A 115,343-nucleotide genomic window follows, 5' to 3' on the forward strand; every position below is an offset into this window, starting at 1 on the left:
GAATTCAATCTAGACTAATCACTATGTTCTGAATCGACGAGAACTCACTTCCGTCTTTCGCCCTAAAGCAAAAAACAGGGTGTTCTCATATCAAAACGTGACCGTCATCTTGTCTTCTAAATCCGGAAATTCCTTCCCAGATCACGCAAGACCGCCGTCCACGTTTCTCTTTCTTCCATCTTCAATTGTCAAAAATCAGACGCCAACTAAGCCGTCAAAAAACCATTCCGCCTAACCAATAAGACCAGGCAATCAATCAGCATTCCAGCCAATTTCAATGATTTCTTTAGAACGAAGAACTTCGTCGCCAGCAGCGCCGCCGCCCTCTCGTTCGGTGAGGCGGCTTATAGAACCGCTTTTTTGGCCAGTCAACAGGGTTTTGTCAAAAAACTGTCGTTTTCTGTAAGGCGCTGAAAAACAACAGAAAAAACTAATCCATTCTATCGTCGGCCTCTTACACGCCACGATAGCCGGTTTTCCCTGCGGGCGAGCCGGACGATTGCCGGCCAGGAAATGCAATCCTGGATTTCAAGCCCGTCTGAAGACGTCCATTTCGACGAAACAGAACACGGAGAACAGCGCCGCGAAGCAGGGTGGAATGAAAGAAAGAGGGATCGCCGCACAATGCGAACTCGAACATTGGCGGCGACGTCCTTAGAAAGCGCCATCGGTGTTGTCCGATGGCGGACTATGAGCGCTCGCCCCTCGGAAGGGCCAGTGCCGGCCGATATTCCCGATCGGTCGGCCTATATATGGAGAAGGGGCTTCCGGGGCCCCTCTCCCGGCTCGCTTCCTAGCCGTTGGTAATCATGATGAGGATGACGAACATCGCCGGAACGGCCGCCAGTGCCGGGATGATGATTGCCGGATAACCGAAGGCAAGGATCGCCAGCAACCAGAGAAGCAGCAGGTTGACGATGAACAGGACCTTCGCCGTTGTGGGGCCGTAGATCGCCTCCTTCAGCATCCAGCCGAAAACCGGCACATGATAGATCATCTTCGCAATCATCGAATTTTCCTTTCCCGGCAACGCCCGCAGGCTTGATTTTTATCATTTCAGTAGTGGCCCGCGTCGCTGGCGGCAATGCGTCAAATTGCCATTTGCCAAGCCTGAGGCCCATGGCGACACAACCAGATGCGTTCGATGATCGCCATCGCGCATCCGACCATTTGATAGGCGCCCTCCGCGTGACGCTTCTGGACATGCTCCGCGGGATTACCCTATGAATGTGGAGATGATGGTTCCACCCGATCCGACAGTAAGGGTGGACGAAGAGGGAATGCGGTGAGGACTACCCATCAGGGGCCGAAACCGCGGCTGCCCCCGCAACTGTGAGCGGAGAGCGACGTCCTGAAGGCCATTGGTCGCAAGACCGATAAGGCGGACCGAGCCTTGACCCGCGAGCCAGGAGACCTGCCATCATTTTCGCCGAAACAACGGCACTTCACTCCAGCCGCGCGGTGGGCGCGGGAGAAAGGAAACGAATATGCATATTGAACCCGGCGTCGTCGACGGCGCAAAGATTGTCTTGAGCTATGCCACAGCGGCCGCGTCATTCGGCCTTGTTGCCAAGATGGCGCGTGACACCATCCTCCGCGATGCTGGCTTTGGCGCCCTGGCCGGTCGAAGCCTGATCGCCACCGCCCTGGTCTTCAGCTTTTTTGAGATTTTGCCTCACTATCCCGTCGGCGTTTCCGAGGTGCACCTGATCCTCGGCTCGACGCTCTATCTGATGTTCGGCGCAGGCGCCGCATCGATCGGACTGGCTTTAGGCCTCCTGATCCAGGGCTTTTTCTTCGCCCCCTTCGATCTCCCGCAATACGGCATGAACGTCACGACACTGATTGTTCCGCTATGGGCCTTGAGTGAGTTGGCCAAGCGGGTGGTGCCGTCGCGCAAGGCCTATGTCGATGTCACCTATCTGCAGGCCTTGTCGCTATCGACAGCCTACCAGGCCGGCATCGTTACATGGGTCGCCTTCTGGGCCTTCTATGGTCAGGGGCTCAGTGCGGAAAACCTGCAGAATGTCGCTGCGTTCGGCGGCGCCTACATGACGGTCATCATCCTCGAGCCTCTGGCCGACCTCGCGGTTCTGGCGATCGCCAAGTCCCTCGCGCCCCTGACGAAGACTACGTTCTTTTACAACCGTCTGCACCACGCCGCTGTGTGAGGTTTCACCGATGACTGTTGAAGCGCATGGCCCTGCCATGCGCTTTTTCTTTGAAAATTCCGACGCCGTGCGCTAGGCGGCAGATATCGGCCCCGCTTGAGCCCGTGCCGCAACCGAGTGACCAATCGCGAAAAGGGGAAAGCCTTGCGCATTCTTTCGGAAGCCCATTTTCCTGAACTTCCAAACTACTATCGCGGCAAGGTGCGCGAGAACTATGACCTCCCGGACGGACGGCGCATCATTATCTCCACCGACCGGTTGAGCGCCTTCGATCGCATCCTGACCTGCATTCCCTATAAGGGGCAGGTGCTGACCCAGACGGCGCGATACTGGTTCGAGCAGACGAAGGACATCTGCCCCAACCATGTCCTCGATTACCCCGATCCGAATGTCGTGATCGGCAAGCGCCTGGACATTCTGCCGGTGGAAATCGTCGTACGCGGTTATCTGGCCGGCACCACCGGCACCTCCATCCTGACGCTCTACAAGAAGGGCCAGCGGACCATGTATGGCGTGACCCTGCCGGATGGGATGCGCGACAATCAGGTTCTGCCGCACCCGATCATAACGCCGACGAGCAAGGCGTTCGACGGCGGCCATGACGAGCCGCTGACGCCAGAGCAGATCGTCTCCGAGGGACTGCTGACCCGTCAGCAGTGGGATGAAGTATCAGGCTATGCCCTTGCCCTTTTTGCCCGCGGTCAGAAGCTTGCAGCGGAACGCGGTCTCATCCTGGTCGATACGAAATATGAATTCGGCACGGATGCCGAAGGCAACATCCTGCTTGCCGACGAAATCCACACGCCCGACAGCAGCCGCTACTGGATCGCGGCCAGCTATCCGGCAAGCTTCGAGAGCGGCAAAAGGCCGGAGAGCTTCGACAAGGATTTCATCCGTGCCTGGGTCGCCGAACGTTGCGATCCCTATAAGGATGACATTCCGGCGATCCCGCAGGAACTGGTCGAACAGACATCAAAGGTCTACATAAAGGCTTATGAAGCGATCACCGGCCAGGATTTCATTCCGGACGATCATGGTGAAACACCGCGTGACCGCGTCAAGGAAAATCTGGCGGCCTATTTTCCGCGGAAGTGAGAACGCGTGTCCGAAGCATACAAGGCACACCAAAAGATGACAGGTTCGGCGCCGCCGGCGGCCAAGGAGCGGCAACCCCGCCGCATGCGTCGGCCGGCCGGCCAGACCCGAGAGGATATCCTCAACACGGCGGAGGAGCTTTTCCGCACCCGCGGTTACGCCAATGCGGCAATCGTCGACATCGCGCATGCGCTCGGCATGTCGCCGGCAAACGTCTTCAAGCATTTCCACTCCAAGGCCAGCCTGGTCGACGCAATCGCCGCACGCCATATGGAGACGAAATACAAGGGTCTCGCATCTCTCGACGACAATCACCCGGCATGCGAGAGACTATTGGCGCTGGCGCGCCATCTGATGGCCAGCCATCGGCGCGACCTCGAGGAAAACCCCTATATTTTCGAAATGATCCTGCTGACCGCGAAGGACGATCTGCGATGCGGCCACCGCTATCGCGACATCGTGCGCGCGGCCCTTGAAACGATTATTGTCGATGGCTGCCGGAAGGGCGAATTTGCGCCGCAGGATAGCGCTCGGGCCGCCGAAGCGGCATTCTACGCCCTCGCCTGCGTGCTTCATCCCATCATGATCGCCAACGAGAAGCCCGACATATTGGCAACACGTTGCGAAGAAGTTGTCCGCCTGATCAATGCTGCACTGCAAACCGCACTTGATAAGTGACGAACTTTAACATACGTCACTTCGCATGCCGTCTCCCGGCGGCGAGTCCCGTGACTATTTCGTCACACACGGCGCCAACAATAAAAATTAACGAGAGTTAATTTCACCGTTGCGCAGAGGTGCTATAGCGATGCGTCATGGACCGTCTCAATTTCGACCTGGAAAAGACCATGAAACGACGCATTCAGCTGACCTCGGCAATCATGTTGCTCACCGCCGTCATCGCCGGTTGCAGTGATTCCGGCACATCGGGGCAGAATGCAGCCGGAGCGGAAGGCGCCCAGCGCCCGCCTTCGCCCGTCAGCGTCGTCGTCATGAAGAAGGCCGAGCATCCGCTGACCAGCCTGCTGCCGGGTCGCGCCGACGCATTCCAGACGGCGGATATCCGCCCGCGCGTCAGCGGCGTCATCAAGCAGATCGCCTTCAAGGAAGGCAGCGAGGTCAAGCAGGGCGATCTTCTCTATAAGATCGAAGACGATACCTATCGCGCGGAAGTGGCCCAGGCGCAGGCAAGCCTTGCCAAGGCCGAGGCAAGTGTCCCGACCGCTCAGTCCAACCTCGCCCGCTACGAACGGCTGGTCAACAGCGGCGCCACCCAGATCGAATATGAAAACGCCAAGGTGACCCTGCTGCAGGCCCAGGCGGATGTCGCCCAGGCAAAGGCTGCCCTGAATGCCGCCGAGATCAATCTGGCCCTCACCGATGTCAAGGCGCCCTTCGAAGGCGTGACCAGCGCATCGGCATTCTCGATCGGTAACGTGGTCACGGCCAACCAGTCCGACAAGCTCGCGACATTGCGCCGCCTCGACCCGATCTATATCGAGCTGACGGAATCGAGCGCCAATCTTCTGCGTCTGCGCGAAGCCATCTCCGCCGGTCGGGTCAACCAGCCCGGCGGCCAGATCGCCGATATCCGCCTGACCATGGAGGACGGCACCCAGTATCCGATTATCGGCAAGCTCGACATGTCGGAAATGGCGGTCAGCGAGACGACCGGAACCTTCTCGATCCGCGCCGTTTTCGACAACCCGGATAACCTCATCCTGCCCGGCATGTACGTGCGTGCAAGCGTCACCGTCGGCAAGGAAAACGGATACCTCATTCCCCAGCGTGCAGCGACCCGCAACGCCCGCGGCGAGCTCACCGCCAAATTCGTCAACGCCCAGAATGTCGTTGAGACGCGCGTATTCGAGCAGAGCAGCGTTTCCGGCAACAACTGGCTGGTGGCCGATGGCATCGCCGACGGCGACAAGCTGATCGTCGATGGTTTCCAGTGGATCGGCGACGGCGCAACCGTCGCGCCGGTGGAAGCGACAGTAGATGAAAACGGCTTCGTTGTCGAAGCACCCAAGGCGCCGGAAGCAGCCCCGGCTGCAAAGCCGTGATCGCGCGGCTTTTCGGGCAGCAACCAGGCGCGAAGGGATAACCAATGGCCAAGTTCTTCATACATCGACCGATCTTCGCCTGGGTGATCGCCATCGTGATCATGCTGGGCGGCGCTCTGGCGATCTCGACCCTGTCGATTTCACAGTATCCGGAAATCGCGCCGACGACCGTTCGCATCTCTGCGACGTATAACGGTGCGAGCGCCGAGACGGTCGAAAAATCGGTCACCACCATCATCGAGGACGGTATGACCGGCCTCGACGACCTCACCTATATGACCTCGTCCTCCAGTACCGGACGGGCGACCGTGACGCTGACCTTCGGCAACAGCATCGAGCCGGACATCGCCCAGGTGCAGGTGCAGAACAAGCTGCAGCTGGTGCAGTCGCAGCTCCCTGACGTCGTGCAGACCGCCGGCATCGAGGTGACACGCTCGACGTCGAGCATCCTTCTTGTCGGCGCGCTCGTCTCCACCGACGCAAAGCGCAGCCCCGTCGAACTCGGCGACATCTTCTCCACCCAGATCGAAGACCAGATCAAGCGTCTCGAAGGTGTCGGCAGCATTCAGGTCTTCGGTACGGGCTACGCCATGCGCGTCTGGCTCGATCCCTTCAAGCTGAACAAGTTCCAGCTGACGCCAAACGACGTCACCACCGCCATCGAGGCCCAGAATACGCAGGTATCCGTCGGCTCGATCGGTGCGCAGCCGGTTGCGCCCGGACAGCAGCTGAACGTAACGGTAACCGCACAGAGCCAGCTCCAGACCGTTTCCGACTTCGAATCGATCATTCTGAAGGTCGAGACCGACGGCGCAACCGTCCGCCTGAGCGACGTCGCCCGCATCGAGATCGGCCAGGAAAGCTATTCGACCAACACCCGTTCGAACCGCAATCCTGCAACCGGCTTCGCCGTCAACCTTGCCACCGGCGCCAACGCGCTCGATACGGCGGCCCGCGTCAAGACGGCGCTGGCCGCGGTCGCCCCGTCGCTGCCGGAAAACGTGGTCATCACCTATCCGTATGACACGACGCCCTTCGTACAGCTCTCCATCGAGAAGGTGGTGCATACGCTGATCGAAGCGATCGTGCTCGTCTTCTTCGTGTTGCTCATCTTCCTGCAGAACCTGCGCGCGACTTTCATTCCGATGATCGCCGTTCCGGTCGTTCTTCTGGGCACGTTCGGAATCCTGGCGCTGACAGGCTATTCGATCAATACGCTCACCATGTTCGCCATGGTGCTGGCGATCGGCCTGCTCGTCGACGACGCCATCGTGGTCGTCGAAAACGTCGAGCGCATTATGTCCGAGGAGCACCTGTCGCCGCTGGAGGCGACGGAAAAATCCATGGGCGAGATCACGGGCGCCATCATCGGTATCGCGCTCGTGCTCACTGCCGTGTTCATTCCGATGGCCTTCTTCGGCGGGTCCACCGGCATTATCTATCGCCAGTTTTCCGTGACCATTGTCTCGGCGATGCTGTTGTCCGCCGTTGTCGCCGTGGTCCTGACGCCGGCGCTCTGCGCCACCATGCTGAAGCCGATGGACCACACCAAGGAAAAGCGCGGCCCGGCAGCCTGGTTCAACAGAAACTTCGACCGCACCACCAACGGCTACGTCTCGACGATCGGTTACCTTTTGAAGCGTCCGCTGCGTGTCATGGTGATGTTCGCGATCGTCATCGGCGGCTGCGCATGGATTTTCGCGCGCCTGCCGAGTTCCTTCCTCCCGCAGGAAGATCAGGGCGTTCTCATGACGATCGTGCAGCTTCCGAACGGCGCGACGCAGGCCCGCACCGAGGAAGTCATCAAGAAAATCGAGAACTATTATCTCGACAAGGAAAAGGATGCGGTCAAGGACGTCTTCGCCGTCGCCGGCTTCAGCTTCGTCGGCCAGGGCCAGAACTACGCCATGGTTTTCGCCAAGCTGAAGGACTTCGACGAACGCAAGGCACCCGATCTGGCCGCATCCGCCATCGTCCGGCGCGCCATGGGCTACTTCTTCACCATTCGGGACGCCCAGGTATTCCCGCTGCAGCCTCCGGCCATTCCGGGCCTCGGCAATTCCAGCGGCTTCTCGATGTATATCGTGGATAGCGGCAACACGGGAACGGACGCACTGACGGAAGCCTCCAAGAAGCTTATCGGCCTCGGAACCACCAATGCGAAGATCAGTTCTCTGCGTTCCAACAGTCCCGACGCCGAAAGCCAGCTCAAGATCCTGCTCGACCAGGAAAAGATGGGCGCCATGGGTCTCGACCTTGCGACCGTCAATTCGATGCTGTCGACGATCTTTGCCGGCCGGGACGTCAACGATTTCACGCTCAACAGCGAACTGAAGCCTGTCTACGTTCAGGGCGACGCGCCCTATCGCATGCAGCCCGACGACCTGACGCACTGGTATGCGCGCAATACGGACGGCGAGATGGTCCCCTTCTCCGCCTTCAGCCAGGTCGAATGGGTTGGCGGCGCGCCGACGCTTGCACGCTTCAACGGCACGAGCGCCATCTCGCTGGAAGGTTCGGGCGGAGCAGGTGTCAGCTCCGGCGACGCAATGGATGAGATGGAGCGGCTGACGACCAGCCTGGGAGGCGGTTATACGGTCGCCTGGCAGGGCATTTCCTATCAGGAACGCCTGTCCGGCTCGCAGGCGCCTGCCCTTTATGCGCTGTCGGTTCTGATCGTGTTCCTCTGCCTTGCAGCACTCTATGAAAGCTGGTCCATCCCGTTCTCGGTTATCATGGCCGTGCCGGTCGGTGTTCTCGGCGCTCTCGCCGCGGCCTATTATTTTGGCCAGGCAAATGACGTCTACTTCAAGGTCGGCCTGCTGACGACGATCGGTCTCGCCGCGAAAAACGCGATCCTTATCGTGGAATTCGCCAAGGATCGCATGGTGGGCGGCACCAGCCTGATCGACGCGACGCTCGAGGCAGCCCGCCTGCGTCTGCGCCCGATTATCATGACCTCGCTGGCCTTCATTCTCGGCGTGGTGCCTCTTGCCATCGCCACTGGCGCGGGTTCTGCTGCCCAGAACTCGATCGGCATTGGCGTCCTTGGCGGCATGCTGGCCGCAACGGGCCTCGGCATCTTCTTCGTGCCGTCGTTCTTCGTGGTCGTCCGGAAACTCACAACCCGTGCAAAACCGAAAGAAACACTGTCATGACGATATGGTTATCGTTACGTTAAACAGATATTTACCATAATTGATTCCTCATTGAACGATAGGCGCGGCAACCGACGAAAATGACGACGCGCCTGCCGCGCGACGCAACCGAGCAAACACTAGGATAGTATGATGGTATCCATTCGCGTAGCCGCCCCCCTTGCACTGCTTCTGCTGTCGGGTTGCGTCACCGGTCCGGATCACAAGGCCCCGGAAATGCCCCTGCCGGCAAAATTCGGCGAAGGTGGCTCCAAGAGCACCGGCGATGTGGCCATGGCCCCCTGGTGGACGGCCTTCAACGACAAACGGCTCAATGCCTATGTCGAAGAAGGTCTGAACCAGAATCTTGACATTCTTCAGGCAATGGAACGCATCACCTCCGCGGAAGCGAATGTGACGGTGGCCGGCGCCGGCGCTCTGCCCAGCCTGGACGCCAGCGCCGACGAAACCGTGAGCGGCGCCGATGGCAGCTTCAGCTCCCAGGACACGCGCTCGACCACCAGCGGCGGCCTCAGCGTATCCTGGCTGCTCGATCTCTTCGGCCAGTACAAGCGCGCGAAGGAAGGAGCCAAGGCTTCGCTCGACAGCGCCTATGCAAGCGCCGACGTCGCCAGGCTCTCCTACCTGTCGGATCTGACGACCTCCTACATCAACGCCCGCTACTATCAGGAGCGCATCGCCATCGCCAAGAAGAACCTGGCATCGCGGCGCGAAACCCTGGAACTCACCAAGCTGCAGCTCGAAGCCGGCGCGGCCTCGCGTCTCGACGTGGTGCAGTCGGAAGGTCTGGTCAACTCCACGCTGGCCGACCTGCCCGGTCTGGAAACCAATTTCCGCCAGTCGGCCCATCACATCGCGACGCTGCTCGGCAAACCCGCTTCTGCACTCGTTTCCGAACTGCAGAAGGGTGCCCCACAGCCGGTCGCGAGGCGCAGCGTCAATGCCGGCGTCCCGGCCGACCTGATCCGCAACCGCCCGGACATCCGCAAGGCAGAGCGTGACCTCGCCGCAGCCGTCGCCGAAATCGGCGTCGCCGAGGCCCAGCTTTATCCGACGATCACTTTGGGCGGCTCTATCACCCCGTCCTACATCTCGACCAAGCCGCTGAAGGGTTCCTTCACCTCCTGGTCCTTCGGTCCGAGCCTGTCTCTGCCGATCCTGGATGGCGGCCGCCTGAAGGCCAATGTCGACATCGCCGAATCCTCGGCTCGTGAGTCCTACCTCGCCTGGAAGTCCACCGTGCTGAATGCCGTAGAGGAAGTCGAAAACGCGCTGGCCGCCGTGAACCGCGACAGCCAGACGGTTTCGGCCCTGGCCGCAACGGTTCGCTCCTACGAGGAAGCCCTGCAGCTTTCGACCGCAAGCTATCGTGATGGCGCTTCGTCGCTGCTCGACGTGCTCGATGCCCAGCGTTCGGTATCGAGCGCGCAAGCCAGCCTCGCACAGGCGGTCCAGCAGATGGCAGCGGACTACGTTACGCTCAATGTCGCCATTGGTGGCGGCTATGCCTTCGAGACCAAGAAGGCAGCGACCAACTGAGGATAGCGGCCTCCTGACAATTCAAAACCCGGCGGTCCCGTCAGTTCCGCCGGGTTTTTCGTTTCTCGGGACAATAAAGGCTTGCTCGAGGCCAGGGCCGGCCAGAACTCGGTGTTTCTCAGAAGGTTGCGGGCGTATTGATCCAGATGAGCACCGTCTCGCCGTCCGACGTGTTGTGCCAGGAATGCGGCCTGCGGCTTTCGAAATAGAAGCTGTCGCCGGCGTTGAGTTCGAAGAACCGGTCGCCGTCCAGGATAATCTCGAGACGGCCGGAAAGCACATAGATAAACTCCTCACCCTCGTGCTGGTAGGCTCCCTCGCTTGAAGCGCCCGGAGCGAGCTGGAACCGGTTGCATTCCATCTGGTTGCGCCCTTCGGCCAAGACTTGGATCGTCACCCCGGACGATGTCGTCGGCCATCGCGGCCACCGGCCATCCCGGATGAGAGATTCGCCGCCCTCCCGCTGTTCCTGGCCGCTGAGATTTGCAATCGTCGTCCCGAGCAGGCTCGCCACCGCGTGCAAGGCGGTGAACGACAGGCCGTGCGAGGTTCGCTCGAACGTGGAAAGCTGCGAGACGGACACTCCCGTAGCCTGCGCGACCGCTTCCAGCGTCTTTCCGGCATCACGCCGCAGCCGCCGTACTTTCTGGCCGACAGCGATTTCCGCGGTCTCCGCTCCCTCGTCCTCCACAACCTCGGCCGGGTCGCTTTCGGCTGTCGGGGCAGGCCCATCGCGAAGGTTCTCGCGGATGGCCGCGGGATTGAGCCCCTTCTCGCTCCGGAGCCAGGCGATGGTCTTCAGCCGTTCGACAACCGCGAGATCGTAGAGCCGCTGGCCCGAAGGCGTGCGGATCGGCTGGATCAGTTCCTGGGTTTCCCAAAGCCTGAGCGTCGAGGGGGAAACGCCCGCCATCCTGGCGGCTTCGGCAATCTTGAAACGGATGTCATCCATGGAGACCGGCCCTGTCAGCGCATTGTCATTGCCATGCGTGATAAATGCGACAAACCATATTGCAAGTCTACAGAAAAAATGTAGGAAATATGCAAACCTCGCCATCGCTAGGAATCCGACGTCGAAGGTCAACCGCTTACCAAAGGGAATCCGAGAATGAAAAACTCCGAAATCGCAGCTCGCAAGGACGCGGCCATTTCCCGTGGCGTCGGCATGACGACGCAGATCTATGCTGCCAAGGCAGAGAATGCGGAGATCTGGGACGTCGAAGGCAATCGCTACATCGACTTCGCTGGCGGCATCGCCGTTCTCAACACCGGCCATCGCCATCCCAAGGTCATCGAGGCGGTGAAAAAGCAGCTCGACGCCTTCACCCACACCTGCCATCAGGTCATGCCCTATGAGAACTATGTCGCGCTGGCCGAACGCCTGAACAAGCTCGTTCCGGTTTCCGGACCCAAGAAGACGATCTTCACCACCACGGGTGCCGAAGCCGTCGAAAACGCCGTCAAGATCGCCCGCGCCGCCACCGGCCGCAATGCCGTCATCGCCTTCACCGGCGCCTTTCACGGACGCACCTTCATGGGCATGACCCTGACCGGCAAGGTCGTTCCCTACAAGGTCGGTTTTGGCCAGATGATGGGCGACGTCTTCCACGTTCCCTTCCCGATCGAGATGCATGGCATCAGCGTCGAGGAGTCGCTCGACGTTCTAGATAAGCTGTTCAAAGCCGATGTCGACCCCAAGCGGGTGGCAGCGATCATCCTGGAACCGATCCAGGGCGAAGGCGGTTTCTATGAAGTGCCGCGCGCGCTGATGAAGGCCGTCCGCCAGATCTGCGACGAACACGGCATGCTGTTGATCGCCGATGAAGTGCAGACCGGTTTCGCCCGTACCGGCAAGCTCTTCGCCATGGAACACCATGATGTGTCGCCGGACCTCGTAACGATGGCAAAGAGCCTTGCCGGCGGCTTCCCGCTTTCGGCCGTCACCGGTCGCGCCGAACTGATGGACGTTCCCGGCCCCGGCGGCCTCGGCGGCACCTACGCCGGAAACCCCCTGGCGATCGCTGCCGCCCATGCCGTTCTCGACGTCATCGAGGAAGAAAAGCTGTGCGACCGCGCCAACCAGCTCGGCAGCCGCCTAAAGCAGCGCCTCCAGGCGCTGCGCGCAGACATTCCGCAGATCTCCGACATCCGTGGACCGGGCTTCATGGTTGCCGTCGAATTCGGCCAGCCGGGCTCCGTCAAGCCGGATGCGGATTTCACCAACGCCGTTCGCCTGAAGGCGCTGGAAAAGGGTCTGGTTCTGCTCACCTGCGGCGTCTATGGTAACGTCATCCGCTTCCTGTCGCCGATCACCATCCAGGACGACGTCTTCAACGAAGCCCTCGATATCATCGAAACCTCCCTCCGCGAATGCGCAGCAAAGGCCAAGGCATGACCATATCCACCCTTCTCACCTCGAAGCTGAAGGACGCGTCGCTCGCCACCGACAAGACGCTCGTCGGCACCGAATGGGTGTCGGCAAGCGAGAGCGGCAAGACCTTCGAAGTGACCAATCCCTCGACAGGCGATGTGATCGCCACCTTGCCGGATCTCGGCAAGGTGGAAGTCGCCCGCGCCATCGACGCCGCCTATGTCGCGCAGAAGGCATGGGCGAAGAAGACGGGCAAGGAACGTGCTGCGGTCCTTCGCAAGCTCTTCGATCTGATGGTCGCCAATGCCGATGACCTTGCCACCATCCTGACCATGGAAATGGGCAAGCCGTGGCCGGAAGCCCGCGGAGAAATCCTCTACGGCGCATCCTATGTCGAATGGTTCGGCGAAGAAGCCAAGCGCGTCTATGGCGACACGATCCCGGGCCACCAGGCCGACAAGCGGATCATCGTCATCAAGCAGCCGGTCGGCGTCGTCGGTGCGATCACGCCGTGGAACTTCCCGAACGCCATGCTCGCCCGCAAGATGGCGCCGGCGATTGCGGTCGGTTGCGCCATGGTCTCGAAGCCGGCTGCCCAGACGCCGCTTTCTGCTCTCGCCATGGCCATCCTTGCCGAGCGCGCAGGCGTGCCGGCCGGCGTGTTCTCCGTACTGACGTCGACGGACGCAGCCATGGTCGGCCAGGAGCTTTGCGCAAACGACAAGGTGCGCAAGCTCACCTTCACCGGCTCGACCAATGTCGGCAAGATCCTGATGCGCCAGGGTGCGGACCAGATCCTCAAGCTCGGCTTGGAACTCGGCGGCAACGCCCCGTTCATCGTCTTCGACGACGCCGATCTCGATGCCGCTGTCGAAGGCGCGATGATCTCCAAGTACCGCAATGCCGGCCAGACCTGCGTCTGCGCCAACCGCCTCTACGTTCAGGCCAACGTCTACGACGCCTTTGCGAAGAAGCTTGCGGAACGCGTCGGCAAGATGAAGGTCGGCGACGGCTTTGCCGAAGGCGTCACCACCGGCCCGCTGATCGACAAGAACGCCCTGAAGAAGGTCGAGGAACACGTCGCCGACGCCGTTTCCAAGGGCGCCAAGGTCGAACTCGGCGGCAAACCGGCTCCCCAAGGCGGCCTGTTCTTCGAACCGACCATCCTGACCGGCGTGACGCCCGACATGCGCGTCTCCACCGAAGAGACCTTCGGTCCCGTCGCCCCGCTCTTCAAGTTCGAAACCGAAGAAGAAGTCATCGAGATGGCCAACAACACCGAATTCGGCCTCGCCTCCTACTTCTACTCGAAGGATGTGGCGAAGATCTTCCGTGTGGCGGAAGCGCTGGAATACGGCATGGTCGGCATCAATACCGGCCTGATCTCCACCGAAACGGCACCCTTCGGCGGCATCAAGCAGTCCGGCCTCGGTCGCGAAGGCTCCAAATACGGGATCGATGACTATACCGAGATCAAGTACATGTGCCTCGGCGGCATCGAATAAGCTGCAGTACCTATCCTGAAACGAAGATCCCCGGCTTTGACCGGGGATCTTTGTATTCCCCATAACAAAAGCCCGGCACCATCGGCACCGGGCTTTTCGATATCCGGATCGAGCGGAAGATCAGTTCTTCGCGCGCTCAACGTAGGAGTTGTCTTCGGTCGCGATAACGACGCGGGTGCCAGCGTCGATATGCGGCGGCACCAGGGTGCGGATGCCGTTCGAAAGCATGGCCGGCTTGTAGGAGGACGATGCGGTCTGGCCCTTGACGACCGGCTCGGTCTCGACGATCTCGAGCGTGACGTGGCGCGGCAGTTCGACGGCCAACGGAACGCCTTCATGGATCGACAGGACGCAGGTCATGCCTTCCTGCAGATAGGCCTTCTGGTCACCCATGGTCTCGACGTCGACGACGACTTGGTCATAGCTTTCCGGGTTCATGAAATGGAAGCCCTCGCCGTCCTCGTAGAGGAACTGGAAGTTCAGGTCTTCGACGAAAGCGCGCTCGACCTGCTCGGTGGTGCGCCAGCGTTCGGACACCTTCACGCCGTCAACGATGCGGCGCATGTCGACCTGGGTGACCGGCGTGCCCTTGCCGGGATGGAAGTTCTGGGCGGTGAGCACGACGTAGAGCTTGCCGTCGACCTCGAGGACATTGCCCTTGCGGACGGAAGAAGCGATGATCTTGACCATGGGAATTCCTTGTATCTGCCTGTGAGCCGTCGTAAAGGACGACCCGCCGTCCGTATGACGTCTTCAAATTTCTTGGGCGCAACTAACCTAAAATCGGCGAAATAGCCAGCCCGTGTTGCAACAAGGACAGAGAAAGCCTGAATGAGCGTTCGCAGCCCCGCCTCTCCTTCCTGGTGGATGCCTTCGATCCATGCGGATCGCAGGCCCTTCCTTCTCGGGCGGAACGCAATTCAGGCAGCGTTGCGCGGCTATTTCGCCGCTCGCGACTTCATCGAGGTCGACACCGCCACGCTGCAGGTTTCTCCCGGTAACGAGGCGCATCTGCATGCCTTTGCGACCGAGGCGATCGGCAACGACGGCGAGGCGGCACCACTTTACCTGCACACCTCGCCCGAATTTACCTGCAAGAAGCTGCTGGCAGCGGGCGAACCGCGGATCGCCTGCTTCGCCCATGTCTATCGCAACCGCGAACGCGGACCGCTGCATCATCCCGAATTCACCATGCTGGAATGGTACCGCGCCGGTGAGAGCTATGAGCGGCTGATGACGGATTGTGCTGAAATCCTTGCGCTCGCAGCCGACGTTGCGAAGACCAGCCGTTTTGTCTTCCGCAACGGCGAATGCGACCCCTTTGCCGAGCCGGAAAGACTGTCGGTCGCCAGTGCTTTCGAGCGCTACGCGGGGATCGATCTCCTCTCCTCGGTGGAGCCGGGCGGCGCGACTGATCGCGAGCGCCTCGCCGCGGAGTTGAAGCGAACCGGCATTCGCATCGCCGAGGACGACACATGGGCCGACCTTTTCAGCCGTGTGATAGTGGAAAAGGTGGAGCCGCATCTCGGTTTCGGCCGTGCCACCATTCTCGATGAATATCCGGTTGCCGAAGCAGCCCTTGCACGTCCGTCCGCCCGCGACCCGCGCGTTGCCGAACGCTTCGAACTCTATGCCTGCGGCGTCGAACTCGCCAACGCATTCGGGGAGCTCACGGATGCAACCGAACAGCGCCGCCGCTTCCAGGCCGAGATGGCGGAAAAGCAGCGTATCTACGGCGAGACCTATCCGCTGGACGAGGATTTCCTTGATGCGCTGGCGATCATGCCGGAAGCCTCCGGCGTCGCGCTCGGCTTCGATCGTCTTGTGATGCTGGCGACCGGTGCACTGAGGATCGAACAGGTCATGTGGGCTCCGGTCGCGGAGGTCACCCGTTGAGCGCAAACACCCTGCGCACCGTCGACGATCTCGTCGCCTCCGGGCTGCTGCCGGCCTCCGACGCTTCCGGCATCCGACAGGTCGCGGATCGCTATGCCGTCGCGCTGACGCCGACGGTCGTCAACCTGATCGACCCGGCGGACCCGGCAGACCCGATTGCCGCCCAGTTTGTACCGACATCGGCCGAGTTGATTGAAGCCGAAGGCGAACGGGACGACCCGATCGGCGATCACGCTCATACGCCCGTCGAAGGCATCGTTCACCGCTATCCCGACCGGGTGCTGTTGAAGGCCGTGCATGTTTGCCCGGTCTACTGTCGCTTCTGCTTCCGCCGCGAGATGGTGGGACCGCAGGGAGACGGCAACCTGAGCTCGGAGAAGCTTGCCGCAGCCCTCGACTATATCCGCGGCCATGACGAGATCTGGGAAGTGATCCTGACCGGCGGCGACCCGCTGGTGATGTCGCCTCGCCGGCTCCGCACCATCATGGTCGAGCTCGCCTCGATGCCGCATGTGAAGATCGTCCGCATTCACAGCCGCGTGCCCGTCGTCAATCCTGACAGCATCGCTGCCGAACTGATCGAGGCGCTGAAGGCCGGCGAAAAGACCGTCTATCTGGCACTCCACGCCAACCATCCGCGCGAGATGACAAAGGCCGCACGGGAGGCCTGCGGCCGGCTAGCCGACGCGGGGATCGTTATGGTCAGCCAGAGCGTGCTGCTTCGCGGCGTCAACGACGATCCTGAAATTCTGGCGGAACTGATGCGCGCTTTCGTCGAGGCCCGGGTCAAACCCTATTACCTGCATCATCCCGACATGGCGCCCGGAACAGGGCACTTTCGACTGCCGATCGCCGAGGGGCAGGCCATCATGCGCGAGCTTCGCGCCCGGGTCTCGGGCCTCTGCATTCCGACCTATATTCTCGACCTGCCGGGCGGTCACGGCAAGGTCGCGGTCGGCGAAGGCGCCATCCACGAAACGGATGAAGGCGTTTTCGAAATACTGGACCGAAATGGGACAACCCATCGCTATCCTTGAGCGACGGGGGCAAAACCGCCACGGCAAGTTTCCTCCTGTGAAAGACTTTTCCGGACCCCTTCATACAATTCCTTCAAATTGATGAGAGGTAATCACGTTTGTTTAACTACGTGACTTAGCGGAATCTTATGCCCTGCTGCAGTAGAAATTCCCCGAAATTTTGAAATTCATGTAAAGGAAGGGGAGAAACATGAACGAAACCATTCGTTCTCTGCTGGCCAAGGTTGGTGGACTGTCAATATCCGTCGAAGCGATTTCCGATGAGGCCGATCTCTATGCGGCCGGTCTTTCATCCTTCGCCTCCGTGCAATTGATGCTTGGCCTTGAAGAGGCCTTCGATCTGGAATTCCCCGACCACCTGCTCAACCGCAAATCCTTCGCCAGCATCGCCGCGATCGAGGCCACTCTCTCGACGATTCTGGAAGACAGAAAGGTCGCGTAATGGACCTCTCGGCAAGATCGATCGACAAGAGCCTGAAAAGCAGGGTGACACGCGTTGCGGCCGTGGCGGCCGCCTACGCAGATGACGTCGACAAGGCGGGACGCTTTCCGCGCGAGGCAATCGATGCCATGAAGGCGGAACGCCTGCTCGGCATCATGATCCCGGTCGAATTCGGTGGCGAGGGGATTTCCCACGCCGAGATCGCCGAGGCCTGCACCCTGCTGGCGCAATCCTGCGCATCGAGCGCGATGATCTTCGCCATGCACCAGATCAAGACGTCGAGCCTCGTCTCCCATGGTAAGGACGCCGAATGGCATCGCGCCTTCATGCACCGCGTCGTCGCCGAACAGCTCCTGCTCGGCTCCGCCACCACGGAAGCCGGCATCGGCGGCAACATGCGCAACAGCATCTGCGCCATCGAGGTCGAGGACGGCGTCTGCCGCCTGGAGAAGGACGCAACCGTCATTTCCTACGGCGCGGATGCCGACGCGATCCTGATTACCTCCCGCAGCCACAAGGATGCGGCGTCCACCGACCAGGTCATGACCGTCTTCACCAGGGATCAGTACACGCTTGAGCACACCCAGACCTGGGATACGCTCGGCATGCGCGGCACCTGCTCGGACGGCTTCATCTTCCGCGGGGAAGCACCGGCCGAACAGATCCTGCCGCTGCCTTTCGCTGAAATCGCGGCACAGTCGATGCTGGCGAACGCCCACCTTCTGTGGAGCGCCCTATGGTACGGCATCGCCGTCGATGCCTTCGCCCGCGCCCAAAACTTCGTCCGTACCGCCGCCCGCAAGGCACCGGGCACGCAGCCTCCCGGCCTCGTGCAGCTCGCGGAGATGTCGAGCCAGTTGCAGGTGATCCGCGCCAACATCGTAACCGGCCTCGAAACCTTCGAAGCCGCGCGCAGGGACCCCGACCGCCTGTCGTCGATGGGCTTCGCGGTGGCGATGAACAACGTCAAGATCGCCTCCTCGGAGATGATCCTGCCGGTCATCAACCAGGCCATGCGTATCTGCGGCATCATGGGCTACAAGAACGGCACGCCCTACAGCCTCGGTCGCCACCTGCGCGACGCCCACTCGGCGGAACTGATGATCTCGAACGATCGCATTCTCGCCAACACCTCCACCATGCTGCTCGTTCACAAGCAGGAAACCGGATTGCTGGGGTAAAAGCCATGGATATGCAGGTAAGCTTTCTCGACCGCCTCTTCGAAAGCGGTCTCCTGATCGAAACCGGTGTCGACGGCCTTTACGGCCGCAGCGGCCGCTTCGAAGGCGTGATCGCGGCGTTCGAACGCCTCATCGACCGCTATGGCGCTGCCGACGACGCGGAAGCGATCCGCTTTCCGCCCGGCATGAACCGGGCCTATTTCGAAAAGAGCGGCTACATGAAGAGCTTCCCGCAGCTTGCGGGCACGGTGCACAGCTTCTGCGGCTGCGAACTGGATCACGTCAGCCTTCTGAAATGCATGGACGAAGGCAGCGACTGGACGGCCGAGCAGAAGGCGACCGATATCGTGCTGACGCCGGCGGCCTGCTATCCGCTCTATCCGACCGTCGCCAAACGCGGCAACCTGCCGGAAGCCGGCGGCCTCTACGACCTCCAGTCCTATTGCTTCCGCCACGAGCCGTCGAACGATCCGGCCCGCCAGCAGCTCTTCCGCATGCGCGAATATGTCCGCATGGGCACGCAGGCCGACGTCACCGATTTCCGCCAGACCTGGATGGACCGCGGTGTCAAGATGATGGCCGAAGTCGGTCTGCCGGTCGAAATCGACGTGGCGAACGACCCCTTCTTCGGCCGCGCCGGCAAGATGCTCGCCAACAACCAGCGTGACCAGAACCTGAAGTTCGAATTGCTGATACCGATCACCTCGGTCACCAAGCCGACGGCCTGCATGAGCTTCAACTATCATCAGGATGCCTTCGGCACGAAGTGGGGTCTCAACCTCGCCGACGGAACCGTCGCGCACACGGCCTGCGTCGGCTTCGGTCTCGAGCGCATCGCGCTTGCGCTCTTCCATCACCACGGCCTCGATACCGACGCATGGCCGGCATCGGTCCGCGCAGCGCTCTGGGGTTGAGCCGACCGATGAACGCAGTCTTCCCCGGCATCGAGCCGGCCACATACGTAGCCCATGCCCTGCATGCGAGCGACCGGATGTGGCCGGAAACCAACTGCTATGTCGACCTCTGGATCGAGGTGCTGGCAAGCCACCACGTCGCACCCGAAGCCATGCTGGGCTTCACCCTGACCCAAGATTTCGAGGGCGACCAGTTCACCTTTTTCAAGGTACCGCTGGAGGACCTCGAGGAGCTCTATGGCATCCGCGTCACGGAACTGGCGATCTTCGACAGCGTGGAGGCTCATGTCGCGGAACAGATCCGGCGCGGCCGCATCTGCCTCGTCGAGATGGACAGCTTCTACATGCCCGACACCCGCGGCGTCGGCTACCGGCAGGACCACGGCAAGACAACGGTCGCGATCAATCGGCTGGACATGGCCGGCCGCGCCATGGACTATTTCCACAATGGCGGCTTCTTTCATGTCGACGGCGAGGACTTCGACGGCCTGTTCCATTTGAACGCCCCGGACGGCGCCCTGCCCTTCCTGCCGTATACGGAATTCGCCAAGTTTCCGGCAAAGCCGGTTCCCCGCGAACACAAGCGCACGGTCGCCGCAAAACTGTTGCACCGCCACTATGACCGCCGGCCCCGTGCCAACCCGATCGCAGCCTTTGCAGACGTCTTTCCGGCACAGGTCGAAGCGATCGCGGAGCGTCCGTTCGGCTACTTCCACAAATACGCCTTCAACACGCTCCGCCAGTTCGGCGCCAATTTCGAACTTCTGGCAAGCCATCTCACCTGGCTTTCCGAGGAAAGCTACGTCCCGGTCGTCGAGCAGGCGTTGAAGATTTCGGAAGTGGCGAAATCGGTGCAGTTCCAGCTTGCACGCGCCGTGACGCGCAAGAAGTTCGACCCCCTTGTTTCGGCCCTCGACCCGGCTGCCGAAGCCTGGGACAGAATGATGGGCGAACTTGGCAAGACGCTTTCCTGACGTCACGATCCGGCCTAAGGACAAGAACCGGCTGCAATTTCGCGGGGGCTGACAGATGATGATGACCTATCTCGGCGCTGACGAGCGGCCGCTCGAAACCGGCTGGACGATGCTCGTCACCGAGGCGGGCCGCTATGCCACCGCACGCGACGTGCATCGTCCGGCGGCGCGCATTCCCGCACCGGTTCCCGGAACCGTCGCCTCCGCGCTTGCCGGCGCCGGTCTCTTCGATCCCGAAAAGCCGCACTCGCTCCATGACAAGGACGCCTGGTATTTCCGCTCCCTGGAAGGCGAGGAGCCGGGCTCGGCCATCCTGCGGTTCGGCGGCCTTGCGACCATTGCCGATATCTATCTGAACGGAGAGCTCAAGCTCTCCTCCACAAGCATGCATCAGGCGCATGACCTGGAAATCGTCCTGACAGGTCGGGACGAAATCGCCATATGCTTCCGCGCGCTGGAAGCCGAACTCGCTAAACGTGGCCCCCGCGCCCGCTGGCGTCCCAACCTGATGGACAATCAGGGGCTTCGGCTCGTCCGGACCACGGCGCTCGGGCGCATGCCCGGCTGGTGTCCGGATGTCCATCCAGTCGGCCCATTCCGCTCGATCAGCCTGATACGGGCGAAGGCTGGCCTTGACGATCTCTCGATCCGCAGCAGCCTTGCTGAAGACGGGACAGGAACGCTTTCGGTTTCGTTTTTTCTGCGGGAGACCGCCGGGAACCTTCGCCTCGGCTGCGACAGTCGGGAAGTCGCTTTCGCACGAACCGCAGAAGGACGCTGGCAGGCCGAGCTTTCCCTGCCCGACGTGCACCCCTGGTGGCCACGCACCCACGGCGAACCGAAGCTGCATGACGTCATCCTCGACATCGACGGCATGCGCCATTCGCTCGGCCTCACCGGTTTCAGACGGATCGAGATCGATCGCGGAGCCGACGGAGAGGACTTCGCTCTTCTCGTCAACGGTACGCGCATCTTCTGCCGTGGCGCCGTCTGGACCAATGCCGATATCCTTCGTCTGCCCGGCGCGGCGGAAGACTACGCTCCATGGCTTGCAAAGGCGGCCGAAGCGAACATGAACATGATCCGCATCGGCGGCACCATGTGCTATGAGAGCCCCGATTTCTTCCGCCTCTGCGACCGGCTCGGCATTATGGTCTGGCAGGACCTGATGTTTGCGAATTTCGACTATCCTGTCGCGGACGAGGCCTTCATCGCTTCGATCGACACGGAAATCCGGCAATTGTTGTCGGCAACACAGGTCTCACCATCGCTGGCCGTCGTCTGCGGCGGCAGCGAGGTCTATCAGCAGGCCGCCATGCTGGGCCTGCCGGAACGGATCTGGAAGACACCGTTCTTCGCCGAGGTTCTTCCCCGCATTGTCTCCAATGTCCGGCCCGATGCGCCCTATGTCGAAAACTCCCCTTCCGGCGGAGCCATGCCGTTTTCGCCAAACGCCGGGGTCACCCATTATTACGGCGTCGGCGCCTATTGCCGCCCGCTGGAAGACGCCCGTTGCGCCGGCGTGCGCTTCGCCGCCGAGAGCCTCGCCTTCGCCAGCGTGCCGGAACAGGAAACGCTCGACCGGCATCTTCCGGTCGCGCCCGTTCACGACCCCCGCTGGAAGGCGCGCGTGCCGCGCGACCGCGGAGCATCCTGGGATTTCGAGGATGTCCGCGATCACTATCTCGGCGATCTCTACGGCATGGACCCCGCCCGCCTGCGCCGCGAGGATGCAGGGCGCTATCTCGATTTCTCCCGCGCGGCCGTCGCCGAGGTCGTAACCGAGACCTATGCCGAATGGCGCAGGCCGAAATCGACCTGTAACGGCGCCCTCGTCTGGACCCTCCAGGATCTACAGCCCGGCGCCGGCTGGGGTGTCATCGATTCAACCGGAAAACCCAAGGCCGTATGGCATGCCTTGAAGCGCGCCTTCCGCCCGCTGCAGATCGTATTGACCGATGAAGGCACCAACGGCCTTGACGTTCACTTGCTGAACGATACCGCGGCGGCAAGAAACGTCGTTGTCGAAGTCGCCTGCCTTCGGGAAGGCGCACATCCGGTCGTCAGCGGTAAGCGGGAGACGCTGCTTGCAGCCCGCAGCGGCGAAACGATTGCCTGCACCGATCTGTTCGGTGCCTTCTTCGATACCGCCTATGCCTTCCGTTTCGGCCCACCGTCCCATGACGTGACCGTTGCCCGCCTTCTGGATGGCGAAACGGGCGTCATGCTCGCCGAAGCCTTTCACTTCCCACAGGGCCGCACGACAGCCCTTCACCCGGCAGAACTGGAGGTCTCCCTGCAGGAAACCGAGGGTGGCTGGATGCTCGAACTGTCTGCCAGTGTCTTCGCCCAGTCCGTCCATATCTCCTCGGAGACCCACGACGCGGAGGAGAACTGGTTCCATCTTGCGCCGGGCGCAAAGCGACGCATCGGCCTTCGCCCGATGGGTGCGTCCGGGGAAAGCATGCCGGCGGGAACCGTCTCCCATCTCGGCTCGCAGCGTCGTTTCAGTTTTTGAGAACCGCCATGTCCTGTACCGCGCGAAGATAGGCTTCGCGCGCGGCAACCGGCGTGAGATTGTGATCCGCATCCGGCAGGATCGTCATCCGCACATTGGGATAGCGAGAAAGCCCCCGTCCACCTTCGCCAAAATGTTCGGCAAGATGTACGAGACCGACATCGTCTTCGCTGTAGATCAGGTCGATAGAGGTATTTCGGTCCAGAAGCATCTGGAATTCGCCGATGATCCGGGAATGCAGCGAGCCGCTGTGTGAAAAGCGGTTGAGAACCGGCAGCAGGTAGCGCTTCAGCCGACGAAGGACGGCCCGCACCATGTTGGTCGCAGCGCCCAGGACGTCGACCTCCCTCCTTAGCAGACGGCGGAACGTCTCGAGCTTCAGCATCCGGCTGCGATATTCGTGAAGCTGGCGCGGAGCGGAGTGGATCACCACATCGACATCGAGAGCCGGGTCCCACTGAAAGGCATAGGGATTGGCGATCACTGCTCCCTTGAGTCGAGGATCGGCAACCACGCTGCGAAACCCGAGATAGCTGCCGCTGCAACGGCCGCAGATGACAGCCGGCAGCAACTCGCTCTTTTCGAGGAAATCAAGAGCGGCTTCGACATCGTCGAGCTGCGAGGGATGGTAGAGGATCTGCCCCGGCCCACCCGGCACCGGCGGACTGTCGCCGACATTGGCGGCATCGAACCGCAGCGATGCAATCCCCTCGCTTGCGAGCTGCCGCGCCATCTCGACACCAGACCGGCCCCAGCCGGCATGTCTGTCATAAGCCGTTCCCAGGATGATCGTCGTCGCACCCCTCCGCTTGCCGAGCGGCTGGCATAGGACGCCGTACAGTCTGCCATTCTCCCCGAAGGTAACCGGCAATTCCCGGAAATGCCGACCGGCAAGTTCGGCAGGTGAGGCGATCATCGCCCCCGCATGTGCGTCATCCTTCAACGAAGGACCACACAGGCTGGACACCCAGGCAATCAGCCTTTCCCCAACGCCTTCCGGCACCACCGAGATCAGGGGATTGGAAACGAATGCGTCGTAACCGACATAGTCGATCTCGCAGATATCGGCTCCGGCGCCACGGAGAGTTTCAGCGAACTGCTTGTCGCCCGGCCGATCAGGACGAAGGGCGACGAGCGCCTTTCGAACGGCAACCTCGGGCATCCCGGCCTTGCGGAGATCGGAGACGATGTCTTCCGGCAGAAACAGCCCGCCGATCGCAGTCCGATCGCGAACACGGTCCTTTTCCGGAACTCCAAGCCCTTCATCGACCATACGCGACCAGATCTGCAATTCGCGCAAATGCGTCCGGCCCGAAGCAACCGGAGCAAGACAGGCAATACCGGCGGTACTGCCGAGCCGCTCCAGAACCCGTAGCGCAAGCATCGAACCGAGCCCCTGGCTCACCACGGCGATCGTGCCGCAGCCGGATAAGGCGCGCAATTGCGCCGCCGCTTCGACGATGTCGTTTTCCCAACGAGCAAGACCCGACGGAGCGCCATCGACGATGTCGAGCGCATCGCCGGTTCCGGAATAGTCGAAGCGGAAACTGGCGATACCCTTTGCCGACAACCCATCGCCGAGCATCCGCCAGAACTTGTGCACGCAGAGCTCTTCCAGCCCCCACGGACTGACGAACAATACCGCAAGATCGAGGCGTGGCGCGGCGGGCGGCATGAAGAGGCCGACCGTGCCGGAAAACGTCACGGGACGAGCGGCGGAGAGAGCCGGTTTCAGGACCGGTTCCACACTCTCACACGATATCTTCGACAAGGCATTCATGGCGCTCCCCCATCAACCACGCGCAATCCGCGTCAGTTACTCCCCTCGAAGACACGCGGCTTGGCGACAAGAAAACCGAGCAGCCCGTTGGCCAGCGACGCTGCCGGTCGAGGCAGACGCACCACAATGGTTTCGATCGCCGCGAGATCTTCCGCCGGAATGGCGCCGAACAGCCTGAGAGCCGCGATATAAACGAGCGCGCCGCAACCGATTGACAGAACCAGGCCCGCCAAGCCCGGAACGAGGTGGAGAACGCCGTAGGCAGCGCCTGCGCAAAGGGTCGCAGCAATCGTCACCTTGACGAGCGTCACATACATGCCGCGCAACGACCCCACGAATTCCAGTTGCCGCAGCGTCAGGATCGCCATGACCAGGAAAACGACGAAACGGATGGAGGCGGCACCCTCACCGGAGAATTCGGGAACCACCAGCAAGGCTCCGCCGACCATGATGACGGCCCCGATAAAGCAGATGACGAGACGCGCGCGCACTCGGTCGAGCGACAGCAGATATTGCGAACAGACAAGCCCGAAGACATAGATCGGCGTCACCAGCGCGAGGATGGTGAGCATCGGGCCGCTTTCCGAAAAGGCTTCGCCGAACACGGTCGTCACCAGACGCGGCGCGATAACGGCAAGCCCGAAGCTCATCGGCAGGGTGATGTAGGACAGGCTGCGGACGACGCTTTCGAAAACCTCGACCGGCAAGCGCCCATGCCCGTTGGCATGGATCTTTTCCGAGTAATAAGGGACAAGGCTCCCGGTCAGCTGGACTGGCAATTGCAGGGCGAGGTTCGCAAGCGACAGCGCCGCCGCATAGTAACCCACCATCTCGACGCCATGGGAACGTTCGAGGAAGTAAATTTCCACACGGGTGAGAAAGATCGACTCGATGATATATTGCACCGACAGCATGGCCGACGATGTCACCAGATAACGCGGCGCGATGCCGCAAGGGTTGGCCGGACTTCGGAACAGGCTGAGCGAATAAAAGAACTGGATGACAAAGCCGAGGATGTAGCCGCAAAGCGCTCCGGCTATGCCGAAGAAGATCGCACCGAACAGAACGCCCGCAAACTGCAATATGCCCGCAACCACCGACATTCGTAAAAAGGCTGCCACATCCTGCTCACCGAGCAGCACGTTCTTGGTGAAGGCGCCGATCGACTGAACGAACAGCAGAATGCCGGTGAAGATCAGAACAATCGGTGTGCTCGTCGCCCAATGCTCGTGTTCCGCGACCCAATACACAACCCCGTAGAGCACCGTGATAAGGATGGTCGCGAGGACCACCGGTCGCAGCAGATAGACCGCAAAGCCCCGCCGCGCTTTGTCGTCATAACCCTGCGCGCGAAGCTGCGGCAGGAGCCGGAGCAAGGTGATGCCGGTGCCGAGTTCGGCAATCAGCGCCGCCGTAACGGCAAGCCAGAGCGAGAATGCGATGATGCCGTTGGCCTCGGGTCCGAGAAGGCGCGCGGTGATGATGGAGCATGCAAAACCGATCATCAGCAGGGACATGCCTGCGGCAGCATTCAAAGCTGAATTCGCGACGATCCGCTTCACCATCTGGCCTCTAGGAAAGCCCCGCATCATGCGGGCGCGTACATCAAGCGCTTTTATTGGGAAATCATTGAGAAATACTATCTTGGCGCGACTTGACGCTCTCATGAGTTCGAAATGTGGTTAACCTGGACTGTCTGCCGGAAAGATCACCTGCACGGCTTCTTCCCAGGTTCGTATTCCCAACCGGTCGATCATTGAGCGATCATAGACCTGGGCGCGAAGGAAGGCCTTTTGGATGGAGGCGCGATCCGCCGGATCGTAGGGACAGACATGGCTGCGCCCGGCTGCGGCAAAAGCCGGCGCCACGATCGGCAGCTTGCAGTAACTGTATTGGATCATCTTCAGGCTGGACTGACTGAGATAATCCGCCCCCTCGCTCAGCCGATAGGGCGCAAGGCCGATATCGGCGAATTTGATGAAAGGAACGATCGTCTCGAAGGCGACCTCGCCATGCACGACGATATTGTCGCGCGGCCGAAGCGGCAGCGCCTTCTTGCCGAAAAGGTGAAACGTCCAGTCCGGGTCGGCTTCCGCCAACGTATCGATCACATTGGCGTCGAACAGCATGTCACCCACGCTGACGGCATTGAGCGGCTTCGAATAGGGGCTTGCTACCGCCTGATCGAAGACGGCCTTGCTGATGCCATGCGGCAGGTAGAGAACCGGTGCGTCCGATGGAAAATCCGTCCGCATGGCCTCCGCCATGATGTGAACGAGGTCGTAGCACCCGATGGTTTCGGCCAGCACCTCCTCGATCACAGGATGAACTCCAATGGTCTTCAGGCGGTCTGCCGCGTGATAGACGATCCGCGCGCTGGGCGCCTTCCGGCGAATGAGCGGCGTCAGCAGCGGAGCGGGTCCGCTTTCGATCAGCACATGGGTGTAGTCAGGCAGGCGATCCCGCACCGCCTTCGGCAGCAGATCCGCGTAGTGCCGAAAAAGGAAACCCGACAAGCGGTTGAAAAGCGGCCGCTTGAGATTCATCGGATGAAAGGCTGCAAACCAGATGAATTCCTCGAAACGCTCTCCGATCTCGACCCAGCGATTGACGACCCGATCTTTCGCATAAGCGTAACGACCGTCCTTCAGGAACCGGCTGACCGGGCTGAGCCGGCAGGTAAGGAAATCCACGTGATCGCCCTGTCCGCGCAAGGCGTCGGCCATGAAATGCAGATCGACCTTGCGTGGCGCGTCGGCAAAATGCTGACCGCTGACGATGAGCACACGGCGGGGCATGCGGGATACGGTCATGGGGTCAAGCGCCCGCCCGGATGCGTCGTCCGCGTAGCGCGCCTTCGTAAATCTCGGCGTAACGATCGGCGACGCTCGCCCAGGCATGCGTTGCGGCCGCCCCGACCATGGCGTTGCGGACGCTTTCTGCATCGGAGGAAAGATGCAGGAATGCCTTCCGGATGGCTGCAGCGCTCTCTTCCGGTCGAGCGAAATCGGCAAGGAAGATACCGGGATGCCGCTTGCCGAGCGCATTATACGCATCGTTGATGTGCAGAACCGGCACGAGGCCCGCGCTCATTGCCTCGACCGCAACGAGACCGAAGCCTTCATATTCGGATGCCGAAGCAAAAAGCGATGCCCGCCCGATCAGTTCGCGGACTTCCGTGTTTTCCAGCCCGACATGCAGGGTAACCTGGCTCTCAAGACCGCGTCGCGCGATTTCGCCACGCAGTTCGGCCTCGCTATGGTCCGAATTCGAACCGACGACATCGAGCATCCAGCCGGGCTCGATCCTGTTCAACGCCGACATCGTGTCGAACAGCCGGTCGAGCCGCTTGTTTACGGAAAAACGACCGATGGTGATGATGCGGCGTTGGGGCACCGGCGACGAAAGCCGCGCGAATTTCTCGGTATCGACGCCGTTCTCCACAAGAGCGCATCGACGGCCGGCGATCTGCGAGAACAGGTCGAGATCCGACTGGCTGCAGCAGACGACCGAGCGGTAGGCAGAAGCCGAAAGCCGGGTCACGGTCTTGAACCAGACATTCTTGATCGCCGCATAATTCTTCGTATGGAAAAACCCGCCATGGGTCGTCGCGACCATCGCCTTGCCGTGAAACGGCCGCGTCCAGGCAAGTGCATCGAAGAAGAAATCGATGGCATGCACATGCACCAGATCGGCGTCGCCGATGTGGCGGAAAACCTGCGGAGCGACAGGATAGCGGGAGCTTCCCTTCCATGGAATGCGCACCACCTCGACTCCGTCGATCACGTCATGCGCCGGCAGTGTCGTCTCCGGGTCGACGAACAGCCGGTCAAGGGTCACGACACGGACGCGGAAGCCGCGTTTCAGCAGCAGACGGCTGAGGTTGGACACGACGTCTTCCAACCCGCCGCGGCTCGGCGGATATTGACGGACGACCTGCACGACCAGCGGAGCATCAGACATTCCGAGCGGAATTGATCCGGCTGTAGACGAGCTGAACGCCATTTTCACCTGCCTGGTTCTCTCGCCCGGCGAGCATCGGCCGCTCCCGGGAAAACACTTTGCGATGGCGTATTCTCAACGCCTGCAACCCTTAACATCAGGTGTTGCCCGCGCTCTCCAACCCCCTTGCTTGCGAGCAAGGTTAATACTTGCAATAGCTTGTATTCAGGCTTGGTTAAGTGTGGAGTTGCGAAGATCTGTCAAAAACCGCCTTCGACCGGCGACAGCCTTGTCGGCCATATGCGAAGGGACCGGACATGCGCGGAAACATGATCGGCGACGAAACCGCCGGGCGAGACGGAACCGGCGACAGGACGCATCTGACGGGAGAACGGGTATCGGCATCTTTCGACAGACGGGAATATGGAAGCGATGGCTGCTCTATGTGGCCTGCGCCGTCGCGCTCTGCGCAATCGTCGCGGCAATCCACATCCTGCGCCAAAGGCCGACCTTTACGGCGACGACCGAACTCCTGGTCGATCCGAACGATCTCGCGACCGCACGCATCGATGCTGCGGGGGGAGCCACGCGGCCGGATCCGTCAAGCCTCGACAGCCAGGCCTATGTCATGCAGTCGCGCCAGGTTCTGGACCGTATTGCCGCAGAAATCGACCTCCGGAAAGACCCCGTTTTCGCCCCGCCGCAAGGCTCGTCCCGAGATACATCGGACGGCGAGGCACAGATCGCCGAAAGATTGAAGGCACATCTGACGATCGAAAGGGTCGGACGGTCGAGCGTCTTCAGGATCACGGCCAGCCATCCAGATGGAAAGCGCGCTGCAAAAATCGCAGATACCGCAGCGGATATCTATCTTCGGCAGTTGAAAGAAGCCCGTGAGGAAGCCGCTCGACGCATCGCCGGCACCTTGACGGGAAAGGCGGAGCAATTGCGTGAAGGCGTTCGCAGGGCCGAGCTTGCAGTGGAAACGTTCAAGGCGGAAAACGGGCTCATCAGCGCCGATCAGGTGGGATTGCTCGCCGACCAGCAACTCGCCAGCCTGAACCAGCAATTGCTCGATGCCCGTAACAGCGAGGAGAAGCAACGGACGATATACGAGCAGGCGCGCAACCTGACGGTCGACCTTCTTGAGCAGGGCACGATCCCCGAAGTTCTCGAATCCGGAGCGATTGCGCGTTTACGCGAACGTTATGAAACCTTGCGCGAAAAACAGTCGGAGCTTGCCGTTCATCTCGGGCCCGACCATCCCCGGATGCGCGCCATCGATACGCAGATGGCCAATATCAGACAAACGATGACGATGGAGTTCGATCGTCTCCGGCAATCCCTGCGATCCAGCTATCAGCGCGCCACGGCCAATACCCGCACCCTGGCCGAGAAGCTGGAGACACTGACGCGGGCGAGCGTCGACAACGGCACCGCCCGCAGCAGATTGCGCCAGCTCGAGACCGAGGCGGAAGCCGCGCGCAGCCTCTACAAAGAAGCCGCAAGCCGCGCCGAGGAATACGCTCGCCAGCAATCACTGGCAACGCTGAATTCGCGTATCCTGACATCCGCCGCACCGGTTGAAGGATATGCACCCGTCGGGCTGCTGCCTCTGCTCGGCGCCATCCTGCTTGGTGGTTTCGTCATCGGCAGCTGTCTGACCCGGCTCGGCGGATTGTTTTCCGCAAGGTGCCTCTCCGAAGAAGCCCTCATGAAACGGTCGGGTTTTCCGGTGCTCGCCCGCATTCCCTCCGGCCTGGGGAGAACGCGGAAGTCGCCCGGGCTCGCGCAGCTTCTGGGCTTCCGCCGGAGCGGGCGAAAAGTGCCGGTCGAGGTTTCGGGCGATGGGGTCAGCGATGTGGCGAAGCGGCTGCAGGCCGCCATGCCGGGCGGGCACCGCGGAACGATCGTCTTTTATAGCGTCGGCGATGTCGACCACGCCAGCGGCGTTGCGGCAGACATCGTGCAGGCATTGATCGATGCCGGCCACGACATCCTCTATGCACCCGGTGCGCTGAAGCCGAAGGCCACGCGCTTCAACTCCACGGCCCGCCTGGGCCTGACGGGTCTCGCCGACGCCGGAACGGAGGGGTCTGCGCCATTCGCCGACCTCCTGAAATACGAGCATCTCGCAGCCATCGGAACGACGGCGCCCCTTGCTGGCCGGAGCCGGCGCTTTTCCAGCCACGGCGACATCGCTCATCCCTCGAACGCCGATATCGTGGCGATCAATGCCTGCGGCACGCCGGCAGCGAAATATCTTCCCCAACTCGTCCAGAAGGCCGATGCCATCCTCCTCTTCATGGAGATCGGCAGTACGAACGCCCCCGATATCGATGATCTCCTTGAAAGACTGGGCTATAGCCGCGACATCGTGCTCGGTATCGTCCTCGTGGAAGCGGACTGAGAAGCGAGTCAGCCATGCGTCTCCCTTGCCAGCTTTCGTACGCTCATGTTTTCTGCCGGAGACGATCTTGCGATGAAGAGTCCGGAACACAGCAGCATGCGGGAAACCGACAACAATGTGCAGGATGTGGGCTTCATCCTGATCCCCGGCTTTGCCCTGATGTGCTATGCCTCCGCCGTGGAGCCTCTGCGGGCGGTCAATCTGCTCGCCGGGCGGGAACTCTACCGCGTCCACGTCTACTCGCCTTCGGGTGAACTCGTTCCCTCCTCTTCGGGAGCGGTCGTGCCGGCCGAGCCGCTGGCTTCGGCGAAGCGGGATCGCCTGCATTCGCTCTTCGTCATCGCCGGCGGCCATCCCTCCGGCTGGCAATGGCCGGCCGTTCACGCCAGCCTGCGTGCCTTCGAGCGCGATGGCGTGACGATTGGCGGGATCTCGGGCGGACCTTATTTGCTGGCCGCCGCCGGCCTCTTGGCCGATCACCGCTTCACCATTCACTGGGAGCACGCGCCGGCCCTCATCGAAGATTTTCCGGGCCTCAAGCCCGAGCAGGCGCGTTACATCTTCGACCGCAATCTCCTGACCTGCGGTGGCGGCGTGGCGCCTCTCGACATGATGCATGCGTTGATCTCCGCCCGTTTCGGTCCCGCCTTCGCCACCCGAGTCAGCGACTGGTACCTGCATACCCATGTCGCCTCGTCGGCCGAACCGCAGCGGGCTTCACTCGCGGAACGTCATGGCTTACACCATCCAGCCCTGCTCGCGGTGCTTGAGAAGATGGAAGCGACGATCGAACATCCGCTCGACCGGGACGCCATGGCGCGCTTTGCCGGCATCACACCCCGCCATCTCGACCGGCTGTTCGCCGAACACCTCGCCTCGACCTTCCTGCAGGAATATCGTCGCCTCAGGCTCGAACACGCCCGCAAGCTGCTGCAGCAGAGCGCCCTTTCCGTGTCCGAAATCGCCTTCGCCTGCGGCTTCGCAAGCCCGGCCCATTTCGCCCGGCGCTACCGGGAACTCTACGGCACGACACCGAAAAAAGGCCGCAGCCTGTGAATTGACGGTCGAACCTTCGTCACATTCAACATAAATTTCACTGTAGGAAATTAAATTTCTCTTAGGTTGATTTGCCGTTTTTCCTTTGCTAGCCATTGTGCCATTGCACACTGGCGAAGGAGAAGAGCGATGTGCGGAATCGTCGGCCTGTTCCTCAAGGACAAGAGCCTTGAACCCCAACTTGGCGCCCTGCTCTCGGACATGTTGATTACAATGACCGACCGCGGACCGGATTCGGCCGGCATCGCGATCTATGGCGGCGCGCCGGCCGGCAAGGCCAAGATCACGGTCCAATCCGCCGAGCCGGAACAGGAATTCGCCGACCTGGCAGCGGACCTCTCCAAGGCTGGAATCCCGGCGAGTGTGACCCTGAAAAGCACCCATGCCGTCATCGAGACCGATGAAGGCAAGCTTGGCGAAATCCGCACGGCTCTTGCGGAAATCCGCCCCCATATCCGGATCATGGGCTCGGGCGAAAGCGTCGAGATCTACAAGGAAACCGGCTTGCCGAAGGATGTGGTCTCCCGTTTCGACGTGCGCGCCATGGGCGGCACCCATGGCATCGGCCACACCCGCATGGCGACGGAGAGCGCGGTAACCACCCTCGGCGCCCACCCCTTTTCCACCGGTCCCGACCAATGCCTCGTGCATAACGGCTCGCTTTCGAACCACAACAACCTGCGCCGCGAACTGAAGCGGGAAGGCATGTCCTTCGAAACCGACAACGACTCCGAGGTCGCCGCCGCTTATCTCACCGCGGAAATGGCCAAGGGCAAGGATCTCGGCGAAGCGCTGGAAAGCGCCCTCGACGATCTCGACGGCTTCTTCACCTTCGTCGTCGGCACGAAATCCGGCTTCGGCGTGCTGCGCGATCCGATCGCCTGCAAGCCGGCTGTGATGGCCGAAACCGACCAGTACGTCGCCTTCGGCTCCGAATATCGCGCACTCGTCGGCCTGCCCGGCATCGAAAACGCCAAGATCTGGGAGCCAGAACCGGCAACCGTCTATTTCTGGGACCACCAGAAGGCCGCCTGAACCGCCACCCGACAGGAATTGCAGCCATGCCAGTCTTTGACCTCTCCCAAACGCCGCTCCGCGAACTCAACAGCGCCCTTCACCAGATTGAGAAAGGCGCAAACGACACCGTCTTCGAAGTGATGAACCCGCGCGGCAGCCACGCCGTCGCCGTCGGCATCGACAGCCCCGTTACCGTCGAAGTGAAGGGTTCCGTTGGGTACTATTGCGCCGGCATGAATGACGGCGGCACGGTCACCGTGCACGGTTCGGCCGGTCCCGGCGTCGCCGAGAACATGATGTCCGGGACTGTCGTCATCGAAGGCGATGCTTCGCAATATGCCGGCGCAACCGGCCGCGGCGGGCTTCTCGTTATCAAGGGCAATGCCGCCTCGCGCTGCGGCATCTCGATGAAGGGTATCGACATCGTCGTCCATGGCAGCATCGGCCATATGTCCGCCTTCATGGGGCAATCAGGCCATCTGGTCGTGCTCGGCGATGCCGGCGAGGCCCTCGGCGACAGCCTCTATGAAGCGAAGCTCTTCGTGCGCGGCACGGTCAAAAGCCTCGGCGCGGATTGCGTCGAAAAGCAGATGAAGCCGAAACATCTCGAAAAGCTGTCCGAACTGCTCGAAAAGGCCGGCGTCAAGGGCGTCAGGCCGGAAGAGTTCAAGCGCTACGGCTCCGCCCGCAAGCTCTACAATTTCAACATCGACAACGCCGACGCATATTGAGGCGAGGAAAAGCCATGAGCTATCACAACCCCTACACCCCGCCGCGCAAGTCAGCCACTTTCGACGATTATACGCTGGCCGAGATCCGCCGCGCGGCGGCAACCGGCATCTATGATATTCGCGGCGGCGGCACCAAGCGCAAGGTGCCCCACTTCGACGATCTCCTCTTCCTCGGCGCGTCGATCTCCCGCTATCCGCTCGAAGGCTATCGCGAAAAGTGCGACACCTCCGTCGTGCTCGGCACGCGCTTCGCCAAGAAGCCTATCGAGCTGAAGATCCCGATTACCATCGCCGGCATGAGCTTCGGTGCGCTCTCCGGTAATGCCAAGGAGGCGCTCGGACGCGGCGCGACGCTTGCCGGAACCTCCACCACGACGGGCGACGGCGGCATGACCGACGAGGAACGCGGCCACTCGGAAAAGCTGGTCTACCAGTATCTGCCCTCCCGCTACGGCATGAACCCCAAGGACCTGCGCCGCGCCGATGCGATCGAGGTCGTGGTCGGACAGGGCGCCAAGCCCGGCGGCGGCGGCATGCTGCTCGGCCAGAAGATCTCCGACCGCGTCGCCGAGATGCGCACGCTGCCCAAAGGCATCGACCAGCGCTCGGCCTGCCGCCATCCCGACTGGACCGGCCCGGACGATCTGGAAATCAAGATCCTCGAACTGCGCGAGATCACCGACTGGGAAAAGCCTGTCTACATCAAGGTTGGTGGCGCACGCCCATACTATGATACCGCGCTGGCCGTGAAGGCCGGGGCCGATGTCGTCGTCCTCGACGGCATGCAGGGCGGCACGGCGGCAACGCAGGACGTCTTCATCGAACATGTCGGTATGCCGACACTCGCCTGCATCCGCCCCGCCGTTCAGGCGCTTCAGGATCTCGGAATGCATCGTAAGGTCCAGCTCGTCGTTTCCGGTGGTATTCGGTCGGGCGCCGACGTCGCCAAGGCGCTGGCGCTCGGCGCCGATGCCGTTTCGATCGGCACCGCCGCGCTGGTCGCCATCGGCGACAACGATCCCCATTGGGAGGCGGAATACCAAAAGCTCGGCACCACGGCCGGCGCCTATGACGACTGGCACGAAGGCAAGGACCCCGCCGGCATCACTACCCAGGACCCGGAACTCGCCAAGCGGCTCGACCCGGTCGTCGCCGGCCGCCGGCTCGCCAACTACCTCAAGGTGATGACGCTCGAGGCCCAGACCATCGCCCGCGCCTGCGGCAAGAACAGGTTGCACAATCTTGAGCCGGAAGATCTCTGCGCTCTCACCATGGAAGCCGCCGCCATGGCGCAGGTGCCGCTTGCGGGCACCAGCTGGTATCCCGGCAAAGGAGGTTTCTGACCACGTCCCACGCCACATCGCCAAAAGTGTCTTCATAAAATCCAAAAGGGGAACGAAGTGACACTGGATCTCGAAAGCTATGCAAAGGAGCATGGCGTTAAATATTTCATGATTAGCTATACCGATCTCTTCGGCGGACAGCGGGCCAAGCTCGTTCCCGCCGCGGCGATCAAGGGCATGCAGGAGGAAGGCGCGGGCTTTGCCGGCTTTGCCACCTGGCTCGACATGACACCGGCCCATCCGGACCTTTTCGCTTTGCCGGACGTCTCATCGGTCATCCAGTTGCCCTGGAAGAAGGACGTCGCCTGGGTGGCGGCCGACTGCTACATGGAGGGAAAACCGGTCGAGCAGGCCCCCCGCAACGTGTTGAAACGGCTGATTGCGGAAGCGGCAGCCGAGGGCATGCGGGTAAAGACCGGCGTGGAAGCCGAATTTTTCCTGATCTCCGCCGACGGCTCGGAAATCTCCGACGGAGCCGATACAGCCGAAAAACCCTGCTACGACCAGCAGGCGCTGCTGCGTCGCTACGATGTGATTTCCGAAATCTGCGACTACATGCTGGAACTGGGCTGGGGGCCCTACCAGAACGACCACGAGGACGCGAACGGCCAGTTCGAGATGAACTGGGAATTCGACGACGCACTGAAAACCGCCGACAAGCACTCCTTCTTCAAGTTCATGGTCAAATCGGTCGCGGAGAAACATGGACTTCGCGCCACCTTCATGCCGAAGCCATTCAAGGGACTGACCGGCAACGGCTGCCATTGCCACATCTCGGTCTGGGACACTCACGGCAAGGTCAACGTCTTCGCCGACGGCGATGCGGAGTTCGGCCTTTCGGCAAAGGGGCGGAATTTCCTCGGCGGTATCATGGCGCATGCCTCGGCAATCGCCGCCATCACCAATCCGACGGTTAATTCCTACAAGCGCATCAATGCACCGCGTACATTGTCGGGTGCAACCTGGTCGCCAAACACCGTCACCTGGACCGGCAACAACCGCACCCACATGGTGCGTGTCCCCGGACCCGGCCGTTTCGAGCTTCGCCTGCCGGATGGTGCCGTGAACCCCTATCTCCTGCAGGCCGTTATCATCGCCTGCGGCATGAACGGCATTCGCAGCAAGGCCGACCCCGGCCCGCACTACGACATCGACATGTATCAGGAGGGCCATCTGGTAAAGGACGCGCCGCGCCTTCCGCTCAATCTTCTCGATGCCCTTCGCGAATACGACGGGGATACGCTTTTGAAAGACGCAATGGGAACGGAGTTTTCTGCTGCCTATCTTAAGCTCAAGCACAATGAATGGAACGCCTACACAGCCCATTTTACCGAGTGGGAACGCAAGACGACACTCGATATCTAGGGCCGTCACGGCCTCCGTTCACGTGAGAAACAGCCATTCCCGAATCATGGCGTCGGATCTATCCGGCGCCTTTTGATTAGAGTAGAGACACGTGCGCGGTTTTCCGGGCGAGGAGAGGATGACAAGATGACGAGCTATGTATTGACGGTTTCCTGCAAGTCCACGAGGGGCATCGTCGCCGCCATTTCCGGCTATCTGGCCGGCGCGGGTTGCAACATCGTCGACAGCTCCCAGTTCGATGACCTCGATACCGGCAAGTTCTTCATGCGCGTCAGCTTCATTTCCGAGGAAGGCGCGACCCGCGACGCACTGGTGGAAGGTTTTGCCCCGATAGCCGAAAAGTTCGGCATGGACTGCGAATTCCACGATGCTGCGCAGCGCATGAAGGTGCTGCTGATGGTGTCGCGCTTCGGCCACTGCCTGAACGACCTCCTCTATCGCTGGAAGATCGGCGCCCTGCCGATCGATATCGTCGGCGTGGTGTCGAACCACTTCGATTACCAGAAGGTCGTCGTCAATCACGACATTCCCTTCCACCACATCAAGGTGACCAAGGAAAACAAGCCGCAGGCCGAGGCTCAGCTCATGGATCTCGTCGAGCAGACCGGCACCGAACTGATCGTGCTTGCCCGCTACATGCAGGTGCTCTCCGACAATCTCTGCAAGAAGATGTCCGGCAAGATCATCAACATCCATCACTCCTTCCTGCCGTCGTTCAAGGGCGCAAATCCCTACAAACAGGCATTCGAGCGCGGCGTGAAGCTGATCGGCGCGACGGCCCACTACGTGACGGCCGACCTCGACGAAGGTCCGATCATCGAACAGGATGTCGCCCGCATCACTCATGCCCAGTCCGCCGAGGACTATGTTTCGATCGGCCGCGACGTGGAAAGCCAGGTACTGGCCCGCGCCATCCACGCCCATATCCACCACCGCACCTTCATCAACGGCAACCGCACGGTCGTCTTCCCGGCAAGCCCGGGTTCCTACGCTTCCGAACGCATGGGCTGACGCTCGATTGGCAAGGGACGGCTCCCCGCCGTCCCTTCGCGTCGCGGTATGGACGCGCGTACTTCCTCTGGTAATGTCGCAAGGTGTGATTCACGAGGGGAAACAAGCATGCCGGATACCGCTCTTCTACAGCGCACCGAGCTGCCGCGGCCGAACGTATCTGACGCCCAGGCCCGCGAGATCCTGAAAGAACACTACGCTCTGGAAGGGGTCATCCGCGAGCTCGGAAGCCAGCAGGACCGCAACTTCCTGATCGATACCGGCGAGACCCGTTTCGTCCTCAAGATCTGCCGTGCGGAATATGCGACCGTCGAAATCGAGGCCCAGAATGCCGCCATGCGCCACCTCGGCGCACTTCCCGACATGCCGCGCATCCCCCAGCCTGTGGCCGCGGCAAACGGTGACGACATCGTCTTCCTCTCCCTCGAAGGCGAAGACTATCAGGTCCGGTTGCTGACCTTCCTCGAAGGCGAGTCCCTGACCCGTCGCAAATATCTCGCCCCTTCCGTCGTCGCGGACCTTGGAGCAATCTCGGCACGTCTGGCAAAGGGGTTGGAAGACTTCAGCCATCCCGGCCTCCAGCGAGACCTGCAATGGGATCTGCGGCGAGCGGGGCCGGTTGCCCTGCATCTCCTCAAGTCCGTCAAGGATCAGGAGCGGCGCGATCGCATCGCCAAGGCGATGATCGCCGCCGTGAAGCGCATTCAGCCTCTCGCTCCGGCGCTGCGCACCCAAGCGATCCATCACGATATCACCGACGACAACGTCGTCGCCCGCCCCGACGCAGACGGTCGGCTGAGGCCGGATGGTGTCATCGACTTCGGCGACGTTATCTCCGGCTGGCTGGTGGCAGACCTCGCAGTGACCTGCACGGCTCTCCTTCACCACGCCGATGGCGACCCCTTCTTTATTCTGCCCTCCATTCGCGCGTTCCACGACATCTATCCTCTGAACGAGGAGGAGTTGCGGGCGCTTTGGCCGCTGATCGTCGCACGCGCCGGCGTGCTCGTTGCCAGCACCGAGCAGCAGTTCGCCATTGATCCCGACAATGAATACGTCATCGGCAATGCCGCCCATGAGCGGGAGATGTTCGAGGTCGCGACCTCCGTTCCCTTTGCCCTGATGGAAACCGCGATCCTGCAGCTTGCTGACATCGAGGATCGGACACCTGTTACTCTCGGCCGCCTTTTGCCTGATATCGCGCCGGAAACCATCCGCCTCGCGGATCTTTCCGTATTGAGCGCCGAACTCGGCGAGAACAACTGGACCGATCCCGAGATCGACTGGCGGGTACTGGCGCGGGCCGCCGCCGAAACCGGCGCGGCATCCACCCGTTACGGCGAATACCGGCTCTCCTACACGCAAACCCTCTCTTCCCGTGCGCCCGCCACATTCGCGCTCCACGTGGATGTCTGCGTACCGGCCGAAGCGCAGGCCGTCGCCCCCTTTGACGGAACCCTTCTGAAGGACGGACACCATCTCGTCATCGCCTCACCGGATATCCGGCTGCACATCGACGGGCTCGAAAGCCAGCTGGAACATCAGACCGCAGTCTCTGCAGGCGATCCGATCGGCATTGTCTCGGGCCATCCGGGTTCGGTGGGCGGCCTAAGGCTGCAACTGTGCCGCGATGGCGATCTCGTGCCGCCGCTCTTTTCTCGGCCGGCTCATGCGGCAGCCTGGTCGAGGCTCTCCCCGTCTCCGTCGGATCTGCTCGGCATCGATCTCGATGCGCCCATGCCGCAAAGCGGCGAACTTCTGGAAAAGCGCCGCAAAAGCTTCGCCAAGCCGCAGAAGAACTATTACGCCGAACCGCCGCAGATCGAGCGCGGCTGGAAGGAGCATATGTTCGATGTGACCGGCCGGGCTTATCTCGACATGGTCAACAACGTTACCATCCTCGGCCACGGCCATCCGCGGCTCGCGCGCGCCGCCGGTCGCCAATGGTCGTTGCTCAATACCAATTCGCGTTTCCATTACGCCTCGGTCGCGGAATTTTCCGATCGGCTCGCTTCCCTTGCACCCGAGGGCCTTGACACAGTCTTCCTCGTCAACAGCGGTTCGGAGGCCGTCGATCTGGCGCTGCGCCTCGCCTGGGCCCATACCGGCGCCCGCAACATCGTCAGCCTGCTGGAAGCCTATCACGGCTGGACGGTGGCAAGCGACGCCGTCTCGACGTCCATTGCCGACAATCCGCGTGCTCTCGAAACCCGCCCCGACTGGGTGCATCCGGTAACGGCGCCCAACACCTATCGCGGCCCCTTCCGCGGTCCGTCGTCGACCCCCGAATATGTCGCCCGGGTCGAGGCGGCTCTCGAGGCTCTCGATCTCGTTGGCGACGGACTTGCCGGCTTCATCTGCGAAAGCGTCTACGGCAATGCCGGCGGCATTCCCCTGCCCCCGGGCTATCTCAGCGAAGTCTACACCAAGGTGCGCGAACGCGGCGGCGTCTGCATAGCCGATGAGGTCCAGGTCGGCTACGGCCGGCTTGGGCACTATTTCTGGGGCTTCGAGGAACAGGGCGTCGTGCCCGACATCATCACCATCGCCAAGGGCATGGGCAATGGCCAGCCGCTTGGCGCCGTCATCACCCGCCGGGAAATCGCCGACAGCCTGGAAAAAGAGGGCTACTTCTTCTCCTCCGCCGGCGGCAGTCCCGTTAGCTGCGTCGTCGGCATGACGGTGCTCGACATCATGCGCGACGAGGCATTGCAGGACAATGCGCGCGACACCGGCGATTATCTAAAATCACGGCTCCAGGGTCTCGGCCAGCGTTTTCCTCTGGTCGGCGCAGTACACGGCATGGGGCTTTATCTCGGTCTGGAATTTGTCCGCAACCGCGAGACGCTGGAACCGGCAACGCAGGAGACGGCCGCGATCTGCGACCGCTTGCTCGATCTCGGCGTCATCATGCAGCCGACCGGCGACCATCTTAACGTTTTGAAAATAAAGCCGCCGCTCTGCCTGGGCCGGGAAAGCGCGGATTTCTTCACGGACATGCTGGAAAAGGTGCTTTCCGAGGGCTGGTGAAATATATTAGGAGCGGCAAAAAATCTTAATTCCCGATAACGTCGACACCGGATCTTTTTCGAAATCGTCAACGCTTCGCACATTGCAATGCAAGCGGATGCAGATTTTGTCTTCCCAGGACTTTCCGAGCCGGTTTATCCTTGGCCCGCAGTCGTACCTGCAGAAGGAAGCAAGATGCTAACCATGCCCGATCAGATCTCCACTGCCTGGATGATGAGCGGTATTGCTTTGTTTCTCGCCAAGCACCTGCTGGCGGATTTCATCTGGCAGACCAAATGGATGGCGCTGGGCAAGGAAAGGGCCGAGGGTTGGCTGGTGCCTCTCACGGTACACGCCGCCGTTCACGGCATGCTGACCGCCGCGATCTTTGCGTTTCTTTCTCCGTCCCTGGCCTGGATCGGCATTGTCGACTTCGCCATCCATTTCGCGATCGACCGGTCCAAGGCCGTTATTCAACAACGCTTTGCCCTTACCACCACCCAGCCCGGATTCTGGTGGCTGCTCGGCACCGACCAGACCTTGCACCACTTCACGCATCTCGTCTTCGTCGTCATTCTGGCCACGAGCCAGACCTTCTGATCTCCAGCGGCTCAGCCGGATGCGCTGTCCCTCGCTTCCTTGACGATCCAGTCCCGGAACGCGGCAAGCGGCGGATAATCCCCTCTCTCCCGCGTGAAGGCGAGATAATAGCGTTCGGCGCTCTCGACCTCACCGTCGATTGCCGGCACGAGTTCGCCCCGTTCCAGTTCGTCGCGGAACAGGAAGACAGGCAGAAGTGCCACGCCAAGCCCGCCGATGGCCGCCTGCGCCACCGTGGCAAACTGGTCGAACAGCATTCCGTGCACGCTCTCGAAGGTCACGCCACGATGGGTAAGCCAGCGCTCCCAGGCATCCGGCCGCGTCGTCAGGTGCAACAGGGACACGTCGAGAACATCCGATGGCGCGTTCAGCCTGTGGCTCTTCTTGAAGGATGGGCTGCAGACCGGCAGCGTCGTTTCCCGCATGAGGAAGGCGAGTTCCGCGCCCGGCCATACCGGATCGCCGAAGTGAATTGCCGCATCGATGGAGTCCAGTCGGAAATCGAAAGGTGAAAGACGCGTGACCATGTTGATGGTGATACCAGGATGGGCGGACAGGAACTTCCCCAGCCGCGGTGCAAGCCACCGGGCGCCGAAGGTCGGCAGGATGGCGAGGTTGAGCGATCCGCCGTAAGGGTTCGCCCGAAGATTGAGCGAGGCGCTGGAGATGCGGCGCAAGGCCTCGCGGATCTCGCGCGCATAGCCATCACCGGCGACGGTGAGCCGGATCGTCTGGCGCTCGCGCAGGAAAAGTTCCACGCCAAGCTGCGTCTCCAGCGCCTTGATCTGCCGGCTGACCGCGCTCTGGGTCAGATCGAGCTCCCGAGCCGCCGCCGTGATGCTGCCGGTGCGCGCCGCGGCCTCGAAAGCGGCAAGCAGGGAGAGTGACGGGAGAAATCGCCTGGCAGCCAGCATGTCATGCGCCTCCGGAATGAACTCTTGAGAAATTATCGTTGGAACGGGTTAGTTTCGTCTTCTAGATTTCGCAAGACTTTACGTTTCGGAATGACGCGCCGACGACCGCTGTTTTCTCCAGGGAGGGAGAGGGGAGCAGCCCGCGCCATCCCGTCCGGACCCGTCTTGCAGGCCGTTATCGCGGCCACCTCAGAGGATGGCATCATGCTGAACGACCCCCGCTCCCACGGTCTCTGGGAAAAAACCGCCCCGGCCGCCCCTCAGACACCGGCCCTTTCCGGCCATGTCGATGCCGACGTGGTGATCGTCGGCGGTGGCTATACCGGTGTTTCCGCGGCCCTTCACCTTGCCGAAGCCGGAACCAGGGTGGTGCTTCTTGAAGCCAATGAGATCGGTTTTGGCGGCGCTGGCCGCAATGTCGGCCTGATCAATGGCGGCATGTGGGTCATGCCGCTTGAAATCCCCGGCGTGCTCGGTCCGGTCTATGGCGAACGCGTGCTGGATCTGCTCGGCAACGCACCCCTTCTGGTGCGGGCGCTGATCGAAAAGCATGCGATCGAATGCGAGCTCGAGAAGAATGGCACGCTCCACTGCGCCGTCGGCGAGGAAGGCCTCAAGGAAATCAGGGAACGCTGCGCGCAATGGGCTGCGCGAGGCGCCGATGTCCGTATCCTCTCGGCAGAGGAAACAGCAAGGCGCATCGGGACGACGGCTTATAGCGGCTCGCTCCTCGACATGCGCGCCGGCACGTTGCAACCGCTCGCCTATGTCCGCGGCCTGGCAAAAGCGGCCATCGCCGCCGGCGCAAAAATCCACACCGGTAGCGCCGCCATTTCGACCGAACGCAATGGCAACCGCTGGCTGGTCAATACGGCGAACGGGTCGGTTTCGGCGGACTGGGTCATCGTTGCCTCTGAATTCTATTCGACCGGCCCCTGGGAACAGGTTCGCAACGAACAGGTGCTGCTGCCCTACTTCAACTTTGCCACGGTGCCGCTGCCGAAGGCACAGCTCGAAAAGATCCTGCCCGGCCGCGAGGGATGTTGGGATACCAAGGAAATCCTTTCCTCCTTCCGCATGGACAAGGCCGGCCGCCTTGTATTCGGCAGCGTCGGCGCATTGCGCAACACCGGCGCGTCCATCCATCGCTCCTGGGCGAAGCGCTCGCTGAAGAGGCTCTTCCCCGAACTCGGTGACATCGCCTTCGAGACCGAGTGGTATGGCCGCATCGGCATGACCGATGACGCCATCCCGCGCTTCCACAAGTTCGCGCCGAATGTCGTGGGCTTCTCCGGCTATAATGGCCGCGGCATTGCGCCCGGCACCGTTTTCGGTAAGACCTTGGCGCGCCATATTCTGGGCGAGCTCTCCGAGGAGGAGATGCCATTGCCGGTAACGGACGTGAAGGAGGCCCCGCTTCGCAACCTCAAGGGCGCCTATTACGAGGCTGGCGCCCAGATCGCCCATTTTGCCGGCGAGCGCTTCTGAAAACGAAACGCGCCGCGCCACGATAAGACAACGGAACACAACAGGATACCGGAAGGAACTCCATGACCCTTGCCAAACAGAATTTCGCCGCGGAAGTCGCATCCATCATGGCCAAGCTCGGCGTACCCGCCTCGGCCCTGACCGGCGGCTCGCTGGCCGTCCGCTCCCCGATCAACGGCGAACAGATCGCTGCCCCTGGCGAGATCGACGCCGCCGGCACCAAGGCCGCAATCGACGCCGCCCATCAGGCTTTCCTCGAATGGCGCCTTGTACCGGCACCCAAGCGTGGCGAACTCATCCGCCTGCTCGGCGAAGAGCTGCGCGCCGCCAAGGCTGACCTCGGTCGTCTCGTCTCGATCGAAGTCGGCAAGATCACCTCGGAGGGTCTCGGCGAAGTACAGGAAATGATCGATATCTGCGATTTCGCGGTCGGCCTTTCCCGCCAGCTCTATGGCCTGACAATCGCCACCGAGCGCTCCGAACATCGCATGATGGAGAGCTGGCATCCGCTCGGCGTCACCGGCATCATCTCCGCCTTCAACTTCCCGGTCGCCGTCTGGTCCTGGAACTCCGCGCTCGCGCTCGTCTGCGGCAACTCCACCATCTGGAAGCCCTCGGAAAAGACCCCGCTTACCGCCATTGCCACCCAGGCGATCTTCGAGAAGGCCGTGAAGCGCTATGTAGCCGATGGCAACAAGGCTCCGGCAAACCTCTCCACCCTGCTCATCGGTGGCCGCGATATCGGCGAAATCCTCGTCGACAACCCCAAGGTGCCGCTGATCTCGGCGACCGGCTCCACCGCAATGGGTCGCGCCGTCGGTCCGCGCGTCGCCGCTCGCTTCGGTCGCTCGATCCTCGAACTCGGCGGCAACAACGCCGCAATCGTCTGCCCGACCGCCGATCTCGACCTGACGCTCCGCGGCGTCGCCTTCGCCGCCATGGGTACGGCCGGCCAGCGCTGCACGACGCTGCGCCGCCTGTTCGTCCATGACAGCGTTTACGACACGCTGGTTCCACGTCTCATCAAGGCCTATGGCTCCGTTTCGATCGGCAACCCGCTGGAGGCCGGCACGCTGATCGGCCCGCTGATCGACAAGGGCGCCTTCGACCGCATGCAGAAAGCGCTGGAAGCCGCCAGGGCTGCCGGCGGCAAAGTTACCGGTGGTGATCGCGTGAACGGCGACGAAGCCGCTGACGCCTACTACGTCCGACCGGCGCTCGTTGAAATGCCGGCTCAGACGGGTCCGGTGGTCGAGGAAACCTTTGCGCCCATTCTCTACGTCATCAGGTACAGCAATTTCGACGACGCGCTGGCGCTGAACAACGACGTGCCGCAGGGCCTGTCATCCTCGATCTTCACCAACGACCTGCGCGAGGCGGAAGCCTTCGTTTCGGACCGCGGTTCGGATTGCGGCATTGCCAACGTCAACATCGGCCCTTCGGGCGCTGAAATCGGCGGCGCCTTCGGTGGCGAGAAGGAAACCGGCGGCGGCCGCGAATCCGGCTCCGACGCCTGGAAGGCCTATATGCGGCGCGCGACCAACACGGTGAACTACGGCCGCACCCTGCCGCTTGCCCAGGGCGTCAAGTTCGACGTGGGCTGATCCCGCGTTCAGACACGGGCCCGCCTTTCAGGCCGCGCGATCCACAGCGATCGCGCGGCCTCTTTCTTTTACCCCGCGGCGACCCATTTGCTGCAGCCGGTCTGCGACCAAGGTCGGGTGCGGAAGGCTGGTCTTCCGGATCGGAATCGGACAAGGTGCCACTGGTGAAATTGACGGTTCCCCGGAGGGCGAATGGAAATTCACGATCAGTCGGCAGTTATCGATTTCCTCGGAAAAGCCGAAAATTACGGGTTCTCCGGCCCAGTCAAGGTCATTGAAACCCACATCTCCATCGTCTTCCTGATCGACGGACGCGCCTTCAAGCTGAAGCGGGCGGTAAAACTGCCCTATGCCGACTTTTCCACTTACGATCTTCGGCTCCATTATTGCCGGCGCGAGGTCGAGCTGAACGGCCGGGCGACACCCGACCTTTATCTCGGCATCCGGCGGATCACGCGCGAGGCCGATGGTCACCTTGTCTTCGACGGCGACGGCGAACCGGTTGATGTCCTCGTCGAGATGACCCGCTTTGCCCAGCATGACCTGTTCGACCGCATGGCACAGGAAGGCAGGCTGACGACCGCGATCATGGAAGAAACAGCCGGCCTGGTCGCGGGCTTTCATGCCACGGCGCCGGTCATCCATGCCGGCAGCGGCTCCGCCAATCTGGCCGGCGTGCTCGACATCAACGAGGCGGGTTTTGCCACCAGCCATGTCTTCCCGCCAGGCGACGTGAAGCGCCTGGCCGGTGCCTTCCGTGAAGCCTGGCGTGGCCATGCACCCCTGATGGACAGGCGCGAACAGGATGGCAGGGTGCGCCTCTGCCACGGCGACCTGCATCTGAGAAACCTCTTCATGAGCCCCGCCGGTCCGCGCATGTTCGATTGCATCGACTTCAACGACCAGATCGCCACCGTCGACGTGCTTTACGATCTCGCTTTCCTTCTGATGGATCTCTGGCATCGTGGCTTTCCCGATTTCGCCAATATCGTCATGAACCGCTATCTCGACCGCACCGGGGATGACGAGGGCCATGCCCTGCTCCCCTTCTTTATGGCGGTGCGGGCGGCAGTGCGTGCCCATGTCACGGGAACCCAGATCGAGGAGGCGGGCGATGCAGACGGTTGCCTTACGAAAAACGCCCGTGGCTACTTCGGTTTCGCGGATGAACTGTTGCGAACCCGCACCCCCCGGCTGGTTGCCATCGGTGGCCTTAGCGGCTCCGGAAAATCGACACTGGCCGATGCACTCGCGCCGAGGCTGGGCGCCGCCCCCGGCGCACGTCTTCTGGAAAGCGACCGCTTACGCAAGGCGATGTTCGGCGTCGCCGCTCACGAGCGCCTGCCGCTCGACGCCTATCGTCCCGAAGTCTCGCAGAAGGTCTATGAGGGGCTGGCCACGCACGCCGCGGAGATTCTCGCCGGTAACGGCGCGGTCGTCGTGGATGCCGTCTTCGACCGGGCGGAAGATCGCAGGCTTATCCAGTCCGTCGCGAGCCAGGCCGGGATACCGTTCACCGGCATATGGCTGGACGCGGATGCCGCTATCCTGATGGCGCGGATCGCCGCTCGCCCGCAAGGACAGTCGGATGCAACGCCGGATATTCTCGAGCGCCAGCTTTCGAAGGACATCGGCGACATCGGATGGACGCGGCTCGATGCCACGACACCGACCGACGAACTGGTGCAAAAGCTACTCTTTCTCGCTGGAGAGGCGTAACCGGCCACTCACGGCAACACTCAGCGCCGGCTCCGGGGCAGTCTTTGGTTCGAAGGAAAAGCCACCGCCCGCCAGCCGCGCTATCTCGGCGGAAGGCCTTAGAATGCAGTGCCCCGCGACAGCAGCCAGCGCAGCATGCGGGCGAGATCGCGTGCCACCCAGCCCGAATTGCGGCCGGACGACGCCGTCAGGTCCATGTCCTCGAAGAAACAGACAAGGCGGAGGTCGTCCACTGTCAGAAATGTCCAGCCGATCTGCCGGGCGCCGACAGTCGTTGCACGAACCTTTTCGGCGAGGAAGCCGGCAGGCGTCGACGGATCGGCGAGAATCACGACATTGCAACGGGTGGTATTGGCATAGACATTGAGGAATGCATCGATGCAATCCTCCTGGGACACCCTGAGCCAGCGCTCGTCGCGGGCGATGACGCTCACATGCTCGGGCGGCTGCGCCGCCATCACCTCGAGACCGGCATCGGCACAGGCCTGAGGCAGAACCATATCGAGCCAGGACTCGATCAACGCATATTCCGCCTCATAGGCCTGCAGCAATTCCATGAAATCCCTCTGCCTTCATCGACAGCTAGCCTGTACGACGCAGCGCAACATGGCAAGAGGGTGTTGTAGGCCTAGCGAATATTGAACCGCAACCGCTTCGCAACTTCCAAATGGCTATCTTGTAAACCTCACCGGCAATGTCAGAAAATTATCTCTGACATCCTCCGTGGGCGCCGGCAGTGGCGAGGAACGTCGCACCATATCCACGGCGGCGGCCTCCAATATACGGTCACCGGATACACTTCTTGCAGAGACAGACAACACATTTCCAGAGCGATCAAACGTGAAGTAAAGCGTCACGACCACCGGCTGGTCTATTTTCTGGGAAAGATTTCTCTTCCGGCGTGCAATATGCGCTTGGACTTTTTCACGCCATTTCGCCGCCTTCATCCCGTCGGTGCCACCACTGCTCGTTTGTTGAGCTGCGGTGCGGTTGGACTTCGTCGTATCAAGCTTCGCCTGCCGCGCGGCCATCGAGGCGGGCGGTTCAGGTGCCTGCTTCTTCCTTTCGACCTTCTTCTCCGGCTTTTTCTTCGGCGGTTCCTCGACCTTCCTCGGTTCCGGCGGTCGAACCACAGGGATCGGCACGGCAACATTTTCGAGTTGCGCCAAGACCTGCTGCTCGATCGGGTCTATCTCTTCCACGACTTCCGGCGGCGGCTCTTCAACCGGCTCCGGCAGTGGTTCCGGTTCCGGCGGCGGCAGTTCTTCAACCACTTCTTCTATCGGTTCGGGTGCCGGTTCAGGTTCGGGCTCGGGCGGAGGTTCTATAACAGGCTCCGGTAGTGGCGTGATTGCCGCCGACTTGACTTCCTCCGCATCCACCTGATCGTCGACAATATCCTCTTCCTCGGTATTGGCTGCTTCCGGCTCCGGCGCCATTTCGATCATGATCGCAGCCGGCGGCGCGGGGTCGCCCAGAGGTTCCGCCGCCGACGCCATCATCAGCGCAACGGCACCCGCATGGGCGCCAGCCACCAGTACGGCGGCGGAAGTCCACAGCAGCAGTTCGCCGGCGGCGAACCGGGATCGATATCCGCCGGGGCCGCTCATGGGGTCTGGCCTTCGGCAGGAGCAGATGATGCGCCGGGCACTGGTGCAGCAGGCAGCGTTTCCAGGCCGACCAGGGCGATCTTCAGGTAGCCGGCATCACGCAGGAGGTTCATCACCTCCATGAATGCACCGTAGTCGACAGCCTTGTCTGCACGCAGGAAGATGCGCGCATCCTTGTTGCCGGAGGTCAGGCGGTCCAGATTAGTGCCCAGTGCCTCGCGCGCCACCGTCTCGTTACCGAGCGACAGGGACATGTCTTCCTTGAGCGTCACATAGACCGGCTCATCCGGCCGCTCCGCCGGCTTGGCGGTAGAGGCGGGCAGATCGACGCTGACATCGACCGTTGCGAGCGGCGCCGCCACCATGAAGATGATCAGCAGCACGAGCATGACGTCGATGAAGGGCGTGACGTTGATCTCGTGGTTTTCCTGGAGTTCGTCACCCGAATGGTTCTCGCGGATACCGCCTGCCATTGCCGTTACTCCGCAGCAAACTTCACGCTGGCATGATGGCCGTCATGCGGCACCTTGCGGAAGTCGAGGTCGCGGCTGACCAGCCGTTCGATCCCCGCCGCGGCATCGGCCAGAAGCTGGCGATACGCCGTCACGGAGCGGGCAAAGATGTTGTAGATGACCACGGCCGGGATAGCTGCAACGAGGCCGATTGCGGTTGCCAGAAGTGCTTCGGCGATACCGGGTGCGACGACGGCAAGGTTGGTCGTGTTCGACTGGGAAATGCCGATGAAGGAATTCATGATGCCCCATACCGTGCCGAACAGACCGACGAAGGGTGCGACCGAACCGATGGTGGCAAGCGCGCCGGTGCCCTTGGCCATGTTGCGGCCCGCACCGACCTCGATCCGCGCCAGTGCGGATGCGACGCGCTCCTTCACACCTTCGCCGCCCGCATAATCGATCGCGGCATCGGAGAGGCGAACTTCATGATCGGCTGCGCGCACCATGCCGGCGACGACCCCGCCGCGACGCTCGACATGCGACAGGGCCTGTCCGAGCGTCGCGGCCTTTGAAACCGCCTTGAGCCCGGTCTTCGCTCGCATGCGCGCGCCGGTAAGCTGCAGCGTCTTCACCAGCCAGACCGTCCAGGTGACCACCGAAGCAAGCGCCAGCGCGATCATCACCGACTTGACCACCCAGTCTGCGGCCATAAACATGCCGAAAGGCGACAGGTTGTGGGGCAGGTCTTCGCGTGGAGCGGAGAGGTCGGGCAAAAGATTTTCAGCCGTCGCCGGATCGACCGCCTCCGCCTGGGGCGCTACGGCCTCGGCCGTAACAGGAGAAACCTGCTGTGCGGCGGGCTGCGGAGTTACAGGCTGTTGCGCCGCCGTAGGCATTTCAGGCTGAGCGAGTGCGGGTGCGGCCTGATTGTCCGAAGCGACTGGCGGGACGGTCGGCTGCGCTACCGGAGCTTCCGGCGCCGAAGTAGCTGCGCCGCCGCCTGCCGGTGGTGCCACCTGCATTGCAGCAGGAGCCTCCGGGGCGGTAACGGATGTCGCCTCCTGGGCAATGACCGGCTGGGCGGCAAGGATCATCAGACTGGCTGCAAACGCGGCCGCGGTGGAAGGTCCCGAATGACGAGGAAACACTGGGAGCTCCTTTTGGCAATGACTGAACAGGACAAAGCAACCCGGCCCGCTTGGGATCGGTGGGCTGCGACTTCGTCTTCGATAGTAAACTTGACTTCTTTTGACAAGTAATAAACCGGATCGGACATCAAAAACAGGACAAAAAGACACAAGAAAGCCGCATGGGAGCAAAAAGGGGCTCTCGGTCCTGTGTCTCGGATCGACGTTCGCCGCATGGGCGCTCGGCGCTGGTTTGATCGTTGTCAAAGCGGCGACCTCATGGGTGGTTATGCTGCACAACATCCAGAGCGTTTCTGGCAATCCAGGAACCTATCGCGCCACGGGAGGCCCTCATGTCCGCAGACTTGCAATCCATCGCATGGTTCGAAAATCTCGTTCGCGGGGATGTCGCCCGCGTTGGCGGCAAAAACGCCTCGCTCGGCGAAATGGTGCAGACACTGGCGGCAAAGGGCATCCGGGTACCGCCCGGCTTCGCCACCACTGCCGATGCCTATTGGAACTATGTAGAAGCCAATCGGCTCAGAGACCGGATGACCGCAATGCTCGTCGAATGGGAAACAGGCAAGGCAACTCTCGCCGAAACCGGCCAGGCGATCCGCAACATCTTCCTGAAAGGCGATTGGCCGGCTGAGACGGAGGCAGCAATCCGGTCCGCCTATCGCGAGCTTTCCAGGCGCGCCGGTGTAGATGACGTGGAGGTTGCCGTCCGCTCGAGCGCCACGGCGGAAGACCTGCCGGATGCGAGCTTCGCCGGCCAGCAGGAGACCTTCCTGAACATCAAGGGAGAAACCGCCCTGATCGACGCATGCCGCCGCTGCTACGCTTCGCTGTTTACCGATCGCGCCATCAGCTACCGCAAGGCAAAGGGTTTCGACCACATGAAGGTCGCGCTCTCCGTCGGCGTGCAGCGCATGGTGCGCTCCGATATCGGCGGCTCGGGCGTGATGTTTTCGATCGACACCGAAACCGGCTTCGACAAGGTAGTGCTGATTAACGCCGCCTGGGGGCTTGGTGAAAACGTCGTGCAGGGCGCCGTCGACCCGGACGAATATCAGGTGTTCAAGCCACTCCTTGCCGATCCCGCGCTGAAGCCGCTGATCGAGAAGAAGAAGGGCGCCAAGGCGATCAAGATGATCTACGCGACCGGAGGGAAACCGACGCGCAACGTCCCGACATCCAAGGCGGAGCGAGCAGCCTATGTGCTGAGCGATCCGGAAATCCTCGATCTCGCCCGCTGGGCCGCAATCATCGAAACCCACTATGGTTGCCCGATGGATATGGAATGGGCGCGCGACGGCAAGACCGGCGAAATGTTCATCGTCCAGGCCCGCCCGGAAACCGTTCAGGCGCGTCGGGGCGCGGGTGTCTTCAAGTCCTACACGATCAACAACAAGGGCAAGGTGCTTGCGAAGGGCCTGTCGATCGGCGATGCGGTGGCAAGCGGACAGGTCTGCCTCATAGAAAGCGTCAGGGATATCGACCAGTTCGTCGACGGCTCCATTCTCGTCACCCAGACAACCGACCCGGACTGGGTGCCGATCATGAAGCGGGCGGCGGCAATCGTGACGGATCATGGCGGGCGGACCTCGCATGCGGCAATCGTCAGCCGCGAGCTTGGATTGCCGGCCGTGGTCGGCACCGGCAATGCCACGGAGCTTCTGCATACCGGCCAGGAGGTCACGATCTCCTGCGCCGAGGGCGACGAAGGTTTCGTCTACGAGGGCATAGCGGATTATACGGTGGATGAGCTCGACGTCAGTGACCTTCCCGCCACCCGTACCCAAGTCATGCTCAATCTCGCCAATCCCGGTTCAGCCTTTCGCTGGTGGCGCATGCCCGCCGATGGTATCGGCCTTGCCCGCATGGAATTCGTCGTCTCCAACGCAATCCGCGTCCATCCGATGGCGCTCGTCCACTTCGATCTGTTGAAGGATGAGGCAGCGAAAGCCGAGATCTCCGTCCTGACGGCGGGCTACGACGACAAGACCGACTATTTCGTCGACAAGCTCGCCCGCGGCCTCGCCCGCCTTGCCGCGGCTGTCCATCCGAAGCCGGTGATCGTTCGCATGAGCGACTTCAAGACCAATGAATATGCCGGCCTTATGGGAGGCGCGGAATTCGAGCCAGCCGAGGAAAATCCGATGATCGGCTTCCGCGGCGCCTCACGCTATTATTCGCCACGCTACCGGGAAGGCTTCGCGCTGGAATGCAAGGCGATCAAACGGCTGCGCGATGAAATGGGCTTCACGAACGTCGTCGTCATGATCCCCTTCTGCCGGTCTGTCGGAGAAGCCGACAAGGTATTGGCCGTCATGGCGGACAACGGTCTGAAGCGGGGAGAAAACGGCCTGCAGGTCTACGTGATGTGCGAGATCCCCTCGAACGTCATCCTGGCCGCCAAGTTTGCCGACCGCTTCGACGGCTTTTCGATCGGCTCGAACGACCTCACCCAACTGACCCTTGGCGTTGACCGCGACTCCGGCGAACTTGCCGACCTCTTCGACGAACAGGATGAAGCAGTGAAGTGGATGATCGAAAAAGTGATTGCGGAAGCCAACAAGGCCGGAGCCAAGATCGGCCTTTGCGGCCAGGCGCCGAGCGATCATCCGGAATTTGCCGAGTTCCTGGTAAAATGCGGGATCGACTCCATGTCTGTCAGCCCCGACAGTTTCATGGAGGTCAAACGCAAGGTCGCGGAAACGGAAGCAGCGCTCGGACGTCGCTAAGCGAGGCGCACCGTTCTATCCCGACGCCATCCTCGGCCGCGTGCCGAGGATCTTCTTACTTCAAAGAAATCGATCGCTTGCAGATTTTCGGGAGAGGTCCGTGCATGACGGTGCGCAGAGGTTCTTCATCCTGTCGGCTGCCCGAGGGACGATGCTCGCGATCCATCACGGGTGACATCAGTCCCTGTTGGCCGCATGAAGGTCCAGAATGTCCCTGCGGCGGCAAAGCTCCGTGCCGGAGGTCATGACCGCGGCGGCGCCGGCGGCCATGCCGAGACGGAAAGCTTCGACGATATCCTTTCCCTCGGCAAGCGACCATGTCATGCCTGCGACGAAACTGTCGCCAGCACCAACCGCCGACTGAACAGCCACCTTGATGGCTGGAACGCGCGTGATGCTGTCGGCACCGACCAGAACCGCCCCGTCAGCGCCGAGCGTGACGGCGATATACTGCGCCGCGCCACGGCGAATGACTTCCTGGGCGGCCGGGCCGACGCTTTCGTGATCGAGCTTGCGTCCGACAAGGCCTTCCAGTTCCCCAAGGCTCGGCTTCACCAGGAACACATGGCAGCGTGCCAGTGTCTCGCGCAATGCCTCGCCGGACGTGTCCAGCACGAAGCGCTGGTTTCGCCGGGCAGCAATTTCAGCCATGCGAAGATAGGTGTCGGCCGGAACGCCTCGCGGCAGACTGCCGCTGGCCACCACATAATCCGCGTCGCTCTCTTCCAGGATATCGAAAACGGGAGCGAGTTCAGCATCGCTGACCAGCGGCCCCTCCGGCACGAAACGGTATTCGAGATTGGTCGAAAGCTCATGCACATTATAGGCGACCCGCACCGGATCATGGATTTTCATTACATGCTGCCGGATGCCGAGCGGCCGGAGCATGGTTTCAAGCAATTCTCCGGTCGCCCCGCCGGAAAGATAAAGCAGTTCGCAATGGCCGCCGAGTTCGACGATAACCCGGGCGACATTGATCCCGCCGCCGCCGGCATGCTGGCGCTGATTGTGGGTACGGGTCTTGTGCGTATGGCGCACCTCGTCGGCGTCACTGGAAATATCGATAGCGGGGTTGAGTGCGATGGAGAGAATTTTCGACATGCCCGAAGCTACCGTTCCACTATGACAGATCAAAGAAAATCAGATGGCGATGACAGAATTGCCCACCGTCCGGTATAACTGTGCGATTACCCCCGTTCAACGCTCCGAAAGGCGAATGGGTTCGGCGATCCAGCCACCTTCGGGACCAAGGACAAGAAGCGGCGTAGAGAACGCGCCGACCACACGCTCCGGCCAATGGGTGCCGGCGCCGGCAATGGCAGCCCGCCAGCGATCCGTCTGCAGCATGGCCGCTCCGACCGCCGCCGGTTCGACGCCGACCTTCGCCAGAAGGGAAAGACCCGCTGCCATCGACGCACCGCTCGACATCACATCGTCGATCAGCACAACCCGACGCTTTGTCATGAGAGGCAGCATGCGCGGATCGACATAAAGCCGTTTCTGCTGGTGCGGCGTGGTGATCGAGGTCAGGGGCACGGAGAGTTTCTCGTCATACCAGAATTTGCGCGAGGTTCCGAGCGGAACATAGCGCGGGTGGCCGAGCGCCTCGGCGACGGCGGCGGCAAGTGTCAGGCCGAGCGTCGGCAGGCCGACGACCACGTCCGGCCGGTAGGCACGAAGCTTTGCGGCGATGTCCGTAGCCAGAAGGCGCAGGACGGAAAAGCTCGCCTGATTGATAATCAGGGAGGCGATTGCCTGCTGCCCGCCGGCAAGCATCCTGATCGGCAGCAGCAACTGACGTCCGTCACCAAGCGTCGCCGGAAAGCTCGCTTCATGCGGGCCGGCGGGGTCGAAACTGCCAGCCGGATAAAACTCCTGCCAATAGTCATAAGGCTGCATGAGACAATCCTTCCGCCTGCTTCGGTTCACCGAACCTTCCCTTGCTTCATCGCAAAGGAGAGCCCGGTTTGCAATTTGCGGAACATCTCCGCAAGGCTGTTCAGAAAATCTTGACGCAGCGTTCCGATTTCCCAGTTGTCTTTGACCGGGCAGGCATTACCTTTGAGGGGATTTCACGACCTATCCGGCGACACCCCGCCGGCCAAAAATGCAGGATTGGCAATGTATACCGGTATCGTTCAGACCGTGGCTCCCATCACCGACATCACCCGTCACGACGGCTATACCACGCTCTCCGTCGAACTTCCCGAGCACCTGTTGGAAGGCTTGCAGATCGGTGGCAGCGTTTCGGTCGAAGGCGTCTGCCTCTCGGCAACATCGATCGATGGCAACACCGTGACCTTCGACGCCATGGACGCCACCCTGTCACGCACCAACCTTGGCGCCCTGCACAAAGGGGATGACGTCAATATCGAGCGTTCCGCCAAGCCGACGGACGAAAACGGCGGGCACGCCATCGCAGGACACATCGCGACAACCGCGAAACTGGTGGATGCAAAGATGGAAATGCCGGGCGCCTTCATTCGCTTCGCGGTGCCGGAGGAATGGGCGAAATACGTCTTCCCCCGGGGCTTCCTCGCCGTCAACGGCGCAAGCCTGACGGTGGCCGATGCAGACAGGAACGAGTTCACCATAAACCTCATTCCCGAAACGCTGCGCCAGACCACGTTCCCACGCTACAAGCCGGGCGACGATCTGAACATAGAGGTCGACCACCAAACGATGGTAATGGTCGATGTTGTCGAACGCACGCTGACCCGGCTTCTGGACCAGCGCCGCCCTGCCTGACTATGAATGGCTGGCTCTGAGCGAAACCCAGGGCCGCTCTCCAATCAGAGAAATGAGAACCTTCAGATAGTCCGCCGGCTTCTGGGCACAAAGGTCGACCGGGATACCTTTTGCAGCGATTTCGGAAAGCGGCGACCCCGATACGATCCGGAAGGGCACACCCGACCGTCGCAATCTTTCGACGACCGGGGTGACAGCGCCGTCGCGTACATGAAAGTCGAGGATCGCCGCCGAGATCCGTTCATGATCCAGGACATCGAGTGCATCGGCGACCGTTTCCACCGTCATGACGTTCACGCCGGCCCGCGCGACGCTTTCCGCCGCATCCATGGAAATGAGGGCATCATCTTCGACAATAAGGACCGTATCGGCCTCGAGGGGTTCTTTTTTCGACTGCATTGCCTGTCTCCTTTTGCGACACAACGCGGCCGGCCCGGTATTGTTCGGTTTCCCATAAATGAACGGGTTTCTTGGTTAACGAATTGTTTCACGATTATTTTTGTGAACGCGGAACCTCCATCGCGCAACCGCGTTATCCCATGCCATACGTGCAGTTCCCGAAAAGAGTTCTTTGGTCTCGTTACGGGGCTGCCTAACCGGCAAGGGGCGCTCCGGCTGTTCCGGTTGGCGTCGCAGTCTTCCCAGGGAGAAAGACAATGCAGGTCATCAGCACACAGGTTCACGAGGAGGCGGGCCGACGACCGGGCTTCACGGTTGAATTCGTCGGCGACGGTGGCGAGGTTATTTCGGTCCATATGAAGCAGACCGCGTCGGGCGGAATCGATCGGCACAACGCTCTGGAAAAGGCGCGAGCATTGCTGCTTCAGGTCGGTTCCTTCGCGGGGGCGGACAGCAAGGAAAGAGGTGGTTTCGATCCCCTTGGCCCGGAAGAGACCGGCATTTCCGATGCTGTCCTCAGCGCGCGGCGGGCCCAGGACAGCGAAGAACTGGAGGATCAACTCGAAGAAGGTCTCGAAGACTCCTTCCCTGCGAGTGACCCGGTCTCGGCGACCTACTCCTCGACACCCGGCCGGGCCGGAAGGCACTGACCGAAATAGGCGATTTTGAAGCGGGAAATGCGCCGGACGGAAAGCGCATTCAACATCCTATGGAAGCGCTTTCGTCAGGACTTCGAAATCGTATGACTGTCCGGCAATGGACAACCGCTTCGCCGTAATGATTACGGGTATGATCTCTCCGGCGGCGTTACGGATTTCCGCACGTTCGCCAGTATATCCCCCTTCGTTGTCGAGGCGCGCAAGGCGCGCGCCGCGCGCCTTGTTGTCGACGACAAGGCCTGACGACACCATTTCATGGCCCTTGATCTCCTCCCAAGACTTTCCGACGAGATCGAGATAGGCCTTGTTGACGCGTACATAGCGCGAACAATTTTGCCCGGTGGTGGAAATCGAGAAAGCCACGGGCGAAAGATCGAAGAGCGCCTGGATCAGGGAATCTCTCCCCGCCTCGCCGATTACCGTATCTGGAGCGAAATCCTCAAGCGCGCCAGGTGCGGAAAGCCGGTCGTTGCTCAGCTCGATGTCGATGGGCATCGATACCTCGTCCCTGAGGATAGCGGCCAGACGCCACAGGTCCACTTCCAGGAAAAGCGGCTTATGAGCCTCCGTCAGATCTGTCAGACACCTCGGCAGTTCTCGCTCCGCCTTCTCGAGCCGAAGCCCATCCAGGGGCGAGCAGGCAGCAGCGCCTTTCTCGCGAAAAGCATGTGCGGCCATCTCGCGCACGATACCGTAGGCCTCCTCCAGCATGCGCATCCGCTCTGCTTCCAGCGTTACGTCATCTGGCTCGCCTTCGTCAGCAAGCGGCAGATTTTCGAGGATCCGCCACACCTGCGCTTCCTCTGGAGTCTCGATGACTTTTTCGACACCTCTCGGAGCAAATCGGATCAGGGACAGAAGCGTGTCGACGCCGAGGCTGTCGACATCGAAGGCGTAAGCGTTTCCGTCCTTGTCTGTGGCCTCCGCAGTGAGACGCGTGGGGCCGCCATTGTCATCCAGGAACAGGGTCACGTTTCGGATCGCCTTCGGAAAACCGAGCCAGGGATGTTCATGCCTGAAAAGATCGAGAGCCTGCTCTTCCAATACCGCGACGTTGAACATTCCGCTTCCTCCCCGAAGCTGGCGCCGCGCCTAAGGCCAACCTTTCGCGGAAACCTTATGGAGGACACCTGGCACGATTATTATTAGTATTTTCTAAAATTATAACAGGACGTCAATCCGCTGTCGGACAGCTACATGACATATTGCTGAAGAACAATGACGTTTTGCCTGACATTGACGAAGCGCAAAAAGCCATCGGCCTACGCGTTGGAATAGCCTTTCGGCAAAGGGGTCGTCGGCGATGCCGGAAGCGAAAAAGGCTCGTCAGTGACGAGCCTTGGATTCCTCGGGAAAAATATCTTGCCGCAATGCGTGCCAGCGGACGCCCGCGAAACGACATTCCCGGACTCAGAAGAATGCCTGAATGCCGGTCTGGGCACGGCCGAGGATCAGTGCGTGCACGTCATGGGTTCCCTCGTAGGTATTGACCGTCTCCAGGTTCTGGGCGTGGCGCATGACGTGGTATTCGATCTGGATACCGTTGCCGCCGTGCATGTCGCGGGCCATGCGGGCGATATCCAGCGCCTTGCCGCAATTGTTTCGCTTGACGATCGAGATCATCTCGGGCGCGAACTGATGCTCGTCCATCAGCCGGCCGACGCGAAGCGAGGCGAAAAGGCCAAGCGTGATTTCCGTCTGCATGTCGGCGAGCTTCTTCTGATAGAGCTGGGTGCCGGCCAGCGGCTTGCCGAACTGCTTGCGGTCGAGGCCATACTGACGGGCGCGGAACCAGCAATCTTCAGCCGCGCCGAGCACACCCCACGAGATGCCGTAGCGGGCGCGGTTAAGGCAACCGAACGGCCCCTTCAGGCCGGATACGCCCGGCAGCAATGCGTCTTCACCGACCTCGACGCCATCGAGCACGATTTCGCCGGTCACCGAGGCACGCAGGGACAGCTTGCCGCCGATCTTCGGCGCCGACAGGCCCTTCATGCCCTTTTCGAGCACGAAGCCGCGGATCTCGCCGCCATGCGCTTCTGATTTCGCCCAGACGACGAAAACATCGGCGATCGGCGCGTTGGAAATCCACATCTTGGAGCCGCGCAGGCGATAGCCGCCCTCGATCTTTTCGGCGCGCGTCTTCATGCCGCCCGGATCGGAGCCGGCATCCGGCTCGGTCAAGCCGAAGCAACCGATCAGTTCACCCGAAACGAGACCGGGCAGGTACTTGTCCTTCTGCTCCTCGGAGCCATAGGCGTAGATCGGATGGATGACCAGCGACGACTGCACGCTCATCATCGAGCGATAGCCGGAATCGATGCGCTCAACTTCTCGGGCGACGAGACCGTAGGACACGTAGTTCGCACCGGCTGCGCCGTATTTTTCCGGCAGCGTCACCCCGAGCAGTCCGGCCTGCCCCATGAGGCGGAAGATTCCAGGCTCGATCGTCTCCCCGAGATAGGCCTCATTCACCCGCGGCAGAAGCTCGCTTTCGGCAAAGGACGCCGCCGCCGACTGGATCATCCGCTCGTCTTCGGAAAGAGCCTCTGCCATTAGGAAAGGATCGCTCCAGGAAAAAGGCCGCATGTCGCTCATCACTCATATCCTCTTTAGATTTTAAGCCAGATTGACGAATTCGGCCCCTGGTGCAAGCCATGTTTACTCATGCTGCCATCAGGTCTATTCATATCGGATGCTGACCCATCAACGCCGTTTCCTGCCCTCCACCAGCGCGCTCGCCGCCTTCGATTCCGTGGCGAAGCTCGGGAGCTTTTCCGCCGCGGCCAACGAGTTGGCGCTGACGCAAGGGGCCATCAGCCGGCAGATATCCCTTCTGGAAGATCAACTCGGCGTCAAGCTTTTCGAACGCAACAATCGGGGCGTCGAATTGACCCCCATCGGCCGCGACTACGCCAAGGGCATCGGCGACGCGCTGGCGACCATCCGCACGCTCTCTCTCGAAGCGATGGCCAAGGCGGGCGACACCCATCTGCGCCTTGCGATGCTGCCGACCTTCGGCACCCGCTGGCTGATGCCGCGTATTCCGGATTTTCTCGCCCGCAACCCCTCCATCATCATCGATTTCGCCACCCGCATCGGGCAATTCGATTTCGAAAGCTCCGGACTGGACGCGGCCATCCATATCGGCGAACCGAACTGGCCCGGCACCGATTGCCAGTTCCTAATGCAGGAGATGGTGGCGCCCGTCTGCAGCCCAGCCTTTCTTCGCGATCATCCGGTTGCCCGTGCGCAAGACCTGCTCTCCATGCCGCTCTTCGATCTCGCGTCGCGGCCCCGCGCCTGGGAGCAATGGTTCGCGAGCCTGGACATACCGAACGGCCGCGGCGGCGGCATGCGCTTCGAACAGATTTCCAATGTGGTGCAAGCCTGCCTCGCCGATCTCGGCATCGCTCTCGTGCCGACCTTCCTGATCGAACCCGAGCTTTCCAGCGGGCAACTGGTGCGCGCCTGGAACCACGAGGTCAGGAGCGCCAGCGCCTATTACCTTGTCAGGCCCCTATCGAAGATGGCCTACCCGCCCGCCTCCGCCTTTTCCCAATGGCTTCTGGAACAGGTTCGCGAATTCAATGCCCGGCAGGCCGACCGCGGCGAGCAGCTATCCTGATGTGACAGCCTATCGGAGGCATCGAGCCACGCGCTTGACCAAAGTCATCAGATGACTTAATCATCGAACCATGAAGACACTTCAAAAAGTCAGTCTTTCCGATACGGCCACCGAAGCGTTGCGCGCGGAGATCCGCAGTGGCCGCTGGGCGGTCGGCTCTCGCATTCCCAATGAAGCGTCCCTTTCGGAAACGCTCGGCGTCAGCCGCGGCACCATTCGCGAGGCCGTGCGGGTCCTGGCCTCGCAAGGACTTCTCGACGTGCGCCACGGTTCGGGAACCTATGTGCGCTCCCTTGTAGGAACCGATGGTGCGCTGGATGCCGCCCGGCGCGCCAGCCTGCGGGATCGTTTCGAGGCCCGTTGCGCTCTGGACGTCGAGGCAGCGCGCCTTGCCGCACTCCGCGCCAACGCCGCAACCATCGTCCGCCTGCGCGCCCTGCTCGCCCAGCGCGGCAACTCCGATAAAGGCGACCGCGCCGCCTTCATTGCGCGTGATTTCGCCTTCCACCGGGCCGTCGTCGCAGCGTCCGACAACCGGGCTATGGTCGAACTCTACGACTTCTTCTCTGCCTCGATCACGGAAACCATCGAAGCCACGACAGCGGGCGACCTGCCCGAACCCGACATGGCCGCCCATATGGCAATCGTCGATGCGATCGAAACCGGCGAGCCCGACAAGGCAGACGCCGCTGTGCGCCGTTTCATGGCCCCGGTCTTTGCCTATCTCGACCGGCGGGACGACTGATGACCGACAATGCCGACAGCCATGCGCTCGACCTCGCGGACGAGCTTCTGATCGACGCCGAAGACACGCCTTCGTCCTCCGCCGTCACCGGGGTCACGGGTCCGGCCACTCGCTGGCTTCTGGCGGTCAGCCTCGTGCTCATTGCCTTCAACCTTCGTCCCGTCTTTTCCAGCGCATCGGCCCTGCTGCCCGAAATTCGTTCGGAACTCGGACTCTCCGCCTTCGGCGCCAGCCTGCTCACGACAGTGCCCGTTGTCTGCCTCGGCCTTTTTTCTCCGCTGGCGCCCCGTCTTGCCCAGAGGATCGGCGCGGAAAGAACCTTACTTTTTGCCGTCTTTCTCCTGGCCACCGGAACGGCCTTACGGGGCCTTTCGTCGGTTCCCCTGCTCTTCTTCGGCACTGCCCTTGCCGGTGCCTGCATCGCTATCGGCAATGTCCTCCTGCCGGGGCTGGTCAAGCGGGATTTTCCCGATCGAGCGGCGCTGATGACCGGATTCTACACCATGGCGCTCTGCGCCGGGGCTGCCGGCGCCGCCGGCCTCAGCCTGCCTGTGGAGAAAGCCTTCAATGGCTCGCTCGGTGCGGCGCTCGCCTTCTGGGCCCTGCCCGCTTTCGCGGTGGCGCTCATCTGGTTGCCACAGGCGTTGCGAAGCGCCAAACCGGCCAAGGGCAGCGGCACCTGCATCGAGGGCCTCTGGCGCGATCGGCTGGCCTGGCAGGTCACGCTGTTCATGGGACTGCAATCGGCGCTCGCCTATTGCGTCTTCGGCTGGCTGGTCCCCATCCTGCGCGAACGCGGCATCGACGGGGTGACCGCGGGCGCCATCGTTTCGGTCTCCGTAATGGTGCAGGCGGCGTCCTGTATCGTTTCGCCGCAGATCGCCGTGCGCAACCGTGACCAGCGGCTCATCAATGTGGCGCTGGCCGTCATCGCGGTCGTCGCATTGCTCGGCATTCTCTTTGCACCCCTCTCGACGATATGGATCTGGGCCATCTTGCAGGGCATCGGCCAGGGCGGCCTGATCGCCCTCGCCATGACCGCCATCGTCCTGCGTTCGTCGGATTCCCACGTCGCTGCCCATCTCTCGGGGATGGCGCAGTTCGTCGGATATCTTCTGGCAGCCATCGGCCCCCTGCTGGTCGGGCTCACCAGGAGCTGGAGCGGGAGTTTTTCGGCAACGGCTCTACTTTTCGTCGCAATCGGCCTCGGCGCCGCGATCAACGGCTGGGGCGCCGGGCGTCTCGCATATGTAGACGTCCGTTCGGGAACGAAAGAGGCATAGATGAGCCTGTGTCCCCGCGCATAGCCTCATCTTCGGTCCAATTGACAAGCTGTTGTTATGGAAGAAGAGTACCTCCTAATAAAACGGTCAGCGTGGGAGGGACAGGATGTCTGGGCGCAAGGCTTTTGGTTTTCTCGCAAGATTCCTGGCAATCTCGCTGCTGGCGACGCCTGTAGTTGCGGCCGACACCCGTAGTATCTTCACCACGCCTGACGGCGATTACTTCGGCTTCGACCTTCGAACGGAAAAGAACCTCTCACTCGACGAATGCGAGGCAAGCTGCATCGCTGACGGCGCCTGTCGCGCTTTCACCTACAATCCAAAGGTGAAATGGTGCTTCCTGAAGTCTGACTTCAACCAGCTCAATACCTTTGCCGGCGCCATTGCCGGTCGCGTGGTGGAAGCAGGCGTTGCAGAAGATCTAGGAGCAGCCAAGCGACCCGAATTTGTCTCCGACCAATTGATGGAGGATGCCCGCACGCAACGCGCCGATCTCTCGCTTGGAGAAGACCAGCAGCAGCTCGGCCAGGGCGCCCTGCTCGTCATCGCCCGTCAGTCGTTCGCAAACAACAACATCGACGCGGCGCTCTACGCCTTCAAGGGTGCGCTCGCGATCACGCCTGACGACACCGCCATCTGGCTGGAAATGGCCCGTGCTGCCAATACAATTACCGGCAACAGCAGCGTCACCGGGCAGGGCGTGCTCGCCGCACTCAATGGCTACCTCTTGAGCCGCGACACGCAGACCCGCGCCGATGCGCTCGCCACCCTCGCCAAGGGCCTGGAGAACTCCGAGGACTACCGCAACGCGCTGAACGCCTATAAGGAAAGCCTCAAGCTCGTCACCGCCAAAACCGTGCAGGCCGCCTATAACGACCTGCGTTCCCGCAAGGGCTTCCGTGTCGTCTCCAACAGCGTCGATGCAGACAGCCTGACGCCGCGCGCCTGCGTCGAATTCTCCGACCCGCTGGTCAAGCGCGGGGTCGATTACACGCCCTTCGTGATGCTCGACGGTGCAGCACCCAAGGCCTTGGAAGCCAAGGACAACCAGATCTGCGTCGAGGGCCTGACGCATGGCGCCCGCTACAAGCTGGCGCTTCGCGCCGGTCTACCCTCCTCCGTCGAGGAGAGCCTCGAGGCGCAGGTCGATCTCGAAATCTATGTCCGCGACCGTTCCGCATCGGTTCGCTTCACCGGCGACAGCTTCGTCCTGCCCTCCACGGCGCGGCGCGGCATTCCGCTGGTTTCGGTCAACGCCGACAGCGCCAACCTCAAGCTCTATCGCATCGGCGACCGCAACGTCGCTCCCCTGCTTTCCGCCTCGCAGTTCCTCACCCAGCTCGACGGCTACAGCGCCGACCGCATCGAAAGCGAAACAGGCGAACTCGTCTGGCAGGGATCGATCGATATCGCCACCGAACTCAACAAGGACGTCGTTACCAGCTTCCCGGTGGACGAGGCCCTGCCCCAGCGCAAGCCCGGCATTTACGTGATGACGGCGTCCGTCGCGAACACGAATACCGAGAACTGGGACAGCCGCGCGACCCAATGGTTCGTCGTCTCCGACATCGGGCTATCCACCTTCGCCGGCACCGATGGCTTGCACGTCTTCGCCCGCTCTCTTGCGACGGCAAAACCGCTGGCGGGCGTCGACCTGCAGCTGATCGCCAAGAACAATGAGGTTTTGGCGACGGCGAAGACGGATGACGATGGCCATGCCCGCTTCGATGCCGGCCTCATCCGTGCCGGCGCAGCGCTTGCCCCGGCCGTTATCGCCGCCCGCTTGCAGGACGACGACAACGTCTTCCTCGATATGACCCGCGCCGGCTTCGACCTTTCGGACCGCGGCGTCACCGGCCGGCCTGCTCCCGGCGCAATCGATCTGCTCGCATGGACCGAACGCGGTATATACCGTCCGGGAGAGACCGTGCATGCCGCAGCACTCGCCCGCGACATCGAGGCAGACTCCATCGACCGGCTGCCGCTCACCTTCATCTTCTCCCGGCCGGATGGCGTTGAATTCCGCCGCATGGTGGTGACCAGCGAAACGCTTGGCGGCTATGCCGTCGACCTGCCCCTGCTCGCCAACTCCATGCGCGGCACCTGGAGCCTCGCGATCCATACCGATCCGAAGAAAGAAGCCATCGCCCGCAAGACCTTCCTGGTCGACGACTTCGTGCCGGACAGGCTGGAATTCGACATCACCAGCGAAGCGAAGGACATCGAAGCCGGTGCCTCCGTCCCGGTCAGCATCGACGGACGCTATCTCTATGGCGCACCCGCTGCCGGCCTGTCGCTGGAGGGTGAGGTCAACATCCGCCCGACCCGAAGCCATCCGGACTATGAGCGCTATGTCTTCGGCCTTGCGGACGAAGAGGCCGGCGAAGAAACCCAGGTGCCGCTCGAAGCGCTGGAACCGCTGGACGAGGACGGCAAGACGACCTTCGATGTCGAACTCGGCGAACTGCCATCGACGACGCAGCTTCTCAACGCCGAAGTCGTCCTGCGCCTTGTCGAAGGCGGCGGCCGCGCCGTGGAGCGCAAGCTCACGCTTCCGGTTCGCCCCGAAGGCCCGATGATCGGCATCAAGCCCGAATTCACCGGCGACCTTGCCGAAAATTCGATCGCGAAATTCAACGTCATCGCGCTCGGTCCCGACGGTAAGCGTCAGGCGCTTTCCGGCGCAAAGTGGAAACTCGTCAGCCTCGAGCGGAATTACCAGTGGTATCGCGAGGGCACATCCTGGCGCTACGAGCCGATCATCACCACCAAGCAGGTGGCGGATGGTACCGTCGATATTTCCGCCAATGGAGCCGAAGTTTCCGCTCCGGTTCAATGGGGTCGCTACCGCCTTGAAATCGAAACGGCGATCCTCAACGGCCCCGCGACCAGCGTGGAATTCGACGCCGGCTGGTTTGTCGAGGCGAGCACCACGGAAACACCCGATGCGCTTGAAATCGGGCTCGACAAGGAAAGCTACGCCATCGGCGATACGGCGACGCTGAAGGTCTCGCCGCGCTTTGCCGGCGAACTGCTTGTAACCGCCGGCACCGAATCTCTCGTCACCACGCAGGTGGCGACCATTCCCGCCGATGGAGGCGAAGTCACCATTCCCGTCACCGCGGAATTCGGTGCCGGAGCCTATGTCACCGCAACGCTTTTCCGGCCCGGCGACGCGCAGGAAAGCCGCATGCCGGCGCGCGCCATCGGCGTAAGCTGGCTGAAGGTCGATCCGGGACTGGACAAACTGGCGATCAAGCTCGACCCACCGAAGCAGACGTTGCCCCGCCAGCCGCTGGAAATCCCCATTGAGGTAGCAGGCGCGGGCATTGGCGAGGAAGCCTATGTCATGGTCGCCGCCGTCGATGTCGGCATCCTCAACCTGACGCGTTACGAAGCCCCGAACCCGGAAGACTGGTATTTCGGCCAGCGTCGGCTGGGTCTTGAGATCCGCGACCTTTACGGCCGCCTGATCGACGGATCGCTTGGCGCGATGGGACGCCTGCGCACTGGCGGTGACGGCGCACAAAGCCCGCTTCAGGGCAATCCGCCGAAGGAAAAGCTGGTCGCCTTCTTTGCCGGTCCGGTGAAGCTCGATGCCGATGGCCGCGCCACAGTGTCCTTCGATATCCCGCAGTTCAACGGCACGGCCCGAGTGATGGCCGTCGCCTGGTCGAAATCCGGCGTCGGCCACGCCGAAACCGATGTCATCATCCGCGATCCGGTGGTGGTCACGGCCAGCATGCCGAAATTCCTCGCCCCCGGCGATGAGACCGAACTGCGCCTCGATATCGCCGCAACCGATGCTCCGACCGGCGATTACACCCTTGCGGTGTCGTCCAACGATGCGGTTCGCATCGATCCGCAGGCCGCGACCCAGACGATCAGCCTGGAAGCCGGCGGCAAGACGGTCGTGACACTGCCCGTCATCGGCGTCGAGCCGGGTGCGGCGACCATAGACATTGCGCTCTCCAATGCTTCCGGCCTGTCGCTCGACCAGAGCCTCGAGGTTCCCGTCCGTCCTGCATCCCTTCCGGTGACGGAACGCCGGGTTCTGTCTCTCGCCCCCGGCAAGAGCCTGACCATCGATGCCGACCTGCTGGCCGACAGCCTGCTTCAGGATGCGGCGGTCAGCCTCAATGTCAGCCGCGCCGATGGCTTCGACCTTCCGGCCCTGCTGATGGGTCTCGACCGCTACCCCTATGGCTGCGCCGAACAGACCACCAGCCGGGCGTTGCCACTGCTTTATCTGAGCGAACTTTCCGCGGTTTCCGGCCTTCCCGACGACGCGGATGTGAAGAAGCGGGTGCAGGACGCGATCTACCGGGTTCTCTCCTACCAGTCCTCCAGCGGCAGCTTCGGCCTCTGGGCTCCGGGCTATGAGGACCTGTGGCTCGATGCCTATGTCACCGATTTTCTCACCCGCGCCCGCGAGCAAAGGTTCGAAGTGCCGGAACAGGCGATGCTGCAGGCAATCGAAAACCTGCAGAACCGCATCGGCTACGACGCCGATATCCGCAGCCGCGGCAACGAGATCGCCTATTCGCTCTACGTGCTGGCGCGCAATCGCAAGGCCGCGATCAGCGACCTGCGCTACTACGCCGATACGATGCTCGGCGATTTCCCGACCCCGCTTTCGAAGGCGCATCTGGCCGCGGCACTTTCGCTCTATGGCGATGCCGAACGCTCGCGTTCGGTCTTCCTCGATGCCGCCGGCATGTCGGAAGAAGCGCGCCTCACCAAGGTCAGCCTCAACCGTTCGGACTATGGCTCGTCGCTGCGCGACGGGGCAGCCGTGCTCGCTCTTGCCGCCGAAAGCCGTCCGGTTCCGCCGATCGTGCCCGCACTCGCCAAGGTCGTGACCGACGAATGGCGCGAAAAACGGTATCTCAGCACCCAGGAACAGACCTGGCTTCTGCTGGCCGCCCGCGCCCTGCAGAAGGGAGATGACGGCCTGTCGCTCGATGTCAACGGCGCTCAGCATAACGGCGCCTATCAGGCGAGCATCACCGGCGATGCCCTGCTCCAGCATGCGGTTACGCTGACCAACAAGAGCAGCGATCCGGTTTCGGCAGCGATCACCACGGTCGCGGCACCCAAGGTTCCGCTGCCGGTAGGCGGCGAGGGCTTCGACATCACTCGCACCTACTACACGCTGGATGGCGAGGAGGCGAATGTCAGCGAAGCCGCACAGAACGAGCGCTATGTGGTCGTTCTCACCGTCACCGAAAATGACGACTGGCCGGCGCAGCTGCTGATTACCGACCTGCTTCCCGCCGGCTTCGAGATCGACAATCCGAGCCTCGTCGACAGTGCGGCGCTCGCCAACTTCGACTGGATCGGCGAGACGGAAACGGCCCACCTCGAATTCCGCAACGACCGTTTCGTCGCGGCGATCAACCGGCCGGCCAGCGAGAACGGCGAGATCACCCTTGCCTATGTCGTCCGGGCCGTAACGCCCGGCACATTCGAACATCCGGCAGCCTCGGTCGAGGACATGTACCGGCCGCAGTTCTCGGCCCGCACGGCCACCGGCCGCATGCAGGTCTCGGCAGCGGAGTAACGGGAAAGCGGTGATGGGAAAGCTGCGCGTCGCGGGTCTGGGTCTTGCGGTTGCTGCCGTCGCAGCGACCGCAACACTCTTTGCCCTCGACGCCGCTGACCGCGCCTTTCCGCCGCCATTGCCGGAGGCCGCCACGGTCTCGGCCGAAGTGCTGGATACCGACGGGCAGTTGTTGCGCGCCTTCGCGACGAAGGACGGGCTGTGGCGCCTGAAAACGACGGCTGCCGATGTCGATCCGCAGCTCGTGAAAATGCTGGTCGCCTACGAGGATCGGCGGTTCTACGAGCATTCCGGCATCGACCTCATGGCGTTCGGCCGCGCCGGCTGGCAGCTGCTAACCAATGGCCGCATCGTTTCGGGCGGCTCGACGCTCAGCATGCAGGTCGCCCGCCTCATCGAGCCGCGCCGAGAGCGGTCGCTGACGGCGAAGCTCATACAGATCGCCCGCGCCCTGCAGATCGAACGGCGGCTGGAAAAATCGGAGATCCTCGACCTCTATCTCACCCGCGCGCCCTATGGCGGCAATCTCGAGGGTGTGCGAGCCGCAAGCCTTGCCTATTTCGGCAAGGAGCCGAAACGCCTTTCGACAGCGGAAGCCGCCCTGTTGGTCGCGCTGCCGCAGCTACCGGAACGCCGCCGCCCCGACCGCTACAGGGAAAACGCCGAAGCGGCCCGCAAGCGCGTTCTGCAACGCATGAACACTGCCGGCGTGCTGGAACCCGGCGAGATCGCCCGCGCCGAAGTCGCCCCCCTGCCGGAAAAACGCTTGCAACTGCCGGCACTCGCCGCCCATCTGGCGGAAGCCGCAAGACGCAAGGCCCCGACTGAAACGACATATCGGACAACACTTCGCCGGGACGTGCAGGAGCGACTGGAAGCCGTTGCACGGACAACCTCGCAGCGTCTCGATCCGAAGGTGTCGCTCGCCATGCTGATGGCCGATGCGGAGACCGGTGAAATCGTCGCCGAGATCGGCGCGGCCGACTATTTCGATGCCTCCCGCTCCGGCTGGATCGATATGACTCGCGTCAGCCGCTCGCCCGGATCGACGCTAAAACCGTTCATCTACGGGCTGGCCTTCGAGGAAGGTCTGGTCGCGCAGGAGACCATTGTCGAGGATCGGCCGGCGGATTTCTTCGGTTACCGGCCGAAGAATTTCGACATGAGCTATCAGGGCGACGTCAGCATCCGTCAGGCTCTGCAACTCTCTCTGAACGTACCGGCGGTGCGGCTGCTCGATGCGCTCGGCCCTTCGAAGCTGATGGTAAGGCTGCGTCGCGCCGAGGTGCGTCCGCGCCTGCCGACCGCGGAAGCGCCCGGACTTGCCATTGCGCTCGGAGGAGCCGGCCTGACGCTGAAGGAACTCGTCCAGCTCTATGCCGGCCTCGCCAACCGCCAGACGCCGGTGCGGCTGGGTGATGGCATCAACGACCAGCCCGGCGAGATCGAAAACGTCGCCGCATTGTTCGAACCCGTCGCGGCATGGAATGTCGCGGACATTCTCTCGGGCGTACTGCCGCCGTCCGGCAGCCCCACCATCGGCATCGCCTACAAGACCGGCACCAGCTATGGCTACCGTGACGCCTGGTCGGTCGGCTTCGATGGCCGTTATGTCCTCGGCGTCTGGATCGGCCGCCCCGATAACGCTGCCGTACCCGGTATTTCCGGCTATGCGACAGCGGCTCCCCTGCTGTTCGAGGCGTTTTCGAAATCGGGGCTTTCGGGCACTCCGCTGCCCTCCGCCCCGCGCGGCGCAAACCGCATCGCCCAGTCGGAACTGCCGATCAGCCAACGTCGGTTCTCGCTCGATCCCAGCGGTCTCCTTTCTGCCTCGACGCGCGAAAAACCGCCGCAGATCGTCTATCCGCCCGAGGGCGCCCAGATCGAACTTGGCATCGGTCCCGATGGCGCGCCGCTGCCCCTTGCCTTGAAACTGCAGTCCGGGCGCGCACCCTTTCGCTGGCTTGCCAATGGCAAGCCGCTTTCGGAACCCACCCGTCGACGCACGACGGAATGGAGACCGGAGGGTGTCGGCTATTCAACGCTGACCGTCATCGACGCAGCCGGACGTGCGGCAACAGTGGGCTTTTTCGTCCGGTCCTGAAAACGCCATTCATGCTGCCGGAGCAGCGGGCGGCTTGCCCCGCGGTCCCGACGAGCGTAAGTCATGACCGACTGGAAAAGGGGCCGCGGCCATGACGGAACTGAAAACGAGACAAACCGGCGCAACGGCAACGCTCGGCCATCGCGGTTTTCCCCATGTCGTATCTGCCACCGGAGGCGAGATCGATATCGTCACCGGTCCGAGCCAACCGGGCTTCAATCCGGTCGATCTGCTTTACGCATCGCTCGCCGCCTGCCTCGCCATGAGCGCCCGCATAGCAGCGACTCAGATGCATGTCATGGACAAGGTCACGAACATCACGGCCGAAGTGAAGGGCGAGAAGGCGCATGAGGGACCCTCGCGGATCACACGCTTCGACGTCCGCATGACCATCGCGGGGGACCTCGACGCCGACACCCGCCGGAAGATCGTCCATGCCGCAGAGGAAATCTGCACGGTCAGCAACACGCTGGCGGGAAATCCCGAATTCTCGATCGAACTCGGCGACTGACCCCCGTCACCTGCAACCCTTCCGCATCTCCCATTGCTCAATCCGCGCGACTTCCCGCATCTCCGTCGGCGAGAGATCGCCATAAGGCGGGAAGCATCCGCGCCCGAAGACGGCGCGGGCGCGCTGCGTCTTGAAGCAATAACCCCGCTCCGCATAAATCTCGTTGCGGGCGTACCACAGATCCTCGCAACTCATTGCCCGGTAATCCTGCGCATGGGCCGCAGACAAAATTCCGGGTATGACGGCAAAGACGTCAAGCAAGAGCGCAATCACGATAATCCAACGACTGTCCACGATCCCCTCCTTCGGATACTCGAACACAGCGAATATAAGCGAATTCGGCAATGAGCCATTGATGCAGGTCACTCGCAGGCTTTCATCCGCTGTCCTTGGCCGGTTCCGGCAATTTTCGCTTGATGTCTTGACTGCCACTGGAAATCCGCCACACACCGCCCCAAGTCATATACGGCCGGGAGATTTGGGGCTTGACGCGTGGTCGGGCTGAGTTAAAACCGGCTTGTCACGCAACGCCCAGTGCCTTGCGTTGCGGACCAAACTTCTGGTGCCGGGCCCCTCTGGCGAGAGTTTACGGCGCTCTCGTGATGTCGGTACCGCCAGCAAGATGAGCCGGCGGATTCAAAAACATGACTCTTCAGATCATGCCTATCCCGCGTGCATGTGTCGCCATGCACGATCATTTCCCGCATCCTTTCGCTTTCAACCGTTCGGAGGCACGCCAATGAGCACACCCTCGACCGGACAGCCGACGCTTTCCTATTTCAAATGGGCCTTCATCGTGACCGCTATTGGCCTTCTTCTCGGTGGCTGGGTTGGATGGCAGTCCACCGGAACGCTTGGCGGCATGGCAACCGTCTTCTTCATCTGCGCAGTGCTCGCAGTTCTCGAAATCTCACTTTCCTTCGACAACGCCATCGTCAACGCCAACAAACTCAAGGACATGACGCCGGTCTGGCAGCATCGCTTCCTGACCTGGGGTATCGTCATCGCCGTCTTCGGCATGCGTATCGTCTTCCCGCTGCTGATCGTGGTGATAGCCGCCGGCATCGGGCCGATCGAGGCGCTCTTCCTGGCGGCCCGGGAACCGGGTGAATATGCGAGGATCATGACCGAGGCGCATCTGCCGATTGCTGCCTTCGGCGGTACCTTCCTGATGATGGTCGGCCTCACCTACTTCTTCGACCACGAGAAGGAGGTGCACTGGATCGTCTTCCTTGAGAAGCACATGGCGCGCTCCGCCTCGATCAAGGGCATCGAGATTGCCTTCGTGCTTCTGCTGATCCTGCTCTTTTCGAACCTGCTCGAAGGCGAGGAAGCCAACACTTTCGTCTATTCGGCGATCTACGGGCTTCTCACCTTCCTCGTCGTCGAGGTGATCGGCGGACTTCTGGATCACTCGCAAAAGGCCATGTCGGAAGCGGCGAAGGGTGGCCTCGGCGCCTTCATCTATCTAGAAGTGCTGGACGCCAGTTTCTCCTTCGACGGCGTCATCGGTGCCTTCGCACTCAGTCAGAACCTGTTCGTGATTGCGATCGGTCTCGGTATCGGCGCGATGTACGTGCGCTCGATGACCATCATGCTGGTCGATAAGGGAACGCTCGCCGAATACCGATACCTGGAGCACGGTGCCTTTTACGCCATCCTCATCCTCTCGGTAATCATGTATTGCCAGACGCTGGTTCATATCCCCGAAGTCATCACCGGCCTCGGCGGCGCGGGGCTGATCGGCATCTCGCTCTGGTCCTCCATCCGCTACAACCGCAAGGAACGGGAAGAGGAACTAGAGCACGATCGACAGGCGGTCGCCGAAAACATCTGATGGCAAGATGCAAGATGAAAGAGCCGGCCTGATGCCGGCTTTTTCTTTATTGAACCGTGTCTACTCCCCTTGAACAACAGCCTCGGTTCAAAATGCAGCAATAAAGGTCTTTTTGTGCCGAACCTTGCTTTGGCGAGGCACGTTCTTAGATCAGCCGAAGAGACAGCTTATCGTCACCAGATGAAAAGAACCGAGGACCGCTTGGAGAACCCATGTCGCCAACAACGCCAGGGAACGGCTTCCGCCCAACTTGAGGCTGTTGCCGAAATGGCGAACAGGGCGGGAGCCCTGTCACTGACGGATCTGCTGGAGGCATTGGGCCGCACCAGCATCGCCTTCGCCATCCTGATACTGTCGCTGCCGGCCCTCACGCCGGTCCCCGGCCCTTTCGGCATGTTCTTCGGAACCTGCCTTGCCATCGTCTCCCTGCAGATCATCGCCGGAAAGAGGCGTATCTGGCTTCCCGAGATGCTGGGCAGGCGGAAACTTTCGGCTGCGACGATCATGCTCGTCGTTCGATATACGACGCCACTCGTGCGCAAGGTGGAAATCATCCTGCAACGCGGCCGCTTGCGGGCGCTGACCGGGCACACCGCCCAAACCCTGCTGGGCGTGCCAGTCTTCCTGCTTGCGGTAGCTGTCGCGCTTCCCATTCCTTTCGGCAACTTCCTGCCGGTAGTCGCCCTGGTCGTCATCTCCATGGGATTGATGGAACGGGATGGTCTGGCGACACTCCTTGGCATTCTGCTTGCAGCAATTGCACTCGGGACATCGGGTGGCCTGATCTATGGCGCGGCCTCGGCCTTCAACTGGATCGTCTGACTGCAAAAGACAAATGACCCGCCCCGACAAGGGCGGGCCATGACACCCGGAAAGAGATGGAGTTTCACTGCGCGCTGGCGAGCGCGGCCTCGATGCGTTCCTGCGCCTTCTTCGGCAGCTTCACGGCCTTGAAGGCATCGAGGTTCGCGCTCGCGTCGTTGACCACGACCACTCCGACCATGCCCATGCCGACATGCGGCGCGCACTTAATGCCATAGACGCCGGGCACGTCGAAGGTCACCTTGATGGTTTCGCTCATCTTGCCCTTGAACTCAGCGGCGCCGTCCGGGATCATGCCCTTGATGCTCTCGGCGTTGTGGCCCTTGTCGGTCGGGATGAAGGTGACGGTGTCGCCGGCGGCGATCTTGAGGCCCGCCGGCTCGAACACCATGGCGCCGTCCTTGCCCTTGTTCAGCATGTGAACCTCGTAATCGGCGGCAGCGGCGGAACCGGCGAGGGCAGCGAAGATCGCACCAGCGGCAACGAGGCGCTTCATCATCATGGTCATTGTCTTGTCTCCTTGAAAACAGGACCCCTCGGGTCCGTTAATCAAGGAGATACGCCGGCCAGTCGGCGTCTTCTTTGTCGCCGCACAAATTGCAAAGCGCAATTTCCAGGGAATGCGACCGGAACGCCGAACAGACTATTCCCGGGTCCCGTCGGCCAGTTCGGCAAGTCCCGCAGGGTCGATGACCAGGAGCTTCTGCCGGCCGCCTTCCACGTAGCCGCGCGCCTCCCAGGCGCTCAGGATGCGCGACACGGTATGCAGCGTGGTTCCGGTCATTTCTGCAATGTCCTGCCGGGAAATCGGGAAATCGATCCGGATGCCGCCCTCTTCCTTGCGGCCTGCCTTGCGCGCCAGCCGCAACACAGCATGGGCGACGCGACGCTCCACCTCTTGGGTCGACATCTCCCTTATGCGCGTATGGGCTTCTTCCAGCCGCTGCCCGATGGTCTGCATCGCGGTCACGGCAAGCCGAGGATTATGTTCGACGAAACTGGGCCAGAGATCGGTCGGCCAGCAAAGCGTCACGCTTTCTGCCGCTGCGATGGCGGTGCCCGGATAGTCCATGCGTTGCAAGGCCTTGGCGAAACCGAAGAGGTCGCCAGGATGCACCACGCGCACGATGATCTGCTGCCCGTCCTCGGTCACCTGAGTGACCTTCAGGCGTCCATGGAGAAGAAGAAAGAAGCTGACGGCCGGTTGCCCCTGTTCGAAAACGGCTTCACCCTGCGGCACACGACGCGACGTCGCATGCGAGAGCAACCGGTCCAACTCCTCGTCACTCATGCGGTCGAACAATGGAAGCGATTTGACGACGGCCCGATCGATCTTCACCGCCGTATTCCTTTCCTCCAGAATCGGACACTGCAAGGACAAACATATGTTCGTCCGCCCGGTCCGTTCGAATGACGTATCCGCCGGTTTGTTTAGACTAGAGAGAGGTTTGACGGAAGGCAAAAAAGAGCCGGGCGAACCAACGGTCGTCCCGCACCAGGCGAAAACCGACATTATCGGGAGGCGTTCCGACCGAACAGCCACCGCCTTTCGGCTCCCGCACGAAGGCGCTGAGCGGCGCACGATGCTTGCCGGAGGCGACATAGATACCGCAGCTCTCGACCTCCTCGACGACCTCACCGGAGGTTCCGAGATTGACACGCCGATTGCAGGTTGTCGTCCACTCCCAGACATTGCCGCCGAAATCGGCGAGACCGTATTCGTTTTCGCCGAAATGACCGAACGGTTGCGGCGCCGGCTCCCGCGATGCCTTGCGGGCAGCCTCGCGCTGGTAATCGGCAAGCCATCTGAGTGCGGGGTTCTTGCTGTCCGGATCGACGCCAAGCGCGTCGTCCGGAAATTTCGAACCGGCGGCAAAGGCCAGTTGTTCATCGCTCGGCAGCGACCAGACGGCATTGTCGTGCCGGCTGAGCCACGCAGCATAAGCCTCCGCGTCGTCATAACTGACGCCGGTTGCGGGCATGTCCTGCAAGGACGGTATCGTCGATTCCCGTGCCGGGCAGGCCCCGTCCGCGACACAGCGGTCATAGTCGGCGGCCGAGATCTGGTATTTCGTGATCGTCAGCGGCTCTCCCGGCGCCACCTCCAGCATCGGAGCATCGACCGCAAATCCGGCCTTGAAGAATTCACCCGCCTGGCGGTAGCGGAAAGTCCGCGGTTCAACGACGATCGTCTCCGGCGTAGCCACGAGCGCTACGCCGGGCTGCGGCAGAACGCCGGTGCGCAAGGCAAGGGTTCCGGCAAGACCCAACAACAGGATACCGGGCAGCATCAGCGAAAGGGCGGAAACGGAATGATTTGTGCGGACAGATAGCATGACGACCTCCTCAAGGTCGCGGCGGGAAAGAGGAGATCCGCGCCCGCCCGTGGCGGACGCGGACCCTTTACATTCAGCTGGCGCTCGGTGCCATGACCGAAGTCATCAGATCGTCGTTCCATTCGCCGGTGACCGTGAAATGCGCAGCCGCACCAAGCTCGAAGGCTTCGATCAGGTTGTGGTTGACGTAGGCATAAACGCCCGGCTGATGGAAGGTGTAGAAGGCTGCGCCTGCCGCGCCACCCGGAATGAACCAGGTTTCCTGGTCGGTTTCCGGCACGTTGTGGAACTTGCCGGTTGCCCAGACATAGTCGCCATGTCCGCCGATCAGGTGCGGACGGGTATCGCGGTTGGCCTGCGAATGGACGATCAGGACACGGTCGCCAACCTCGGCCTTCATGGCGTTCTGGCCGGTCAGCGCGCCGACGGCACCGTTGAAGACGATATGGCTTGGAGTAAGCGACCGCATGACTTCCAGCGTATCGGCATAGGCATCGCCGGCGCTCTCGTATTTCTTGAAGTTGCCGTTTTCGTCCTTCGGGATGTAGAAGTCCTGTTCGCCGACATAGTAGATCTTGTCGTAGGTCAGGTCATTGCCCTTGCCGTCCTTCAGACCGTCGCGCGGCAGCACCATGATGGCACCGTTCATGCCCGAGGTGACGTGCCACGGAACCATGCCGGGAGGTGCGCAGTGATAGACGAAGACGCCGGCCTTGGTCGCCTTGAAGCGCAGAACCGTCTTCTCGCCGGGATTGACCAGCGTCAACGCGCCGCCGCCCAGAGCACCGGTTGCAGCATGGAAGTCGATGTTGTGCTGCAGGGTATTGGTTTCGGGGTTGACCAGTGTCAGTTCGACATAATCGCCCTCGTGAACGACCATGAGCGGGCCGGGAACCGAACCGTCGAAGGTCATGGCGTGCACTTCCGTGCCCGCATCGTCGAGGATCATCTTCTGTTCCTTGATGGTCAGGGTGAACTCGACGACCTTCGGACCGCCCTCGGCCTTCTGCGTATGGGCATGGACGAACGGAGGCTTGACGAGTTCGACCTTCTCGCGGGGAAGCTTTGCGATGTCGGCGGCGGTTGCGGCCGCATTGGTCTTGATGCCACCTCCTTCGGCACGAGCCTCGGAAGTCTTGATGATCGGCGCCAGGGCGCCGGCAAAGGCCGCGCCGGCCAGAATCGTGCGGCGGGTTACCTGAAACTGCTCAGTCATCGGAATGTCTCCTTGTGGTAGAGCGGAGCGGATATCGTCCGGTGACAAGAGTTCTACTCCCGATCGCGAAATCTAATTTGTGCCAGAACAAACTTCTTCCGGCCGACATTTTACCTGCGTCATTTTGGCAGGGCGCAAAATGACAAAGATCAGAAGAGGGCAGGTCGGGCTTTGCTTGCGAATGCACAAAGATCGAAGGAGGGTTTCTTCTTAAAACGATTGCGATTTATCAAGCAATCGGAGATCCGTCATGAGCAACAGCCAACAGACGAGCCGCCCGGCCGGCGGCATTCCACGCGGCCTTTCCCGAACAGGCCCGGTTCTGTTTTCCTATGGCTTTCGCCCCTTCTTCCTTGGTGCCGCGATCGTTGCGATAGCGGCCATGATCCTCTGGATCGCCGCGCTCGCCGGCATCGTCGAGGTCGGAGGCTCCTACAGCGCCCATCATTGGCACGCCCATGAGATGTTGTTCGGCTTTTCCTCCGCGGTGGTCGCCGGCTTTCTCCTGACCGCGGTTCCCAACTGGACTGGCCGCCTGCCGGTGTCGGGCCGCCCCCTCGCCGGCCTGTTTTTGCTCTGGGCGGCGGGACGCCTGCTGATGCTCGCCCCCGACCTGATCGGGCTCGTGCCTTCCGTCGCCATCGAAAGCCTGTTCCTGCCCGTCCTGCTCTTCATCTGCGCCCGGGAAATCGTCGCGGGACGCAAGTGGAAGGATCTGAAGGTCCTGGGTGTCCTGACCGTGCTGTCGCTGGCCAATATCGGCTTTCATCTGAATACCCTGGCCGGAGAACATGGCGGTACCGTCGAGAGGTTGGCGATTTCAGCCTATCTCGTGCTCATCATGATTATCGGCGGGCGTATCATCCCGAGTTTCAGCCGCAACTGGCTGAACCAGAGGGGAGAGACACGCTTTCCGGCGCCCTATGGCCGCTTCGATACCGCAGTCATCGCGGTCGGCGCATTGGCGCTCTTCTGCTGGAGCCTAAAGCCCGAGCAGCCGGCAACGCTCGTGCTTGTCGCTGTCGCCGGCATCGCCCATGCGGCACGGCTGCGGCGCTGGCGCGGCCTGGCTGTATGGCCGGAGAAACTGCTCTTCATCCTGCATGTCGCCTATGCCTTTCTGCCGCTCGGATTTGTGGCAATCGCGCTTGGCGACAGGATAGGCCTCGGCGATGCGGGCATCATGCACGTGATGACGGTCGGCGCCATGGCAGCGATGATGCTGGCGGTCATGACCCGCGCCACACGCGGCCACACCGGCCGGCAGTTGACGTCGTCGCCGCTCACCAATCTCTCCTATGCCGCAATCCTGCTGGCGGCACTTCTGCGTCCAGCTGCCGATCTTCTGCCCGCTCAGGCCATGACGCTCTACGGGCTTGCCGGCCTGGCATGGCTGGTGGCCTTCGGCCTCTTCGTCGTCGAATACGGTCCGATGCTCGCCCGGGTCCGGCGCACCTGACGGAAACTGGATAAACGAAAACGCCCGGTTCTTGGACCGGGCGCTTTCGTTTGCGGGCTGCCGATCCGCAAAGATCAATGCCGGCCCGCTCCCCGGAGGGCGGGAGTGCGGATACGTTCGGGCGTCCACCGCGGTTCATAGACCAGTTCGACGGCGACCCGCGCCACGCCATCGACGGCAACGATGCTGGCCTCCACCGCGTCTTTCAGGAAACCGGCCGCCGGACACCCCCGCGAGGTCGTCGTCATGACCACGGCAACCGCGCCGTCTCCTTCGACGACCACGTCGTAGATGAGGCCGAGATCGACGATATTGCCGCCAATCTCGGGATCGAGAATACCACTCAGGGCATCGTATATGCGTGCTAAGAGAAAATTCGCGGCATCGTCGTTCACATCCGTCACTCCCGGGCTTCGCCGACACGTATCAGCATGCGATAGGCGCTGCCGGTCTCATCGAAATTGCCCACCCACTGATGCCCCCGTTTCTCGAGTTCCGGCATGAGGAAAACGGGCTCGCGCGCAAGCAGCGCAAAGAGCACTTCGCCCGGGTCCATGAGTTCAATCTTGGCGAGGATGCGCGTCATCGGCTCAGGCGGATCGAGATCGGTGAGATCGAGGTGAAAGACCGGGTCGGCCCAGGCCGTCGCATCATTGCCGCTGGCCGACGCGGAAATATCGGCGGGCCCACCGGCCTCCGGTGTGAAGAGCACCTGCCAGTCGCCTCCGCCGATCTCGGTAGCCTCATGACCGAAGCCCCGCTTGCCCATGACGCGGAACAAGGGTTCAGGCTTGAAGGTCGCGAACAACCTCAGGCCTTCGCCGGGCGCCAGCGAATGCACCGCTTCCATGATAGCCTGAAACGGCTCGCCGCCATTGCGCAGGATAGGGCGTACGTCGAGTTCTTTGTATGATCGTGTCATCGTTACCTCCTGAGGTCGGGGGATGGCAGAAAGAGATAGGGACGCATAGTGCCTTTCGGCAAGCGCAGGCCGGGAGCGACATCGACCAGACGTCTGGCGCGCAGAAACTCGATAACCAAGGCGAAAGTAGCGCAGAACTGCAAAAAGACGCCGACGCGAAACAGGAACGCGATCCCGAGAGAAAGAGCAAGCGTGGCAACCGCTACCCCGACATGGAAGGCCACGAACCACAGCCGGGCGCGCCGCTCGCGCACGATATCCTGAACCCGCGGCGTCGGCACACGGCCGAGCACCGGGCCGTAGCATTCGAGCCAGGTGAGAAACGGCACGATCTTGTAGAGCTGAGCCAGACCGAGGCCGCTCAGCCAGCCGAAACCCGCAAGATAGACGATAGCCTCAACATGATCCCCGATCCGTCCGGACAGGGACGCGACCACCAGCCAGACGAACGCCACGAAAAGCCAGGCGAAAGCCGCAAGGCTGGCAAGGCTGTTCAATTCCATATCGCGCCGCCGCGTCCTTACGATCGCCAGGAGATCAAATCCGTAGAGGATGAGGCTGACGGCCGCGACGAAACAGGCGAGCGCAGCGGCGAACACCGCGGTGTTGCCAAGGAAGGTCAGCAATACCAGCAGGAGAAGCAGCGTCAGCACGGAAGCTCCACCCAGAAAAACCAGGTTCGGTCGACGGCCTTCGGGTTCACCGGCAAGCAGGAACATCGGCAAGAGCTTGTAACTTACACCGAGCGCTGAAAGGGTAAGCCAACCACCGAGCCCGAAGGCTGCATGCACTGGCAGCATGTCGGACACCAGGGCAAGCAGGTCGCCGGGCAACAGGGAGGAGAGCCCGAGTGCCATGAAGACACCGAGACAAACGGTGCCGACAAGCCCGACGATGCTGAGCGCTACGAAACGCCCTGCAAGTGGCAAGGGCCGTGCATCGAAAAACGTACGCAGCACCATTGTCGCGACGCCGAGGAAACCCGTCGCGAGAAGGACACCGCCGCAAGCCAGGAGGTGGTCCGACAGGGTAACGCCGGAGGCGAGAAGCGCAAAGCCGGACACCAGCCCGACTTCGCCGGCAAGGATCGCAACGAGGGATGGAAGCGCCAGCCTCCCCGCCCGCAGCGGCTTTGCCGCAAGCACCGGTACGAACTGCAACAGGGCTCCCGACATCAGGAGACCGAGCCATCCGGCGGTAATCAGGTGAACGACGGCCAGCACATCGCCGCCGGAAATACCGGCAACCGGATTGCCATAACCGGCGGCCAACAGGCCTTCTCCCGCAAGCAGGAAAAGGCAGGCGGCGGCAAAGTAGCTCATGGTCCAGCGGGAAAGGCTTGCTCCCGGCATGTCGATCACCTCACTCAGGAATACCGCAACGCCCCGCGTCTCAATGATCCGAGCCGCAGCAGCAGTCGCAGCCGCTGTTTTGCAAGCGCTCGATCTCGACGCGCCAGACCTCCGGCCCCTCTTCCAGATATTCCCACCCGAACATGCCGGAGAAATGCATTTCGAGCTGGTAGTGCAGCGGCCGCGGATCGTGATCGCTGGTAATCAGCATCGATCCGCCCGGAAGCAGCGCGTTGAGCATTCCGAAGATACGGGGATGCCGCTCGGCCGGCGGTACGGTGCGGACGTCGATCAGCGGCTTTTCTTGCATGGTTTGGCTCATGGGTCGGTCTTGTCCTTCTTCGGCCCGACAGGTCTTCGATTGTTGCGGCCCGGGCCCGGCCTGCCTGTCGAAACTAGACCGAAGGACGAAGGGAGAACTTGTCGCCGCGCAAATAACATTGAGAACGTCGACGGGCTTTCGTTCCGTTGCTTGGGATTTGGCAAAGAGCAAAAGGAGACCGCGATCTAGGCTCCGGACAGTTACGAACGGAGAGCCACCCCATGTCCCTTGATATCGTCGAAAAATACGGCGAAGCCCGCCTGCCCCGCTACACCAGCTACCCGACCGCGCCCCGCTTTTCCTCCTCGATCGGCGCCGGCACCTATGGCGACTGGCTGAAACAGATACCCTCCGGGGAGGCAGTTTCCCTTTACCTCCACATCCCCTTCTGCCGGTCGATGTGCTGGTATTGCGGCTGTCACACCTCGATCACCCAGAAGGACGAACCGATCCTGGACTATCTCGACGTTCTAAAGCGCGAGATAACCATCGTCGCAAAGGCGGCCGGCAAGCCGCTCAAGGTACGCAACATCCATTTCGGCGGCGGTACGCCCACCATCATGAAACCGGAGGAATTCCTGGATCTCTCGGCGTTCATACAGAAGACGCTCGACGTCATGCCGGATGTCGACATCGCCGTCGAAATCGATCCCCGCACCCTCACGCAAGCCATGATCGGCGCGCTCGGGGAGGCCGGTGTCACCCGCGCCAGCCTCGGCGTGCAGAGCTTCGATCCGGTCGTACAAAAGGCCATCAATCGCATACAGACCGCCGAACAGACTGCGAAAGCAACGGATGGACTTCGCAGATACGGTATCGGCAGCATCAATTTCGACCTGATCTACGGCCTGCCCCACCAGACCGTCACGTCCTGCATCCAGACCACGAAGACGGCCATAGCCATGCGGCCGGATCGTTTCGCGGTGTTCGGCTATGCCCATATTCCCTCGTTCAAGAAGCACCAGCGACTGATCGACGAGAAGGCCTTGCCCGACACGACAGAACGCCATGCCCAGGCCGAGGCAATCGCCGGGACGCTGGTCGCGGCCGGCTATAGGCGGATCGGGCTCGATCATTTCGCGCTGCCGCAGGACGAACTCAGCCTCGCCGCGCAAGACGGAAGATTGCATCGCAACTTCCAAGGTTACACCACCGACGCCTGCCGGAGCCTGATCGGCTTCGGCGCTTCGGCCATCGGCAGAACGGCGGAAGGCTACATTCAGAACGAAGTCGCCATCGGCCAATATGCGCAACGCATCGCATCCGGTCAGCTTACCACATCCAAGGGTTATCGGATGACGGACGAGGATCGCCTCCGGGCGGCCGTGATCGAGCGGCTCATGTGCGATTTCGAAGCCGATCTCGACGGTCTCGCCAGGCGTCACGGTTTTGACCCCGCACTGCTGACGGAAGGGAATGCCATGCTTGAGCGGCTGGCGAGCGACGGCATCATCGGGATGCGGGACGGTGTGCTGAGCGTAAGCAGCGACCATCGCTTCGTGATCCGCGTGGTGGCCGCGAGCTTCGACGCCTATCTCGGAGAAACCGGCCGCACCCATTCCAGGGCGGCCTGATCTGTTACGGTCGATCGATATCGATCAGGAAAATGTGCGGAAATATGAAAAGGCCCGGCAACACCCCGATGCCGGGCCTTTTCCGCGCCTCGCGGACCGCCTAACCCGCAAGGCTGCGATAGATCGCCGGCAGGGCCGCCGGCAATTTCGCGATATTGGAGACGATCGCGTAGCCGTGTTGACCGAAGATCGCCGGCACATAGGATTTGGCATCGCGGTCGACCGTCACGCCGAACACCCGGATACCCTTGCGTCTGACCTCCATAACCGCGCGGCGGCTATCCTCCAGCGCGAAACGACCCTCATAGTGATCGACATCGTTCGGCTTGCCGTCTGTCAGCACCAGCAACAGCTGCCTGCGATTGGGCTGGTCGGCGAGCCTGGCAGAGGCATGGCGGATGGCCGCGCCGATCCGGGTATAATATCCCGGCTTCAACGCTCCAATGCGCCGCTCAACTGCCGGCCCCATCTTCTCGCCGAAGTCTTTCACGCTCTCGATACGAACCCACGATCTGCGCCGGGAGGTGAAAGTCAGGATCGAATGATTGTCGCCGCAGGCGGCAAGGCCATTGGCAAGCACCAGAAGAGCCTCCTTTTCGACATCCAGTACGCGCCGGTCATCGAACCATGCATCCGTCGACAGGGAGACATCGACGAGCAGCGTTACGGCGAGATCGTGCGCCTGCGGCCGGCTCATCAGATGGATGCGATCGCTGCCCTCGCCGCCGGCGGCAAGATCGCTGCGGCTGCGCACCACGGCATCGAGATCGAGATCGACGCCATCGAGCTGGGCGCGCAGCATCTCGTGTTTCGGGCGCAACACCTCGAACTGACGCCGCACCCGGCGCATCAGGCTCTTCATCGCCGCATTCTCTTCGAGCGACTCGCCCTCTTCGGGCGCTGGCGCGGCAAGCACCCGGCAATAATCCTTGAGATAGACGCCCTGCCTGTAGTCCCATTCCGGATAGGTAAGCTCGGTCGTCAGAGGCGTACGGTCGAGCGCCTCCGGCGGCAGATCGAGATCGAAGCGGAAGCGGGCGGATGGCCGTCCCTTCCGCTCGCCGAGCGTCATGTCGTCCAGTTCCTCCGCGGCGGTCGCGTCGTGATCGTCGCTGTCGTCGCCGGGTCGGTCGACATTGACCATCTCCGCCATGGCCAGGATCTTTTCGAAACGGTTGAGGATGAACGGGCTGCGATCCTTGTCACGCCCATCGGTCTTTTCACGGGTGGCGATGTGGCGCCCGGCGGCAGTCGCTTGCCTGTCGCTGCCCGCCGCTGGACGATCCTGGGTCTCACGCGGAGCGCCCTCTTCGCGCAGCAAGGCATCCGGCCAGAGCGGAACCGGTAGCATCGGCAGGTATCCGGGCGGAGCCTTGGCCGGCAGAATCGCCGGTGGATACAAGGCCGCAAGGCCCGCGCCCTTGCGCAGGAGTTCGATGATGCGTGCCTCCAGCATCTGCTCGACGCGGGGCAGTTTTCCTCGCCGGCGTTCGGCGAGAAGAGCCAGACACAGACGGGCATAGCGGTCGGACATCCCCGGGAAAACCGCAATGACACCCTCCGTGGTCTTCTCCGCCCTCTCCAGTATGGCAAGGTCCCGCTTTAGCGGATCGCCCACCGGCACCGGCTCTAGCGGCATCACCGCCATTGCGGCGGCAAGCCAGAGATAGAGATCGCGGTTCAGGCCGGCGTCGGGCATCAGGTCGATTACCGGCGGCAGCATCAGCGTCGCATGGTCACGGCCGGGCTGCACGAGTTTTTCCTCTCCGAGACCCAACCGCTGACGAAACTTTAACCGGTGGGCGGAAGTGCGTCCGCGAGCCGGCGCCACCTGCACGGTATGCTCGCCGCCGAAACCGCGGAAACAGACGGCCAGCATCGGCTGGATTTCCTCAAGGGAAACGGCAACCCGCGGATAGCGGGGCCACGTCCGCGTGTTGCCGGCAACATTGTGCCAGACGCGCCCCACGGTTTCTTCGAGTTCGAGGAAATCCAGCATACTGCACTCCCTTAGCGGATGACCGCCTGCGAAAGTTCGATCAGCGCGGCCCGCACCTCCGGCTCGTCCGTCAACGGCTCGATCATGGTCGATCGGACAGCATCGCGCAGCGAGAGACCGGCATCGATCAGGCTGGCGCAATAAACGAGGAGACGGGTCGAGACGCCCTCCTCCAGGTCATGACCCTTGAGCGCCCTCAACCGCCGTGCCAGTTCGACCAGAGGCGCAACCTCGCCGGCGGAGAGTCCGCTTTCGGAAGAAACGATCTCGATCTCACGATCCTTCGGCAGAAAATCGAATTCGATGGCAACGAAGCGCTGGCGCGTGGAGGGCTTCAGCGTCTTCAGGAGATTCTGGTAGCCCGGATTGTAGGAGACGACGAGCATGAAGGCGGGCGGCGCTTCAAGTTGTTCGCCGGTCCGTTCCAGGGGCAGGATGCGACGGTCGTCGGTGAGAGGATGGAGCACGACGGCCACGTCCTTGCGGGCTTCCACCACCTCGTCGAGATAGCAGATGCCGCCGTCGCGGACGGCGCGTGTCAGCGGCCCGTCCACCCAGACCGTGTCCCCGCCCTTCAGCAGGTAGCGGCCGGTGAGATCAGCGGCGGCGAGATCGTCATGGCAGGACACCGTCGAGAGCGGCAGGCCGAGCTTGGCCGCCATATGGCTGACGAAGCGGGTCTTGCCGCATCCGGTCGGCCCCTTGAGCAGTAACGGCAGCTGGCGGGTCCATGCCGTCTCGAAAAGCGCACATTCGTTCCCGGCAGGCGAATAGGCCGGAATATCAGGCGCAGGCGGGTTGGTCAGCATCAGGTTCATGGGGTGTTTCCTTTCGGGCAAGACCGTTCGATAAGACCGCCTTCCCCGAAAGGAGAAGGCGGTCGTTTTCCTTATTCTGCCGGCTCCGCGACACCGCCGAAGACGGACTCGCGCTCCTTGCCGGGCACCAGGATCGACCAGATAAACATCAGCGCAGAAACGAGGACGACGACGCCCGAGCCGAGACGTATCCAGTAGAACAGCGCAAGCTGATCCTGCACGGCCATGTAGCTTTCGCCGAGAACCCGCTGCAGATGCACCTGCAGCACGCCCGCGAAGGTGAGCGCGAAGGTCATGACCGACATCGCGGTGCACATGGCCCAGAAGCTCGCGATCGAAAGCCACTGGTTATAGGGCCGGCGTCCGCGGATCTCGGGGACCGCGTAGGCCATGACGGCAAGGTTCAGCATCACATAGGCGCCGAAGAAGGCAAGGTGCCCATGGGCCGCCGTGACCTGCGTGCCGTGGGTGTAGTAGTTCACCGACGACAGCGTGTGCAGGAAGCCCCAGACGCCGGCGCCGAAGAACGCCATGACCGAGCAGCCGATGGACCAGAGCAGGGCTGCGCGGTTCGGATGCTTGCGGCCGGCCTTCCAGGTCATGACGAAGGTGAAGATGACCATGGTGAAGAACGGGGCAACTTCAAGGGTGGAGAACAGCGAACCGATCCACTGCCAGTAACCCGGAGCACCGATCCAGTAGTAATGGTGCCCTGTGCCGAGAATGCCGGAGAACAGCGCCAGACCAACGATGACATAGAGCCACTTCTCGACCACTTCCCGGTCGATGCCGTTCAGCTTAATCATCAGGAAGGCAAGCACGGAGGCCATGATGAGCTCCCATACGCCCTCGACCCACAGGTGGACGACGTACCACCAATACATCTTGTCGAGCGCGAGGTTTGCCGGATTGTAGAAGGCGAAGAGGAAGAAGATCGCCACACCCCAGAGACCGAAGATCAGGATATTGGTGACGACCGTCTTGCGACCTTTAAGCACCGTCAGCGTGATGTTGAACAGGAACATCAGGCAGACGACCACAATACCGACCTTGATCGCGAAGGGCTGCTCGAGAAACTCGCGTCCCTCATGGATATGAAAGAGATATCCGACCACGGCGATTGCAGCCGCAACCAGGAAGAGCCAGAACTGAGCGATGGCGATCTTCGGACTGTAGAGCTCCGTCTCCGCCTCTTCCGGCAGGAGATAATAGGTGGCGCCCATGAAGCCCATCAATAGCCAGACGATCAGCGCATTGGTATGGATCATCCTGACGACGTTGAAGGGCAGGAGCTCGGAGAGCGTATTCGGCAGAACATAGATCGTGCCGGCAAGCACGCCGAACAGGACCTGGGCGAGGAAAAGGCCGAGGGCGCCGTAGAAATACAGCATCGCGACCTTCTGGGTTTGGTATTTCATGGTTGGGTTCTCCTTGGGTCGACGTTTCTCAGCCTGCCTCGTTCGGCGGCCAGTTCTGCGTCTTGATCCGGCTCGTCCATTCGAGGAAGTCGGCGAGATCGTTGAGTTCCTGCTCCGTCAGGTTGAACTGCGGCATCTGCCGCCGTCCCTCGACGCCGGAGGGCTGGGCCGCCATCCATGATTTCAGCGTCTCTCGGGCGCCTTCGGGATCGCTTTCGCCGCCCCAGCGCTTCCAGACATTGCCGAGTTCCGGTGCGAAATAGGCGCCCTCTCCCAGCAGCGTGTGACAATTGATGCAGGAGTTCTGCTCCCAGACGTGCTTGCCGCGCGCGACGCTGTCTGTCAGCGTCGTTTCGTCCGTCGAGCTCGTCCGCATGTAGTAGTGACTGTGGGCCGTAAGCCCCACGAAGATCGCGAAGAAGAAGATGGACCCGCCGTAAAAGACATTGCGGGCCCCTGTCTTGGTCAGGCGCTCTGCCATCCCCTGGTCCTTTCTTTGCCCGCGGACAGGAGCGCCGCCGGCCTGGTGAAATCCCCGCCCGCAGCCCGCGCGATGATCAGGACGCGCAGGCTGCGGGACGCTCCCCTTCTAGCGCCAGGGAGAAAGCCTTCTTTGCGCTTTTGCAAACAAGCGAACGATCCGCTCAGGCAGCGCCCAAAAAGGCAATCGCAACCGACCGTGCGAATGCGACCAGCAGGAAAAGAGCCGGCCAGGATAGAAGCGCCAGACGCATGCCGCGCTTCTCGGACCGCAGCCCCATGAAGTCGAGGATGACGAAACGGGCCTTGACCGCCGCAATCAGCAACACGGCGGCGACCGGCACCAGGAGCCCGCCGCTCAGGGCCGCAAGCGTGGCCCCACCCGAAGCGAGCACCACCAGTGTCGCGAAGGTGCCGAACAGTTTTCCCGTGGAAGCGTCGGTCATCATCTCATGCCAGGTAGAGGATCGGGAACATGACGATCCAGACAAGATCGATCGCGTGCCAGAGCGTGGTTATCAGGATCACATTCTGCCGCTGAGGCCGCCAGGCGACGATGAGGAGGATGACCGAGCCGAAGACCACATGAAGCAGATGGAAACCTGTAACGAGAAAATAGATCTCGAAGAAACCGCTCAGCGCATCCTCTGCGGCATGAACGATCTCGCCGGCATATTCGGCGAGCTTGACCGCCATGAAGACAAGGCCGAGACCGGCCGCGCAAACCAGCGAGCGGCGAACCTCCGCGACGGAAGCTCCCCGGCGCGCGGCCATTGCGGACTGCCAGCCGCTTGTCAGGAGGATGACGGTGTTGATCGCTGCAAGACCCGGATTGAGATATTGCCTGGCCGCTGAGAAATGCTCCGGCTCCAGTAGCGACATCACGAGGAACCCGGCAATCAAGATGCCGAAGGCGACAAGTTCGCTCCAGACAAGCACCCAGAGAAGGAGCGTATCGCCCTCCTCTTCGGATGCGCTTGCCACGGATAGGTTCAATGATTTGGCGGTTGCGTTCATTGCGCTCTCTTAGCCGGCAACATCGCCGGTCTCTTTGAGCAAACACAAAGAAGCCGACGGTTGACCGGCTTAGGCTGTGGCATCAAAGGAGATTGCTCATGACAGACGCACAGATCGGACTTGCCGTCGTCACACCTGTTATCGTCGGCTTCGCCATCACCCTGCACAGGATGGGCGTATTGCAGCGCGGCGGAACGATTTCCGCCGTGGCTGCCTCGGTTGTCATCGCAGCCATCCTGTTCGTCGGACAATGAGGAGGAGGACATGACGACGGAAATCCCGCTCAACGCACAGGATCTCGCGGCCCTCGACAGGAACCACGAAGCTCTGCTCGCCCTTTGCATCAAGCTTGAGGACATCGCGGACTCGCTGCCTTTCGACATCAACGAGGATCTCTGCAACGAGGTGGCGCAGACGGTCGCGCCGCTGCTCAAACAGACGCAGCAACTCGAGGAGAAGGTGCTGTTTCCCGATTTCGATCGCAGCGCCGGCTCCTGCTTCGCGGCGATGATGATCGAGCGGCTGAAAGGCGAGCATCGCTGCGACGGGCTTGCCGCCGAGGAGATTTCCCTGACGCTGAAGGCCGTGATCGAAGGTCGTTGCCGCCTGTCTTTCGACACGGTAGGCTACATGCTGCGCGGCTTCTTCGAATGCGTCCGCAGACACGTGGCCGCCGAAAAGCTGATGATCGAGGCATTGTGCGCCGCCGAGGCGGAGGGGCGGGAGATCCTGATGTGAACCAGCTTGTGATGGCGCTTGCCGCCTTTCTGGCGCTGCATTCGATCCCGGCTCTGCCGCCGGTTCGCGCAGGCGCCATCGCCCTGCTCGGGCGCAAGACCTATCTCGGCCTCTATTCCCTGGTGTCGATACTGGTGCTCGCCTGGCTTTTCCACGCCGCGCTGAACACCGATTACATCGAGCTTTGGGCCCCGGCCGGCTGGCAGGCGAGGCTGACGCTGATGCTTTCGCCGCTCGGTCTCCTTCTGGTCATAGCCGGCCTTCTCTCCCCCAATCCCTTCTCGATCAGCTTCCGCCAGGGCGACGAGCCCGGCGCGATGGTCGGGATCACCCGGCATCCGGTACAATGGGGCTTCATGCTCTGGTCTTTCGGCCACCTCATAGTCAACGGAGACCTCCGCTCGCTCGTCCTGTTCGGCGGTCTCGGCCTGTTCTCCGTAGCTGGACTTTTCATTCTGGACCGACGCGCCCGCCGGAGGCTCGGCGCCGGCTGGCCGGCGCTTGCCGCGCGCTATCCGATGGTGCCCCTTGCGGGCATCCTCACGGGCAGAACGAAGTTTCGCATCGACGGGCCATTCACCCTCGCGCTGGCGGTTACCGCCGTCATCACGCTCTGGCTCCTCACCGGCGGCCACGCAGCACTCTTCGGCGCCGATCCGCTGACAGCCCTTTCCTACTGAAAGCCGCCTTGTTCTCCCTGCCATTCGACCGCCAGCGGCTGGTCTGTCAACTGCAGGAGATCGATGGCACGCGCCGCAATGTGATCGACGACATCGTCCACCGTCAGCGGGCGGCGATAGAAGGCCGGCACCGGCGGCATCACGATTGCGCCCATTTCAGTCACGGCGGTCATGTTGCGCAGATGGCCAAGATGCAGTGGCGTTTCCCGCGCGAGAAGAACAAGACGTCGCCGTTCCTTCAGATGCACATCGGCCGCCCTGACCAGCAGATTGTCGGCAAGCCCCGTCGCAATTCCGGCAAGGCTCTTCATCGAACACGGCGCGACAATCATGCCTTCGGTGCGAAACGATCCGCTGGCGATGGAGGCGCCCACGTCATCGATCTTGTGATAACGGGCTGCAAGCCCCACCAGCCGGCCGATGGCATCCGCGCCCAGTTCGTGACCGAAGGTCCTGAGCGCCGATCGCGTGACGACGAGATGCAGTTCGACCCCCGAAAGCGCCGCCAGCCTCTCGCCGATCCTGAGCGCAAGCGCCGCCCCCGAAGCGCCGGAGACCCCGAGCACCACCCTGCGGATATCCGTCACACCATGTCTCCAAGTCCGAGTTCATGCCAGATGGCGTCGATCTTCTCCCCGACGTCAGGCGTCATCTTCAGGACGCGGCCCCATTCGCGATCCGACTCCGGCCCGACCTTGACCGTGGCGTCGAGGCCGAGCTTGGCCCCGAGGCCGGGCTTCGGCGAGGCGAAATCGAGGTAGTCGATCGGCGTATCGTTGATGAGCGTGACGTCGCGACCGGCGTCGAAGCGAGTGGAAAGCGCCCAGACCACATCGGCCCAGTTGCGCACATCGACATCGGGATCGACGGCGATGATGAGCTTGGTGTAGCTGAATTGCGGCAGCATCGACCACAGCCCCATCATCACGCGCCTTGCCTGCCCCGGATAGCGTTTGTCGATCGAGACCACGATCGCCCGGTAGGAACAGGCCTCCGGCGGCAACCAGAGATCCAGAATTTCCGGAAACTGCTTCTTCACCAGCGGGATGAAAAGCTCGTTCATCGCCTCGCCGAGCTTCGAAGGCTCGTCAGGCGGGCGACCGGTATAGGTCGACAGATAGACAGGCGCCCTCCGCGTCGTGATGGCCGAGATTGTCATCACGGGGAAACGTTCGACGGAATTGTAATAGCCCGTGTGATCGCCATAGGGCCCCTCTTCCGCAATCTCCGTGGCGGAAACCGTTCCCTCCAGCACAATCTCGGCATTGGCCGGGACGCAAAGCGGCTGGCTGACAGCCTTCACCACCCTGCTTCGTCTTTTCCTCAGAAGACCGGCGAATCCGAGTTCGCTCATGCCTTCCGGAAGCGGCATCACCGCCGAAAGAATAGTGGCCGGATCACTGCCGATCACAACGGCAACCGGCATGTCGCGGCCGAGTCTCTGCCACTGGCGATGATGCTTCGCTCCTCCGCGATGAGCAAGCCAGCGCATGATGAGGCGGTCCTTGCCAAGCACCTGCATACGATAGATACCGACATTGATGTCTGCGGGATCATCGGGAGCGCAGGTGATGACCAGCGGCCAACTGACGAGCGGCGCCGGTTCCCCCGGCCAGCACCATTGAACCGGAAGCCGACCGAGATCGACGTCATCGCCGCGCCGGACGACCTCCTGGCAAGCCGCCCGCGTCACCCGGCGAACCCCGAGAGAAAGCGCCGAATGCACCAACGGCAGCTTGCCGAGCGCTTCCCTGAGCGAGGCTGGCGGACGCGGTTCCCGCAATTCTCCGAGAAGAGAGGCGAGATCGCCGATACGCCCCCCGGCAAGGCCGAACCCCCATTCGATGCGTTCGCGGGTTCCGAAGAGATTGGCAAGCAGCGGCATCGCCACGGTCTCGCCCGCGGCATTCACCGGCTTCTCGAAAAGTAGCGCCGGCCCCTCCGCCGCCAGCACGCGACGATGGATCTCGGTAATCTCGTGCACCAGCGAGACGGGGCGGGAAATCCGCTTCAGCCTGCCCGTTCGCTCGAGTTCGGCGGTAAAGTGCTGCAGGCTGTCGTAACGGCGAGGCGGCGAAGGAGCGTTTGTCATTCCGACTGTGTGGCCTGCCAAAATCTCCTCGTCTTTGCGCTAGCTCAAACCGCTTGCCCGTCGCAGCGGTTAGTTTTCGGCACGATAGCTGTCCTGAAAGACCGAGGCCCATGAAATTTCCGCCAACGCTAGCAACGCCGCTCGACCTCATGCCCCTGCCTGTCATCGAGCGAGCGACGGGAATGCTGTTCAGACGGATGCTCAAGGAGCATCCGAACCTGTTCGAACGGCTGGGTGAGCACAAGGCGAAGCGCTTCGCCTTCCTGCCTTCCGACCTGCCGCTTGCCTTCATCGTCGATCCCGCAAGGCCATCCATAACAGTCAAGCGCAAGTCATCAGCGCCGCAAGCCGATGCATCCGTTGGCGGCCCCCTTTTCCTGTTGCTCGCCTTGCTCGAGGGACGCTGCGACGCCGATGCGCTGTTCTTTTCCCGTGATCTGGTCGTCACCGGCGACATGGAAGCGATGCTGGCCATGAGGAATGCACTCGATGACTGCAACATCGACCTGCCTCGCGATCTCTCCGCCATGGCCGGACCGCTGGGGCCGATCTTCAGCCGCTTGGGTAACGAAATCCGCCGCCGGGCGCTTGCCGGGGAGAATAACCCATGGAACTGATCTGCCCCGCCGGCACCCCCGCCGCTTTTCGCGAAGCCGTCGATGCCGGTGCCGATGCCGTCTATTGCGGCTTCCGCGACGAAACCAATGCACGAAACTTCCCGGGCCTCAACTTCAGCCGCGAGGAACTGCGCGAGGCGATCGTGTATGCCAGACGGCGCGGCACCCAGACCTTTGTCGCCCTCAACACCTTCATGCGCGCCGGCGACGAAGATGTCTGGTATCGGGCGGCGGCCGACGCGGTGGCGCTCGGCGCCGATGCCCTGATCCTTGCCGATTTCGGCCTCATGGCCCATGTGGCGGAACGCTACCCGGAACAGCGGCTGCACGTCTCCGTGCAGGCGTCCGCATCGAATGCCGATGCGATCAACTTCCTCATCGATGCCTTCAATGCCAAGCGGGTGGTGCTGCCCCGAACACTGACGATCAACGACATCGCCCGCATAGCGAAGCAGATCCGCTGCGAAATCGAAGTCTTCGTTTTCGGAGGACTCTGCGTGATGGCGGAAGGCCGTTGCTCGCTTTCCTCCTATGCGACCGGAAAATCGCCGAACATGAACGGCGTCTGCTCTCCGGCGAGCCATGTCCGCTATCGCAACGAAGGCAACGATCTCGTTTCGGAACTCGGTGATTACACCATCAACCGTTTCCCGCTCGGCGAGGCCGCAGGTTACCCGACGCTCTGCAAGGGCCGCTTCGACATTGCCGAAACCCATGCCTACGCCTTCGAGGATCCAGTCTCGCTCGACGTCATGGGCGAGATCGAGGCCTTGAAGGCGGCCGGCGTCAGCGCGCTCAAGATCGAGGGACGTCAGCGCGGCAAAGCCTATGTCGCCGAGGTCGTCGCAACGCTGAAGAAGGCGCTTGCCGCCGATCCGGCCAACCGGGCGGCATTGCTCTCGCGCCTCAGCGCCCTGAGCGAAGGCCAGAAAACTACGTCGGGCGCCTACGAGAAGCGCTGGAGATGACCATGCCCCATGCCACCCCTTCCCTGACCATGGGTCCCGTCTATTATCTCTGGGATGGTCCCAAATGGCGCGACTTCCACTTCCGCATCGCGGACGAAGCTCCCGTCGAACGAGTGGTGATCGGCGAAACCGTCTGTTCCAAGCGCCAGCATTTCATTGAGCCGCATCTTGCGGAGGTGACCGAGCGACTGGAAGCGGCAGGAAAGACCGTCGTGCTCTCGACCCTGGCGCTTGTGACGCTGGAGCGCGAAAGCCGCCAGGTCCGCGACATGGTCGCCGAAAGCGAGTATCCGATAGAGGCGAACGATCTCTCCGCGCTCGGCCTGCTGAATGGCAAACCCCATTCGATCGGCCCGCTGGTCAATGTCTACAACGCCGCCACGGCCAGACTTCTTGCCGCCCGCGGCGCGTCCAGCATCTGTCTGCCGCCCGAACTGCCCTTTTCCTCGGTACGGACAATTGCGGCGGAGACCCCGGATATCGCCCTGGAAGTTTTCGCCTTCGGCCGCATGCCTCTGGCAATCTCGGCGCGCTGTGCCCATGCCCGCGCCAAGGGGCATATCAAGGACAATTGCCAGTTCGTCTGCGGCGAAGACCCGGACGGCCTGCCGGTGAAGACGCTCGACCGGCAGTCCTTCTTGGCCCTCAACGGCGTCCAGACGGTCTCCCATACCTGCCAGGCATTGCTTGGCGAACTCAAGGAACTGGCAGCGGCCGGCATTTCCGGTTTCCGGCTGTCACCCCAGGATTGCGACATGGTTGCCGTGGCCACTCTTTATCGGGCCGTTCTCGATGGCGGCATGGAAGTCTGGGAAGCGATCGACAGACTACAGGAGATCTATCCTGCGGCTCCGCTTTCGAACGGTTTCCATCACGCCCGGGAAGGTGCAGCCTGGGTTGCCAGGGCAAAAGATACGGCCTTCAGCGCCGCCGGCGCCTGAACGGAAATTCCGCTTGCATTCCGGTTGGAAGAATTTAATCAACACTCATTGATTAAATTCAACTTGCACAGCCCCGCCAAAATGGGCTGCATTCCAGAACCGCCAACCGGAGCAGGAAACGGATGCTACCTTTCCCTCGTCGACGCCCGCCTGCGCATCCTTGGTCCAGAAAGCAGACATCCGGCGGCTGGCGACATTGGCCAGCCCTCATCGTGCTCGCAATGCCGCTCGCACTTGCCGGCTGCGGCGACGAGAAGACGGAAACGCCTAGGGCGGAAACCTTCGTCCGCACGATCGTCGCGGAAAAGACGCCTTATGCGCGAACGATTACGCTGACGGGCGAAATCAGCGCACGCACGATGAGCGATCTTTCCTTCCGGGTCAGCGGCCGCATCATCGAGCGCAATGCCGACGTCGGAAGCCATGTGAAGGCCGGTGACGTACTGGCGCGGCTGGACGCGGAAGAACAGCAGGCCGACCTCGCCTCTGCCGAAGCGACGCTGCGTTCGGCGGAATCGCTGGTTTCCCAGCGGGAGGCGACGCTCCGCCGCCAACAGGAACTGCTGACCAAGGGCTTCACCACCCGCAGCGATTTCGATGCGGCGGATGCCGCCTATAACAGCGCGGTCAATGCTGCCGAAGGCGCCCGCGCAGCGCTCGCCAACGCCAGGGAAGCGCTGGGCTACACACTGCTGAAAGCGGAAGCCGACGGGGTCATCGTGGAACGCCGGGGCGAGATCGGCCAGCTGACCCAGACGGCGCAGACCGTTTTCCGCCTTGCCCATAATGGGCAGCGGGACGCCATCTTCCGTTTCTATGAAACCCCGTTCATCAACGCCGACGCGCGGACATCCGACCAGATGACCATCTCGTTGGTCAGCGACCCGAAGGTGACGACGACCGGCAAGATACGGGAGATCTCGCCGACCGTCGATCCGGCGACCGGGACGGTGCGGGTGAAGGTCGGACTCACGGACACGCCCGCGGCCATGACGCTCGGCGCCGCGGTAACCGGCACCGGCACGCTGCAGCAGGTGGAAGTCATCGTACTTCCCTGGACCGCGCTTGCCACCGAGGCAGGCGAACCCGCCGTATGGGTTCTCGATCCGAACACCAATACCGTTGAACGGCGCAGAATCCATATTTTCCTCTACGAAAAGGGTCGTGTACTCGTATCCGACGGGCTGGAACCCGGCACCATCGTCGTCAGCGAGGGCACGAAGCTCTTGCGCAACGGCCAGACCGTAACCGTTCTTCCGGAGGTAACCCAATGACAGGCTTCATCCGGACGGCGGGCTTTCTCGTATTGGCGACGCTCGCGCTTTCAGGCTGCAACGGCAGCGAGGAGACCACGGAAGCAGCATCACCCCGGCCGGTGCTGACAGCCGTCGCCGAACTGAAACCCGCCCGCACCGAGGAATATGCCGGAACGGTCGAACCGCAAGTGAAGACGGATATCGGTTTCCGCATCATCGGTCGCCTCATTTCCCGCGATGTCGATGTCGGCGACACGGTTGCCCGTGGAGAGCGTCTGGCCGCCATCGATCCGACAGCACTGGAGCTTGCCGTTCGGTCCGCCTCGGCCGAAGTCGGAAGCGCGCTTGCCCAACTCACCAATGCGCAAGCCGCCGCCGAGCGCCAGCGGGCTCTGCTGACGACCCAGGCGTCAACCCAGTCCACGGTCGAAAGCGCCGATCAGGCAGCAATCGCAGCCGAAGCGACGGTGAGCCGCGCGCAGGCAGCACTGGCAAAGGCGGAGGAACAGCTGTCCTACGCTCAGGTCGAGGCGACCTTCGATGCCGTCGTGACGGCCACGGCCGCCGAGGTCGGGCAGATTGTCGAGCCAGGCGATGCGGTCGTGACCATCGCACGTCCCGATCTCCGGGATGCCGTCGTCGATATTCCCGTCGAACGCGGCCCCATCGCCATCGGAACGAAGTTCCGGATCTCGCTGCAAATGGACCCCAACGCCGTCGTTGCAGGCAGCGTGCGCGAAGTCGCCCCCGAGGCGGACGCGATCACGCGGACCTTGCGTGTCCGCATCGCGCTGATCGATCCGCCGGCGTCCTTTCGCCTCGGAACCACCGTGCGAGCCGCCCTCGAGCACGACAGCACCCCGGCGCTCACCCTTCCGGTCACCGCCCTGCTGGAACAGGACGGCAAGACCTATGTCTGGCTGATTGACGAGAAGGACAGCATTGCCGTGAAGCAGGAGATCGAAGTCGCCCATCGCGAGGACGGAATCTTCACCGTCGCGTCCGGCCTTCAGCCAGGCTCCCGCGTCGCAATCGCCGGCGTGCATACGCTGCAGGACCGTCAGAAAATCATCGTTCCGGAAGGAAATGCACCATGAAGTCCTTCAACCTTTCGGACTGGGCCCTCAAGCATCGTTCGCTTGTCTGGTACCTGATGATTATCTTCATGCTGGCGGGCGCCTTATCCTTCGTGGAAATCGGCCGTGAGGAAGACCCGTCCTTCACCATCAAGACGATGACGATCTCAGCGCAATGGCCGGGCGCTTCCGTCTCCGACACCACCAAGCAGGTGACGGAGCGCATCGAGCGCAAGCTAGAGGAACTCGACAGCCTCGACTATACCAAATCGATCACCCGCGCCGGCTCCACCCTGATCTTCGTCGAACTGAAGCCGACGACCAAGGCCCGCAATGTGCCGCAGATCTGGCAGAAGGTCCGCAACATGATGGCCGACATCCAGGGCGAGTTCCCGTCCGGCGTGCTCGGACCGCAATTCAACGACGACTTCGGCGATGTTTTCGGCAACATTTACGCCTTCACCGCCGACGGGCTGAGCGAACGGCAGCTGCGCGATTATGTCGAGGAAGCGCGAACCCGCATTCTCGCTGTGGACAATATCGGCAAGGTCGATCTCGTCGGCGCCCGCGATGAAGTCATCTTCCTCGAATTCTCGACCCGGCAGCTGGCGTCCCTGGGTCTCGATCAGACGGCCGTGCTTTCGACGCTGCAAGCCCAAAACGCGACGGCGCCATCCGGCGTCATCCAGTCTGGCCCCGAGCGCATCAGCGTTCGCGTCGGTGGCCAGTTCTCGAGCGAGGACAGCCTCAGGGAAGTCAATCTTCGCGTCAATGACCGCTTCTTCCGCCTGAGCGACATCGCCACCATCCGCCGCGGCTATACCGATCCGCCGAGCGATCTCTTCCGCTTCAACGGTCAGCCGGCGATCGGACTTGCGATCGGCATGAAGCAGGGTGCCAACCTTCTCGAATTCGGAGAGGCCCTGAAGGCGGAAATGCACGATATCGAGGCGAAACTGCCGGTCGGTGTCGGCGTCCATCTCGTCTCCGACCAGCCGCAAGTGGTGGAGGAAGCTGTTTCCGGCTTCACCCAGGCACTGTTCGAAGCGGTCGTGATCGTGCTTGTCGTCAGCTTCGTCTCGCTCGGCCTCCGCGCCGGCTTCGTGGTGGCACTCTCGATCCCGCTGACGCTGGCGATCACCTTCCTGGTCATGTCGCTGCTCGAGATCTCGCTGCAGCGCATTTCTCTCGGCGCGCTCATCATCGCGCTTGGCCTTTTGGTGGATGACGCGATGATCGCCGTCGAGATGATGGTCGCCCGTCTCGAAATCGGCGACCCCATGAAGAAGGCGGCAACCTACGTCTATACCTCGACCGCCTTCCCGATGCTGACGGGCACGCTCGTCACTGTCGCAGGCTTCATACCGATCGGCCTCAACAGCAGCGCGGCCGGTGAGTTTACCTTCACCCTCTTCGTGGTGCTTGCCGTCTCGCTCCTCACCTCATGGATCGTTGCCGTGCTGTTCACGCCGCTTCTCGGCGCCACCATCCTCTCGGAGAAGCTGAAGAAGCACGAACACAAGAAGGGCTTTTTCGGACGCATGTTCGAAGATTTCCTGCATCTGAGCATGCACTGGCGCTTTACGACCATCGGCATCACCGTTGCTATTTTCGGCCTGTCGATCTACGGCATGCAATTCGTGCAGCAGCAGTTCTTCCCCTCTTCCGACCGCGTCGAACTCATTGTCGACTGGTCCCTGCCGCAAAACGTCTCGATTACCGAAACCAATGCGGAAATTGAACGCTTCGAAAAGGAACAGCTTGCCGGCAATCCTGATGTCGTGCGCTATTCAAGCTATGTCGGCCAGGGCGCGGTGCGCTTCGTCCTCGCTTTCGACGTCCAGCCCCCGGACCCGGCCTTCGGCCAGACCATCATCATTACCAAGGATCTGGAAGCACGCGACAGGCTTAAACGCCAGTTTCAGGACTACCTGAAGAAGACATTCCCGGCGACGGACGCCTATGTGAAGCTGCTCGATATCGGCCCGCCCGTTGGCCGGCCCGTCCAGTACCGCATTTCGAGCGAGGATATCGAAACCCTGAAGCTCAAGGCGCAGGAACTGGCCGGCATCATGGCCCGCAACCCGCATATCGGCGACGTGGTCTACGATTGGATGGAACCCGCCCGCGTGCTCCGCGTCAATGTCTTGCAGGACAAGGCCCGCCTGCTCGGCGTCTCCTCCAAGGATATCGCCACCGTGCTGAACGGTGTCGTCGGCGGCACCTCCGTCACCCAGATCAATGACGATGTCTACCTCGTGGATGTGATAGCCCGGGCCAACCCGCAGGAGCGCAGTTCGATCGACACGCTGGAGGATCTGCAGCTTACCGGTTCCAACGGAACCTCCGTGCCGCTCGCCGCCGTTGCCAACTTCCGCTACGAAACCGAGCAGCCGGTCATCTGGCGGCGCGACCGCGTTCCGACGATCTCGGTGAAGGCGGGCATTCTCGACGCCATGCAGCCCGCCACCGTCGTGGAACAGCTTACCGGCGCTGTCGACGAATTCCGCAAGACGCTGCCGACAGGCTTTACGCTGGAAGTCGGCGGCACCGTGGAATCGAGCGCTGAAAGCCAAGAACCGATCGCAGCCGTCGTGCCCTATATGTTGCTCGCGATGGCGACCATCCTGATGGTGCAGCTGCAAAGCTTCTCGCGGTTGTTCCTGGTCTTCTCCGTCGCGCCGCTTGCACTGATCGGTGTTGTCGCCGCCTTGTTGCCGAGCGGCGCCCCGATGGGTTTCGTGGCGATCCTCGGGGTTCTCGCGCTGATCGGCATCCTGATCCGGAATTCGGTAATCCTTGTGGTCCAGATCGAGGAACTCAGGGCAGAGGGCAAGGCGCCCTGGGAGGCCGTGTTGGAAGCGACCCAGCATCGAACGCGGCCGATCCTTTTGACAGCGGCTGCCGCAAGTCTCGGCCTCATCCCGATTGCCCGCGAGGTGTTCTGGGGGCCTATGGCCTATGCGATGATGGGCGGGATTATCGTCGGTACGCTGCTGACGCTCATTTTCCTGCCAGCTCTCTACGTCGCCTGGTTCCGGCTGACGCCCGACACGCCGGCCTCTTCCGTAACGGCCGAAGCGGAATAGCAGAGGCCGTCAACTTCGGTCGCAGCCAGACCCGGGGCCGCGACCGCCGGGAAACGAGGAGTAGCCGGATGAAGGAGCCACGTCGCCGGGGCCGCCCGCCGCTGGGACAGGAGCCGAAGGCAGCAACAATCGTGGAAAAGGCGACCTTCGCCTTCGCCAGGCATGGCTATGACGGCACCAGCCTGCGTCTTATCGCGGAGGCTGCGGACGTCGATGTCGCCTATGTCGGACGTCTCTACGGATCCAAGCACGGGCTCTGGAAGGCCGCCATCGACGGTGTTGCCGAAGATCTCTGCGAACGGATGCGGCATCTTCCGGAACCCGATGCCGAAGACGCCCTTCCCAAAGCCATCGCAGTCCTCACCGATCTTCTCTGTGACCGCCCCGAACTCGCCATGTTCATGCTCAAGGAATTCGCCGACCGCGACGAGCGTTTCGAATACGCCTTCGAAAAGATCGGCACAAGGATGCGCGGCCTGTTCGTCGCCCGTATCCGGGTGGCTCAAGCGCGTGGACAGGCCCATGCCGGCGATCCCGATTTCTTGTTTTATGCTTTCACGAGCGCCATGGCGATGACCGCCGCCACGCGGCCCTACCTCGCCCGTTTCACCGAAACGGCCCGTGACGACGACAGTTACCGCGCCGAACTGCACAGAACCTTGTCGAACATGCTGCTGCGATGAACGGGCTTTCCTTTGCCGGCGCGCTCTTTACAATGATTTGCCACCGCCGAGCGATCCGCCGGATTTCCATGGCTTCTGGAAGTCATCTTTTGAGGTCACTATGGCGACATCGCAATTCGACCTGGAAAAGATAGATGACCCATTTCGCCGTTTCGCGTCGTTCCCTGGTGAAAGGGGCGGGCTGGCTGCTCGCTTCCACCGCCCTGCCCTCCTTTTCCTTTGGCCAGGATGCGCAAAGCGGCGGGCGATTGATCGTCGCCGCCGATTCGGAGCCCAAGAATCTGAACCCCGCCATCGTGGCGTCAAATGGTGTGTTCTTCATCTCCAGCAAAGTGATCGAGCCGCTGGCGGAAGCCTCGTATGATGGAGAGAATGGGTTGACTCCGCGGCTTGCCGTGTCGTGGGCAGGCTCCGATGACGGCCGCAGCGTTACCTTCAAACTGCGGGAAGGCGTGAAATGGCATGACGGCAAGCCCTTTACCTCCGCCGACGTTGCATTCTCGGCGCTGAATGTCTGGAAGACTTTGCAGAACCTCGGACGCCTTGTGTTCGCCAATCTCGACACGGTCGAAACGCCGGACGAGTTGACGGCTGTCTTCCGCTTTTCCAAGCCCACGCCGCTGCAACTGATCCGCAACGCTCTGCCCGTGGTCAGCAGCGTGGTGCCGAAGCACCTTTACGAGGGAACCGACATCGCCGCGAACCCTACCAACACCAGCCCCATCGGCACCGGTCCCTTCCGTTTCGCCGAACACAAGCCGGGTGAATACTATCGCCTGGAGCGCAATGCTGATTACTGGAACAAGGGCGAGCCCAAGCTCGACGAGGTGATCTTCCGCGTGCTGCCGGATCGCGCCGCCGCCGCTTCCGCCCTGGAAGCCGAGGAAATCCAGCTTGCCGCCTTTTCCGCCGTGCCGCTCGCCGACCTCGACCGTATCTCCAGGGTTGCCGGCATCAAGGTCATCACCAAGGGTTACGAAGCGCTGACCTACCAGCTCGTCGTCGAGATCAACCATCGCCGCACGGAACTTGCCGATCTCAAGGTTCGGCAGGCAATCGCCCATGCCATCGACCGGAAATTCGTCGTCGACACCATCTTTCTCGGCTATGCCGCTGCGTCCACGGGGCCGGTTCCGAAGAACGCTCCGGAGTTCTACACCGCGGATGTTCAGACCTATGATTTCGACGTCGGCAAAGCCAATACCCTGCTGGATGAGGCCGGCTATCCGCGCGCCGCAAACGGCATGCGCTTTTCGCTGAAGCTTAGACCTGCGCCCTATTTCAACGAAACTCGGCAGTTCGGCGATTATCTGCGCCAGGCACTCGCCGCGATCGGCATCGACGCCGAACTGGTGAACGCTGACTCTGCCGCCCACCAGAAAGCGGTCTACACGGATCATGACTTCGATCTGGCCGTAGCACCCCCTGTGTTCCGAGGCGACCCGGCGATCTCGACCACAATCCTCGTCCAATCCGGCATTCCCGCAGGTGTTCCCTTCTCCAATCAGGGCGGATATGCCGACGCCGAACTGGATGGCATCATCGAGAAAGCAACCGAGACGGTCGATACCGATGCCCGTACTGCGCTTTACCACACGTTCCAGGAGCGCGTCGCCGCCGACCTGCCGCTCATCAATGTCGCGGAATGGGGCTTCATCACCGTCGCCCGCGACACGGTTCTCAACGTTGCGAGCAATCCGCGCTGGGCTGTTTCCAACTGGGCGGATACGGCGCTTCAATCGTGACGATGTGGATCGCCGTGCATGGGTTTGAATGCACGGCGCTTTCCCGAAGTCTGTCGAACCTCGCGCCGCTTCCCGAAATTGGATTCCGTTCTCCGGGACGATAGGATAGCGTTGTTCATCCCATCGATCGAGCAAGGCCAAGCCCGGCGTGAAGCGTGCAATCCAATTGATCCGACGTCGCGCGATCAGCAGCATTCCGGTACTGCTGGTCATTGTCCTGCTGACGTTTTTCCTGCTCGAATCCGCTTCGGGCGATGCGGTTGACGCCTATCTCGTCTCGATCGGCGGCGGCGATCCTTCGCTCGTGCAATCGCTCCGGCAGAGCTATGGCCTCGACCAGTCGGTCATCGCCCGGCTCTGGCTCTATCTTTCCTCGCTCGCCCGCTTCGATCTCGGCTGGTCGGTTGCCTTCGATCGCCCGGTGTTAGACCTCCTCATCGAGCGGCTCCCGAACACTCTGCTTCTGATGGGCAGTGCCACCACGCTTTCTTTCGGGCTGGGCTCGGCGCTTGGCATTCTCGCCGGCGCGCGGCCGGGCAGCCTGCGTGACAGGCTGTTTTCCACCGTCTCGCTGGTTCTTTATGCCATCCCGAGCTTCTGGCTCGGCCTTATGCTGAGCATCGTATTTTCGGTCGAGCTTCGCTGGCTGCCGACTTCGGGCATCGAAACCATCGCCTCGGGCCGCACCGGCCTTGCGCGCGTCGCCGACATCGCAACGCATCTCGTTCTTCCCGTCGCCACCCTCGCGCTGATCTATCTTGCTCTTTTCTTGCGCGTCATGCGAGCCGGCATGGCGGAAGTCTGGAGGCTCGATTTCGTGCTTTTCGCCCGCGCCCGTGGTCTTTCCCGGGCACGGATCGTGCTGCGCCATGTGGCAAGGAACGCCGTGTTACCGCTCGTCACCATGCTCGGCCTCCGGTCGGCGGCCATGCTGGGTGGCAGCGTGGTGATCGAGAGCATTTTCGCCATACCTGGCTTCGGGCGGTTGGCACAGGAAGCCGTCAGCGGTCGTGACGCCCCCCTGCTGATGGGCATCATTCTGGTTTCCGCCGTTCTCGTGATCCTCATCAACCTGGTGATCGACACGCTCTACGCATGGCTCGACCCACGGGTCGGCGCTTCGGAGACGGCGTCATGAGACTGGCGAGAAGACTGATGGTAACGCCCGAGGGCGCAATCGGCCTCGTCCTTCTGATCCTGCTGGCCGCAGTCGCATCGCTGGCCCCGGTGCTCGCACCGGGAGATCCGCTGCGCATCGCCGGACGCGCCCTCATCACGCCCTTCACCGACCCCGCCTTTCCCCTCGGCACGGACAGGCTCGGCCGCGACGTGTTCTCCGGACTGCTGCATGGAGCACGGACCTCTCTAGCCGTGGGGCTGGCTGCCGCTGCCGCATCTCTCGTCCTCGGGCTCTGCATCGGCCTTGCCGCTGGATTTGCCGGCGGGCTCGTCGACGAAGCTCTCATGCGCGTGGTCGACGCCTTCCAGATCGTTCCCGGTTTTCTGCTGGCGCTTGCCTTCGTCAGCGTCATGGGAGCCTCGATGCCAATTGTCATATTGGCCATCGCGCTCGGCGCCTGGGCGGATCCCGCGCGGCTGACACGCGCCCAGGTTCTTTCGGCGCGTGAACAGGATTATGTCGCCTCGGCCCGCGTCATCGGCATGCACCCCGTCGAAATCGCGCTGAAGGAAATCCTGCCCAATGTCCTGCCGCCGGTGCTCGCCCTCTCTGCAGTCATCGTTGCGGCGGCGATCCTCACCGAGGCGGCCCTTTCCTTTCTGGGGCTCGGCGACCCGAACAGGGTGACCTGGGGATCGATGATCGCCGAAGGCCGGAATGTGCTGCGCTCTTCGCCCTGGCTGTCGATCATTCCGGGGTTCGCCCTCGTCGTCACGGTGATCGCGGTCTATCTGGTTGGAGAAGGGCTCGACAAGGCGCTGAATGGGCGGAAGGTGGGCACGTCATGAACGAAATCCTCTGCGCGGTCCGAAAGCTTTCCGTCACCTATGGAAAGAATGGCGGGCAGGCGACCGCTCTTCATGCTGTTGATCTCGACGTGATCGCCGGCGAGCGGTTGGCGATCATCGGCGAAAGCGGTTCCGGAAAGAGCACGCTTGCCTGCGCGGTTGCCGGGTTATTGCCCGAAGGCGCGCGCATGGAGGGAAAAATCAGCTGGCCGTCCCGCAACACGCCTCCGGTGCCCGGTCGGGACATCGGCTTCGTATTCCAGGACCCAACGGCGAGCCTCAACCCGGTCCTGACCATCGGCGAGCAGATCGCTGAAGGCGCCCGCCAGCATCTCGGGTTCGGGTGGAAGAAAGCCCTCGACAAAGCGCTGGATCTGTTGAACCAGGTCCGTATCCCCCTGCCGGAAAGGGCGCTCGCCGCCTATCCGCATCAGTTTTCCGGCGGGCAACGCCAACGCATCGCAATCGCCGCGGCGATCGCCGCCCGCCCATCCTTTCTGATCGCGGACGAAGCGACCAGCGCGTTGGACATGGTGGTGCAGGCTGAAATCGTTTCGCTGCTCGATGAACTCGTTCGCGAAAACGGGATGACATTGCTCTTCATAACCCACGATCTGGCGCTCGCCTCGGGCTTTGCCGATCGCGTCGCCATCTTCGAGAACGGACATCTGGTCGAGCGCGGCGCGACCCAGACCGTGCTCTATCGTCCGCAGACCGCATACGCCCGAAGCCTGATCGCAAACCATCTCGATCTGGCGTCTCCGCCCCTCCTCAGCGGGAGCCCTCCGCCATGACCCTGCTGACCGTCCAGGAATTGGCGAAGAGCTACATGTCCCATGGCCGCAACGTGACGGCTCTCGACGGCGTGTCCTTCACTCTGACAGAAGGCCAGACGCTCGGTCTCGCCGGTGCCTCAGGCAGCGGAAAATCGACGCTCGCCCGTCTATTGCTGAGGCTTCTCGCAGCCGACGGCGGAGAGGTATGCTTTGCCGGTGAGGACTGGCTCGCATTGTCCGGATCCCGTCTCCGGCAACGTCGGCGAAGCATGCAGATGGTGTTTCAGGATGTGCTTGCCGCCTTCAATCCGCGCGCTACCGTCGCGTCGGTGCTGGACGATCCACTGCGCATTCACGGCATTGTCGACCGTGCCGGGCGGCCGCGCGAGATTGCAACCCTGCTCGAACGCGTCGGCCTGCCGGCCTCCTATGCCGTGCGTTCGATCCGCGAACTTTCCGGTGGCCAGCGCCAGCGCGTGGCAATCGCACGCGCCCTGGCGCCTCGTCCGTCACTGATTGTCCTCGATGAAGCGGTTTCCGCGCTGGACGCCTCGATAAGACGGCGCATCCTCGAACTTCTTGTCGAACTGCAACGGGAGCGTGGCATCGCCTATCTCTTCGTCTCCCATGATCTAGCCGTTCTCAAGGCGGTATCGCACCGGATCGCGGTCATGCATGAGGGCCGTATCGTGGAGACGGGACCGGCCGATGCGGTGATCGACAATCCGCAATCGATGGCGGCGAAGGCGCTCGTCGCCGCCGTCCCCCGGCTCGTTGCCGGCCAAAATTCCAAGCCCGCAACCGACAATCCGTAAGAACGGTGGAAACTCCCTTACAGGGTCACGAGGAAGCGGACACTGACCGCCAGAAGAAACAGGCCGAAGGCAATCTCCAGCTTGCGGCGGGAAAGCGCATGCGCAAGCGTCGCGCCGATCGAGGCGCACAGCACGCTGGTCGGGATGAAGAGTGCCGCGCCGATCAGGGAGACGAAGCCGATGGAGAGTGGAAATTGCAGCGCCATGACATCGGGATACTCTGCGGCGCGACCCCAACCGGCATACATGTAACCGAGCGCGCCGGGCACCGACACCAGCATGCCGACACCCGCTGAAGTGGCGACAGCCTGATGGATGGGGCGGCGATAGAAGGTGAGGAACATGGTGGAAAGCTGCCCGCCGCCAATGCCCATCAGGGACGACAGCACGCCAATCACCACGCCATAGATCTTCATCGGCAGGCTGCCGGGCAGATCGTCGCCCAGACGCCAGCTATCCCGGCCGAACAGCAGGCGTATCGCCGAGAAGCCAGCGACCGCCACGAAGACGGCCTTGAAGATTTCCGGCGAGGCATAGCGCGCAATCACGCTGCCGGCGAGCACGCCCAGAACGATCGGTGTCGCCCAGATACGAAGCACCGAGAGATCGACGGCGCCCTTGCGCTTGTGCGTGAGGAAGGATCGGAACGAAGTCGGGATGATGACCGCAAGCGAGGTGCCGATACAAAGCTGCATGCGAACCGCCTCCGGCACCTCCAGGATTCGGAAAAGTTCGTAGAGGATCGGGACGATGACCGTACCGCCGCCGACGCCGAAAAGGCCGGCCAGCACCCCGGTCAGGGCACCGGCAGCAAGCAGGGCAAGGATGAGAAGGAGAAGATCTCCATAGGGCATGCCGAACATCATGGAATGCGTCTTGAAAAGTGTGATCGGACCGTATCGCCGGAGAAAATACGCGCGCGGGATGAAATTGCCCTTCGCCGTCGCCCGCGATTTTCGGACCGGAACATATCCGCCCCGCAACACATTTCAAGCCGCCTCCCGGGCCAAACGGTTCGGTCCGGAAGGCTCCTTGTCGGCGGGTCCGCCGTTCAGTGGAAGAGCGATGGCAGCCAGAGCGACAGCGCCGGGACGTAGGTCACCAGCATCAGGACAGCGATGCTCGCGCCGAAGAACGGCCAGATGGTTCGCATGGCCTCGCGGATCGATATCCCGCCGACGGCGCATCCGACGAAAAGCACGGTCCCAACAGGCGGCGTATTGAGGCCGATACCGGCATTGAGGATCATCACCACGCCGAAATGCACCGGATCGATGCCGAACGCCTTGACCACCGGCAGAAGCACGGGTGTGGTGATGATGACCAGCGGCGCCATGTCCATGAAAGTCCCGAGCAAGAGCAGGATGATGTTAATCAGGAGGAGCACGACGATCGGATTTTCGGAAATCGCACTGATTGTCGCGACCATGCCCTGCTGCACCTGCAGGAACGCCATGAGCCAGCCGAAAGCGGCGGCCGTGCCGATGACGAGCAGCACCATCGCCGTTGTGCGCACCGCCTGCAGCACTGCCTCGACGAAGCCTTTCCAGTCGAGTTCGCGATAAACGGCAACGGCAACGGCGAAGGCATAGAGCACCGCAATGCAGGAGCTTTCCGTCGCCGTGAAGACGCCTGAACGCACACCGCCGAAGATGATGCCGATCAGCAGCAGTCCGGGCAACGAGGCAAGCAGGTAGTAGCCAAGCTTGCGGAAACCGGGAAAGGGCTCGGAAGGATAGCCGCGCCGCCGTGCAACCACATAGGCGGTCACCATCAACGCGGCGGCAAGAAGGATGCCCGGCACGATGCCCGCAGTAAAAAGGTCCGCCACCGAAACATTGCCGCCTGCGGAGATCGAATAGAGTATCATGTTATGCGACGGGGGGATCATCAGCGCTATGATCGCGGCATTGACCGTGACGTTCACAGCATAGCCGCGGTCATAGCCGCGCGCCGCCATTTGCGGGATCATCAGGCCGCCGACAGCCGACGCATCGGCCACCGCCGAGCCGGAAATGCCGCCGAACAGAGTGGAAGCCACGATGTTGACCTGCCCCAGCCCGCCGCGCAGGTGACCGACAATACCGGCAGCAAAACGAATAAGGCGATTGGCGATGCCGCCCCGGACCATGAGGTCGCCGGCGAAGATGAAGAAGGGAATGGCCATCATGGCGAAGACATTCATGCCCGAATTCATCTGCTGGAAGACGACGATCGGCGGCAGGCCGAGATAGAGCGCGGTGGCGAGAGACGCGATGCCGAGGCAGAATGCGATCGGCATGCCGATCATCATCAGGACCGTGAAGCTACCGAAGAGAATGGTATAGGCCATCACACGGCCTCCTGCACGGCGATGGTGGCGGCAATCTCTTCGCCGATGAAGACGTCGACGAAACGCTCCAGGGCAAAAAGGGCGATCAACAGGCCGCCGGCGATCAGCGGGAAGAAATCGACCCCACCCGGCCATCCGAGCACCGGAATGCGTGCTGTCCATGTCCCTATCGCCAGCAGCGTTCCGTAATAGCTCATGGCCAGCCCGAAAGCGACGATCAGGCCGAGGCTGACAAGATCCATCGCCCTCTGCACCATCCGCGATGCGCCATGGCGGACAAAATCCAGACCGAGATGGACGCTTTCCCGCACCCCGACCGCAGCCCCGAGCAGAATGAACCATGACATGAGTTGCAACGACAGCGGCTCCGACCAACTCGGCGTGTTATTGAGCACGTAACGGGCGAAGATCTGCCAGCCGATAATCAGCGTCATCGCGATCATTCCGGCCCCGGCCAGATAAAGGCACAACAGGCTGAGACTGCCGAGACCCGGCCGAATGGCCTTCATAAAGCGCACCATGATGTTCCTCCAAGACCCGGCGACCGCAGGCCGCTCCTTCCCGATAGACGAAAACGGCCGCCACGTTTTCGAGGCGGCCGGCCGTCGGCTTGTTACTTGACTGCGCGTACGCGCTCGACGAGGTCCTTCATCTTGGGATCGGTGACGAAACGTTCGTAGACCGGCTGCATCGCCGTGACGAACTCCTCCTTGTTGACCTTGATGATCTTGACGCCGGCCGCCTTCACCTTTTCCTCGGAGGCCTTTTCGCGCGCCTGCCAGAGTTCGCGCATTTTCCCGACCGACTCCTTCGCCGCCGCGCGGATCACCTTCTGGTCGTCCGGAGAAAGCTTGTCCCAGCTCATCTTGGAAATGACCAGGATCTCCGGCGTCAGTGAGTGATCGGTCAGCGTGTAGTTCTTGGCGACTTCAAAATGGCGCGACGATTCGTAGGATGGCCAGTTGTTTTCCGCTCCGTCGACCACGCCGGTTTCCAGCGAGGAATAGACCTCTCCGAACGGCATGGGGGTGGGATTGGCTCCGAAGGCTTCCATCATCGCAATCCACAGATCCGACTGCTGCACGCGGATCTTCATGCCCTTGAGGTCAGCGAGTTTCTCGATAGGCTTCTTGGTGGTGTAGAAAGACCGCGCCCCCGAATCGTAGAAGGCAAGTCCGATCAGCCCATGCGGTTCAAATGCCGCAAGCACTTCATCGCCGATCGGCCCGTCAACCACCTTGTGCATGTGATCGACATCCCGAAAAAGGAACGGAAGCCCGAAGACAACGGTTTCCGGAACCAGGTTGTTGAACGGAGCGCTGTTGACACGGTTCATGTCGATCACGCCGAAACGGGTCTGTTCGATCGTGTCCTTCTCGCTGCCGAGCGCCGCATTGTTCATGACCTCGATCTTGATGCGACCGTTGGTGCGTTGGGAAACGAGTTCGCCCATATATTTGACCGCTTCCACGGTCGGATAGCCATCCGGATGGATATCTGCTGATCGCAGCGTCACTTCCTGTGCGAAAAGCGCGCCGGCGCCAAGGGTCAGGCCCATGGCAAAGCTGAGCATTGCGGCAGTCTTCATGTCTTCCTCCTCCTCTTTTCTGAAAATCGCCGCCCCGCAACCTCCCGTCACGGCGAGCAGCAGCCAGGATCGTCAGTCGCTCCCGTCACTGAATGCCGGAAGCGCAAACAGCGCTTCCGGATTATCCACCAGGGCAAGTTGCCGGGCAGGTTCGTCGGCCAGCCAGCCAAGGACGGTATCTGTCAGCGCCGCATCGTCAGGATAATCGGCCTGTTCGCGCGCCAGATTGTGCGGCCAGTTCGTACCCCAGACGATCCGCTCGGGCGCATGTTCCGCCATCATGCGTGCAACCGCCGCCACATCGGCGTAATCGGGGCCACCGGTCTTCGAGGATTCGTAAGCTCCGGCGAACTTGAACCAGCAGTTTCCCCGGTCGATCAGACGCCGGGCGGCCGCCACCTGGGCACTGTCCACGGTCACGCCGCAGAAGAACTTGCCGTGATGGTCGAGGACCCAGCGCGACCTGATCTTCGAAAGCCGCGCCTCGTATTCGAGAATGTTGCTGCCATCGAACTGGACGGCGACCATCCAGTTGCGGCTTGCCGCGATCGCATCGACCTCCTCCAGCTTCGAGAGGCCGATGGCGCCGCCCGGCAGGTCCATGATGCGCAATCCAACCACGCGTGACGCGGCGAGCCGGTCGAGTTCCGCTTCGCTGGTCTGCCCATCGGCGACGCCGACCCCCCAGGCGATATCTCCCAGGGCCTCAACGCAGGCGAGAAGGTTGGCATTGTCACGCTGATGCGCGTTGCCTTGCGTAACGATCACCCTGTCGATGCCAAGCCAGGTCATGACGCGCCGGTATTCCGCAGGCGTCGGAAGAGCCCCGATCGGCAAACCCGGCCCACCTGCGCGCGGCTCGAACCCCGGCATATAGGCATGCATCTGCGTATCGACGGCTCCCCTAGGCAGGGTAATCTGCGGTTCTCGTCCCGTGAGCGTGCGCACCAGCGTCATCAGCCGTCCCTCATGCGGAATTCGGAGAGTGCATCGCGATTGATCTCGATCCCCAGGCCCGGCCCGTTCGGAATCGCGACGACCCCGTTCTGATGTTCGATGGGAGCTTTCACCACCGCTTGCCGGAAAGGATTGTCGGTTCGGTCGAATTCAAGGATCGGCTCGACCGGATTGACACGCACGGGATCAGGCACCATCGCCGCGATGAACTGCAGCACCGCGGCGATATGAACCGCCGTTCCCCAGACATGCGGTACGACCCGCACGCCGTGAAGAGCAGCAAGATCGGCCACCCGCTTTGCCTCCGTAAACCCACCAACGCCAGCGAGGTCCGGCTGCACGATATCGATGGAACGGGTCTCGATCGGCTCCTTCATGCCCCAGCGGCTGTGCCAGGTTTCGCCACCGGCGACCGGCAACGGCTGCCGGGCGCGCACCTCGCGATAGGCGGCGAGTTGCTCCGGCACCACCGGTTCCTCGAACCAGTCGAGGCCGTATTCCGCGGCACGGCGGCCGAATTCAACCGCCTCCAGCACACCGTAGCCGTGGTTGGCATCGGCCATCAGCCGCATCTCCGACCCAGCCGCCTCCCGCGCCGCCCTGATGACACGCAGGTCCTCCTCGATGCCGAAGCCGACCTTGATCTTGGAGGCATGGAAGCCTTGCGAGCGGTAGAGCGCGATGTCGGAAGCGTTGTCTTCCGCGCGATCGACCCCGTCGCGCTTGAAGCTGCCGGTGGCATAGGCCCGCACCGTTTCGCGGAAACGACCGCCAAGCAGCATGGAAACCGGCTGGCCGAGATGTTTGCCCTTGATGTCCCACAGCGCGATATCGATCCCCGACAGCGCCGTGACGGCAAGCCCACGTTGCCCCTGGTCCCGCAGCGCATTATAAAGGACAGCCCAGAGCTTTTCGGTCTCCAGCGGATTGGCGCCCACCAGCCAGGGCGCGTAGGCGGCAACGACGGCCGCATTGGGCCGCGCTGGCCCGAGGCATTCGCCCCACCCCACGGTGCCGTCGTCGCAGACAATTTCAACGAGGATGTGCACACGCCGGTCGAAACGCATCGATGCACTCTGGAAAGGCACCGCCAGCTTATGCTCCAGAAGATGCGTGCGGACCTCGGCGATCTTCATGGTCAGGCTGCCTTGCGCAGATGCGGAGCGATCAGCGCGCAGAGCATGGAAACCTCTTCCTCGCTGAGATCCTTCAGCGGCGGACGCACCGCTCCCGCGGCAAATCCCTGAAGGCGCACGCCGGCCTTGATCGCCGAGACAGCATAACCCTTGCCGCGATTGCGAATCGCCATGAACGGATAGAAGAATTCATTGAGGATGCGCTCGCAGGTCGAACGTTCGCCCGCCCGCAATGCCTTGTAGAACTCCACGGAAAGGCCAGGCACGAAGTTGAATACCGCCGACGAATAAGTGGTAAACCCGGCCCCGAGATAGGCTTCGGCATAGAGTTCTGCCGTCGGCATGCCACCGAGATAGGTCAACCGGTCGCCCATCTTCGCCGTAATTTGTCTGACAAGTGCGATATCCCCGGTACCATCCTTGAAACCGACGAGATTCGGACAGGCATCGCATAGCCGGGCAATCGTATCGGCGTGCAGAACCGCGTTGTCGCGGTTATAGACCATGACGCCAAAGCCGACAGAATCGCAGATCCGCTTCACATGCGCGTAAAGCCCTTCCTGCGGGGCATCGATCAGATAGTGCGGAAGAAGAAGCACGCCATCGGCCCCGACCTTTTCGACCGAGCGGGCAATCTCCACCGCCACTTCCGTGCCATAACCGCATCCGGACACGATCGCTGTCTTTCCGGATGCTTCCTTGGCTGCCGCAACGACCGTCGGGATTTCCTCCGGACGCAGCGAGAAGAATTCGCCGGTGCCTCCGGCAGCGAACAGAACCGGCGCTTCATAGCCTGCAAGCCAGGCGACATGCCGCCGATAGCTCTCGGCTGCAAATTCCCCGCCGGCATCGAAATGCGTGACGGGAAAGGAAAGAAGTCCGGAGCCGAGAGCAGCCTTCAGCGCGGTGGGGTCCATGTTTCGCACATCCTTCGGAAATTTCAGTCTTGGCGGAGTTAAGGACATCTCCACCGACATGTCAACAAACATATATTATAAGTTAGAAGAATCATCAGGTACGCAGGAGAGAAAAGCCCTCGCCAGAATGCCGAAAGCCGGCGCGTCGCGCGTCGGCCCGAACGATTTCCATCTCCTCCGGCGATCCCTCAGCCGAGCAACGCTTCCGCCGCAGCCATCATCAGGGGACCGACGCCTTTTGCATCATCCGTCACCACATCCTCCGTGAGATAATAGGCGGGCGTGCCGTCTCGATAAGGCCCGCCGCTCCAGCTCCCGAGGCCAGCGACCCGACAAATCCCTCCGAAACGTATTTCTCCTTCAGCGTCAGCATACAATCGCTCCGCGATGAGGCGATCATAGGCTTTTCTGCCCGCCGGCGCGAAATCTCCAAGCCCCTGTCGACCGGCGAAGAGAAGGGCGTAACCCAGCATGGCGGAAGCAGAACTTTCCTCGTAGTTGCCGGAAAGATCCGGCACGCAAAGCACCTGCTTCCACAGCCCGGAAGCTTCGGCCTCCCCGGCTATTGCCGCCATGAGCGATGATGTCGGCGGAGCAAGACGCGGATCAGCCGTCAACGCAGAGGAATCGACGAGCGCCATCGCCAGCCATCCGATGGCACGGGCCCATACGGCAGGCGAGCGCCCCGTGGTCCGGTCGGCCCAGGGCTGCTGGCGGGCATCGTCATAGCCGTGCACGTAGAAAATGCCGGATCGCGTCAGTTCAAGGGCCGAGAGCAACTGCCTGATCGCATCTTCAATCAGGCCTGCGTCCCCCATGCGCTGACCGTATTCGATCTGGAAAGGCAGGGCCATGTAGAGTCCATCCAGCCAGACCTGATGGGGATAGACCTTCTTGTGCCAGTAGTTGCCGGTAGAGATCCGCGGATGCCTCGAAAGCTGGCCTGCAAGACTACGGGCGGCAACCATATAGCGGGGGTCTCCGGTCACCGCATCGAGGTGAAAAAGGCAGCGCCCGGCCATGACGTTGTCGATGTTGAACTCATCCGGCGAATAGCCGGCCAATCCGCCATCCGCCGAAATCTGCGACTGTGTCAGACGCAGAAGATGATCCAGCCAGCGGTCCTCGCCTGTCGCCTGATGCAACAGGACCAGACCGCGATAGATGCAGCCATCCTCGTAGCACCACGCACCGCCCTTGTAGTGCCGATAGCGGCGGCAATAACGGTCGAAATAGTCGAATACGCTCATGATGGCTCCGTCGAACGCTCGGCCAGAGGCGCGGCAGTGATGGAAAGGGGAGACATTTCGACGCCGACGACATGCCCAAGGGTGACGTCGGCGTTTTCAGCAAGGACACCCTCATGCCGCATCGGCCGGATATGTTCGGCCATGACCGGCGGTATCGGGATCGCCTCCTCGCGGAAACTTTCGACATGCAGGTTGTCGATTCGAATCTCGGCAAGCGGCGCCTCGGGCAGACCGAGAAAAACCGCGGCGGCGTGCGAGAGGCCGGATATCGCGACGTCGCGGATCTCTATTCCCCGGATATGTGGCGTCCCGGCTCCGACAGTCGCAGTTTTGCGACTTTGCACCCAGTCGTCCCTGCCATCCACATCGCAGTGATAGAAGGCATTTGCGGAGATGGCCGTTTCGACATCACGCATGGCCACGTTATGAAAAACAATATTGCGGACAAAACCGCCCCGGCCCCGCCGGGTCTTCAGCCGAAGCCCCCGGTCCGTACCGACCATTTCGCAGGCCTCGACCGTGACATTTTCGACACCGCCGCTCATCTCCGAACCGATGACCACACCGCCATGCCCACGCTCCATCAGGCAATGCCGCACCACAACTCCGCGGGTCGGACGAAGATGATCGTCCTTGCCGTCCGGGCCTCGCTTGCCAGCCTTGATGGCGATACAATCGTCACCGACCGAGAAGCGGATGCCCTCCAGCAGCACGTCCTCACACATTTCGGGATCGAAGCCGTCCGTGTTGGGACTGTCATGCGGCGCCATGATGTGAAGTCCGACGGCCGTCAGACGGCTGCATCCCTGTGGATGAATGGTCCAGGAGGGTGCGTTGCGGATGGAAAAGCCGAGCAGCAGGACAGCATCGCAATTTACCAAATGCAGGCCGCGGGGCCGGCGCGCGCCATCCCGGGTCCCCTTGGGCCATGTCCACCAATCGCCCCGATCGCCGCCACCATCGAGGAGGCCCGGTCCGGCGATCGTAAGCTCTCGCGCACCGATGGCATGAACGGGTGCGGCAAAACACGCCTCGGGCAGGCCTTCCCAGGAGCCGAGCATATGTCCGGCCGCATCCCGCGCCGGCAGGATCGGCCAGCCTAGACGAGAGGATGGAGCAAGCAGCTGCGATCCCTCGGCAAGCCTGAACACCATCATTGACCGCAACGCCAGCGGCATGGAGAAAAAACGGCCCGGCCCGAGCTCGATCGTTCCGTTTTCCGGCAATTTCGCCACGGCTTCCGCAAGTATACAAGCATTTCCCGCGGCAGCCTGCTCTTCATCGGCAACGAGCCCGGACGGCCGGAACAATCCTCCGCAATCTCTCGTACGGAACGTGAGCGGTGGAAACCCTGCCACCTCAAGCCGCCAGTCTGTGGCCGGATCGAGATCGTGAAGCGCCAGCACCACTTTCTCCGCAAGGCCTTCACGGGCCGCGGTCGCCGTGCCGGGCGCCGTCAACCGCCAGGGAACCGGTGTTTCGAGATGATAGCGGGCGCCGGGCCACTGAAGACGAACGGCAGCGTCCCGCGCGGAGACCGCGATGGCATTCAGCATGGTCATGTTCCATTGATGCCCGGCGGGACATTCCGCCGGGCGGCCAGGGTTAATCGAAAGTCTTCAGCACGTCGTTCGTGCCGTCGATGATCTGCGCGGCAGCCTCGTCGGCGGACAACATGCCGTAGCCATACTCCTCCAGCGTATCGATGAAGTTGG

Annotated in this window: 100 protein-coding genes and 1 riboswitch (1 of these 101 running past the window's edge); of the genes, 55 read left to right on the top strand and 45 right to left on the bottom strand. The window is 62.0% G+C overall.

Annotation, left to right across the window (positions count from 1 at the left end):
- Window positions 1-252: 252 nt before the first annotated feature.
- Together ACLBKR_RS15590 and ACLBKR_RS15595 are read right to left on the bottom strand one after the other, a co-directional pair.
- Window positions 253-519, bottom strand: coding sequence for a hypothetical protein (locus ACLBKR_RS15590; protein WP_162708270.1), 267 nt, complete (start codon window positions 517-519; stop codon window positions 253-255).
- Between the two features lie 274 nt (window positions 520-793).
- Window positions 794-1,009: a hypothetical protein gene (locus tag ACLBKR_RS15595; protein ID WP_112829563.1), complete on the bottom strand. Its 216-nt coding sequence runs from the start codon at window positions 1,007-1,009 to the stop codon at window positions 794-796.
- Between the two features lie 213 nt (window positions 1,010-1,222).
- Window positions 1,223-1,437: riboswitch (cobalamin riboswitch) on the top strand.
- Window positions 1,438-1,487: 50 nt separating this feature from the next.
- On the opposite strand from ACLBKR_RS15595, the gene ACLBKR_RS15600 reads away from it, so the two are divergent.
- The 6 genes from ACLBKR_RS15600 (at window position 1,488) to ACLBKR_RS15625 (ending at window position 10,026) form a co-directional block, all read left to right on the top strand.
- A complete protein-coding gene (locus ACLBKR_RS15600; protein ID WP_414899589.1) occupies window positions 1,488-2,171 on the top strand; it encodes an energy-coupling factor ABC transporter permease in 684 nt (227 codons plus the stop codon).
- 144 nt (window positions 2,172-2,315) lie between these two features.
- Window positions 2,316-3,266 (top strand): phosphoribosylaminoimidazolesuccinocarboxamide synthase, encoded by a 951-nt coding sequence (locus ACLBKR_RS15605; protein ID WP_112829561.1) that lies wholly within the window; start codon window positions 2,316-2,318, stop codon window positions 3,264-3,266.
- A 36-nt stretch (window positions 3,267-3,302) separates the two neighbouring features.
- Window positions 3,303-3,944 (top strand): TetR/AcrR family transcriptional regulator, encoded by a 642-nt coding sequence (locus ACLBKR_RS15610; protein WP_112829587.1) that lies wholly within the window; start codon window positions 3,303-3,305, stop codon window positions 3,942-3,944.
- A 170-nt stretch (window positions 3,945-4,114) separates the two neighbouring features.
- Window positions 4,115-5,329: an efflux RND transporter periplasmic adaptor subunit gene (locus tag ACLBKR_RS15615; protein WP_112829586.1), complete on the top strand. Its 1,215-nt coding sequence runs from the start codon at window positions 4,115-4,117 to the stop codon at window positions 5,327-5,329.
- 44 nt (window positions 5,330-5,373) lie between these two features.
- Window positions 5,374-8,487 (top strand): efflux RND transporter permease subunit, encoded by a 3,114-nt coding sequence (locus ACLBKR_RS15620; RefSeq protein ID WP_112829560.1) that lies wholly within the window; start codon window positions 5,374-5,376, stop codon window positions 8,485-8,487.
- A 132-nt stretch (window positions 8,488-8,619) separates the two neighbouring features.
- Window positions 8,620-10,026, top strand: coding sequence for an efflux transporter outer membrane subunit (locus ACLBKR_RS15625; protein WP_113442971.1), 1,407 nt, complete (start codon window positions 8,620-8,622; stop codon window positions 10,024-10,026).
- A 118-nt stretch (window positions 10,027-10,144) separates the two neighbouring features.
- Here the strand turns inward: ACLBKR_RS15625 and ACLBKR_RS15630 are convergent, their stop codons facing one another.
- Window positions 10,145-10,978 carry a cupin domain-containing protein gene (locus ACLBKR_RS15630; protein ID WP_113448687.1) on the bottom strand — a complete coding sequence of 278 codons (834 nt, stop codon included), beginning with the start codon at window positions 10,976-10,978 and terminating at the stop codon, window positions 10,145-10,147.
- 156 nt (window positions 10,979-11,134) lie between these two features.
- Between ACLBKR_RS15630 and ACLBKR_RS15635 the strand changes: the two genes are divergently transcribed.
- Both ACLBKR_RS15635 and ACLBKR_RS15640 read left to right on the top strand, forming a co-directional pair.
- The gene (locus ACLBKR_RS15635; protein WP_112829557.1) at window positions 11,135-12,421 is read left to right on the top strand and encodes a 4-aminobutyrate--2-oxoglutarate transaminase; all 1,287 of its coding nucleotides are present in this window, start codon (window positions 11,135-11,137) and stop codon (window positions 12,419-12,421) included.
- Window positions 12,418-13,902, top strand: coding sequence for an NAD-dependent succinate-semialdehyde dehydrogenase (locus tag ACLBKR_RS15640; RefSeq protein ID WP_112829585.1), 1,485 nt, complete (start codon window positions 12,418-12,420; stop codon window positions 13,900-13,902). The genes ACLBKR_RS15635 and ACLBKR_RS15640 overlap by 4 nt, the downstream gene beginning before the upstream one ends.
- Window positions 13,903-14,022: 120 nt before the next feature.
- On the opposite strand, the gene efp is transcribed toward ACLBKR_RS15640, so the two are convergent.
- Entirely contained in the window at window positions 14,023-14,592 is a 570-nt protein-coding gene (efp, locus tag ACLBKR_RS15645; protein ID WP_112829556.1) for an elongation factor P, read from the bottom strand.
- Window positions 14,593-14,733: 141 nt separating this feature from the next.
- Between efp and epmA the strand changes: the two genes are divergently transcribed.
- The 7 genes from epmA to ACLBKR_RS15680 all read left to right on the top strand — a co-directional run bounded on the left by epmA (window position 14,734) and on the right by ACLBKR_RS15680 (window position 22,864).
- Window positions 14,734-15,798, top strand: coding sequence for an EF-P lysine aminoacylase EpmA (gene epmA, locus ACLBKR_RS15650; protein ID WP_113339305.1), 1,065 nt, complete (start codon window positions 14,734-14,736; stop codon window positions 15,796-15,798).
- On the top strand, window positions 15,795-16,835 hold the full coding sequence (locus tag ACLBKR_RS15655) for a lysine-2,3-aminomutase-like protein (protein WP_113339306.1): 1,041 nt from the start codon (window positions 15,795-15,797) through the stop codon (window positions 16,833-16,835). The genes epmA and ACLBKR_RS15655 overlap by 4 nt, the downstream gene beginning before the upstream one ends.
- A 190-nt stretch (window positions 16,836-17,025) precedes the next feature.
- The gene (locus ACLBKR_RS15660; protein ID WP_113339307.1) at window positions 17,026-17,277 is read left to right on the top strand and encodes an acyl carrier protein; all 252 of its coding nucleotides are present in this window, start codon (window positions 17,026-17,028) and stop codon (window positions 17,275-17,277) included.
- Window positions 17,277-18,458, top strand: coding sequence for an acyl-CoA dehydrogenase family protein (locus ACLBKR_RS15665; RefSeq protein ID WP_113339308.1), 1,182 nt, complete (start codon window positions 17,277-17,279; stop codon window positions 18,456-18,458). The genes ACLBKR_RS15660 and ACLBKR_RS15665 overlap by 1 nt, the downstream gene beginning before the upstream one ends.
- 5 nt (window positions 18,459-18,463) lie before the next feature.
- Window positions 18,464-19,372 (top strand): amino acid--[acyl-carrier-protein] ligase, encoded by a 909-nt coding sequence (locus tag ACLBKR_RS15670; RefSeq protein ID WP_113339309.1) that lies wholly within the window; start codon window positions 18,464-18,466, stop codon window positions 19,370-19,372.
- An 8-nt stretch (window positions 19,373-19,380) separates the two neighbouring features.
- Window positions 19,381-20,346, top strand: coding sequence for a DUF1839 family protein (locus tag ACLBKR_RS15675; protein ID WP_414899597.1), 966 nt, complete (start codon window positions 19,381-19,383; stop codon window positions 20,344-20,346).
- A 58-nt stretch (window positions 20,347-20,404) separates the two neighbouring features.
- Complete coding sequence (locus ACLBKR_RS15680) at window positions 20,405-22,864, top strand: glycoside hydrolase family 2 protein (RefSeq protein ID WP_113448696.1); 2,460 nt, start codon at window positions 20,405-20,407, stop codon at window positions 22,862-22,864.
- On the opposite strand, the gene ACLBKR_RS15685 is transcribed toward ACLBKR_RS15680, so the two are convergent.
- The 4 genes from ACLBKR_RS15685 to ACLBKR_RS15700 form a co-directional block, all read right to left on the bottom strand.
- Entirely contained in the window at window positions 22,854-24,644 is a 1,791-nt protein-coding gene (locus ACLBKR_RS15685) for an alpha/beta fold hydrolase (RefSeq protein ID WP_113448686.1), read from the bottom strand. The two genes, ACLBKR_RS15680 and ACLBKR_RS15685, sit on opposite strands and share 11 nt — an antisense overlap.
- Window positions 24,645-24,676: 32 nt before the next feature.
- Entirely contained in the window at window positions 24,677-26,209 is a 1,533-nt protein-coding gene (locus tag ACLBKR_RS15690) for an oligosaccharide flippase family protein (RefSeq protein ID WP_113424648.1), read from the bottom strand.
- A 117-nt stretch (window positions 26,210-26,326) separates the two neighbouring features.
- Window positions 26,327-27,457 (bottom strand): hypothetical protein, encoded by a 1,131-nt coding sequence (locus ACLBKR_RS15695; RefSeq protein ID WP_414899599.1) that lies wholly within the window; start codon window positions 27,455-27,457, stop codon window positions 26,327-26,329.
- A gap of 4 nt (window positions 27,458-27,461) precedes the next feature.
- Window positions 27,462-28,607 (bottom strand): glycosyltransferase family 4 protein, encoded by a 1,146-nt coding sequence (locus ACLBKR_RS15700; protein WP_414899601.1) that lies wholly within the window; start codon window positions 28,605-28,607, stop codon window positions 27,462-27,464.
- Between the two features lie 424 nt (window positions 28,608-29,031).
- Between ACLBKR_RS15700 and ACLBKR_RS15705 the strand changes: the two genes are divergently transcribed.
- From ACLBKR_RS15705 to ACLBKR_RS15745, 9 genes are all read left to right on the top strand, one after another.
- Window positions 29,032-30,996 (top strand): GumC family protein, encoded by a 1,965-nt coding sequence (locus ACLBKR_RS15705; RefSeq protein WP_414899603.1) that lies wholly within the window; start codon window positions 29,032-29,034, stop codon window positions 30,994-30,996.
- 72 nt (window positions 30,997-31,068) lie between these two features.
- A complete protein-coding gene (locus ACLBKR_RS15710; protein WP_414899605.1) occupies window positions 31,069-32,052 on the top strand; it encodes a GlxA family transcriptional regulator in 984 nt (327 codons plus the stop codon).
- 129 nt (window positions 32,053-32,181) lie between these two features.
- Entirely contained in the window at window positions 32,182-33,087 is a 906-nt protein-coding gene (locus tag ACLBKR_RS15715; protein WP_414899607.1) for a class II glutamine amidotransferase, read from the top strand.
- A gap of 26 nt (window positions 33,088-33,113) precedes the next feature.
- On the top strand, window positions 33,114-33,800 hold the full coding sequence (locus ACLBKR_RS15720; RefSeq protein ID WP_113424655.1) for a GXGXG domain-containing protein: 687 nt from the start codon (window positions 33,114-33,116) through the stop codon (window positions 33,798-33,800).
- 14 nt (window positions 33,801-33,814) lie between these two features.
- Window positions 33,815-35,143 carry an FMN-binding glutamate synthase family protein gene (locus ACLBKR_RS15725; RefSeq protein ID WP_112829543.1) on the top strand — a complete coding sequence of 443 codons (1,329 nt, stop codon included), beginning with the start codon at window positions 33,815-33,817 and terminating at the stop codon, window positions 35,141-35,143.
- Window positions 35,144-35,200: 57 nt separating this feature from the next.
- Window positions 35,201-36,508, top strand: a complete 1,308-nt coding sequence (gene glnT / locus ACLBKR_RS15730; protein WP_112829542.1) for a type III glutamate--ammonia ligase — start codon at window positions 35,201-35,203, stop codon at window positions 36,506-36,508.
- Between the two features lie 126 nt (window positions 36,509-36,634).
- Window positions 36,635-37,519, top strand: a complete 885-nt coding sequence (gene purU / locus ACLBKR_RS15735) for a formyltetrahydrofolate deformylase (protein ID WP_112829541.1) — start codon at window positions 36,635-36,637, stop codon at window positions 37,517-37,519.
- A 108-nt stretch (window positions 37,520-37,627) separates the two neighbouring features.
- Entirely contained in the window at window positions 37,628-40,549 is a 2,922-nt protein-coding gene (locus ACLBKR_RS15740) for an aminotransferase (protein WP_113486355.1), read from the top strand.
- A 183-nt stretch (window positions 40,550-40,732) separates the two neighbouring features.
- Complete coding sequence (locus tag ACLBKR_RS15745; protein WP_244712304.1) at window positions 40,733-41,128, top strand: DUF3307 domain-containing protein; 396 nt, start codon at window positions 40,733-40,735, stop codon at window positions 41,126-41,128.
- Window positions 41,129-41,139: 11 nt separating this feature from the next.
- Here the strand turns inward: ACLBKR_RS15745 and ACLBKR_RS15750 are convergent, their stop codons facing one another.
- Window positions 41,140-42,042: a LysR family transcriptional regulator gene (locus tag ACLBKR_RS15750; RefSeq protein WP_113448679.1), complete on the bottom strand. Its 903-nt coding sequence runs from the start codon at window positions 42,040-42,042 to the stop codon at window positions 41,140-41,142.
- Between the two features lie 204 nt (window positions 42,043-42,246).
- On the opposite strand from ACLBKR_RS15750, the gene ACLBKR_RS15755 reads away from it, so the two are divergent.
- The 3 genes from ACLBKR_RS15755 (at window position 42,247) to ACLBKR_RS15765 (ending at window position 46,853) form a co-directional block, all read left to right on the top strand.
- A complete protein-coding gene (locus ACLBKR_RS15755) occupies window positions 42,247-43,530 on the top strand; it encodes an NAD(P)/FAD-dependent oxidoreductase (RefSeq protein WP_113448678.1) in 1,284 nt (427 codons plus the stop codon).
- Window positions 43,531-43,592: 62 nt separating this feature from the next.
- Complete coding sequence (locus ACLBKR_RS15760) at window positions 43,593-45,134, top strand: aldehyde dehydrogenase family protein (protein WP_113448677.1); 1,542 nt, start codon at window positions 43,593-43,595, stop codon at window positions 45,132-45,134.
- A gap of 192 nt (window positions 45,135-45,326) precedes the next feature.
- Window positions 45,327-46,853 carry a bifunctional aminoglycoside phosphotransferase/ATP-binding protein gene (locus ACLBKR_RS15765; protein WP_113448676.1) on the top strand — a complete coding sequence of 509 codons (1,527 nt, stop codon included), beginning with the start codon at window positions 45,327-45,329 and terminating at the stop codon, window positions 46,851-46,853.
- 98 nt (window positions 46,854-46,951) lie between these two features.
- On the opposite strand, the gene ACLBKR_RS15770 is transcribed toward ACLBKR_RS15765, so the two are convergent.
- The 4 genes from ACLBKR_RS15770 to exbB all read right to left on the bottom strand — a co-directional run bounded on the left by ACLBKR_RS15770 (window position 46,952) and on the right by exbB (window position 50,012).
- On the bottom strand, window positions 46,952-47,410 hold the full coding sequence (locus ACLBKR_RS15770) for a hypothetical protein (protein ID WP_113448675.1): 459 nt from the start codon (window positions 47,408-47,410) through the stop codon (window positions 46,952-46,954).
- Window positions 47,411-47,524: 114 nt separating this feature from the next.
- On the bottom strand, window positions 47,525-48,463 hold the full coding sequence (locus tag ACLBKR_RS15775; RefSeq protein WP_113448674.1) for an energy transducer TonB: 939 nt from the start codon (window positions 48,461-48,463) through the stop codon (window positions 47,525-47,527).
- The gene (gene exbD / locus ACLBKR_RS15780; protein ID WP_113448673.1) at window positions 48,460-48,936 is read right to left on the bottom strand and encodes a TonB system transport protein ExbD; all 477 of its coding nucleotides are present in this window, start codon (window positions 48,934-48,936) and stop codon (window positions 48,460-48,462) included. The genes ACLBKR_RS15775 and exbD overlap by 4 nt, the downstream gene beginning before the upstream one ends.
- A 5-nt stretch (window positions 48,937-48,941) precedes the next feature.
- Window positions 48,942-50,012: a tonB-system energizer ExbB gene (gene exbB, locus ACLBKR_RS15785; protein WP_113448672.1), complete on the bottom strand. Its 1,071-nt coding sequence runs from the start codon at window positions 50,010-50,012 to the stop codon at window positions 48,942-48,944.
- A gap of 386 nt (window positions 50,013-50,398) precedes the next feature.
- On the opposite strand from exbB, the gene ppsA reads away from it, so the two are divergent.
- Window positions 50,399-52,792, top strand: coding sequence for a phosphoenolpyruvate synthase (gene ppsA, locus ACLBKR_RS15790; RefSeq protein ID WP_113448671.1), 2,394 nt, complete (start codon window positions 50,399-50,401; stop codon window positions 52,790-52,792).
- 177 nt (window positions 52,793-52,969) lie between these two features.
- Here the strand turns inward: ppsA and ACLBKR_RS15795 are convergent, their stop codons facing one another.
- Both ACLBKR_RS15795 and ACLBKR_RS15800 read right to left on the bottom strand, forming a co-directional pair.
- Window positions 52,970-53,893: a 1-phosphofructokinase gene (locus tag ACLBKR_RS15795; RefSeq protein WP_113448670.1), complete on the bottom strand. Its 924-nt coding sequence runs from the start codon at window positions 53,891-53,893 to the stop codon at window positions 52,970-52,972.
- A gap of 96 nt (window positions 53,894-53,989) precedes the next feature.
- Window positions 53,990-54,691 carry a phosphoribosyltransferase gene (locus ACLBKR_RS15800; protein WP_113448669.1) on the bottom strand — a complete coding sequence of 234 codons (702 nt, stop codon included), beginning with the start codon at window positions 54,689-54,691 and terminating at the stop codon, window positions 53,990-53,992.
- A 222-nt stretch (window positions 54,692-54,913) separates the two neighbouring features.
- Between ACLBKR_RS15800 and ACLBKR_RS15805 the strand changes: the two genes are divergently transcribed.
- Entirely contained in the window at window positions 54,914-55,540 is a 627-nt protein-coding gene (locus ACLBKR_RS15805; protein ID WP_112829529.1) for a riboflavin synthase subunit alpha, read from the top strand.
- Here ACLBKR_RS15805 and ACLBKR_RS15810 read toward each other — a convergent pair whose 3' ends face one another.
- On the bottom strand, window positions 55,541-55,939 hold the full coding sequence (locus ACLBKR_RS15810; RefSeq protein ID WP_113339329.1) for a response regulator: 399 nt from the start codon (window positions 55,937-55,939) through the stop codon (window positions 55,541-55,543).
- Window positions 55,940-56,196: 257 nt separating this feature from the next.
- On the opposite strand from ACLBKR_RS15810, the gene ACLBKR_RS15815 reads away from it, so the two are divergent.
- Window positions 56,197-56,589, top strand: a complete 393-nt coding sequence (locus tag ACLBKR_RS15815; RefSeq protein WP_113339330.1) for a hypothetical protein — start codon at window positions 56,197-56,199, stop codon at window positions 56,587-56,589.
- 57 nt (window positions 56,590-56,646) lie between these two features.
- On the opposite strand, the gene ACLBKR_RS15820 is transcribed toward ACLBKR_RS15815, so the two are convergent.
- Both ACLBKR_RS15820 and ACLBKR_RS15825 read right to left on the bottom strand, forming a co-directional pair.
- On the bottom strand, window positions 56,647-57,660 hold the full coding sequence (locus ACLBKR_RS15820) for a PAS domain-containing protein (protein WP_113448668.1): 1,014 nt from the start codon (window positions 57,658-57,660) through the stop codon (window positions 56,647-56,649).
- 348 nt (window positions 57,661-58,008) lie between these two features.
- Window positions 58,009-59,187, bottom strand: coding sequence for an acyl-CoA dehydrogenase (locus ACLBKR_RS15825; RefSeq protein WP_414901805.1), 1,179 nt, complete (start codon window positions 59,185-59,187; stop codon window positions 58,009-58,011).
- Window positions 59,188-59,293: 106 nt separating this feature from the next.
- Here ACLBKR_RS15825 and ACLBKR_RS15830 point away from each other — a divergent pair, with 106 nt between their 5' ends.
- From ACLBKR_RS15830 to ACLBKR_RS15855, 6 genes are all read left to right on the top strand, one after another.
- Complete coding sequence (locus ACLBKR_RS15830) at window positions 59,294-60,226, top strand: LysR family transcriptional regulator (protein ID WP_113448666.1); 933 nt, start codon at window positions 59,294-59,296, stop codon at window positions 60,224-60,226.
- Between the two features lie 70 nt (window positions 60,227-60,296).
- Window positions 60,297-60,971, top strand: coding sequence for a FadR/GntR family transcriptional regulator (locus tag ACLBKR_RS15835; RefSeq protein ID WP_113448665.1), 675 nt, complete (start codon window positions 60,297-60,299; stop codon window positions 60,969-60,971).
- On the top strand, window positions 60,971-62,254 hold the full coding sequence (locus ACLBKR_RS15840; RefSeq protein WP_113486353.1) for a CynX/NimT family MFS transporter: 1,284 nt from the start codon (window positions 60,971-60,973) through the stop codon (window positions 62,252-62,254). Before ACLBKR_RS15835 ends, ACLBKR_RS15840 begins: the two co-directional genes overlap by 1 nt.
- Before the next feature lie 106 nt (window positions 62,255-62,360).
- Window positions 62,361-67,817 (top strand): MG2 domain-containing protein, encoded by a 5,457-nt coding sequence (locus ACLBKR_RS15845; RefSeq protein WP_414899618.1) that lies wholly within the window; start codon window positions 62,361-62,363, stop codon window positions 67,815-67,817.
- Window positions 67,818-67,830: 13 nt separating this feature from the next.
- A complete protein-coding gene (gene pbpC, locus ACLBKR_RS15850) occupies window positions 67,831-69,921 on the top strand; it encodes a penicillin-binding protein 1C (RefSeq protein WP_414899620.1) in 2,091 nt (696 codons plus the stop codon).
- A gap of 91 nt (window positions 69,922-70,012) precedes the next feature.
- Window positions 70,013-70,432, top strand: coding sequence for an OsmC family protein (locus ACLBKR_RS15855; protein ID WP_113339338.1), 420 nt, complete (start codon window positions 70,013-70,015; stop codon window positions 70,430-70,432).
- Window positions 70,433-70,438: 6 nt separating this feature from the next.
- Here the strand turns inward: ACLBKR_RS15855 and ACLBKR_RS15860 are convergent, their stop codons facing one another.
- Window positions 70,439-70,798, bottom strand: coding sequence for a YARHG domain-containing protein (locus ACLBKR_RS15860; protein ID WP_414899622.1), 360 nt, complete (start codon window positions 70,796-70,798; stop codon window positions 70,439-70,441).
- A gap of 373 nt (window positions 70,799-71,171) precedes the next feature.
- Here ACLBKR_RS15860 and ACLBKR_RS15865 point away from each other — a divergent pair, with 373 nt between their 5' ends.
- Window positions 71,172-72,269, top strand: a complete 1,098-nt coding sequence (locus ACLBKR_RS15865) for a DUF475 domain-containing protein (protein ID WP_113438438.1) — start codon at window positions 71,172-71,174, stop codon at window positions 72,267-72,269.
- 267 nt (window positions 72,270-72,536) lie between these two features.
- Complete coding sequence (locus ACLBKR_RS15870) at window positions 72,537-73,091, top strand: exopolysaccharide biosynthesis protein (RefSeq protein WP_414899624.1); 555 nt, start codon at window positions 72,537-72,539, stop codon at window positions 73,089-73,091.
- A gap of 64 nt (window positions 73,092-73,155) precedes the next feature.
- Here the strand turns inward: ACLBKR_RS15870 and ACLBKR_RS15875 are convergent, their stop codons facing one another.
- The 4 genes from ACLBKR_RS15875 to nirK all read right to left on the bottom strand — a co-directional run bounded on the left by ACLBKR_RS15875 (window position 73,156) and on the right by nirK (window position 76,643).
- The gene (locus tag ACLBKR_RS15875) at window positions 73,156-73,599 is read right to left on the bottom strand and encodes a pseudoazurin (RefSeq protein ID WP_112829514.1); all 444 of its coding nucleotides are present in this window, start codon (window positions 73,597-73,599) and stop codon (window positions 73,156-73,158) included.
- A 135-nt stretch (window positions 73,600-73,734) separates the two neighbouring features.
- On the bottom strand, window positions 73,735-74,430 hold the full coding sequence (locus tag ACLBKR_RS15880; RefSeq protein ID WP_112829578.1) for a Crp/Fnr family transcriptional regulator: 696 nt from the start codon (window positions 74,428-74,430) through the stop codon (window positions 73,735-73,737).
- A 97-nt stretch (window positions 74,431-74,527) separates the two neighbouring features.
- Entirely contained in the window at window positions 74,528-75,427 is a 900-nt protein-coding gene (locus ACLBKR_RS15885; RefSeq protein ID WP_113438840.1) for an SUMF1/EgtB/PvdO family nonheme iron enzyme, read from the bottom strand.
- Window positions 75,428-75,500: 73 nt separating this feature from the next.
- Entirely contained in the window at window positions 75,501-76,643 is a 1,143-nt protein-coding gene (nirK, locus tag ACLBKR_RS15890) for a copper-containing nitrite reductase (RefSeq protein WP_112829512.1), read from the bottom strand.
- Window positions 76,644-76,893: 250 nt separating this feature from the next.
- Between nirK and ACLBKR_RS15895 the strand changes: the two genes are divergently transcribed.
- A complete protein-coding gene (locus ACLBKR_RS15895; protein WP_414899628.1) occupies window positions 76,894-78,102 on the top strand; it encodes an NnrS family protein in 1,209 nt (402 codons plus the stop codon).
- A gap of 74 nt (window positions 78,103-78,176) precedes the next feature.
- On the opposite strand, the gene ACLBKR_RS15900 is transcribed toward ACLBKR_RS15895, so the two are convergent.
- From ACLBKR_RS15900 to ACLBKR_RS15915, 4 genes are read right to left on the bottom strand one after another with little or no spacing between them, the layout of a single operon-like run.
- Window positions 78,177-78,497 (bottom strand): iron-sulfur cluster assembly protein, encoded by a 321-nt coding sequence (locus ACLBKR_RS15900; RefSeq protein WP_113438855.1) that lies wholly within the window; start codon window positions 78,495-78,497, stop codon window positions 78,177-78,179.
- 5 nt (window positions 78,498-78,502) lie between these two features.
- The gene (locus tag ACLBKR_RS15905) at window positions 78,503-79,024 is read right to left on the bottom strand and encodes a DUF2249 domain-containing protein (RefSeq protein ID WP_113339343.1); all 522 of its coding nucleotides are present in this window, start codon (window positions 79,022-79,024) and stop codon (window positions 78,503-78,505) included.
- 2 nt (window positions 79,025-79,026) lie between these two features.
- A complete protein-coding gene (locus ACLBKR_RS15910) occupies window positions 79,027-80,376 on the bottom strand; it encodes a hypothetical protein (protein ID WP_113486377.1) in 1,350 nt (449 codons plus the stop codon).
- Between the two features lie 40 nt (window positions 80,377-80,416).
- On the bottom strand, window positions 80,417-80,698 hold the full coding sequence (locus ACLBKR_RS15915; protein ID WP_112829509.1) for a DUF2249 domain-containing protein: 282 nt from the start codon (window positions 80,696-80,698) through the stop codon (window positions 80,417-80,419).
- Between the two features lie 221 nt (window positions 80,699-80,919).
- Here ACLBKR_RS15915 and hemN point away from each other — a divergent pair, with 221 nt between their 5' ends.
- A complete protein-coding gene (gene hemN / locus ACLBKR_RS15920) occupies window positions 80,920-82,272 on the top strand; it encodes an oxygen-independent coproporphyrinogen III oxidase (RefSeq protein ID WP_113486344.1) in 1,353 nt (450 codons plus the stop codon).
- 100 nt (window positions 82,273-82,372) lie between these two features.
- Here hemN and ACLBKR_RS15925 read toward each other — a convergent pair whose 3' ends face one another.
- From ACLBKR_RS15925 to ACLBKR_RS15950, 6 genes are all read right to left on the bottom strand, one after another.
- A complete protein-coding gene (locus ACLBKR_RS15925) occupies window positions 82,373-84,271 on the bottom strand; it encodes a nitric oxide reductase activation protein NorD (protein ID WP_113486342.1) in 1,899 nt (632 codons plus the stop codon).
- 11 nt (window positions 84,272-84,282) lie between these two features.
- The gene (locus ACLBKR_RS15930) at window positions 84,283-85,089 is read right to left on the bottom strand and encodes a CbbQ/NirQ/NorQ/GpvN family protein (RefSeq protein WP_113448654.1); all 807 of its coding nucleotides are present in this window, start codon (window positions 85,087-85,089) and stop codon (window positions 84,283-84,285) included.
- Window positions 85,090-85,160: 71 nt separating this feature from the next.
- A complete protein-coding gene (locus ACLBKR_RS15935; protein ID WP_113448653.1) occupies window positions 85,161-86,507 on the bottom strand; it encodes a nitric-oxide reductase large subunit in 1,347 nt (448 codons plus the stop codon).
- 28 nt (window positions 86,508-86,535) lie between these two features.
- A complete protein-coding gene (locus tag ACLBKR_RS15940) occupies window positions 86,536-86,988 on the bottom strand; it encodes a c-type cytochrome (RefSeq protein ID WP_112829504.1) in 453 nt (150 codons plus the stop codon).
- Window positions 86,989-87,151: 163 nt separating this feature from the next.
- Window positions 87,152-87,433 (bottom strand): cytochrome C oxidase subunit IV family protein, encoded by a 282-nt coding sequence (locus ACLBKR_RS15945; RefSeq protein ID WP_112829575.1) that lies wholly within the window; start codon window positions 87,431-87,433, stop codon window positions 87,152-87,154.
- 4 nt (window positions 87,434-87,437) lie between these two features.
- Window positions 87,438-88,004 carry a cytochrome c oxidase subunit 3 gene (locus ACLBKR_RS15950; protein ID WP_113486340.1) on the bottom strand — a complete coding sequence of 189 codons (567 nt, stop codon included), beginning with the start codon at window positions 88,002-88,004 and terminating at the stop codon, window positions 87,438-87,440.
- Between the two features lie 98 nt (window positions 88,005-88,102).
- On the opposite strand from ACLBKR_RS15950, the gene ACLBKR_RS15955 reads away from it, so the two are divergent.
- From ACLBKR_RS15955 to ACLBKR_RS15965, 3 genes are read left to right on the top strand one after another with little or no spacing between them, the layout of a single operon-like run.
- Entirely contained in the window at window positions 88,103-88,258 is a 156-nt protein-coding gene (locus ACLBKR_RS15955) for a hypothetical protein (protein ID WP_244712229.1), read from the top strand.
- Between the two features lie 10 nt (window positions 88,259-88,268).
- Complete coding sequence (locus ACLBKR_RS15960) at window positions 88,269-88,742, top strand: hemerythrin domain-containing protein (RefSeq protein ID WP_112829502.1); 474 nt, start codon at window positions 88,269-88,271, stop codon at window positions 88,740-88,742.
- Window positions 88,739-89,422 (top strand): NnrU family protein, encoded by a 684-nt coding sequence (locus ACLBKR_RS15965; protein ID WP_414899636.1) that lies wholly within the window; start codon window positions 88,739-88,741, stop codon window positions 89,420-89,422. The genes ACLBKR_RS15960 and ACLBKR_RS15965 overlap by 4 nt, the downstream gene beginning before the upstream one ends.
- Here ACLBKR_RS15965 and ACLBKR_RS15970 read toward each other — a convergent pair.
- Window positions 89,416-90,009 (bottom strand): UbiX family flavin prenyltransferase, encoded by a 594-nt coding sequence (locus ACLBKR_RS15970; protein ID WP_414899638.1) that lies wholly within the window; start codon window positions 90,007-90,009, stop codon window positions 89,416-89,418. The genes ACLBKR_RS15965 and ACLBKR_RS15970 overlap by 7 nt on opposite strands.
- The gene (locus ACLBKR_RS15975; RefSeq protein WP_113424703.1) at window positions 90,006-91,514 is read right to left on the bottom strand and encodes a UbiD family decarboxylase; all 1,509 of its coding nucleotides are present in this window, start codon (window positions 91,512-91,514) and stop codon (window positions 90,006-90,008) included. The genes ACLBKR_RS15970 and ACLBKR_RS15975 overlap by 4 nt, the downstream gene beginning before the upstream one ends.
- Window positions 91,515-91,624: 110 nt before the next feature.
- Between ACLBKR_RS15975 and ubiT the strand changes: the two genes are divergently transcribed.
- The 12 genes from ubiT (at window position 91,625) to ACLBKR_RS16035 (ending at window position 105,448) form a co-directional block, all read left to right on the top strand.
- The gene (gene ubiT / locus ACLBKR_RS15980; RefSeq protein ID WP_112829499.1) at window positions 91,625-92,131 is read left to right on the top strand and encodes a ubiquinone anaerobic biosynthesis accessory factor UbiT; all 507 of its coding nucleotides are present in this window, start codon (window positions 91,625-91,627) and stop codon (window positions 92,129-92,131) included.
- Window positions 92,122-93,099 (top strand): ubiquinone anaerobic biosynthesis protein UbiU, encoded by a 978-nt coding sequence (gene ubiU, locus ACLBKR_RS15985; protein ID WP_112829498.1) that lies wholly within the window; start codon window positions 92,122-92,124, stop codon window positions 93,097-93,099. Before ubiT ends, ubiU begins: the two co-directional genes overlap by 10 nt.
- 2 nt (window positions 93,100-93,101) lie before the next feature.
- The gene (ubiV, locus tag ACLBKR_RS15990; RefSeq protein ID WP_414899641.1) at window positions 93,102-94,040 is read left to right on the top strand and encodes a ubiquinone anaerobic biosynthesis protein UbiV; all 939 of its coding nucleotides are present in this window, start codon (window positions 93,102-93,104) and stop codon (window positions 94,038-94,040) included.
- Window positions 94,041-94,261: 221 nt separating this feature from the next.
- Complete coding sequence (locus ACLBKR_RS15995) at window positions 94,262-95,314, top strand: efflux RND transporter periplasmic adaptor subunit (protein WP_162757388.1); 1,053 nt, start codon at window positions 94,262-94,264, stop codon at window positions 95,312-95,314.
- Complete coding sequence (locus tag ACLBKR_RS16000) at window positions 95,311-96,393, top strand: efflux RND transporter periplasmic adaptor subunit (protein WP_113443015.1); 1,083 nt, start codon at window positions 95,311-95,313, stop codon at window positions 96,391-96,393. Before ACLBKR_RS15995 ends, ACLBKR_RS16000 begins: the two co-directional genes overlap by 4 nt.
- Complete coding sequence (locus tag ACLBKR_RS16005; RefSeq protein WP_113486336.1) at window positions 96,390-99,461, top strand: efflux RND transporter permease subunit; 3,072 nt, start codon at window positions 96,390-96,392, stop codon at window positions 99,459-99,461. The genes ACLBKR_RS16000 and ACLBKR_RS16005 overlap by 4 nt, the downstream gene beginning before the upstream one ends.
- Before the next feature lie 68 nt (window positions 99,462-99,529).
- Window positions 99,530-100,144: a TetR family transcriptional regulator gene (locus ACLBKR_RS16010; protein WP_113339357.1), complete on the top strand. Its 615-nt coding sequence runs from the start codon at window positions 99,530-99,532 to the stop codon at window positions 100,142-100,144.
- A gap of 134 nt (window positions 100,145-100,278) precedes the next feature.
- The gene (locus ACLBKR_RS16015; RefSeq protein ID WP_113339358.1) at window positions 100,279-101,889 is read left to right on the top strand and encodes an ABC transporter substrate-binding protein; all 1,611 of its coding nucleotides are present in this window, start codon (window positions 100,279-100,281) and stop codon (window positions 101,887-101,889) included.
- Between the two features lie 148 nt (window positions 101,890-102,037).
- Window positions 102,038-103,027 carry an ABC transporter permease gene (locus ACLBKR_RS16020; protein ID WP_113339359.1) on the top strand — a complete coding sequence of 330 codons (990 nt, stop codon included), beginning with the start codon at window positions 102,038-102,040 and terminating at the stop codon, window positions 103,025-103,027.
- A complete protein-coding gene (locus tag ACLBKR_RS16025) occupies window positions 103,024-103,857 on the top strand; it encodes an ABC transporter permease (RefSeq protein ID WP_113339360.1) in 834 nt (277 codons plus the stop codon). The genes ACLBKR_RS16020 and ACLBKR_RS16025 overlap by 4 nt, the downstream gene beginning before the upstream one ends.
- Window positions 103,854-104,651 (top strand): ATP-binding cassette domain-containing protein, encoded by a 798-nt coding sequence (locus ACLBKR_RS16030; RefSeq protein ID WP_414899647.1) that lies wholly within the window; start codon window positions 103,854-103,856, stop codon window positions 104,649-104,651. Before ACLBKR_RS16025 ends, ACLBKR_RS16030 begins: the two co-directional genes overlap by 4 nt.
- Window positions 104,648-105,448, top strand: a complete 801-nt coding sequence (locus ACLBKR_RS16035) for an ABC transporter ATP-binding protein (RefSeq protein WP_113457401.1) — start codon at window positions 104,648-104,650, stop codon at window positions 105,446-105,448. The genes ACLBKR_RS16030 and ACLBKR_RS16035 overlap by 4 nt, the downstream gene beginning before the upstream one ends.
- Window positions 105,449-105,465: 17 nt before the next feature.
- Here ACLBKR_RS16035 and ACLBKR_RS16040 read toward each other — a convergent pair whose 3' ends face one another.
- From ACLBKR_RS16040 to ACLBKR_RS16085, 10 genes are all read right to left on the bottom strand, one after another.
- Window positions 105,466-106,314, bottom strand: coding sequence for a sulfite exporter TauE/SafE family protein (locus tag ACLBKR_RS16040; protein ID WP_113457423.1), 849 nt, complete (start codon window positions 106,312-106,314; stop codon window positions 105,466-105,468).
- Between the two features lie 185 nt (window positions 106,315-106,499).
- Window positions 106,500-107,780 (bottom strand): TRAP transporter large permease, encoded by a 1,281-nt coding sequence (locus ACLBKR_RS16045; RefSeq protein ID WP_113339363.1) that lies wholly within the window; start codon window positions 107,778-107,780, stop codon window positions 106,500-106,502.
- Window positions 107,780-108,301: a TRAP transporter small permease gene (locus ACLBKR_RS16050; protein WP_112829487.1), complete on the bottom strand. Its 522-nt coding sequence runs from the start codon at window positions 108,299-108,301 to the stop codon at window positions 107,780-107,782. The genes ACLBKR_RS16045 and ACLBKR_RS16050 overlap by 1 nt, the downstream gene beginning before the upstream one ends.
- Before the next feature lie 92 nt (window positions 108,302-108,393).
- Entirely contained in the window at window positions 108,394-109,368 is a 975-nt protein-coding gene (locus tag ACLBKR_RS16055) for a TRAP transporter substrate-binding protein (RefSeq protein ID WP_112829486.1), read from the bottom strand.
- Between the two features lie 72 nt (window positions 109,369-109,440).
- Complete coding sequence (locus ACLBKR_RS16060; protein WP_414899651.1) at window positions 109,441-110,325, bottom strand: amidohydrolase family protein; 885 nt, start codon at window positions 110,323-110,325, stop codon at window positions 109,441-109,443.
- A complete protein-coding gene (locus tag ACLBKR_RS16065) occupies window positions 110,325-111,461 on the bottom strand; it encodes a mandelate racemase/muconate lactonizing enzyme family protein (protein WP_414899653.1) in 1,137 nt (378 codons plus the stop codon). The genes ACLBKR_RS16060 and ACLBKR_RS16065 overlap by 1 nt, the downstream gene beginning before the upstream one ends.
- 2 nt (window positions 111,462-111,463) lie before the next feature.
- Window positions 111,464-112,378 (bottom strand): 5-dehydro-4-deoxyglucarate dehydratase, encoded by a 915-nt coding sequence (kdgD, locus tag ACLBKR_RS16070; RefSeq protein ID WP_414899655.1) that lies wholly within the window; start codon window positions 112,376-112,378, stop codon window positions 111,464-111,466.
- Between the two features lie 188 nt (window positions 112,379-112,566).
- Window positions 112,567-113,628: a glycoside hydrolase family 88/105 protein gene (locus ACLBKR_RS16075; RefSeq protein WP_414899657.1), complete on the bottom strand. Its 1,062-nt coding sequence runs from the start codon at window positions 113,626-113,628 to the stop codon at window positions 112,567-112,569.
- Window positions 113,625-115,184 (bottom strand): glycoside hydrolase family 28 protein, encoded by a 1,560-nt coding sequence (locus ACLBKR_RS16080; RefSeq protein ID WP_414899659.1) that lies wholly within the window; start codon window positions 115,182-115,184, stop codon window positions 113,625-113,627. Before ACLBKR_RS16080 ends, ACLBKR_RS16075 begins: the two co-directional genes overlap by 4 nt.
- Window positions 115,185-115,233: 49 nt before the next feature.
- Window positions 115,234-115,343, bottom strand: partial view of an ABC transporter substrate-binding protein gene (locus ACLBKR_RS16085; protein ID WP_113486330.1) — the end only. The gene runs 1,150 nt beyond the window's last position; 110 of the gene's 1,260 nt are visible here — the last part of the coding sequence; its start codon lies off the right edge, out of view; it ends in the stop codon at window positions 115,234-115,236.

This window comes from Paenirhizobium cremeum (assembly GCF_047553425.1).
GTDB classification, from domain to species: Bacteria; Pseudomonadota; Alphaproteobacteria; order Rhizobiales; family Rhizobiaceae; genus Allorhizobium; species Allorhizobium cremeum.

Excerpts from the sequence above, each read along its gene's own strand:
- ACLBKR_RS15895 (WP_414899628.1), top strand. The coding sequence starts at position 76,894 with ATGAGCAACAGCCAACAGACGAGCCGCCCGGCCGGCGGCATTCCACGC.
- ACLBKR_RS15755 (WP_113448678.1), top strand. The coding sequence starts at position 42,247 with ATGCTGAACGACCCCCGCTCCCACGGTCTCTGGGAAAAAACCGCCCCG.
- ACLBKR_RS16060 (WP_414899651.1), bottom strand. The coding sequence starts at position 110,325 with ATGACGCTGGTGCGCACGCTCACGGGACGAGAACCGCAGATTACCCTG.
- ACLBKR_RS15930 (WP_113448654.1), bottom strand. The coding sequence starts at position 85,089 with ATGAACCTGATGCTGACCAACCCGCCTGCGCCTGATATTCCGGCCTAT.
- kdgD (WP_414899655.1), bottom strand. The coding sequence starts at position 112,378 with ATGGACCCCACCGCGCTGAAGGCTGCTCTCGGCTCCGGACTTCTTTCC.
- ACLBKR_RS16030 (WP_414899647.1), top strand. The coding sequence starts at position 103,854 with ATGAACGAAATCCTCTGCGCGGTCCGAAAGCTTTCCGTCACCTATGGA.
- ACLBKR_RS15750 (WP_113448679.1), bottom strand. The coding sequence starts at position 42,042 with ATGCTGGCTGCCAGGCGATTTCTCCCGTCACTCTCCCTGCTTGCCGCT.
- exbB (WP_113448672.1), bottom strand. The coding sequence starts at position 50,012 with ATGATCCTTGCCGCCCAGCCGGTCATTGCCCAGGAGGCGACATCCGTT.
- ppsA (WP_113448671.1), top strand. The coding sequence starts at position 50,399 with ATGTCCGCAGACTTGCAATCCATCGCATGGTTCGAAAATCTCGTTCGC.
- ACLBKR_RS15795 (WP_113448670.1), bottom strand. The coding sequence starts at position 53,893 with ATGTCGAAAATTCTCTCCATCGCACTCAACCCCGCTATCGATATTTCC.
- ACLBKR_RS15625 (WP_113442971.1), top strand. The coding sequence starts at position 8,620 with ATGGTATCCATTCGCGTAGCCGCCCCCCTTGCACTGCTTCTGCTGTCG.
- ACLBKR_RS16055 (WP_112829486.1), bottom strand. The coding sequence starts at position 109,368 with ATGAAGACTGCCGCAATGCTCAGCTTTGCCATGGGCCTGACCCTTGGC.
- ACLBKR_RS16010 (WP_113339357.1), top strand. The coding sequence starts at position 99,530 with ATGAAGGAGCCACGTCGCCGGGGCCGCCCGCCGCTGGGACAGGAGCCG.
- ACLBKR_RS15740 (WP_113486355.1), top strand. The coding sequence starts at position 37,628 with ATGCCGGATACCGCTCTTCTACAGCGCACCGAGCTGCCGCGGCCGAAC.
- efp (WP_112829556.1), bottom strand. The coding sequence starts at position 14,592 with ATGGTCAAGATCATCGCTTCTTCCGTCCGCAAGGGCAATGTCCTCGAG.
- ACLBKR_RS15975 (WP_113424703.1), bottom strand. The coding sequence starts at position 91,514 with ATGACAAACGCTCCTTCGCCGCCTCGCCGTTACGACAGCCTGCAGCAC.
- ACLBKR_RS15915 (WP_112829509.1), bottom strand. The coding sequence starts at position 80,698 with ATGAGCCAAACCATGCAAGAAAAGCCGCTGATCGACGTCCGCACCGTA.
- ACLBKR_RS15665 (WP_113339308.1), top strand. The coding sequence starts at position 17,277 with ATGGACCTCTCGGCAAGATCGATCGACAAGAGCCTGAAAAGCAGGGTG.
- ACLBKR_RS15725 (WP_112829543.1), top strand. The coding sequence starts at position 33,815 with ATGAGCTATCACAACCCCTACACCCCGCCGCGCAAGTCAGCCACTTTC.
- ACLBKR_RS15800 (WP_113448669.1), bottom strand. The coding sequence starts at position 54,691 with ATGCAGCCTTATGACTATTGGCAGGAGTTTTATCCGGCTGGCAGTTTC.
- ACLBKR_RS15615 (WP_112829586.1), top strand. The coding sequence starts at position 4,115 with ATGAAACGACGCATTCAGCTGACCTCGGCAATCATGTTGCTCACCGCC.
- ACLBKR_RS15690 (WP_113424648.1), bottom strand. The coding sequence starts at position 26,209 with ATGGTGAAGCGGATCGTCGCGAATTCAGCTTTGAATGCTGCCGCAGGC.
- ACLBKR_RS15830 (WP_113448666.1), top strand. The coding sequence starts at position 59,294 with ATGCTGACCCATCAACGCCGTTTCCTGCCCTCCACCAGCGCGCTCGCC.
- ACLBKR_RS15820 (WP_113448668.1), bottom strand. The coding sequence starts at position 57,660 with ATGTTCAACGTCGCGGTATTGGAAGAGCAGGCTCTCGATCTTTTCAGG.
- ACLBKR_RS15630 (WP_113448687.1), bottom strand. The coding sequence starts at position 10,978 with ATGGATGACATCCGTTTCAAGATTGCCGAAGCCGCCAGGATGGCGGGC.
- ACLBKR_RS15595 (WP_112829563.1), bottom strand. The coding sequence starts at position 1,009 with ATGATTGCGAAGATGATCTATCATGTGCCGGTTTTCGGCTGGATGCTG.
- ACLBKR_RS15855 (WP_113339338.1), top strand. The coding sequence starts at position 70,013 with ATGACGGAACTGAAAACGAGACAAACCGGCGCAACGGCAACGCTCGGC.
- purU (WP_112829541.1), top strand. The coding sequence starts at position 36,635 with ATGACGAGCTATGTATTGACGGTTTCCTGCAAGTCCACGAGGGGCATC.
- ACLBKR_RS15950 (WP_113486340.1), bottom strand. The coding sequence starts at position 88,004 with ATGAACGCAACCGCCAAATCATTGAACCTATCCGTGGCAAGCGCATCC.
- ACLBKR_RS15640 (WP_112829585.1), top strand. The coding sequence starts at position 12,418 with ATGACCATATCCACCCTTCTCACCTCGAAGCTGAAGGACGCGTCGCTC.
- ACLBKR_RS16045 (WP_113339363.1), bottom strand. The coding sequence starts at position 107,780 with ATGGCCTATACCATTCTCTTCGGTAGCTTCACGGTCCTGATGATGATC.
- ACLBKR_RS15680 (WP_113448696.1), top strand. The coding sequence starts at position 20,405 with ATGATGACCTATCTCGGCGCTGACGAGCGGCCGCTCGAAACCGGCTGG.
- ACLBKR_RS15710 (WP_414899605.1), top strand. The coding sequence starts at position 31,069 with ATGAAGAGTCCGGAACACAGCAGCATGCGGGAAACCGACAACAATGTG.
- ACLBKR_RS15995 (WP_162757388.1), top strand. The coding sequence starts at position 94,262 with ATGCCGCTCGCACTTGCCGGCTGCGGCGACGAGAAGACGGAAACGCCT.
- ACLBKR_RS15805 (WP_112829529.1), top strand. The coding sequence starts at position 54,914 with ATGTATACCGGTATCGTTCAGACCGTGGCTCCCATCACCGACATCACC.
- ACLBKR_RS15620 (WP_112829560.1), top strand. The coding sequence starts at position 5,374 with ATGGCCAAGTTCTTCATACATCGACCGATCTTCGCCTGGGTGATCGCC.
- epmA (WP_113339305.1), top strand. The coding sequence starts at position 14,734 with ATGAGCGTTCGCAGCCCCGCCTCTCCTTCCTGGTGGATGCCTTCGATC.
- ACLBKR_RS15870 (WP_414899624.1), top strand. The coding sequence starts at position 72,537 with ATGGCGAACAGGGCGGGAGCCCTGTCACTGACGGATCTGCTGGAGGCA.
- ACLBKR_RS16040 (WP_113457423.1), bottom strand. The coding sequence starts at position 106,314 with ATGATGTTCGGCATGCCCTATGGAGATCTTCTCCTTCTCATCCTTGCC.
- ACLBKR_RS15670 (WP_113339309.1), top strand. The coding sequence starts at position 18,464 with ATGGATATGCAGGTAAGCTTTCTCGACCGCCTCTTCGAAAGCGGTCTC.
- ACLBKR_RS15660 (WP_113339307.1), top strand. The coding sequence starts at position 17,026 with ATGAACGAAACCATTCGTTCTCTGCTGGCCAAGGTTGGTGGACTGTCA.
- ubiT (WP_112829499.1), top strand. The coding sequence starts at position 91,625 with ATGAAATTTCCGCCAACGCTAGCAACGCCGCTCGACCTCATGCCCCTG.
- ACLBKR_RS15770 (WP_113448675.1), bottom strand. The coding sequence starts at position 47,410 with ATGGAATTGCTGCAGGCCTATGAGGCGGAATATGCGTTGATCGAGTCC.
- ACLBKR_RS15685 (WP_113448686.1), bottom strand. The coding sequence starts at position 24,644 with ATGAATGCCTTGTCGAAGATATCGTGTGAGAGTGTGGAACCGGTCCTG.
- ACLBKR_RS15925 (WP_113486342.1), bottom strand. The coding sequence starts at position 84,271 with ATGCTGGATTTCCTCGAACTCGAAGAAACCGTGGGGCGCGTCTGGCAC.
- ACLBKR_RS16080 (WP_414899659.1), bottom strand. The coding sequence starts at position 115,184 with ATGCTGAATGCCATCGCGGTCTCCGCGCGGGACGCTGCCGTTCGTCTT.
- ACLBKR_RS15810 (WP_113339329.1), bottom strand. The coding sequence starts at position 55,939 with ATGCAGTCGAAAAAAGAACCCCTCGAGGCCGATACGGTCCTTATTGTC.
- hemN (WP_113486344.1), top strand. The coding sequence starts at position 80,920 with ATGTCCCTTGATATCGTCGAAAAATACGGCGAAGCCCGCCTGCCCCGC.
- nirK (WP_112829512.1), bottom strand. The coding sequence starts at position 76,643 with ATGACTGAGCAGTTTCAGGTAACCCGCCGCACGATTCTGGCCGGCGCG.
- ACLBKR_RS15910 (WP_113486377.1), bottom strand. The coding sequence starts at position 80,376 with ATGCCGGGAGCAAGCCTTTCCCGCTGGACCATGAGCTACTTTGCCGCC.
- ACLBKR_RS15635 (WP_112829557.1), top strand. The coding sequence starts at position 11,135 with ATGAAAAACTCCGAAATCGCAGCTCGCAAGGACGCGGCCATTTCCCGT.
- pbpC (WP_414899620.1), top strand. The coding sequence starts at position 67,831 with ATGGGAAAGCTGCGCGTCGCGGGTCTGGGTCTTGCGGTTGCTGCCGTC.
- ACLBKR_RS15935 (WP_113448653.1), bottom strand. The coding sequence starts at position 86,507 with ATGAAATACCAAACCCAGAAGGTCGCGATGCTGTATTTCTACGGCGCC.
- ACLBKR_RS15815 (WP_113339330.1), top strand. The coding sequence starts at position 56,197 with ATGCAGGTCATCAGCACACAGGTTCACGAGGAGGCGGGCCGACGACCG.
- ACLBKR_RS15715 (WP_414899607.1), top strand. The coding sequence starts at position 32,182 with ATGTGCGGAATCGTCGGCCTGTTCCTCAAGGACAAGAGCCTTGAACCC.
- ACLBKR_RS15825 (WP_414901805.1), bottom strand. The coding sequence starts at position 59,187 with ATGCGGCCTTTTTCCTGGAGCGATCCTTTCCTAATGGCAGAGGCTCTT.
- ACLBKR_RS15885 (WP_113438840.1), bottom strand. The coding sequence starts at position 75,427 with ATGCTATCTGTCCGCACAAATCATTCCGTTTCCGCCCTTTCGCTGATG.
- ACLBKR_RS15760 (WP_113448677.1), top strand. The coding sequence starts at position 43,593 with ATGACCCTTGCCAAACAGAATTTCGCCGCGGAAGTCGCATCCATCATG.
- ubiU (WP_112829498.1), top strand. The coding sequence starts at position 92,122 with ATGGAACTGATCTGCCCCGCCGGCACCCCCGCCGCTTTTCGCGAAGCC.
- ACLBKR_RS16015 (WP_113339358.1), top strand. The coding sequence starts at position 100,279 with ATGACCCATTTCGCCGTTTCGCGTCGTTCCCTGGTGAAAGGGGCGGGC.
- ACLBKR_RS15960 (WP_112829502.1), top strand. The coding sequence starts at position 88,269 with ATGACGACGGAAATCCCGCTCAACGCACAGGATCTCGCGGCCCTCGAC.
- ubiV (WP_414899641.1), top strand. The coding sequence starts at position 93,102 with ATGCCCCATGCCACCCCTTCCCTGACCATGGGTCCCGTCTATTATCTC.
- ACLBKR_RS15765 (WP_113448676.1), top strand. The coding sequence starts at position 45,327 with ATGGAAATTCACGATCAGTCGGCAGTTATCGATTTCCTCGGAAAAGCC.
- ACLBKR_RS15940 (WP_112829504.1), bottom strand. The coding sequence starts at position 86,988 with ATGGCAGAGCGCCTGACCAAGACAGGGGCCCGCAATGTCTTTTACGGC.
- ACLBKR_RS15845 (WP_414899618.1), top strand. The coding sequence starts at position 62,361 with ATGTCTGGGCGCAAGGCTTTTGGTTTTCTCGCAAGATTCCTGGCAATC.
- ACLBKR_RS16065 (WP_414899653.1), bottom strand. The coding sequence starts at position 111,461 with ATGAAGATCGCCGAGGTCCGCACGCATCTTCTGGAGCATAAGCTGGCG.
- ACLBKR_RS16035 (WP_113457401.1), top strand. The coding sequence starts at position 104,648 with ATGACCCTGCTGACCGTCCAGGAATTGGCGAAGAGCTACATGTCCCAT.
- ACLBKR_RS16075 (WP_414899657.1), bottom strand. The coding sequence starts at position 113,628 with ATGAGCGTATTCGACTATTTCGACCGTTATTGCCGCCGCTATCGGCAC.
- ACLBKR_RS15720 (WP_113424655.1), top strand. The coding sequence starts at position 33,114 with ATGCCAGTCTTTGACCTCTCCCAAACGCCGCTCCGCGAACTCAACAGC.
- ACLBKR_RS15745 (WP_244712304.1), top strand. The coding sequence starts at position 40,733 with ATGCCCGATCAGATCTCCACTGCCTGGATGATGAGCGGTATTGCTTTG.
- ACLBKR_RS16005 (WP_113486336.1), top strand. The coding sequence starts at position 96,390 with ATGAAGTCCTTCAACCTTTCGGACTGGGCCCTCAAGCATCGTTCGCTT.
- ACLBKR_RS15945 (WP_112829575.1), bottom strand. The coding sequence starts at position 87,433 with ATGACCGACGCTTCCACGGGAAAACTGTTCGGCACCTTCGCGACACTG.
- ACLBKR_RS16025 (WP_113339360.1), top strand. The coding sequence starts at position 103,024 with ATGAGACTGGCGAGAAGACTGATGGTAACGCCCGAGGGCGCAATCGGC.
- ACLBKR_RS15675 (WP_414899597.1), top strand. The coding sequence starts at position 19,381 with ATGAACGCAGTCTTCCCCGGCATCGAGCCGGCCACATACGTAGCCCAT.
- ACLBKR_RS15875 (WP_112829514.1), bottom strand. The coding sequence starts at position 73,599 with ATGACCATGATGATGAAGCGCCTCGTTGCCGCTGGTGCGATCTTCGCT.
- ACLBKR_RS15905 (WP_113339343.1), bottom strand. The coding sequence starts at position 79,024 with ATGACACGATCATACAAAGAACTCGACGTACGCCCTATCCTGCGCAAT.
- ACLBKR_RS15600 (WP_414899589.1), top strand. The coding sequence starts at position 1,488 with ATGCATATTGAACCCGGCGTCGTCGACGGCGCAAAGATTGTCTTGAGC.
- ACLBKR_RS16050 (WP_112829487.1), bottom strand. The coding sequence starts at position 108,301 with ATGGTGCGCTTTATGAAGGCCATTCGGCCGGGTCTCGGCAGTCTCAGC.
- ACLBKR_RS15955 (WP_244712229.1), top strand. The coding sequence starts at position 88,103 with ATGACAGACGCACAGATCGGACTTGCCGTCGTCACACCTGTTATCGTC.
- ACLBKR_RS15865 (WP_113438438.1), top strand. The coding sequence starts at position 71,172 with ATGAGCACACCCTCGACCGGACAGCCGACGCTTTCCTATTTCAAATGG.
- ACLBKR_RS15695 (WP_414899599.1), bottom strand. The coding sequence starts at position 27,457 with ATGACCGTATCCCGCATGCCCCGCCGTGTGCTCATCGTCAGCGGTCAG.
- ACLBKR_RS15835 (WP_113448665.1), top strand. The coding sequence starts at position 60,297 with ATGAAGACACTTCAAAAAGTCAGTCTTTCCGATACGGCCACCGAAGCG.
- ACLBKR_RS15610 (WP_112829587.1), top strand. The coding sequence starts at position 3,303 with ATGACAGGTTCGGCGCCGCCGGCGGCCAAGGAGCGGCAACCCCGCCGC.
- exbD (WP_113448673.1), bottom strand. The coding sequence starts at position 48,936 with ATGGCAGGCGGTATCCGCGAGAACCATTCGGGTGACGAACTCCAGGAA.
- ACLBKR_RS15840 (WP_113486353.1), top strand. The coding sequence starts at position 60,971 with ATGACCGACAATGCCGACAGCCATGCGCTCGACCTCGCGGACGAGCTT.
- ACLBKR_RS15775 (WP_113448674.1), bottom strand. The coding sequence starts at position 48,463 with ATGAGCGGCCCCGGCGGATATCGATCCCGGTTCGCCGCCGGCGAACTG.
- ACLBKR_RS15700 (WP_414899601.1), bottom strand. The coding sequence starts at position 28,607 with ATGTCTGATGCTCCGCTGGTCGTGCAGGTCGTCCGTCAATATCCGCCG.
- ACLBKR_RS16000 (WP_113443015.1), top strand. The coding sequence starts at position 95,311 with ATGACAGGCTTCATCCGGACGGCGGGCTTTCTCGTATTGGCGACGCTC.